Raw genomic sequence first — 87358 nt, 5'->3', positions numbered from 1 at the left:
GCGTAGGCTTGAGCACGCTCGTGGTCCTCGCTACTGGATGTCCTGAACAACACCCATGCTGGCGCAGGGCCACGAGCCCTCACGTCAACGCCACACCACGCTCAAAGTGGAAGAGCCGGTTAAGTTCGAAGAGCCGCCTTGGCCGGCTCGAACGCTTCGTACAGCGAGCCCAGGGTGTGGGTGTTCAGGTTGTCCATCACCAGCACGACACGCTCGGCGTCGGGGTAGTCGAGGGTGAGGAGCTGGTCGATCTCGTTCGCCCAGTCGATCCGGGTCCGTCGTGGCCGGGCGATGACGCGGCGCCGGCCGGCCAGCGGCTCGGCCCAGGCGAAGATGGAGCAGATGCCCCTGCGCAACGTACTTGGAGTCTTCCTTGCGGTCACCGCCGGGGCACGGACTCGGTGTACCGCTTGGCGACCAGGTACACCGTGGCCTCGCTGACCCCGATCCGGTCGGCGACTACCGCCCGGTCCGAAGCCGGACCAGCGCTCTCATCCAGCTCCAGCAGAATCCTGGCCCCGGCGATCATCCGCGCCGGGTTCCTCCCACTGGTCACCACCTTGGTCAACCGCCCCCCGGTCAGCGGCGGTCAACGTGACAACGTGCTCCTTCGGCCTTGGCATGACAATGACTCCTCTGGTCGAGCATCAACCAGACCAGCCGACCACACAAACCCAATATGAAGCACTCCAAGCGCCGCAAGCGATGGCTGTCATGACCACTTCCCTGCTCCAAGCCGACAGACTCACCTTGCGCTTCGGCGGCAATACGGCCCTTGACGATTCCCCTGGGCTTCGAGACGACCGCCGAGTTCCACCACGGGTTCCCCTTCGAACAGCTGGGCTACGAGCAGGTCAGCTCCGCCAGCAACTGAGCCACCCGACGGACACGTCATCTGTCACGGACGCCGGCCACGGTCAGCGACCGTGACGGGCGCTACCGTGGTTGCCGGACCGATGCCCAAGCCAGCCAGCGCCTGTTAGCCGTGGGCCCGCGCTGCCTCTGGGCTATTCTCTCTGCCGGTCAGGGCACGATCGTCGGCTGCGGACAAACGTCGTCCGGAAAAGGTGCCGCGAACTGCACCTGACTCATGTGCGCGATGTATGGATCCTCCCCTCCCTCCGAACGGTAGCCCGCCTTAAAACTCTCAAAGGAGGGAGGTACCGCGGGCGAATACCCCTCGGCTAGGAGGCACTCGTACGCCGCAACGCTCTGGTCATAGAGGTCTCCTAGCTCTTCCTCCGTCCACGGTGCCACGGTTGGTCGCTCACCAGCGCGACTGCGGCATTCCTGTTCCACACGCTCTGCATCGGCATCCTTCCCGTCTCCAACTGTGACGTCCATACGCATGTCAGCAACGTCAAAAGTTGCAAGAAAACCATTCTCCGTCATACACTCCGCGAGCTTCGAATAGTATGAGACAGCCACCTCGGCCATGGCCTCCCGGTCCGGGGGAGCTTCCTCGGCGGCATCTGACGAACACCCACCCAAACCAATTGCCCCCGCAAGGATCAAGCACGCAGCGTGCGCTGTGAAGTACTCACTCCCGACAGAATGCATACGTACCCCAGGCGTTGAGCGCTCCCTGCGCAGTTACTGCGCGCCAGTGCCCCCCGTTGTAGGTGCCCACTCGGGTGTGCTGTGTCCACGTGTCGTCATACCAGACCGAATAGTAACTGTTGCCAGGCGCCTTGAGCTTGATATCACCGTAAGAGAGTGAAGTTGCCGCTGGCGTCCCGATGTAACTGGGAGCGCATCCTGAGCGATAGAAGTACCCTTCAGCGTCCACATCCTCAGCGGGAGAAAATTCCGTGTCCACTTCGGCACCGGCGGAAAGTTCAGTGTCCACATTGGCGGCGGCGGGAAATGTAGTGGTCAGGACTAGCGCGGCCACCAAAGATGCCACCCGGTTGATTCTGCGGTGTTTTACGTCGAACATGACTACCTCCGACTTCACGTCGAGCGCCCCGTTGCGCCCAAGCTTGTGGCGCACAAGGTAGCACAGAGGGCTTCTACTAGGGTGTGTCTCCCATAGGTGGCGAGGGTCCGTGCTGACGGGAGGATTGATTGATGCTGTGCGATACGTGTTGACGGCTGATCATGAGATTCCAGAGCGCGCCCTGTTGGTGATCATGCCCGGCGACCTCGTTCAGGTCGGAGACCGGGACACGGAGTGGCATGCTTTCGTGTTCGTGACGGGTTCACAGGGAGCGGGGTGGGTGCCCGCACGTCACATCGATATCGATGGCTCGGTAGGTATCGTCCGCGCCGGGTATGACACCACCGATCTCCCCGCAGTTTCGGGTGAAAGCGTTAATGTCCTATAGGACGATTCAGAAAGCGGCTGGTCCTGGTGCCGGAACGCTGATGGTCGTGAGGGATGGATTCCTCAGCGCGTGCTCGCTGTTGCGTGACCGATAGTCACACGCGTAGCCAGGTGAGGATGGCGCAGAGGGCGACGCCGGCGCGGTAGGTGATAGCGAGTTTGTCGAATCGGGTGGCGATGCCCCGCCATTGCTTGGCGAGGGCGAAGAACCGCTCGATCACGTTCCGGCCGCGGTAGGCGTCGGCGTCGAAACCGGGTGGGCGGCCGCCGCGAATACCGCGTCGCTTGCGGGCGGCTGCCTGGTCTCGCTTGTCAGGGATGACGGTCTTGATGTTACGGCGACGCAGCTCGCTGCGGATGACACCGGTCGCGTAGGAGCGGTCGGCGATCACCGCATCCGGCCGGGTCCTTGGGTGTCCGGGGCCGAGCCGCGGAACCTGGACCTGGGCGAGGACTTCGGCGAGCATCGCGCCGTCGTTGCGCTGCCCGCCGGTCACGATCATCGCCAACGGGCGTCCGCGCCCATCGACGGCCTGGTGGATTTTCGTGGTCAGGCCGCCACGAGAGCGGCCGATGCCATGCCCAGGCGGCTCAACCTCGCGCCAGGGCAGATTCTTGTGATTCGATCCAGCCCCCTGTGTCCTGCTCGGGGCGGGTGGTGTTCGTCGCATGCTGATGCGCACGCGCGATCGTCGCATCGATCGACACCGCCCAGTCGATCTTCCCAGCCACATCGGCCTCGGCGAGAATCTGCGTCAACACGCGATCCCAGGTGCCATCACCGCACGTGCGGTGGCTCGTCCGTGTGGATCTCATAATGCGCGTCAGCCAGGAAGCCGGCGACGTGGGCGGGGTCGAAGCGCAGCTCGCGGCCAATGACGTAGTGGTCGATCCGGCGTTCGTGTGTGAGCCGGTAGACGTACTTGACCGGCTTGCCGAGGTAGGCAGCGAGCTGGGGTGCGGTCCACAGCTCGCACGGGATCACCGGCGTCTGAGGTCGCGGGTTCATGCGAGTCCCTAGGCGCCGGAGCACAGGAACAGGGTGCCAAAAACGGGCCGAAACGGGACCTGTTGGTATGCAAGTGGTATTTATTCGTCGGGGCCGGGCCGGGCGTGCGGGGTGATTCTTCGTGTTTCCGCAGGTCAGACGCTTGAGAGTGGGTGGACGTGAAGGGACTCGAACCCCTGACCTCTCGCGTGTGAAGCGAGCGCTCTAACCAGCTGAGCTACACGTCCTGATGCGGCGGTTACCTTAACCCGCCGCGGCCGACCCATCCTAATCGACAGGCACGGGTTCCATCGCCATCGGCACGCTCGACCAGGACGGTCTCGAACCCGCTCTGGTCAGGGGTCCATCCGCTCCTTGCCGAGCCGCGCGAAGATCTCGGCGGCCTGCTGCGTCACCGGGCCCGGGTCGGCGCTCAGACCGCGGTCGGCCAGCTCCACCGCCGCGAGCTCACCGGCCAGCGTCTCCTGGGCCGGGACGATGCGGATCGCACCGATGGCCTGCACGTCGCGGGTGCTGGAGGTCAGGAAGGCCTCGTCGCACTCGGTGAGCACCGACAGCGGCATCGACTCCTCGACCACCTCCAGGCCCTCCTCGCGGCACCACTCGATCGTCAGGGCACGAGTGATTCCGGCGAGCGGCCCGGTGTCCAGCGGCGGGGTGAAGATCACGCCGTCGCGCACGACGAAGATGTTGGACCCGGTCCCCTCGCACAACTCCCCCGCGCCATTGGCGAAGATCGCCTCGGTGGCGCCCAGGGACTTGGCGGCGGACAGCGCGACCACGTTCTCGGCATACGAGGTGGTCTTCAGCCCCACCGTGGCCGCGCGCTCGTTGCGGATCCAGGGGACCACCGCCACGGTCGTCACGGGCGCGGGGCGCTGGAGCTCACCGGCGACGACGATGTGCGTCATGGGGCCGTCCAGCCGGTCCGACCCGAGGGGGCCGATGCCGCCGGTGACGGTGTAGCGCAGCCGCCCGAAGGGGATCGGCCCGTCGCCGAGCACGGAGGCGATGCCCTCGTCCACGTGCGCTCGGTCCAGTGCAGGGAGCCCGAGCCCGGCCAGGGACCGGTCCATGCGGTCGTGGTGGCGGGTCCTGGCGAAAACCTGTCCGTCGACGATCTTGGCTGTCTCGAAGACACCGTCGCCGACGGTGACGCCGTGGTCGACCGCCGCGATGGCCGGTCCCTCGTCGACGCGCTGCCCGTCCACCCACACCCTGACCTGGTCTGCACTCATGTCAGACAGAATCTCATGACGGGCTGGAGGTTGGCTGAGCAACCTGGCCGCCGGACCGGATAGGTTCGTGCCGTGACCACGAGCCTCTATCTGGCCTCCGCCGAGTCCCGCTCGGGCAAGTCCGCCGTGGCCCTGGGCATCCTCGAGCAGCTCACCCGCCTCGGTGGGCGGGTCGGGGTGTTCCGCCCGATCGTGCAGGACGACGCACCGGATGCGCTGCTGCACCTGCTCCTCCCCCGGGCCTCATCCCCGCTGGGCCCCGAGCAGGCGGTCGGCGTCTCCTACGACCGGGTGCACGCCAACGCCGAGGCCGCGGTCGGCGAGGTGGTCACCCGGTTCCACGAGTATGCCGAGGCGCACGACACCGTGCTCGTCATCGGCTCGGACTTCACGGACATCCCCGGGCCGACCGAGTTCTCGGTCAACGCCAGCATCGCGGCCAACATCGGGGCACCGATGATCCTGGTGGTGCCGGCGATCAACCGGTCACCGGACGATGTCGTCACGGCCGCCTCCCTGACCGCCCACGAGGCGCGGCTGCGGCACGCCAGCGTGCTCGCAGTGGTGGCCAACCGCGTCGCTGCCGACCAGACCGAGCCCACCCGCGAGGCCCTGGCCGAACACCTGCCGGACCACTCGGCATACGTGCTGCCGGCCAGCCCGGTCCTGGCCGCGCCCACCCTGCGGGACCTGATGCAGGCCACCGGCGGTGAGCTGTTCCTGGGCGACCAGTCCCTGCTCGACCAGGAGGCCATGAGCCTGATCGTCGCGGGGATGACGATGCCCAACGTGCTGGACCGGCTCACCGAGGGCGCCGTGGTGATCTGCCCGGCCGACCGCGAGGAGGTGCTGCTGGCCTCGCTGCAGGCGCACCGGGCCAGCACCTTCCCGGGCCTGTCCGGCATCGTCCTCAACGGCGGTTTCGAGCTCAGCCCGCAGGTGCGGCGCCTGGTGGACGGGCTCGACGTGCAGCTGCCGGTGGTCCGCTCACCGCACGGCACCTTCACCACCGCGACGCTGTGCCATGGCGCGCGGCCCCGCATCCAGTCGGGGTCGCACCGCAAGATCGAGGAGGCGATCGGCGTGGTCCAGCAGCACCTCGACGTCGCCGCACTCCTCCCCCAGGCCGCCGCACGGGCCACGGGCATCGTGACGCCGCTGATGTTCGAGCACCGGCTCACCGAGTGGGCCCAGGACGCCGAGGCGACGATCGTGCTGCCCGAGGGACTGGAGGAGCGCATCCTGCGGGCCGCCGACCAGCTGCTGGCCCAGGGTGTCGTCCGGCTGACCCTGCTGGGCCCTGAGTCCGAGATCCGCTCGCGCGCAACGGAGCTGGGGCTCCGCCTGGACGACGCGACGTGCGTGGACCCGCAGACCGACCCCCGCCGACAGACCTATGCCGAGGAGTATGCCCGGCTGCGCGCCCACAAGGGGATCACACTCGACCAGGCACTGGACATGGTCGTCGACCCGGCCTACTTCGGCACCCTCATGGTGCACAGCGGCGATGCCGACGGCATGGTCTCCGGCTCCATCACGACCACCGCCAACACGGTCCGCCCGGCGCTCGAGGTCATCCGGACCTCGGAGGGCGTCTCGGTGGTCTCGTCGGTCTTCTTCATGTGTCTGGCCGAGCAGGTCCTGGTCTATGGCGACTGCGCGATCAACCCGGACCCGAGCGCCGAGCAGCTGGCCGACATCGCGATCTCCTCGGCCCGGACCGCTGCGCAGTTCGGCGTCGAGCCCCGGGTGGCGATGCTGTCCTACTCCACCGGTGGCTCCGGCACCGGCGCCGACGTCGACAAGGTCCGGCGCGCCACCACCCTGGTCCGCGAGCTGGCACCGGAGCTGTCCGTCGAGGGGCCGATCCAGTATGACGCCGCCGTCGACATGGCCGTCGCGGCCACCAAGCTCAAGGACTCGGTCGTGGCCGGGAGAGCCACCGTGCTGATCTTCCCGGACCTCAACACCGGCAACAACACCTACAAGGCGGTGCAGCGCAGCGCCCAGGCGGTCGCGGTCGGACCGGTGCTGCAGGGGCTGCGCAAACCGGTCAACGACCTCTCGCGCGGCGCCACGGTGCGCGACATCGTCAACACCGTCGCGATCACGGCCGTCCAGGCCAAGGAGACCCGATGAGTATGCCGAGTGCCGCGGGTGGCGAGCCCGTCACCGACGCCGGTGGTTCCGTCGCGTCAGGGCCGGTCCTGGTGATCAACGCCGGCTCCTCCTCGCTGAAATACCAACTGGTGCAGGCGGACTCGGGGCAGTCGCGGGCGACCGGGCTGATCGAGCGGATCGGCCTGGACGACGGTCTGGCCCGCCACACCGTCGAGGGTCGGGAGCACGTCCTGGAGCGGGACATCCCGGACCATGCGGCTGCCTTCGAGGTGCTGGCGGCGCAGTTCGCCGAGCACGGGCCGGACCTGCAGTCCGCAGCCCCGGTCGCCATCGGTCACCGGGTCGTCCACGGCGGTGCCAAGTTTGCATCGACGGTGCTGATCGACGACGAGGTGCTCACGACACTGCGCCGCCTGGTGCCTCTGGCGCCACTGCACAACCCCGGCAACATCGCGGGCATCGAGGTCGCCCTGGAGACCTTCCCGGACCTGCCCCAGGTGGCGGTCTTCGACACGGCCTTCCACCAGACCATGCCACCGGCGGCCTACACCTACGCCGTCCCGCTGTCCTGGCGGCAGACCTTCAACATCCGGGCCTATGGCTTCCACGGCACCTCCCACGCCTATGTCTCGCGCCGGGTGGCCGACCTGCTCGAGCGGCCGCTGGAGGAGACCAACACCGTGGTGCTCCATCTCGGCAACGGTGCCAGCGCCTGCGCCGTGGAGGGCGGGCGCAGCGTCGACACGTCGATGGGCCTGAGCCCGCTGGGCGGTCTGGTGATGGGCACCCGGCCGGGCGACCTGGATCCCGGTCTGCCGGCCCACCTCTCGCGGGTGGCCGGCATGACGCTGCCCGAGTTCGACCACGCGCTCAACAAGGAGTCCGGCCTCAAGGCCCTGGCCGGGGACAGCGACTTCCGGCAGGTCATGGAGCGACGCGAGGCCGGCGACGAGGCGGCCGGCCTGGCCTTCGACGTCGTGGTCCACCGGCTGGTGCGGCACCTCGGGGCTCTGGCGCTGGTGCTGGGTCGGCTGGACGCGATCGCGTTCACCGCCGGCATCGGGGAGAACAGTCCCACCCTGCGTGCAGCCGTCCTCGAGCGCGCCGGGCTGCTCGGCGTCGAGCTGGATGCCGAGGCCAACGACGCAGCCCAGGGTGAGACCCGGATCAGCACGGCGGCCAGCCTGGTCGCGGCCTTCGTGGTGCCGACCAACGAGGAGTGGGAGATCGCTCTCGAGGCCTCCCGCTTGCTCACCTGATTTGCGAGTGGTTTCGCACACCTCCCACGCATTTTGCGAGAGGTTTTGTAGGCACTCTCCAGGCACGTCCGCGCAGGTCGGCCAGTTGACGTCGCGCCCGGGCGGGAGGACATTGGTGACCAGAGACCGCACGCGGTGACCCCACACGGGGGAGGTCATGATGACCCGGACCACCGGCACCCGCTGGGTGATCGCCTGCGCCACCGTGCTGGTGCTTCTCGGGGGGTGTGGCGGGGCGTCAGAGGTCACGGACCCGAACGGTGAGCCAAGCCCGACGGTCGAGCCCAGCACCTCCGCGGACGAGCCGACCACCGCCACCTTCACGACACCGCAGACCGAGGACCCGGGGCGCACCGAGGACCCCGACGGTGGTGGTGGCGACGACGAGGTAGCAGTCGACTTGCCGGGTCTGCCGATCGGCGGCTTCCACGAGGTCGACCCGGTCGATCCCACGGTGCGCTGCGTCGTCGTCAACTTTAGCGGCCCGCCGGACCTCGTGCCGCCGGAGGCCAACCTGGAAATCACCGGCCTCGCGGTTGAGCCGGCCGGGGCCTACGGCTGGGCGGCGGACGGCTGCAACGGCTTCGGGCCGTGCCTGGACTCCCCCGGTGTGCTGGACGCCGGCGGACAGTGCGGGGTGCGGGTCGACCAGGTGGCCACGGTCCCCGACGGGACCGGTGCCCTCTCTGTGACCAGCGGCTCCATCGACTGTGCCACCGAGGCTCGCGCGGTCTGCGAGCAGTTCGCCGCCGAGGTGGAGGCCGCGCCGCCGGACACCATCGAATGGGATGACGCACTCACTGAGTGGGTGCCCGACATGGCCACGACCACCGAGGCCTCCACCACCGGCACCCCGACCACCATAGCCACCGAGACCACCACGACCACCGAGACCTCCACGATCGGCAGCACCGGCGCGGGCACCGACACGACGAGCGCTGTCACCGCCACCACCAAGGCGACACCGGGTGAGGTGTCCACGTCACCGGACGCACCCACGTCCACGGGCTAGCTGGCGATGGCCGACGAGGCACAGGCCGACTTGGAGTCGAGCAGCCCGGAGCCAAGAGGCCCGTCCGTGTTCGACCACCTGAGCAGATGGCTCGGGGTGGGCACCAGCGTCATCGCGCCGGTGACGCTGCTGACGGCTCTGCTGTTCTACTTCGGCTACGTCTCCTCGCGCGCGCAGTACCGCTACTTCGGGCTCGACGTGGACACCATCGGCCTGTCGAGCAACGACTTCGTCATGCGCAGCCCGGCAGTGCTCCTCGTGCCACTGTTGGTCGTGGCGCTCACCGCGATCGGTCTGTTGCTGCTCCACGTGCGGTTGCGCCGGCACCCGCCCCCCGGGCGCCTCGTCGGGTGGGCGGTCCTCGTCGCCCTGGTCGGCCTGGCGGCCGGGTTGGTGCTGTTGCTCGGCTTCGCGTGGTTCGGACAGTGGGGGGCCTATCCCCTGGTGACGCCGATCCTGGTGGCAGCGAGCACGGCGTCGTTGGCCTACCTCTTCTGGATGCCCACCGCGCCCGCCTGGCTACGGCGCTCCGCCGACGACCGGGCCCGCTGGGTGCGGCCCGGTGTGACCGCCCTGTCCCTGGTGGTCGTGGCCACCGGGCTGTTCTGGGCGACCGCGACGCTCGCGGAGTGGACCGGGCGGGGCAACGCCCAGCAGACCGCACGAAATCTCGACGAGCTGCCCGCGGTCATCCTGGACTCCCCCACCCGGCTGTTCCTGACCGACGGCATCGTCGAGGAGACTGCCCTTCCGGCCGAGGAGCCGGAGGGGTTCCGATACCGCTACCGCGGCTTCCGGCTGCTGATCCAGGGTGAGACCCACCTGTTCCTCGTTCCCGAGCGGTGGTCGCCCAGCAACTCCACGCTCGCTGTGCCGACCGACGGATCAGTGCGGCTGCAGTTCCGTTTCGTCGATCGGGAACCGTGACGGCACAGGCGACCCCTTCCCGAGAGTGATCCCCGGCTGCACGCCACTGAGACATGGCAGAGCCCGTGAGTTCCGTGCAGGTGCACGGAGGCGCGGGGGACGACGTCCGCGCCAGACTCACGGGCTCCGGTGACTGAGTGGTATTCGCGTCACCCGTCCGGGTTCTGGCCGCTGCCGAGGCAGGGAGGCCAGGCGAAGGCCGAGCTCAGCGCTCAGCCACCTCACGCGTCCGATAGATATTCACAGGTCGGACCACCTCCCTTCTCGTGTGACCCGAATGTATGTCGGGAGGCCACCCGGTGACAAGGGGTTTACGCCGCGCGTCGGATCTCGCGTGCCCGCGGCGGCAGGAAGACCGTGACCAGCACGTGCCGCAGCATGGCGACCAGCACGATCAGCAGCACCGCAAAGGCCAGCCACAGCTCGACCCGCCCGATCCAGCCGACCAGCGGGAGCTCGTCGGCCTGGCCCAGATAGATGCCGGCCACGGCATACATCCCCAGCGGGAAGACCATGCTCCACAGGGTGGCCTCGTAGCGCAGCGGGACCTGATGCAGCCAGTGCCGCCAGATCCCCACGGCGAAGAGCACCGGGATCAGCCAGGTGGCGAACGCCCAGAAGACGACCGACAGGCCCGCGACCAGGCCTCGGGTGGCGTCGACCATCGGGGCCGCGGCCATCTCCACGATGCGGGCACCGGCCAGGACGGTGATCGCGCAGGCCCCCATCGCCACCCAGTAGGGCGGGTTGAGGTCCTCCGGCTTCAGTTCGTAGAGCAGCATCCGCAGTGCCACGATCATCCCCGCCGCGGCATACAGGAACACCCCCACGGACCAGGCGACGACGGCGAGCACCGACAGGCCCTGGGTGGCCGTGGCGCTGACCGGCTCCAGGGTTGCCGCGGCCACCGCGACCGACTGGCTGGCGACCACCCAGATGAACCAGGTGCCGTTGGCGTTGGCCACCACGGGCCGGGCCACCTTGCCCAGCACCGCCGTCCACGGCACGACATAACCCATCACCGCCCACGCCGTCGCGGTCAGCGTCAGGAAGACCGCGGTGATCGTGTGGAAGCCCTCCATGAACAGTCGCACGCCCAGGACGTTGGTGCCGGCCACATAGGTGAAGTAGCCGAAGGCCCGCTTGGGGTCCAGGAAGTCCTCGGCCATTGCCCGCCGGAACCGCAGGAAGCGCAGAACCGTGAGTCCGCCCAGCACCAGGAAGGCCGTCACGCACACGCCCAGCAGCACCCGCGAGAGCACTGTGAAGCCCTCCAGCGCGAGGCCCACCGACACGATCCCGCTGGCCATCACGAGCGCGAAATAGCCGGGCGTGAGTCCCTCGACAGCGACATCGAAGCGGTGTGTCAGGTCGGAGGCCACACCCAGACCGTAGTGCGGCGACACGATTGTGACCAGTGCGGTTGCTGAGAACCGTTCTCGTTGTGATAATGATTCTCACTATGAATTCAACCAGACGCACCAGCATCCTGTCCGTCCTCGCCAGCACCGGGCTGTTTCTCGCGGTGGCCGGGTGCGCCACCGAGTCAGAGGCGCCCGCAGAGGTCGACAGTGATGCCGTCGCTGTCCCGACAGACGACACCGCCCGGGGCACGACCGAGGAGCCCGCCCACGAGGGCCACGACCACGAAGACGAGACTCACGAGGGCCACGGCCACGACCACAAAGACGAGACTCACGACCACGAAGGCCACGACCACGAGGACCACGAAGACGCCCGCCCCACCACCGAGGCGGCCGGGCCCTCCCCCCGGCTGGGTGTCACCTACGACGGGGGCGTGCTGGTCCTGGACGCCTACACCCTGGACGTCGAGGCCGACCTCCCGGCCGAGGGCTTCCTGCGCCTCAACCCAGCCGGCGACGGACGACACTTCCTGCTCACCGACAGCGACGGCTTCCGGGTGCTCGACGCGGGCACCTGGAGCGTGCCGCACGGCAACCACGACCACTCCTATACCACCGAGCCACTGTTGACCGACCACGTCTTCGAGGCTGACCACCCGGGGCACGTGGTGACCCACGGCGACACCACCGTGCTCTTTGCCGACGGCACCGGGGAGATCCAGACCTTCACCAGCGACGACCTCTCCCCCAGCGCACTGCCAGAGACCGAGCAACTCAGTGCTGCCGAGGCCCACCACGGCGTGGCCGTGCGCCTGGAGGACGGCAGCACCCTGCTGACCGTGGGCACGCAGGAGGCGCGCACCGGTGCCATCGTGCAGGACGCCGACGGCACGGAGATCGCGCGCAGCGAGGACTGCCCGGGAGTGCACGGTGAGACGGTGGCCGCCGAGGAGGTCGTCGCTCTCGGCTGCGAGGACGGGGTGCTCCTCTACCGCGACGGCGAGTTCGTCAAGGTCCGGGCCGAGGCCGCCTACGCCCGCTCCGGCAACCTGGCCGGCCACGAGGCGAGCCCCTACGTGCTGGGCGACTACAAGACCGACCCGGACGCCGACCTGGAGCGGCCCACGCAGGTGGTCCTGATCGACACGGTTGAGGCCACCTCCCAGGTGGTGGACCTGCCGGCCAGCTACAGCTTCCGCTCCCTGGCGCGCGGTCCCGAGGGTGAGGCGCTCGTCCTGGGGACTGACGGCATACTCCGCACGCTCGACCCGGCCACCGGGGAGGTGACGGCCCAGACCGAGGTTGTCGACGCCTGGGAGGAGCCCGAGGACTGGCAGCGGCCGCGCCCCACGCTCCACGTCCGGGGTGAGTTCGCCTATGTCACCGAGCCGGCCACGCAGGAGCTGCACGTGGTGGACCTCGCCGAGCAGACGGTGATCGACACCGCGCCCCTGCCCGTGGTCCCGAACGAGCTGACCTCCGTCACAGGCTGACCCGCAGGCCTTCCGGGGCGGGCCGGTCCCCTCAGCCAGGACCACGCTCCCCCACCCCGGACGGGCTGTGCCCTGCCCCGGAGTTCGGGGCAGGGCACAGCAGCGGGGCCGTATGCCGAGGGGTCAGCGGGCGCGGACCGTCTCCTGCGCGCCGGGCCGGGTCGCGTCGTCACCCGAGCCACCGGGAGTGTCGCCACCGGGGCCGTCACCCCCGGGTGTGTCCTCGCCGGGGCTGTCGTCCCCGGGGGTGATGTCGACGTCGCCGTCGGGATAGGTGTCCACCCCGAGCTCGCGCTCGAGCTTGGCGCCCTCGACATCCATCTCCGGGAGGATCCGGTCCAGCCAGCGCGGGAGATACCACGCCTTCTCACCCAGCAGCGAGAGCACGGCCGGGGTGAGGGTCATCCGGACCAGGAAGGCGTCGATCAGCACGCCGACCGCCAGTCCGAGACCGATCGGGCGGACCATCGCCAGGTGAGCGAAGACGAACCCGCCGAAGACCGAGATCATGATGATCGCGGCGGCGGTCACCACCCGGGCGCTGTGGTTGAACCCGCTCACGACGGCGCGCGCTGCACTCTCGCCGTGCACATGCGCCTCCCGCATCGCCGACACCAGGAAGACCTGATAGTCCATGGCCAGGCCGAAGAGCACCCCGATCAGCAGGATCGGCAGGAAGCTCAGGATCGGCCCCGGCTCGTGCACTCCGAAGAAGGCGCTGCCGACGCCCCACTGGTAGACCGCGACGACGGCACCGAACGCGGCGGCCACGGAGAGCAGGAAGCCTCCGGTGGCCAGCAGCGGCACGAGCAGTGAGCGGAAGACCAGGAGCAGCAGCACCAGGGAGAGGCCGACCACCACCAGCAGGTAGAGCGGCAGTGCGTCGCCCAGCTGCTCGGAGATGTCGATATTGGCGACCGTCTGGCCGGTGAAGCCCAGCTCTGCACCGTGAGCCTCCCCGATCTGGTCGGCGGCGCTGTCCAGGTTGTGCACCAGGTCGACGGTGACCTCATCGGCCGGGCCGCCCTCAGGGACGATCTGGAAGACGAGCGTGGAGCGGTCGTCGCTGATGCCGGCGGGCACCACGGACGCGGCACCGTCCACGCCGGCCAGCTCCTCACCGAGCTCGACCTGGGCGCTCATCAGCGCCTGCTCGCTGTCCTCCACCGGGTCCCCCAGGGTCGCGACCGCCAGGATCGGGCCGTTGGATCCTGCACCGAAGTGCTCCCGGGTCAGGTCATAGGCGGCGTAGGCGGTCGAGTCCTCGGGCTCGGAGGCACCGTCGGGCAGCCCCAGCCGGATGTCCATGGCCGGGAAAGCCAGGGCAGCCACGGCGACGAGCACGCCAAGCACCGCGAGCCACGGGTGACGCTGCACGCGCGCCGCCCACCCCCTGCTCTCTGTCGGCGCTCTCTCGGCGTGCTTGCCGCCGCCACGGCGACGGCCGAGGATGCGGGTGCCCATCAGGGACAGCAGCGCCGGGGCCAGGGTGATCGCCAGCAGCACGGCGACCAGCACCGTGCCGGCCGCCACCAGTCCCATGACACCCAGGAACGGGATCCCCGTGACCACGAGCGCGGCCAGCGCGATGAAGACGGTCATCCCCGCGAAGACGACGGCGTTGCCGGACGTCCCGGTGGCCAGCGCGATCGAGGCCCGCAGCTCCATTCCCTGTTGCAGCTGGGTGCGGTGGCGGTTGATCAGGAACAGCGAGTAGTCGATCCCGACAGCCAGGCCCAGCATGAGGGCCAGCGCCGGGGTGGCGCTGTTCATGTCGACCCACTGGGTCAGAGCCATCGCGCCGCCGACGCCCACCCCGACGCCGACCAGCGCCATCAGGAGCGGAAGCCCAGCGGCCAGCAACCCTCCGAGCATGACCAGCAGGACCACGGCGGCGACGGCGATGCCGATCGCCTCGGTCGCACCGACCACGCTGGAGATGTCCTGGACGATGGCCTGGGAGTACTCAACGCTGACACCACTGCCCTCGAGCTGTTCCCCGAGGTCCTGCAGCTCGGCGGTGACGGCCGGGTCGAGCGAGGCACCCATGAACTCGAACTGCAGCTGGGACAGCGCAGCCGTGCCGTCCTCGGAGACGAACCGCAGGCCGCTGCTGAGCTCGGCGAGGCGCTCCCCCAGGTCCAGCTGCTGCTCACCGGCGGTGAGCTCGGCCTCACCCTGCTCCAACTCCTGGCTGGCGGCGTCCAGCTCGGCCTGGCCGGCATCGAGCTGGTCCTTCGCCTCGGCGAGCTGGGCCTCGGCACCGGCCACCATCTCCGGCGACATCGCGGACCGGTTCTGCTCCAGCGCAGCCAGCCCCGCCTCATACTCCGCCCTGCCGGCGTCGAGCTCCTCCTGGCCCGCGCGCAGCTCCTCTCGGCCGGCCTCCAGCCCGGTGCGGGCCTGCGCCAGCTCCTCGCGTCCCTGGGCCATCTGGTCGGCGGCACCCGCGAGCTCGGCCTGGGTCTGGAACGGATCTGTCGCCGAGGTCACGCCGTCGATCTCCCGCCACTGCGTGATCAGGTCGGCGACGGTCTGCTGCTCGGTGTCGGTGAACCCGCCCTCAGACGTGAAGACCACCGTGCCGCTGGCCCCGGCAGCGGCTGGCAACGCTTCCTCCAGGTCGCCGAGGACCTGCTCGAAACGGGACCCTGGCATGCTGAACTCGTTGCTCAGCGGCTTCATCAGCGTGGCGGCGGCGCCACCTGCTGCCGCCACGATCAGGACCCAGGCGACGATGGTGCGCCACGGGTGGTCGGCGCACCAGCGCCCCAGTCGGTGCAGGAAGGAAGCCACGGTTGTTCCTCTCGGTGATCGGACCGGTGGTCCGGTGGTGGTGCAGGTCGTCTACGGATGGGCCGGGTCCCCGTTGACCACGGCGTGAGCGGTCAGCGGGGCTGATCAGTCCTGGGCTCGGCAGGGGTGACCCAGCCCTCGGCTGCGAACTGCAGTCCCTGACGCAGGAGGCGGTTGAAGTCCGCTGCCGCGGCGTCATCGACGACACCCACGGGAGTCTGCATCCAGTGCCGCTCCGCCGCCTCGAAGATGGCCATCACCGCCCCGGCCAGGGTGGTCACGGCGAGCTCGCCGGCGTCAGGCAGCCGCTCGCGCAAGAGCCCCTCGAACCACTCCTGGTGATAGGTCCAGACGTTGACCGCGACGCTGTGCCGCTCCAGTCCGGAGCACTTGACGGCGACGATCCAGGAGAGCAGATCTCGCGGAATGGGCGCCACCTGCAGTGCCGCGTCCATCGCCACCAGAGGCTCCTCCCCCAGCGGCCGCGCCCGGAACGCCTCGGCGATCCCGGCGATGGGGACGGACATGCCCTCGGCCAGAGCAGCCTCGAGGCTGGCGAAGTAGTTGAAGAAGGTGCGTCGGGAGACCCCTGCCGCCTCGGCGACCTCCTCAACGGTCATCGACTCCAGCGACCCCTTCGTCAGCTGGGCGCGCAGGGCCTCCAGCAGCCGCTCCCGGGTGCGCGCCTTGTTGAGGGCACGCCGACCCGGCACGGGCCCAGCCTCCTGCTCCTCGTGGTCGGAGTCGGCGTGGTCGGTCACAGAAGAACGGTAGGTCCAACTTTGCACTCCGTGCAAATCTGCACCCAGTGCAGGGGCGTGTTTCTCGTCACACCTCAGTCGATCGCAGCCACAGGTGGAGTCGCGGCCCAGGACAGGGCCAGAGCGCGGTGCCGGGGACGGAAGGCGTAGAGGCAGGCCAGCCGCAGCCGGGTGGCCTCGGCGTAGGTGGCGAACCGCTCGTCACTGACGCCGAGGGAGTCGGCGACCTCGCGGATCGACTGTTGCGCTATCTCACTGTGCCGCTGCGACCACAGGCCCTGGTCGGCCCGCAGGCGTGCGTGCACCCAGAGGTTGGCCAGGTCGAGGGCCGGCTCGGCCAGGGCCACCGTGTCGAAGTCGAGCAATCCGAGACGGTTGCCCTCGGCAAGCATCTGCTTGTCGTGCAGGTCGCGGTGGCTGACCACCAGGTCCTGTGCGGGTTGGCTGACCAGGTCGGCCGCGACGTCCTCAACGCGGCGCAGGAGGGTGCCGTGCAGGTCGGCGGGCAGCGCCTCCAGCCGCGTCACCCACTCCTGCCACCGCCGCAGGACGGCAACCTCATCATGAGCGGTGTGCGGCGCGGGCGTGCTGCCGATCCCCGACGGGGCGACCGTCGATGCCCCCGACCGCGCACCGGCCTCTGCCAGTGGCCGGGCCAGGCGGGGCCAGTGATCAGTGAAGATGCCCCACCAGCGGCCCCACTCCGACCGGGTGAGCACGCCCCCTAGCTCGTGCAGGCTGCGGCCGGGAAGGACACCGAAGCTCACTGACCCGGACCGGACTCCGTCCACGGTGGGAGCGTCGAAGCCGGCGTGCAGCGCGAGGTCCCGTCCCTGCTGGGCCGCGGCGGCGACGACGGGCCCCTCCCCTGTTCGGACGATCTTGACGAAGTCAGCGGCGCGCCGGACCACGGCCCGCCGTCCATAGCGGTGCACCAGCAACGTCCCCTCGGCACTCGCGCCCGCCAGATCCGGCAGCTTGACGTCCATGCCGGCCGGAGCCACCTGCACCTTGCTGACCTGCCACCCCAGGCCCGAGGCGGGCCGCACCCAGAGCCGGGCCGCACGGAGCCGGCCAGCCAGGTCACGGCCCTCCACCAGGATCACCTCGAGGCCGTCTCGGCGGCCGCGGGGCCAGGCACGGTCGATGGTCAGCCGGTCCTCCCCCAGCTGAACCTGCTCCGGAACCGGTCCGCTGGTCATCGGAGCACCGCCTCTACCTGGTCCAGCCGCCGGTGGATGCCCTCCAGCCAGTCCGGCTCACCGGCCCGGAACGGCTCTGTGGCCCGGGCCAGAAGCGCACGCGCGACCCAGGTGCGCAGCGAGCCCTCGTCTGGCGGGACGAGCAGGGAGGCCGGTGTCTCGGCATACCCGGTCAGGATCGCGCCGGTCAGGGGCAGGGAGTCGACGCCGCCGAAGTGCGCACCGGACGATGTGTGCGTGAGCTCGGCCGCCCCGAAGGTGCCCAGGTCGGCCATGAGCGCACCGCATCCGGTCCGGTCGAAGTCGGTGAGGCGCACGGTGTCCTCCCCCTCGCGGCCGACCAGCACCTGGTCTGCTGAGAAGTCACCGTGGATCGTGCCGACGGCCCAGTCGCTGGCCCCCAGACGTTCCTCGAGCCGGGTCACGGCCCGGTCCATCCGGGAAGCCGCGACCTGGTCCAGCGACCCGAGGTGCTCGACAAGCGCGCGCAGCGAGTCGGCCGGAGCCGTGACCTCGTCCGAGGCCACGTCCGCGCCATGCAGCAGACCCAGGGCCGCCCCGGCAGCAGGAGCCAGTGCGACAGCGTCCTGGGGCACCAGGGTGGAGAGGTCACCGCGTCCGAACCACGGCCAGGCGGTGACGCGCTTGTTGCCGGCAACCGGGTGGTCACGATCCGGGTGGATCACCGGCACGCCGGCTGCCTGGTAGGCGGCCAGCTGCCTGCGCACGCCACGCTGGGGGTGGGCGGTGATCCGGACGATCTGCGGGTCACGGGACTCAACCTCCCGCCGCAGCACGAGGCGGCGCAGCGGGTTGTAGCGCAGGACGTGCAGGTCACCCATGGTCACCGCCTCACTCACGAAGGGGTGCACCGCGCGCAGCCCGTCCAGCCCCTTCTGCAGCCGGGGATCGGTGTCGATGCTGCCGTGGACGATCGTCAGGTCTCCGGTCCGCACCAGGTGCACCCGCTGGGCCCGCTCCTCCGCCCGGTCCAGAGCGTTGCGCAACTTGTCCAGGTGCGCGTCGTGAGAGACCTGGATCCAGTGGGGCGCAACCTCCCGGGCGGTGTCGAGCAGGACGGCGGTCGTGGACAGGCCGGGCTTGAACCTCAGGCGGGTGGCCTGCACCTCGCGGCCGACCAGCTCGGAGAGGCGGGCCGCATCGATGAGCAGATCAGCGCTGGCGCGGCCGCTCATCGACACCGGACGGTATCTCGCGGCGAAACGGGTCGCTGTCGCCATGGGATCAGTCACCTCCCGGCGCCGGTGGTCATGGGCACCGGCCCATCCAGCGGACGCGGAGAAGCTGCGGCCGGGTGGCCCGGTGCCCTTCCCTGCTCCGACGAGCCGGTGAAGGCCGCTCCCTCGGGAAGCACACTGTCCGAGGGACCATCGAAGCGGACCCCACCGCCCTCGATCCACACGATGCGGTCGCACTCGCGGGCAGTCTGCTCGTCGTGGGTCACCACCAGGGTGGTGCGACCACGTGTGAGCCGGTCGATCGCCTCCCGGACGGCACCGGCGTTCTCAGCGTCCAGTCCGGCGGTGGCCTCATCGAGGATGACGATGGCGGCGTCCCGCAACAGAGCACGGGCGATGGCGATGCGCTGGCGCTGCCCACCAGATAGGGTCGACCCGCGTTCACCGACCTGGGTGTCGTAGCCGTCGGGCATGCGGCGGATGAACTCGTCGGCCCGGGCCAGCTGTGCCGCCCGGACCACCTCCTCGTCCGTGGCATCCAGCTGACCGTAGCGGATGTTGTCGGCGATGGTGCCCGTGAACAGCACGGATTCCTGCAGCACGACCGCGATCTGCGACCGGAGGTCGTGCACGTCCAGCCGGCGGACATCCACACCGTCGACCCGGATGCCGCCGCTGCGGACATCCATCATGCGCGTGACCAGGCCGGTGAGGGTGGACTTGCCGGCACCCGACGGCCCGACCACGGCGACCCGCTGCCCCTCGGGGATGTGCAGGTTGAGGGCGTGCAGCACCGGCGGGTTGTCGCCGTAGCCGGCGGTCACCCGGTCCAGTCGCAGGTCCCCCCGGATGCGCCCCAGGTGGATCGGGTCCGCCGGGCTGGTGATGTCGGGCTCCTGGTCGAGCACTTCAGCGACCCGCTCGCCGGAGGCTGCGGCCCGCGCGATGCGGCCGGTGTACTTGGCGAGGTCGCGCAAGGGCTTCATCGCTGTCTTGAGATAGGTCAGGAAGATCACCAGGTCGCCGGGGGTCATGGCCCCCTGCATCACCCGGTAGCCACCGAGCATCAGCACGGTCGCCGTTGCGCAGCCGACCAGGACGTCGGTGCCGCGCTCCAGAGCCGCGGACAGTCGCTTGGCCTGCACTCCGTCCTTGAGCGACTTGGCGTTGCGTCCGCCGAACTTGTCCTCCAGCGTGCCTTCCAGCCCGTAGGCCTGGACCACGCGCATGCCACCCACCGTCTCCTGGGCGATGTTGGCCAGGTCGCCCTCGGCCCTACGCGTCTTGCGGGAGGCGTGCGTGATCTTCGGGGTGCTGGTCCGAGACATCAGCAGGAACAGCACGGCGGCGACCAGCACGATGAGGGCGAGCATCGGGTCGAGCCAGAACATCACCCCAGACATCGCCACGAGGGTGAAGACATTCACCAGCAAGGGCATGCCGGCGGTGACGGCGACCTCCTGCAGTCGCCCGACATCGCTGACCAGTCGCTGCACCAGGTCACCGGAGCGTGAGGTCGAGTGATACTGCGTCGAGAGCCGGTTGACGTGGCGGAAGACCCGCTGGCGCAACTCGGTCGCGATGCGCGAGCCGCCGAGAGCGAAGGCGACGGTGGCCAGGTAGTTGAAGATGGCGCGGAAGCCGACGAGCGCCACGGTTGCCAGTGCACACGCCAGCAGCAGGCGGAAGGTGGCCTGCGGGCCGGCCTCGGACAGGTCAGCGCCGAGTGAGCGGGTCACCGCATCCACCACGAACTTGACCGGCCACGGCTCGAGCACCCGGAAGACGACCTCGAGCAGCAGTGCCACTGCACCCCCGGCAAGGATCGGCGTGTGGCTGCGAACGTGCGGACGGATCAGGCCCAGGGTCCGGCGCAGGGCCGTCCGCTTGGCCTCCGGTGACTTCGCGGTCATGCGAGCACCTCCTCGGGGGCCGCAGGCAGGGTGATGCCGTCCAGGATCAGGTCAAGGACACTGCCCCAGGAGTGGTTGGCGAGCACCATCTCGCGGCCGGCCAGCCCCATGGCCCGGGCCCGCTTCGGGTCCGCCACCAGCGCGTCGATCGCGGCCGCGAGCGCCGCAGGATCAGACGGCTCGACCAGCAGGCCGTTCTCCTCGTGCCGGACGATACCGGGCACCTGACCGACCCGGGAGGCGACGACCGGCAGGCCGGCGGCGGCGTACTCATAGATCTTCAGGGGCGAGAAGTACTGGTCCGCACCACTGCCGAGCACCGGGTAGGGCGCGACCGAGATCGCCGAGCCCGCCAGCGCGGCCGGGATGTCGCCGGGCGACACGGCACCGCGGAAGTCCACCTGCAGACCCAACCGGGCAGCCTGCTCAGCCAGTGCGGGTCCCTGCGGCCCGTCCCCGACAATGCGCAGCTGCCAGCGCTCGCGGGCCACGGCAGCGGCCTCCAGGAGCACCTCGACGCCGTGCCAGGGTTTGAGCGTCCCGACGAACAGGACGACCGGGTCGCCCTCGGTGCGGGCCTCGGTGGGGGCGATGCGCGTGGTGTTGACGCCGTTGGGCGTCACGGTGATCTTGGCGGCCGCTTCGGGGCAGTGCCCGCGGACCCACGCGGCCACGGGTTCGGAGACACAGGCCACGACGGCCGCGGCGTGCACCTGGGTGCGCAGCGCGTTGAGCGCGCCGGTGGCATCGATCAGGTCACGGTGGGTGGCCTGCTCGTCAATCAGCGGGGCGTTGACCTCCAGGACGCCGGGGATGCCCAGCGTGGTGCTCACCTCGGCGAGCGCGGTGGAGAACAGGGAGTAGCGCTCGTAGGCGATGTCGACGCCGTCGGCGATGGCCCGCACAGCCATCTCGTGGGCGGCCGCAACCTGGCGCTGCTCGCGCCGGGCCGTGCGCTGCTGCTGCGGGAACTCCTTGTCGGCCAGCCGGTCGGCCTTGCTGTCGACGGGCACGTGGGTGACCGGCACGTCGGCCAGGTCGGCGGGCACGTGGTCATCGGTGCGAGCGGTGTAGAGCTGCACGTCGGCACCGCGGTCGCGGAAGGCTCGGATGATCTCCTGGACGTGCACGGAGGCGCCCTTGGTGCCGAAGGCGGGCACGCCGGGGTCTGCGGACAGGTAGGCAACACGGGTCATGGGTCTGTCTCCTCTCAGCCGACCAGCAGGGCGGCGCCCTGCTGACGGCTGGCGAGCCGCAGCGCCTGACGCGCTGTGTCGAACTCGGCCTCGATCAGGTCACGGGCCGCGCGCGCGATCGCGACGCGGGGATAGTCGGGGTCGGCGGCGCGCACCAGCGCCTGTGCCAGCTCGCTCACGTCGCCGGTTCCCAGTCGGTCGGCGGACAGCAGCTGGCCGGTGCGGCCGTCGCGGACGGCTTCGGGGATGCCGGTGACGTCGCTCGCGATGACGGGCACGCCCATCGCCATGGCCTCCAGCAGGACGGTCGGCAGACCGTCTGCGTTGCCGTCGGCACCGACCACGCACGGGGCGACCATCACGTCGGCCCACCGCAGCAGGTCGCGGATCTCCTCCTGGTGGCGTGGGCCCAACAGCTCGATGGTGCCGACCAGTCCAGCGGTCTGGATGTCAGCGGCCAGCTGGGCACGCAGCTCGCCGTCACCGGCGATCCGCACCTGGACGGTTGGCCCTGCGGGCCCGGCGAGCTCGCGCACGGCCTCGATGAGGTGGTCAAAGCCCTTCTTCTCCACCAGTCGACCGACGGCGGCGACCTTCAAGGCACCAGTCACCGGCTCCGGCGGGGCATAGCTGAACTTGGCCAGGTCCAGGCCGTTGCGGATCAGCACGACGCGGTCTGCCAGCTCCGGATAGCGGCCCAGCAGGAACTGGTGGTTGAACTCGCTGATCGCCACGACGTGGTCGGCGGCGCTGAGCACCTCCAGCAACAGGTCGTGGTCGACAGACTCGTGGAACAGGTCCTTGGCGTGGGTCGTCACGGAGAACGGAATGCCGGCGATCGCGCTGGCGACCCGGGCGACACGCGCGGCCATTGAGCCGAAGTGCGCATGTAGGTGGGTGATGCCCTGCTCCGTGGCGCTCAGGGCCAGGTGCACCCCTTGCACCGCCTCGGGCGGGTCGAGCCGCGCTAGCAGGGGCATCACGGCAGGGAGCCGGTGGTCCAGCTCCGGGATGACTGCGCGGGCGCGGCGCAGGACGTTCCAGGCGTCGGTCAGCTTGGCGGGCTTGGGCAGGTGGGTCACCGGCGCCTGGACCTTGGCGATCTCGGGGTGGAACCGGGCGTCCGTGGTCGGACGCAGGGCGAAGATCGCCAGGTCCTCCCCCGCCGCCTCACGGCTGAGGATCTCGGTGACCACGAAGGTCTCGGAGAAGCGCGGGTAGACCTTGAGGACGTAACCGACGCGGGGGGTGGCCTCAGACGGCAACACGGGTGAACTCCTTGACGGTGGCGCCGGGCTGCAGGGCAGCGACGCGGTGGGCGACTCCGGCCAGTCCGGCCAGGTCGAGGTGGTCACGAGCAGCGGTCCGCTGGACTGCTGCGGACAGCCAGCCCGACAGTCGCTCGGCGGTGAGGTCCGCCAGACGCTCCAGGTCCACGGCCCCTGCTGCCGTCAGGCCCCGGGCGCGGATGAGTTGCTCCTGCCGGGGCATCTCGCGGGGGACGAGAAGGACGGGGGTGTCGGTGGTCAGCACCTCGCACACGGTGTTGTAACCGGCCATCGCGACGACGGCGCTGGCGCGGCGGATGGTGGCGAGGCCGTCGGGGACCGAGGCGACGACCCTGGTGCCGGGGGCTGCGACGCGCTGGATCTCGGCCAGGTCCTCGGTGGGCATCTGGGGTCCGGCGACGACCAGGTGACGATGCCCGGTGGGCACGATGGCGCTGGCGGCCCGGGTCAGGACCTCCTTGCCGTCACTGCCACCGCCGGCCATGCTCAGAACATAGGGCAGCTCGGTGGGGTCCGTCTCGGGAACGCAGCGGCGTCCGCTGGCGAGATAGCCGGTGTAGTGGATCAGATCGTGCAACTCGGTGGGCACCTCACCGGTCACCCGGACGTCGTGGACCTGCGGGTCGCCGTACACCCAGATCTCGTCAAAGATGTCACGGACCTCCTCGAGGTCGCCGACGCTGGCCCACTCGCGGGCCACGGCCTCCGGCTCGTCGAGCACCTCACGTAGCCCGAGGACGATCATCGTCTCCGGGCTCCTGCTGCGGGTCGCCGCCAGAGCCTTGCGCAGCTCGCCGTCGACGCCGTAGGGGTGCCGGTCGACGATGATCAGGTCGGGGTTGAGACCATTGACGACCCCGTGGACGATCTGCTCGCGGATGCTGATCAGGTCGTCCATCGGCACCTGCATGTGCCGTGGCTCGTAGCCGTTGCCGCCCTTGCAGACACCGGGGAGCAGCGCGACGTCGAATCCTGCGGGGACGTCGAGGTCGGCCCCGTGGCCGACGCCGGTCACCAGCATGCCGGTGACCGAGCGGCCGGTGAGGGCGGGGATCTCTGCGGTCAGCGTGTGGGCCAGCGCCAGGTTGCGGCGGATGTGCCCGAGGCCGACGGAGTCATGGGAGTAGAGCAGGACCCGGAACGGGTCGTGGTCCTCGGTGCGGATCATCCGTCAACCTCCTGGTCGCACGTGCACCGAACCTCGGTGCGATGAACCAAGTTCACCCGACGGTCATGAGGGGGTCGTGAAAAGTTCGTGAGAGCTCTCTCATCTGGTTGAAAAAGAGCGCACGCGCACCAGCACATGCACTGCATCACCCCACTCAGCAAGATGGAGGCCATGAGCCGGTGGGTGCTGCACGTCGACATGGACCAGTTCCTGGCCGCCGTCGAGCTGCTGCGCCGGCCCGAGCTGGTGGGGCGGCCGGTGGCGGTCGGCGGCCGCGGTGACCCGACCGAGCGGGCGGTCGTGTCCACCGCCTCCTACGAGGCGCGCGAGCTCGGCGTCCGCTCCGGCATGCCGCTGAAGGTCGCGGTGCGCAAGGCACCGGACGCCGTCTTCCTCCCGGTGGACTTCCCCGTCTACGAGGCCGCCTCCGAGCAGGTCATGCAGACCCTGCGTGCCGTCCCGGGCGCCGTGGTCGAGGTGCTCGGCTGGGACGAGGCCTTCGTCGGGCTGGACAGCGAGGACCCGCAGGCCGCCGCCCACGCCATCCAGGACGCGGTGCTGGCGGCGACGCGGCTGCACTGCTCGGTCGGCATCGGTGACACGAAGGTGCGCGCCAAGATCGCGACCGACTTCGGCAAGCCGCAGGGGACCTTCCGGCTCACCCGGGACAACTGGTTCGAGGTGATGGGCGAGCGGCCCACCACCGATCTGTGGGGCATCGGCAACCGGATCGGGGCACGTCTGGCGAGCCTCGGCATACAGAGCGTGCAGGACCTGGCCGAGGCGCCCGAGCCCGACCTGGTCACCGCCTTCGGCCCGGCGACCGGTCCGCACCTGGGGCGACTCGGCCGGGGTGCGGGGAGCAACCACGTCGATGACACGCCCTGGATCGCCCGGGCACACGGGCACGAGATGACCTACCAGGAGGACCTCACCGAGCGGGCCCAGATCGAGACGGCCCTGGCAGACCTGTCCAGGCAGGTCAGCCAGGACATGTATGCCGAGGGGCGCGCGTGCGCGCGGGTGCACCTGAAGGTCCGGTTTGCCCCGTTCTTCACGGTCACCCGGGTCCGCAAGCTGAGCGAGCCGACCTTCGACCCGGCGGTCATCGCCGCGACCGCGCTGACACTGCTCGACGCGCTCGATGATCACCGCCCGGTGCGGCTGCTGGGGGTACGGGGCGAGATGGTGCCGCCCGAGGGAGGCTACGAACCTCCCCGCACACACGGCCGCCGCGGAGCACCCTGAGGCCGCCACGTACCACGCCGTTCTTTCAGAGTTCTGTCGTTCGAGGCTATCTCGGCATTACAGTGCAGAAATGAACATTCGACCCCTGTTCGCGGCAACGGCTGCCGCATGCCTGGTTCTGTCCCTCTCGGCCTGTGGTTCCGAGGAGGACACGTCCGGCGGTGACGACGCCGGCGACAACGCTGGTGAAGACGCCGGCGACGACTCCGGTGAGTCCGCCGATGACGGTGGTTCGACGGAGGACGGCGGATCCGACGATGTCGACACCGCCTCACTCGACCTGGTCACCGACGGCTCCCTGACGGTCTGCTCCGACGTCCCCTACCCACCGTTCGAGGACTTCGACTCCTCCGCCCCGTCCGGCTTCGTCGGGTTCGACATCGACATCACCTCCTATATCGCCGAGGGGCTGGGCCTCGAACTGGTCGTGAAGGACTCCTCGTTCGAGGGGTTGCAGTCGGGCCTGTCCCTCAACGCCGGCGAGTGCGATCTGGCAGCCTCGGCGATGACCATCACCGAGGAGCGTGCCCAGAACATCGATTTCAGCGACGGCTACTACGACTCCCTGCAGTCGCTCCTGGTCCCCGACGACTCCGACATCGCCAGCATCGCTGACCTGTCCGGCAAGAACGTCGCCGTCCAGCAGGGCACCACGGGTGAGGCCTACGCCAAGGAGAACGCCGAGGGCGCCGAGCTGATCGCCTTCCCGAGCAACGCGGAGATCTACCAGGCACTGCTCGCCGGTCAGGTCGACGCGGCGCTGCAGGACCTCCCGGTCAATGTCGACAACGCCAAGCAGGGCGACTTCACCATCGTCGAGGAGTACGACACCGAGGAGACCTACGGCCTGGCCATGGAGAAGGGCAACACCGCCCTGGTCGACGCCGTCAACGAACAACTCACCGAGATGCGTGACAGCGGCGCCTACGACGAGGCCTACGACCAGTACTTCTCCGAGGACTCCGCAACCTCCGACGACGCTGAGTCCACGAGCCGCTGAGCAGGTGACGACGAGGACGAGGGATAACCGATGACCCGGAGCACGCGCACGCGCCTGATGACGCTGTCGCTGTATGCGGTCTTCCTGGCGATCGTCATCGCCTTCGTCCTCGTCGCCAACTGGGAGGCGATCAGGAGCAACTTCTTCCTGACCGAGGGATTCACCGGCAACTGGCGGGACATGGTCTTTGTCGGTGTCAAGAACACCATCCTCTACACCCTCGTGTCCTTCATCGGTGGCTTCGTGCTGGCCGTGTTCCTGGTGCTGATGAAACTGGCGCCGATCGCGCCCTTCCGGTGGTTGGCGACGGGCTACATCGAACTGTTCCGGGGGCTGCCCGCCCTGGTCGTCATCATCTTCATGGCGCTCGGCGTGCCGATCGCCTTCGACTGGCGACCACCCGGCGGCACCGTCGGTGCGGGGCTGGTCGCCCTCATGCTGGTCGCCGGTGCCTACATGGCCGAGACGCTGCGAGCGGGCATCGAGGCGGTGCCCAAGGGGCAGGCCGAGGCGGCCCGGTCCCTCGGGATGAACGCGCCGTGGACGATGGCCTCCATCGTGATGCCGCAGGCACTGCGGATCGTCATCCCACCCCTGACCAACGAGCTGGTGATCCTGCTCAAGGACACCTCGCTGCTGTTCGTCGTGGGGTTGGCCGCCAACCAGAAGGAGCTCACGACTCTCGCCCGGGACTTCATGTCCAGCGGGCCCTCGGCCGGCACGGCGACCACCCTGATGTTTGCCGCGCTCCTCTACCTGGCCATCACCCTCCCGCTGACCCGCCTGGTGGCGTATCTGGAGAGCAAGCAGAAGAGGAGCCGGTGATGACAGAGCTCAACCCCCACCAGGAGCTCGACCGCAGGGCGCCCGCGATCGAGGTGCGCGACCTGCACAAGAGCTTCGGCGACAACGAGGTGCTCACCGGCATCGACTTCCACGTCAACAGCGGCCAGGTGGTCTGTGTCATCGGCCCGTCCGGGTCGGGCAAGTCGACGCTGCTGCGGTGCGTGAACCGGCTCGAGGAGCCCACGTCCGGGCAGATCTTCGTCGAGGGCATCGACATCACCGACCCGGACACCGAGCTCGACCGGGTGCGCTCCCGGATCGGCATGGTCTTCCAGCAGTTCAACCTGTTCGGGCACATGACGGTGCTGCGCAATCTGACCATCGCTCAGCAGCGGGCCAAGAAGCGGGGCCGGACCGAGGCGGTCGCGATCGCTCGTGAGAACCTCGCCAAGGTCGGACTGGAGGACAAGGAGGGCGCCTATCCCGCCCACCTGTCCGGTGGTCAGCAGCAGCGGGTGGCGATCGCCCGGGCCCTGTCGATGAACCCCGACATGATGCTCTTCGACGAGCCCACCTCGGCCCTCGACCCCGAGCTCGTGGGCGACGTCCTCGACGTGATGCGCAAGCTCGCCCACGAGGGCATGACCATGATGGTCGTCACGCACGAGATGGGCTTCGCCCGCGAGGTCGGCGACAAGCTGGTCTTCATGGACGGCGGCGTCATCGTGGAGGAGGGCGACCCCACCGAGGTCCTCACCAACCCGCAGCACCGCCGGACCCAGGCGTTCCTGTCCAAGGTGCTCTGAGGGCCAGGCGAGACTCGCGCGCGGGCCAGCTGTCGGCATACCAGGTCACGGGCACGCTAGTGCCCCCGCCCAAGTGTCACCGGCCAGCGTCAGTCCGTCAGCCCCAGCTGCTTGGCAGACACCTCGCGCATCTCCACCTTGCGCACCTTGCCGGTGACCGTGATCGGGAACTCCTCGACGACCATGACATAGCGCGGGATCTTGTAGTGCGCCAGCTGGCCCGTCGCGAAGTCGCGCACCGCCTCGGCCGTCAACGGCGCAGCGCCCTCCTTGACCTGGATCCAGGCGCAGAGCTCTTCGCCGTACCGCTCGTCCGGGACCCCCACCACCTGCACATCCTGGACGTCGGGGTGGGTGTAGAGGAACTCCTCGATCTCGCGGGGATAGATGTTCTCTCCGCCGCGGATCACCATGTCCTTGCTGCGTCCGACGATGGTGCAGTAGCCGTCCTCGCGCATCACGGCCAGGTCACCGGTGTGCATCCAGCCGTCGGCGTCCAGCACCTCGGCGGTCTTCGCCTCGTCCTCCCAGTAGCCGAGCATCACCGAGTAGCCGCGGGTGCACAGCTCTCCCGTGGCCCCGCGCGGCACGGTCTCCCCCGTGGCCGGTTCGATGACCTTGATCTCCAGGTTGGGATGCACCCGGCCGATCGTCTCCGTGCGTCGCTCCAGGTCGTCGTCACTGCGGGTCTGGGTGCTCACCGGCGAGGTCTCGGTCATGCCGTAGGCGATGGAGACCTCGGACATGTGCATCAGGTCGACGCACTTCTTCATCACCTCGACCGGGCACGGCGAACCGGCCATGATGCCCGTGCGCAGGGTCGACAGGTCGTGGTCGGCGAAGGTCGGGTGGTTCTGCATCGCGATGAACATCGTCGGCACGCCGTAGAGCCCCGTGCATCGCTCCTCGGCGACGGTGCGCAGAGTGGCCTCGGCGTCGAAGCCCGGTCCGGGGATCACCATGGTCGCCCCGTGGGTGGTGCAGCCGATGTTGGCCATCACCATGCCGAAGCAGTGGTAGAAGGGCACGGGGATGCAGAGCCGGTCCTGCTCGGTGAAGTTGATCAGCTCGGTGACGAAGTAGCCGTTGTTGAGGATATTGCGGTGGCTGAGCGTGGCCCCCTTGGGACGGCCGGTCGTGCCGGAGGTGTACTGGATGTTGATCGCGTCGGTGGGCTCCAGCTCGGCCATCCGCTCCGCGACGGCATCCGGCGGCAGCTCCTCCCCCTCCGCCAGGAGCGCGGACCAGTCGTCGGTGTCGACATAGACGACCCGCTTCAGCACCGGGCACTCGGCCGCGGTCTGCTCGAGCATCCCGCGGTAGTCACTGGTCTTGAAACTGCTGGCAGACAGCATCATCCGCAGCCCGCTCTGGTTGACGGCGTATGCCAGCTCGTGGGTGCGGTAAGACGGGTTGATGTTCACCAGGATCGCGCCGATCTTGGCGGTGGCGTACTGCGTCAGAGTCCACTCCGCGCAGTTGGGCGCCCAGATCCCGACCCGGTCGCCGCGAGCGATGCCGGCACCGAGCAACCCTCGGGCGAGGGCGTTCACGTCAGCGTCCAGCTCCGCCCAGGTCCACCGGCGCCCGGTCGCGACCTCGACGAGCGCTTCCCGGTCCGCGTGCATCGCTGCGGTCCGCTCGAAGTTGACCCCGATGGTCTCCTCGAGCAGCGGCTGCGACTCACCCGTGGCGTGCGACTCCATCACTGCGGCTCCTTTCCGTGGCTGCCCGGCGGGCGCGGTTGTCCGACTGTATGCCGCGGGGTCGCCCGCCGCGCCGGCGCCCGGCCCCACAGTGGGTCGGGTGAGGCGGCCGTCGAGACAGGGGGCATCTGCGCTCTGCATCTGGTGCCCTACCGCACCCAGCGCTCTGCATCTGGTGCCCTACCGCACCCAGCGCTCTGCATCTGGCGTCAAATAGCGGACAGAATGCAGAACGTACATGGCAGTTTGCGCACCATGCAGAGCGCTATGGGATTTTCCTGACAGGCAGGACGAGCCGATGGCAGTCCGGGCGATCCACTGAGTGGTCACCACCATGGATCGGGTCTATGAGCCGGAGTTGGCCTCCGGTGCCCCCGTCATCACCGCGGGCGTCGCGCTCGGGAGCAGCGGGAAGCGGTCGACGTTGGCGCGGGCGAGACCCAGCAGATAGCCACGCTGCCGCGGATCGGCCCAGGCCGCCTCGTCGTTGTCCTCCAGCACCCAGGTGCCCTCTTCCCACAGGATGTGATCCAGCACGAGCGGCCACAGCTCCAGCTCTGCTGCGGTGAGTTCCACGTGCCGGGTGTAGCCGGTGAGGAAGCGCGACCACTCCTGCCGGGTCAGCAACCGAGCAGGAGCACCGTCACACTCGTTGTGGAAGAGCGCCGCGACGAGTGCGAGCTCGAACAGACGCGGCTCGTGCCCGCCGTTGTCAGGGTCGACCAGCGTCGGGGTCGCACCCGTCCAGATGAGGTTGTTGGCCTTGTAGTCGCTGGATCCGCCGCACCGCGGCAGGTCGGCGTCCCGCGACTCCAGGGCGTCCTTGTGCTCCCACCACCGGCGCCCGAGGTCACGCACCGCCGCGAAGGCCTCCGGGTCGTTCTGCGCGGAGAGGACACCCTCCAGCGTCTCCAGGTCAGCCAGGACCTCCTCGTGCGAAGTGTCGGGCCACTCGTAGTCGCGCAGCCCCTCGGTCGCAGCACCGGCGGCGTGGATCCTGCCCAGCAGCTCCCCGGCCGACTCGATCTGCTCAGGAGCGCCGTGGTAGGCCGCCCCGTCCAGGAACGGATAGACCACCCACCAGTCCTCCCCCACCTGCTGCGGGTTCGGCACGGCCAGGTCCAGGGCTGCGACCACCGGCACCCCGGAGGTCGCCAGGTCCCGCTGCCACCTCGCCATCGCATTCACCCGGTCCGAGCGGCTCCCGGCCACCTTGAGCACCACCTCTCTGCCGTCGGTGGTGCGGCCGCGGTGCACCCGGGCAAAGCGGGTCAGCGACTCGGCGTGCAGCTCGACCAGCCCGAAGGCCTCGGCGAGCTCAGTTAGCGTCGGTGCGGCGTTGGTCACGGCCCCGACCCTAGACCGACAGCGGCTGACGCCCAACCGGTTAATGCCCCGCCCCATCGCGCGCCCAGTTGTCCGGGCCGGCCCTGGTGAGAAACCCGTTGAGGAGTGGTCGCTGACGTCCCTACGGTGATCGACATGAGTCAGTTCATGATGATGGTGCTTCGTGTCCGGGGCCGGGCGACGCTGGGGCCGGCACCTGCTGCGGAGCACGTGGGCTGACCGAGTCGTCGGGACCGTCGGAGTGCGACCTGGTGAGCTGGTCCTGGATCTGGGAGCGGGCACCGGCGCGCTCACCGGGCCGTTGGTCAGTCGCCGCGCCCGCACCGTGGCGGTGGAGTTGCACCGCGGCCGCGCGGAGGCGCTGCGTCGTCGCTTCGATGCGTCAACAGTGACGGTGGTCGAGGCCGACATCCTGCAGGTGCCTCTCCCCGGCCGGCCGTTCCGTGTGGTCGCCAACCCGCCGTATGCCGTGTGCGCAGCTCTGCTGCGCCGGCTCACCGATCACCGCAGTCACCTGACCAGGGCCGATCTGGTCGTTCCACGGTGGATGGCGCGGCGCTATCAGGCCAGCCCGCCCCTAGGTTTCAGTGCGGAGGTGGGTCTGCACGTGCCCGCGGGTGCGTTCGATCCCGCTCCCCGGTCCGACAGTGCGGTCCTGACGCTGCGCCGGACCCGCCGTCGGTCCACTTCCCGCCGCCGGTCGGCTTCCCGCCGCCGGTCAACCTCCGGCCCGCGGCAGACTCACGGCCGTCGCGGCCGCGCCTAGCCCCGATGCGACCCGCGCCGCCACCGCCGCTCAGCGCTCAGCGGTGCAGACGCAGGCGCGGTTGCCCTCGGCATCGGCCAGGACGACAAGGGCCGGTGCCGCTTCCTCGTCCACCATGGTGCCGCCCGCGGCGAGAGCGGCCGCGATGCGGTCCTGGGCCAGCTCGGCCGGGACCCACACGTCGAGGTGGAAGCGCTGACGCGGGGTCTGGTGTTCGTCGGTGTCCTGGAACCACAGCAACGGCACCCGCGCGTCGCCCACCACATCGCCGCCCTGGAGTGCCGCTGTGTCACCCCGCAGCAGGGCGGCCCAGAACGGCCCGACCCCTGGAATGTCGGCGGAGTCGAGGGCGAGCTCCACCTGGACGAGGTCGGCTGGTCGCGCCTCGATGTCCTGGTCGCGGGCGATCGTGCTGATCTGTTGTGCCAACTCGACATCCCGGCCCGTGAGGGCGCCGACGTCGTGGCTGATCAGGGAGATGTCGACCCACGGATAGGTGAGGGTCACGTCAGGGTGGTGGCCAGCCTCCTCGGCCGCCCGCCCGACGGCGTCCACGAAGCGCAGCCCGGTTGCGAAGTCTCCGGTCGCGAAGCGTGCGTGCAGCCCCTGTGCCAGGTCACGCCAGTCGGTGAGGCCAGCATCAAGCAGATCCTTGTGCGTGTAGGTGTCCATGTCTCCACCGTGCCACTGGGCCCCGACGTCCACCTCCCCAGATGGCCGCGTCAGTGAGCCCGGTCGCGTGAGAAGTCGGGTCCTGGTGCGCTCGGTCGGGCTAGCGCAGGAACAGCGCGCGCAGCCGGACCGTCGTGAACCAGACACCGAAGACCGTCATCGCCACGAAGTACAGCGCGTGGCCGAGGGTCGCTCCCGAGACGAACCCGACGGCCAGGTGCCGCATCAGTTCGACCCCGTGCCACAGAGGCATCGCCTTGATGAACCACTGGATCACCTCGGGGAAGACCTCGATCGGGTAGAGGGTCGCGGAGAACAGGAACATCGGCAGCATCACGAAGTTGATGACGTCCATCTGCTGGAACGACTTCAGATAGGACGTCACGGCCATTCCGACGCTGGCGAAGCCGACTGCGATGAGCAGTGCCACCGGGACCATGAGGATCGCCCACGGTGAGGTGACCAGGCCCATGACGAGCATCACCGCCATGAACCCACAGGCATAGAGAAAGCCACGGAACAGGGCCAGGAAGATCTCGCCCAGGGCCACGTCCATCGGGCCGAGTGACGTCTGCAGCATCGCGTGGTAGACCCTGGCGAAGCGCAGCTTGAAGAAGACATTCCAGGTGGAGTCGTAGATCGCGCCGTTCATCGCCGAGGTCGCCAGCAGCGCGGGAGCAATGTAGGCCGTGTAGGGGATGGAGCTCCCGCCCGGCCCGCTCACCTCACCGACGAGGGCGCCCAGACCCAGGCCCATGGCCAGGAGGTAGAGCACCGGCTCGAAGAAGCCGGACACCAGCACCGCCCAGTTCTGTCGGGCGATGACCTTGAAGCCGCGCTCGATGACTGACCGTGCGTTGCGGCCATAGATCGCGGCCAGCGGACGGTCCGTTGGAAACTCGGGGATCACGGGTGCGCTCTCGGTGGCGCGGTCCTGGCTCGGCGCACTCATCAGGCCCCCATCCGCTGGGTGTAGCTGCGGCGCATCCAGCGCACTCCGACCAGGGTGCACAGGGACAGGAAGAGCACGTGGACGATGGTGAGCCACACCGTTTCGACCGCCCCGTAGGTGACCTGGCGAGCCAGTTGGGTGCCGTGCCACACCGGGGAGATCCAGCCGATCCAGTGCAGGTAGATCGGCATCGAGGACAACGGGAAGAAGGTGCCGGCGAACAGGAACATCGGCATGATGACGAAGCGCTGGACGAAGGCGAACTGATAGCCCTCGTCTCGCAGTGTCGAGGCATAGGCCTGCAGCAGCGCGCCGAAGGCGGCGGCGGAGAGGACACCGATCGGGATCACCAGGGCGGAGACCAGCACGCCGCGCGGCACGGCACCGAAGGCGACCATGATCGCCCAGAAGATCGCGGCCTGGACGACGAACCGCAGCATCACCCCGACGAACTGGCCGGTGCCGATCTGCGCGGGTGTCACCGGTGTGGCGTGCGGCCCGTAGTAGAGCCGGTCCCACTTGAACCCGGCCATGACCGGGTAGGTCAGCTCACCACCGGTGGACATGACGACCGTGGAGATCAGCAGGGCGGGGGCCACGAAGACCAGGTAGGAGACCCCATCGACGGTGCCCACCCCACTGTCGACCAGGGTGCCCAGGCCAACGCCGAGCGCGATCAGGTAGAGCAGCGGCTCACCGATCATGTAGATGACGATGGACTGAGCCCACGCCTTGGCGGTGCGCAGCCAGTACTCGACGTAGTACCACCACCCCCAACGGCGGGCACGGGCGGCCATCACCTCCGGGGGTGGGACCCGGCCGGAGGCGGCGAGGCGCTGCAGGTCGTGGGCGGTGTCAGTCAACGAGGGTCCGTCCGGTCAGCCGGAGGAAGACGTCCTCCAGGGACGAGCGCCGCACCAGGGAGGTGATCGGGGTCAGCCCACGGGCCGAGATCTCCTCCAGGGCCGCCTCGCCGTCGTCGGTGTAGACCAGGATCCGGTCCGGCAGGACCTCCAGCCGGGTGGCCACGTCGGCCAGCTGGTCCACGACCGCCGCGTTGCGCTGCGCGCCGAAGCGGACCTCCAGGACCTCGCGGGTGGCGTAGTCGCGGATCAGGGAGCGGGGACTGCCCTCGGCCATGATGCGCCCGTGGTCGATGACGATCAGCCGGTCGCACAGCTGCTCGGCCTCGTCCATGAAGTGCGTGGTGACCACCAGGGTGACCCCAACCTCCTTGAGCCGGAACAGCCGGTCCCAGAGGACGTGGCGCGCCTGCGGGTCCAGGCCGGTGGTCGGCTCGTCGAGCAGCAGCAGCTTGGGCTCGTTGACCAGGGCGCGGGCAATCGTCAGACGACGTTTCATCCCACCGGAGAGGGCGGTGGTCTTGGACTTGGCCTTGTCGGTCAGCTGGGCGAACTCGATCAGCTCGTCGGCCTTGGTGCGCAGGTAGGAGTGCGGCAGGCCGAAGTAGCGGCCATAGACGATCAGGTTGTCGCGGACCGTGAGCTCCTCGTCGAGGTTGTCCTGCTGCGGCACCACGCCCAGGTGGGCACGCACCTCGGGGCCGCGCTCGGCGGGGTCCAGCCCGGCCACTCGCATCGTCCCGCCGCTGCGGGTCAGGGTCCCGCCGATCATCCGCATGGTCGTCGACTTGCCTGCACCGTTGGGGCCGAGCAGGCCGAAGGACTCCCCCGAGGTGATGCTGAAGGTGATCCCGTCGACGGCACGGTTCTGTCCATAGACCTTGGTCAGGTCCTCGGCGACGACGATGGGATACCCTGTGGCTGCAGCTGGTGATGTCACAGGAGGCATCTTGTCCCTCAGCACTGACAGCCACCAAGCCGATTTATCCCAGATCACACGCCGTAGGCTGGGCGCGTGCGTGAACCTATCGACCTGGACTGGCTGGATCGTTTCGACTCGGGGCTGGAGGGGGCCTCACCAGCCGCGCACAACGCGGCCGCCGAGCAGCTCCTGGGCTGGGCCGACGAGCCCCACGAGCAGGACGGGGCCTGGCCCGGTGACATCGTCCTGCGAGCGGCCTTCCAGCTCTCGGAGGCCGGCGACCGCGAGGGAGCTGTCCGGCAGGCCCTGCGCGCCAGCGACCTCGGACTCTCCGAGGGCGCGGACCCGCGCGCCTTCGCGACCGAGCTGTTGTTCCAGCTCGACCGACCCGACGAGGCGCGCTCGGTCTCGGAGGACCTGCGCCGCAGTCGACCGGCCGACCCCGAGACCTACTGGACGATGGCCAGCATCTGGGAGGTGCGGAGCGAGGCCAGGCAGGCCCTGGGGTGGTACAACCGCGGCATCGCCCTCGTGGAGGAGACTGAAGGTCCACCAGCCGACCTGGGTCTGCTGTGCTCCGGGCGCTGGCGGGTCCGGCAGTCCCTGGGCCTGGACCCTGACGAGCTGGACGAGCTCGGTATGGGCTTCGAGGACGCCGTCGCCCAGCACCAGGACGGGGAGCACTGAGGCCGCGGCCACTGACACAGCGACCGACGGCACGGCGACCGCCACGGCATCGGCAAAGTCACCCGGGCGTGACGTCCAGGCCCGCCCGGTAGCGCGCGGGGTCGGGCTCGGGATCGCTGAGCACCCGGAAGAGCGCGGCCCGCAGCATGGCCTGTCGCCGGTCGCCGGCGCTCCACTCCCGCAGCACCGCTGGGTCGGCTCCCTGCCAGAGGACGGCATCCAGCACGAGGACCGCCTCCGCCCACAGCACCGGCCGCCAGGATGGCGCCACATCAATCACCACTGGCAGACCCGTGGCATCCAGCAGGACGTTGCCAGCCAGGTCAGCGTGGACCAGCTGCCCGGGGCCGAGGTCAGGCGTCCTCACCCATTCATCGGCCAGGTCAGGACCGAGTATGCCGAGGGGCGGGTCCTCCCCGAAGGTCGCCTGCTCCGCGCGGCGCCAGCGGTCATCCCGGGCGGCGAGCGCCGCTGGCGGCTCCGGGACAGCGGATGCCAGATGGGCGTGCAGCAGCCGCGCGGTCGCGCGCAGGACGTCCAGGTCACGGCACGGGCGGGCATCCGGCTCGAAGCGGCTGGCGCCCCAGCCGTCCACCACCCACCGCAGATCGCGGGTCGGGATCGGCATGGCGACCCGCACGGATCTCGGCTCCTGGTGGTCCAGATCCGCGGAGAGCCGGGCCAGGACCGGGTTCAGCCACTGGGCGGTGGCCTCGTCCCGGCCCGGAGAGAGGACCAGGTCGCCGGCGCGGACGCTGTGGCCCCGCCCGCCGTCCACCGGGACCGGGTGCTCAGGCACCGCGAACAGGTCGAACACGCGGGGTGAGGGCAGCACAGCGCCCACGCTGTCACACGGGACTCACTCCTGACGACGACCCCAGGTCAGCGCATGCACGGGGGTCAGCGCAACGGTGCCGAGCTCGCCGAACCCGTGCCGGGTCAGCAGGTCGTCGTAGGCCGACCGTGGCAGCAGTTGATCGTCGATCTGTGCCTCGAAGAACTGGATGCCGGACATGAGGCGACCGGGCACGCTCCGCAGGCCCGCGTCCGACTCCGGGAAGGGGAAGTCAGAGATGACGAACCGGCCGCCCGGCTCCAGCAGGGCCAGCACCCGTTGGGTGACCCGGTCGATGTCTCGGCACTCGTGCATCGAGATATTGTTGACGACCAGAGCGACGGACTCGGGGAGCTCCATCTGCTCCAGCGGCTGGCAGTGCACCTGGACGCGGTCGGTCAGCCGGGCGGTGGCCACGCGTTCCTGTGCGCGCTGGACCGAGTGGGCGTCACCGTCGATGCCGATGACCCGGCACTGCGGATAGTGCTCGGCGAGACGCAGCAGGCCGGTGCCGGCTCCGCACGCCGAGTCCACGATGGTGCCGCCCGCGGCCAGCCGCTCCGCGAGGCCGGGCACCTGGCTCAGCCCTCCAGGGATCAACCGGGTGTAGAAGGGGCCGCCGGTCCCGGCGACCGCGTCAATCCACTCTGGGCTCGTGTCGTTCCACCACATCCGCTCACCCGTGGGCAGGGACGCGGCGAAGCGGCCGAACAGCTCTGGGCGCTGGACCAGGGGGAACATGGCCCCCACGAACGCTGGTGAGGTCCGGTCCAGCAGCAGGGTCGACAGGTGCGGGGCCAGGGCATAGCCGTCGCCGGCCCGCTCCAGGACGCCGGCGCCGAATGCTCCCCGGCACCAGACGGAGGTGTAGAACTCATCGAGTTGCTGGGCGTCCGCCAGTTGCTGGACGGTGAGGGAGGGCTGGTCCGCGAGTGCCTGGAGGAGGCCGGAGGTCAGCCCGATGTCGATGATGCGGGTGGCCATGTAGCCGGCGACGTGCCCGAGCAGGACCCCGGCCTGTTCCGGAACGGTCGGGCCCGGCGTCGGTGGTTGATCCGCAGTCGGTGAGGTCGCGTCTGTCTGTGGTGTGGAGCTGGACAGGGTAGTCATCACGGGACTCCTTGGTGGATGGACGAACAGGTCCTTCCACGGTGCCCCCGCGGCATACCGGCTGGCTAGTTCTGGTCCTGAACCGGCCCGGTTCCGGATCTGTACCGGCTCGGGCACTGGCCGGTGGGCACGCACGGGCGTAGCCTTCGTTCTGACGGAGGCATGAGATGCACGGCTATGGCCAGTTCTGCCCGCTCGCCAAGACCATGGAGGTCCTGGACGAGCGATGGACTGTGCTCATCATCCGGGAGTTGCTGTGCGGCAGCCACCACTTCAACGAGCTGCGGCGGGGTGTGCCGCGGATGTCCCCCGCACTGCTGTCCAAGCGATTGCGGGACCTGAGCCGGGTGGGGATCATCCTGCGGCAGGAGGAGGGCGGCCGGGTGCGTTATGAACTCACGCCGGGTGGCCGGGAGCTGGCTCCGGTCATCATGGCCTTGGGCGAGTGGGGCGCTCGGTGGATGAGCCAGCTCGGCGATGAGGATCTCGACCCGCATCTGCTGATGTGGGACGTCCATCGGAATCTGGCCCTCGACGCGGTGCCCGACGGACGGACCGTCCTGCGCTTCGAGTTCACCGACCTCCCCGACCGCGGGCACGGCCAGTGGTGGGTCGTCGCCAGCGGCGGAGAGGTCGATCTGTGCGATTTCGACCCCGGCTATGAGACCACGGTCCACGTCATCAGCCCGCTGCGCACCCTGGTCCGGGTCTGGCGCGGGGACATCAGCTGGGCCCGGGCCCAACGCGACCACGGGCTGCGGCTGGAGGGCACCGCCTCGGCGCGGCGTGCACTGCCGACCTGGCTTAACCTCTCGACGTTCGCCGGAGTCGAGCGCCCTCCGTTAGCACGGGTCTAGGGCTCAGGTGCGCCCCTGGCAGACTGTCCCGGTGACACACACTGCGGACCAGACCGGGACCTCGTCGCCGCCGCTCCCCGCCGAGATCCACTCGCTGCAGACCCGAACCGTCGGCACCCTGATGTCGAGCCAGGTCCTGGGCGGGGTCGGCGTGGCCAGCGGCATCGCCGTCGCCGCCCTGATGGCCGCCGACATCAGCGGGCGTGACGACCTGTCCGGACTGGCCAACACCACGCAGGTCCTCGGCGGAGCCCTGATCACCATCCCGATCGCTGCCCTGATGGCGGCGCGCGGACGACGCGCTGGCCTGGTGACCGCTTATCTCATCGGCACCGTCGGGGCCGGGCTCGCGATCACAGCGGCTGTCCTCGGCAGCTTCTGGCTGCTCCTGCTGGGCACCGCCCTGTTCGGCGCCTCGACGACGGCCAACAGCCAGGCCCGCTACGCCGCCGTCGACCTCGCCCCGCCACGGCGTCGCGGCCGCCACCTCAGCCTGGTGGTCTGGGCGACCACGATCGGGTCGGTGCTGGGCCCCAACCTGCTCGGTCCGGCCAAGGCGGTCTCGGACGTGATCGGCATCCCGCCCCTGGCCGGGGCCTGGTTGTTCAGCGCCGCCGGGTTCCTGGTCGCTGCGGCCGTGGTGAGCCTGTTCCTGCGCCCGGACCCGCTGCTGACGGCACGAGCCCTGGCCCATCACGGGCAGCCCACGGGCCAGCGTGTGGCGCAACGGGGTTCGGTCGTCCACGGGGCGCGCGCCATCCTTGCCTCGCCCACCATCGCGCTCGGCACGCTCGCGATCACCAGTGGCCACATCGTGATGGTGGCGGTGATGGTGATGACCCCCATCCACATGTCCCACGGTCACGCCGAGGTGGAGGTCATCGGGTTCGTCATCTCGATGCACATCCTGGGCATGTACGGCCTGTCACCCGTGGCCGGCTATCTGACCGACCGCTGGGGATCGCGGCCCGTGATCCTGGTGGGCGTGCTGCTCCAGGTCACGGCCTGTGTCCTCGCAGCCACCTCACAGGCGGGGTGGTCAGTGGGTCTTCTGATCGCCCTCTTCCTGCTCGGCCTGGGCTGGTCCTGCACGATGGTCGCCGGCTCCGGGCTCATTGCGGCGGGTTCCCAGGTGGAGGACCGCGCCTCGGTGCAGGGGGCCTCTGACCTGACGATGGGGCTGTCCGCGGCCGCGGCCGGAGCGCTGGCGGGGGTGGTCGTGCAGTACCTCGGTTATGACTGGCTCGGTGGTGCGGCCGCACTGGTCGCCCTGGCTCTGGGCGTCTACACCGTCGTCGCGGGCCGCGGCACCCAGCGAGCCTAGGGACGCTGCCCGGCCGGGTCGCGCGGCGCCAGTTGACGCTCCACAGGTGACGCACGACCAGGGACATCGGCACCGCGCGGATCAGCAGGCGGCGGATCAGCAGTGCAGGAGGCCCTTGACACGTGGGCCACCACGATGGGCTGAGCGCATGGCGGACTCAACCGATGCCAGTCGCCCGGCGGCCGCTGCTTTGCGCGCCCTGGCACTCAATCAGGCGGCCAGCCTGCCGGGACTAAAGCGCCGCCGCTGCGGTGTTGTGCCCCACGTGACCTCGCAGACGACTCCCGGCACCACGGACTATGGCCACGAGCTGCAGTTCGGAACCTTCCACACCCCGACCAACCAGCAGCCGCAGCAGGCGGTGACCCTCGCGCAGCTGAGCGAGACGGCAGGTCTGGATCTGGTCACCTTCCAGGACCACCCCTACCAGCCCGGTTTTCTCGACACGTGGACACTCCTGAGCTATGTCGCGGCGCGGACCGAGCTCGTGCACCTGGCGCCCAACGTCGCCAACCTCCCGCTGCGCCAGCCCGCCGTGCTGGCCCGCTCGGCAGCCAGCCTGGACCTGCTGAGCAACGGTCGGGTCGAGCTCGGGCTGGGCACCGGCGCCTTCTGGGAAGCCATGGTCGCGATGGGCGCCGAGCGGCTTACCCCCGGGCAGTCGGTGCAGGCGCTGGAGGAGGCGATCGCCGTCATCCGCGGCATCTGGGCGGCCGGTGACACCTCGGTGCTGCGGGTCGAGGGTGAGTTCCACCGAGCTGTCGGCGCCAAGCGTGGTCCGGCGCCGGCCCACGACGTGGGCATCTGGCTGGGCGCCTATAAACCCCGGATGCTGCGGGTCACGGGTCGGCTTGCCGACGGCTGGCTGCCCTCTGAGGGGTATCTGAAGTCCGATGACGACCTGCGCACCGGCAATGCCATCATCGATGAGGCTGCCGACACAGCGGGCCGGGACCCGCGCGACGTCCGCCGGCTGCTCAACATCAACCCGCCCCGCGGCGCGACCGACGCATGGGTGGAACGGCTCGCCGAGCTGGCCCTGTCGCACGGGATCGGCAGTTTCATCCTGGCGACCGACGATCCGAGCACCATCCAGGTCTTTGGTCAGGAGGTCGCTCCGGCGGTCCGGGAGATGGTCGCCCGAGAGCGCGAGGCCGCCGAGTCACAGGTCACCCCGGTCGACACGCCAGCGGCGGCGCCGGCAAGCGACGCGCACGGCCGCATCGTGACCTCCACGGGATCCGGCACCGCGGCGGTGACAGCACCGGGCGCGACCGCGACGACATCCCAGGGGCAGTACGACCGGCTCGGTGTGCAACCGACCCCCGACGACGGCACCCGCCTGGGCACCTCGATGCCGTGGGACGAGTCGACCCGCCCTCGACGTGCCGAGTCCGGGCCGGAGGTCAGCTACACCGCGCGCGGGGCCCAGATGGGCAAGCACCTGATCGATGTGCACGACATGCTGCGCGACGAACTCAAGCAGGTGCGCTCGATCATCGATCAGGTCAAGGCCAACACCCTCGACGTGGGCTCGGCCCGCTCCTCGCTCAACGAGATGACCATGAAGCAGAACAACTGGACGCTCGGCGCCTACTGCGCCCGCTACTGCGCCACCGTCACCCAGCACCACGGCATGGAGGACGCCTCGGTCTTCCCGCACCTGCGTTCGGCCGAGCAGTCGCTGGCTCCCGTGCTGGACCGTCTCGAGCAGGAGCATGTCGTCATCCATGACGTCATCGAGTCTGTCGACCGGGCGCTCGTGGAGCTCGTCTCCGACCCGGGGGACTTCTCCGGGCTGGATGAGGCCGTGAACGCCCTCAGCGACACGCTGCTCTCACACCTCTCCTACGAGGAGGAGCAGCTCGTCGAGCCTCTCGCCCGGGTCGGTTTCTACCGCGGCCAAGCCTGAGTCCACCCACCCATCCGACCGAGCGCACGACCACCCGAGACTGGACCCCACCGAGCGCACGACCACCCGAGACTGAAGCCCACCGAGCGCACGGCCACCCGAGATCAGGCTGGGCGCAGCCGATCGTCACCCACCGGTGCGGCGAGCCTCTGGCGCTCGCCATAGCGGTCCGCGTGGTCGAAGAAGTCGACGAGCTGCACCGTCACCCCGGCCGGTGAGGCCTCCACGAGCTGCGCGCTGATCCAGTCCTCCCCGTCGCGCAGCTCCCACTTGCCCGCGAGGTAGCCCAGGCCGACGGCGTGCAGTCGGTCCTCGGCCGTCGCCCGGTCCGCGACATCGGCCAGCGGGTGCCCGAAGACCGTCAGCGGACGCCACCCCTCGGGCTCCGGTGCCACGAAGCCGATCAGCTCACCATCCTCGCGGCGCACGGAAACCCAACTGTCGGCATACGGCGTGCTCGTCATCCCTCGAGGATGACTGAGAACCGGGGTGCGGACAACCACCTTTCACCAGGCGCGGTCAGGTGCCTCGAGACGAACCTGGCGCAGCGGGTCCCCGCCGTCAACGAAGAGCGGTCCACCCGGCACCAGCGCGGCCCGGATCCGCTGCCGGGCAATGCTCCCGGCCTCAGGGTGCCGTCCGTCGAGCGCGCCCACCCGGACCGCGAAGGCGAGGTCGAAGGCGGCCTCGCCCTCCCTGAGGCAGAAGTCTTCAGCGCTCACGCAGCGAGCGCTGAGCACCCCGCGTTGAATCTCCGCGGCCGCGAGCCGCTCGATCTGGGACACCCCTGTGGCGGACCGGTCGATCACCAGGATGTGACCGCCCGGTCCCAGTCGCTGTGCCACTGCTCGCGCTGCCGCACCGGGGGCTCCCCCGATCTCCAGCACCCGCAGACCCGGCCGCAGGGGCAGGGCGTCGACGATCGCGGCTAACCGTGGCGACAGTTCGCGAACCATCTGGACAGTCAAGCAGTGACGACCGGAGCTGACCACCGTGCGAGGCTCCGAGCCCGGATCGCGCTGTGGTCGCGCCTCAGCCGGGCAGTCCGGGCAGCTCCGTCTCGTCCAGCCAGGGACGGAACCACCCGGCCAGGTCTCGCTCCGCGGCCTGCGAGCAGTGCGTGATGAACTGCTGCGTGGTCACCGAGCCACCCCGGTGGCTGGACACCCACGACCGCAGGATCGCAAAGAACGTCTCCTCGCCGACCTCGGACCGCAGCGCGTGCAGGGTCAGGGCTCCGCGCTTGTAGACCCAGTCCTCGAACATCAGCGCCGGTGTCGGGTCACTGAGCGGCGCCCGCTGGGTCTCCTCGGCGAGGATGCCGTGATGATGGCGGGCCCACTCCTCCGCCGACCGGTGACCACACTCCTGCGACCACAGCCACTCGGCATAGCAGGCGAAGCCCTCGTGCAACCAGATGTCGCGCCACTCCCCCGCGGTCACCGCGTTGCCGAACCACTGGTGCGCCATCTCGTGGGCCACCAGGCGCACCGACTCCCAGTCGTCGGAGGCGAAGTTGCGCCCGAACGTCGACAGGGACGCCGACTCCAGCGGGATCTCCAGCGGGTCGTCGGTGATGACGGCGGTGTAGCCGCTGAACGGGTACGGCCCGAACCGGTCCACGAAGAACGCGATCATCTCGGGCTGCCTGCCGAACGAGGCGGCGAAACCGTGGCGCTTGATGTTGGCCGGACCGACGACCCGCAGCGGCACGACGGCCTCCTGCTCGGTCACGGTGTAACGCCCGATCTGGACCGTGGCCAGGTAGGGCGCGATGGGCTCGGTCTGCCGGAAGGTCCAGGTGCGGTTGGCGCCCCGCCGCTGCACCGCCACCGGTTCCCCGCTGAACTCCACGTGGTAGTCGGCGGCGGTGACCAGGCTCAGGTCGTAGGTGGCCTTGTCGGAGACCCGGTCGTTGCAGGGGAACCAGGACGGTGCCCCGTGCGGCTGCGAGGCGACGATGACGCCGTCCTCCAGCTCCTCCCACCCGGCAGGGTCCTGTCCACGCTTGCGGATCGGCCCGGGATTGCCGGAGTACTTCACGGTGACGGTGAACTCCTCCCCCGGCTCCACCTGCTCTGCCAGCGAGATCGTCAGCCGGCCACCCAGGAACTTGTGCCGGCTCACGCGGCGTCCCGCCACCGAAACCTTCAGCGGCTTGAGCCGCAGGTCCAGGGCGACCTGCGAGAGCGGCTCCAGCGCCCGACAGGTGAGCACGGCCGTCCCGTCGAGCTTGTTGCTGGGCAGCGCATAGGTGAGGGACAGGTCGTAGTGCGCCACGGCATACCGCAGATCCCCGTGCCCCGAGATATAGGGATCGGCACCTCTCACAGCTCATCCTCCTGGTCCCACGGGCCGATCGGGTTGCCGATCCACCGCGTCTGGGAGGGTACCGACTCCCCGCGCATCACCAGGGAGGCCGGGCCGATCGTGCTGTGCCGGCCGATCGTTGCGGCGGGCAGGATCACGCTGTTGGGCCCCAGTGTTGCGCCCCGGCGCAGGGTGACCCGGTCCATGCTCAGCACCCGGTCGTGGAACAGATGGGTCTGCACGACGCAGCCGTGGTTGACCGTCGATCCGTCGCCCAGGTGCACCAGGTCGGTCTCGGGGAGCCAGTAGCTGTCGCACCAGACCCCGCGGCCGATGTCGGCGCCCAGCATCCGCAGCCAGACGTTGAGCGCCACCGTGCCCTGGGTGACCGAGGCGAACCACGGCGCGGCCAGCACCTCGGTGAAGGTGTCGGCCAGCTCGTTGCGCCAGACGAAACCGGACCAGAGGGGATGGTCCTGGGTCGTATGCCGACGCACCAGTGACCACTTCGCGGCCACTGTGAGCAGGGCGGCGACCACCCCGGCCAGGGCCAGCACCACCCCGCCGAGGGCGAAGGCGGCAAGCGGGTGCCAGGACAGCAGCGCCAGCAGTGCCGCCGCCACCGTGACGTGGAGCGCCACCTGGAGCAGCAGGACCACCAGTCGGCAGGTCTCGACGATGCCGCGCAGGATCTTGAGTCGGGTGGGTGGGTCATAGGTGCGGCTCGCGTCAGCCTCGTCGGCGGCCCGGCGCAGCCTGGTGGGCGGGCTGCCCAGCCACGACGACCCCTTCTTCACCGTCTTGCGTTGAGGCGCCGCGGACAAGACGGCCACGAGCGACTCCCGCGGCACCTTGCGCCCGGCCGAGACCATGCCCGAGTTGCCCACGAAGGCACGCTTGCCGATCTTGACGTGCTCCACGCGGATCCAGCCGCCGCCCAGCTCGTAGCAGCCGATGAGAGTGTCGTCGGCCAGGAAGGCGTGGTCGTTGATGTGGGCGAACTTCGGGATCAGCAGCACCGTCGAGGCCTCGACGCCCCTGCCGACCCGGGCGCCCAGCAGGCTCAGCCACAGTGGGGTGAGAGCCCCGGAGTACAACGGGAAGAGCCAGGTGCGTGCCTCATCAAGCACGCGGAAGGTCAGCCAGATCCGCAGGCCCGAGGCGGAGCGGGTCGGATAGAACCCGGCCCGGAGCCCCAGCCCACACACGCGGACCAGGACAAGCACGAGAAGTCCCAGCACGGCATACCCCAGCAGTGCCGCGAGCGGCAGCCACGGGAGACCGGCACGCAGGGCGGCACCCCACGTGTCCGCCCCCTGCACAGCGGGCCACAGGGCCGCCGCGCCCACGCCCGTGGCCAGCACAGGGAGACCGGCCACCAGCACACCGGCGAGCGCGTAGCCGAGCCACCACACCCGCCCCTTCGGTGGGCGCTCCTCCGACCAGGGGCCGCGTGCTGTCTCCGAGACCCGCTCGGCGGGGGCACCGGACCAGGTCTCCCCCGCCGGCACCTCGCTGAGCACGAGGGAACCGGGGGCGATGATCGCACCCGGACGCACCCGGGCACCCGGCCCCAGGGTGCTGCGCGCCCCGATGCGGGCGTGCGCACCGACGCGGATCGGCTGGATGTGCACCAGGTCCCCGTCGATCCAGTAGCCGGTCAGGTCCACCTCGGGTTCGATGGAGGCACCCCGGCCGACCTCCAGCATGCCGGTCACCGGTGGGAGGGCGTGCAGGTCCACGTCGGGTCGGATTCTGGCGCCGAGGAGGCGGGCGTACCACGGCAGGAAGGGAGCGCCGGCGACCGAGACAGCGGCCAGCTCGTCCTGGATCCGTGCCGCGAGCCACACCCGCAGGTGCACCTTGCCACCGCGGGGCCAGGACCCGGGACGCACCCCGCGGAGCGTCCCTCTGATCAGCAGGGCGGCCAGCGCCATCCGCACCGGCGGGACCAGGAAGACCACGGCCGAGAGGACGACCAACCACAGTGGGAACGTGGGCAGCCAGGCCAGACCAGGTATGCCGTGGGCCAGGTTGGCCCCGGCCAGCACCCAGGCGATCCATCGCCCGGCCGCCAGGGTGCGCAGGGGCAGCAGGGCCAGCAACTGCCCGACCTGGGTCTTGCGCCGGATGGGCGGGATGGTCCGGTCGGACCTGGCCGGACCTGGGCCGAGCTTCTCCAGCGCGCCGGCCAGGTCCCCGAGGCGTGGGTGGCGGTAGATGTCGCCGACGGCCACCTCTGGATACTGCTCCCGCAGGCGCCCCACGACCTGTGCGGCCGTGAGGGAGCCGCCGCCGAAGTCGAAGAAGTCGTCCTTGGCCGACGTCACCTCGGCGCCCAGCACGTCGACCCAGATCTCGGCGATCCACAGCTGGAGCTCGCTGAGGCCCGTGGGCCCGGTGCCACTGCTGGCCAGCGGCCAGGGCAGAGCATCCCGGTCGACCTTCCCCGAGGTCTTGGTCGGCAGGTCGTCCACGACGGCCAGGCGGGGCACCAGGGCGGCAGGCATGCGCTGACGTAGCAGGGCCAGGGCGGTCTCGGAGTTGTAGCTGTCGTCGACGGCGAGGTAGCCCACCAGGAGCTGGTTGCCGGACGTGGTCGTGCGCACCGCAGCTGCCGCACCGGCGACACCCGGGAGGCGGAGGAGCTGGCCGTCGATCTCCCCCAGCTCGACGCGCCGGCCGCCCAGTTTGACCTGGTCGTCCGCGCGCCCGGCGAAGAGGAGGCCGGTGGGGTCATTCACCACCATGTCGCCCGAGCGGTAGGCACGCTCCCACCCCAGCGTGGGCATCGGTGCGTACTTCTCGGCGTCCTTGGCAGGGTCCAGATATCGGGCCAGGCCGACGCCGCCGATGATCAGCTCACCCGAGGCTCCCTCGGCGACCGGCCGACCGTGCTGGTCGACAACCGCCAGGTCCCAGCCGTCGAGCGGGAGCCCGATCCGGACCGGGTCGCTGCCATCCAGGGCCGCTCCGCAGGCCACGACGGTGGCCTCGGTGGGACCGTAGGTGTTCCAGACCTCCCGGCCGGGGGCCTGCAGTCTGGCGGCGAGCTCTGCGGGGCAGGCCTCACCACCCATGATGAGCAGCCGGACCTGCTCCAGCGACGTGGCCGGCCAGAGGGCGACCAGGGTCGGCACGGTCGAGACCACGGTGATGTCGTTGGCCACCAGCCACGGGCCGACGTCGACACCGGAGCGCACGAGTGAGCGCGGTGCCGGGACCAGGGCGGCGCCGTAGGCCCACGCGAGCCACATCTCCTCACAGCTGGCGTCAAAGGCCACCGACAGCCCTGCCATCACCCGATCTTGCGGTCCGATCGGGTTGTCCTGCAGGAACATCCGTGACTCCGCGTCCACGAACGCCACAGCGCTGCGGTGCGTGACCGCCACCCCTTTGGGGGTGCCGGTCGAGCCGGAGGTGAAGATGATCCACGCATCATCGTCTGGAGTCGGCGCCTCCGCAGGCTCCCCGGTCGGCCCACCCTCGCGCAGGGTGAGGCTCAGGTCGTTGCCCAGGACCGCTGCGACGTTCGCCTCGGCGAACACCACCGTGGCCCGCTCGTCCGGGTCGTCGGCGTCCACCGGGACATAGGCGGCACCTGCCCGGAGGGTGCCCATGATCGCCACGTAGAGGTCGGTGGTGCCGGACTTGATCCGGACCCCCACGCGGGCACCGCGACCGATCCCGGCCTCGGCCAGTCGTTCGGCCACCTGTTCCGCGGCGTCGTGGAACTCTGCGTAGGTCAGGGTCTGCGCCCCGCTGTCCAGGGCCAGAGCGTCTGGCGCGTCCGCCACCGTCGCCTCGAAGACCTCGCACAGGGTCCGCGGCGCAGGGGCTCGGTCTCCTGCCAGGAACACGGGTGGGATCGGGTGAACAGGCTCGGGCACGGGCGGATTGTTCCTTGCCGGGATGAACAACAGGTGTCGCGGGCTCAGAGTAGTGAACTCAGCGGTCGAGGGCTCAGGTGTCGCGGGCTCAGAGTGGTGGACTCACCACTGCTGGGCTCAGCAGTCGTGGCCCGTGCTCCTAGCCGAAGGCCTGTTGGGCCAGGGTCGAGCCGGCCCCAGCGCGTTCGGTGAAGCTGATGGTTCCCTCGTGGAGGAACTCTCCCGCGGCCTCGGCGACGGCAGCCAGTCCGACGAAGGCGAAGGCGCCGCCCACGGAGATCCGCGCGACGCCGGCCGCAGCCAGCTCACAGACGGTGGGCCCGCCCGTGCGGGTCAACACATTGACCGGCGCCCCGACCTCGGCGGTGACGCGCCGGATGTCCCCCAGGTCAGTCAGACCGGGCGCGTAGACCACGTCTGCCCCGGCCTCCACGAAGGCCTGCAGACGCCGAATCGTGTCGGCCAGGTCGTCCCGACCGTGCAGGTGGTTCTCCGCGCGTGCGGTCAGCACGACCCTGGTGGACGCAGCGCGCGCCACCTCGGCCGCGGCCAGCACGCGCTCCCGAGCCTGTGCGAACGGATAGATCGGTTCCTGCTCGGAGCCGCTGTAGTCCTCGATCGAAGCACCGGCCAGGCCAGCTTCGACAGCCAGCCGGATAGTCGCAGCCACACCGTCGGGGTCGTGCGCGAAGCCGTTCTCCAGGTCAGCGCTCACCGGCAACTCTGTTGCGCCCACGAGTTCCGCCGCGTGGGCCAGGATCTCCTCGCGGCCGATCGCACCATCCAGCTGACCGCGCGTGGTTGCGAAGCCGCTGCTCGTGGTGGCCAGCGCCGCGAACCCCAAGGATGCGAACAGTCGGGCAGATCCCACGTCCCAGGCGTTCGGCAGCAGCACGGGCCGGCCGGGTCGGTGCAACGCGAGAAAACGGTGGGCAGGAGTGCTAGCGGTGTCCGTCACGCCTCAACGCTATCGATGCCGTCGCGTCAGGAACAGCCGCGACGGTGGCATCGCGGCTGAGACCGTGACTCCAGGGACACTGTTGCCGCTGGTTTGTGCGCCCTGGCACTCATTCGGACGGCCAGTCACGTGCACCGACCCAGCGGTGATGGTGATGGTGGCGATGGTGCTGGCGGCGGTGCCAGCTGCCCGGCCGGCCGCTGGTTTGTGCGCCGCGGCACTCATTCAGGCGGCCGCCCGCGCACTAGAGGAGCCGGACGACGTCCTCGACGACGTCCTTGGCGTCACCGAACAGCATTCGCGTGTTGTCCCGGAAGAACAACGGGTTCTGCACTCCGGCATAGCCGCTGGCCATGGATCGCTTCAGGACCACGACCTCGCGGGCCTTCCACACCTCGAGCACCGGCATCCCGGCGATGGGCGAGCCCGGTTCGTCGACCGCGGCCGGGTTGACGGTGTCGTTGGCGCCGATGACCAGGACGACGTCAGCGTCGGGCAGTTGCTCGTTGGTCTCCTCCAAGCCCAGCACGAGGTCGTAGGGCACTCTGGCCTCGGCCAGCAAGACGTTCATGTGTCCGGGGAGCCGTCCGGCCACCGGGTGTATGCCGAAACGCACCTGAATGCCCTGCTTGCGCAGGCGGCTGGTCAGGTCGGCCACGGGCGCCTGGGCGCGGGCCACGGCCATGCCGTAGCCAGGCGTGATCACCACAGACTTCGCCCGCCGGAGCAGTTCGGCGACCTCGCCTGCGTTGCTCTCGCGGTGCTCGCCGTAGTCCTGGTCCGCCTCGAAGGTGGCCCCCTCGGTGCCGAAGCCGCCAGCGATCACCGAGATGAACGAGCGGTTCATCCCCTGGCACATCAGGTAGGACAGGATCGCACCGGCTGACCCGACGAGGGCTCCGGTGATGATCAACAGGTCATTGCCGAGCAGGAAGCCCGCAGCCGCCGCGGCCCAGCCGGAGTAGCTGTTGAGCATGGAGACCACGATCGGCATGTCGCCCCCGCCGATCGAGGCAACCAGGTGCCATCCGAAGGCCAGGGCGATGAGGGTCATCAGGAGCAGCGGCAGCAGGGCGTGACTCATCACGAACCAGACCATCAGCCCCGCGCTGGCTAGCAGCGCCATCAGGTTGAGCAGGTGCCGGTGCGGCAGCATGAGCGGGTTTGAGTTGATGCGCGCGCTGAGCTTGAGGGCGGCGACCACGGACCCGGTGAAGGTCACCGCGCCGATGAAGATCCCGAGGAAGACCTCCACCAGATGGATGGTCTCCGCAGACCCCGTCAACACACCGGTCAGGGGGTCGGGCGCCAGGTAGGCGTTGTAGCCGATCAGCACCGCGGCGATGCCGACGAAGCTGTGCAGCATGGCGATGAGCTGCGGCATGCCGGTCATCTGCACCACTCGGGCTCGCCACAGGCCGATGCTGGCACCGACGGCCAGGGCGGCGATGATCAGGGCCAGTGTGAGACCTGGCCTCTCAGCCCGCTCTGCGGCCAGCCAGATCGTCGCAGTGAGGGCGATCGCCATGCCGATGATGCCGAAGACGTTGCCACGACGGGCGGTCTCGTGGCGGGACAGGCCGGCCAGCGAGAGCACGAACAGGACGGCGGCAACGATGTAGGCCGCCTGCACAAGGTTGAGGCTCACGCCGACTCCTCCCGGCGGAACATCGCCAGCATCCGTCCGGTGACGGCGAAGCCGCCGAAGACGTTGATGCTGGCCACGACGGTCGCGGCCAGCGCGAGACTCCGGACCAGCAGGTCCTCGTTGCCGACCTGCAGGATGGCGCCGACCAGGATGATGCCGCTGATGGCGTTGGTCTCTGCCAACAGCGGTGTGTGCAGCGCGTGGGTCACGTGACTGATCACGTAGAAGCCGACGATCACGGCCAGGGCGAAGACGGTGAAGTGGCCGAGGAAGGAGGGCGGCGAGACGCTGGCCACCAGGGCGAACAGCACGGCGGCGAGTCCCATGGCGACATAACCGCGCCGCGGGTCGCGTGTGGCCCCGGTCTCCGGCTCAGCCGCGGGTGCAGGTGGCTCGGACGGCGCTGGCGGCGGTGTCGAGGACACGGACACCGGCGGTGGTGGCCACAGCACCTGGTGCTCGTGGGTGACGGTGAGGCCACGTTGCACCTCGTCGTCCAGGTCGAGCACGAGCTGCCCGTCCTGATTCGGTGTGAGCAGCGCGATCAGGTTGACGACATTGGTCCCGAACAGCTGCGAGGCCTGCGTGGGAAGCCTGGCCGGCAGGTCCGTGTAGCCCACAATCTGGACACCGTTGTCGGAGGTGCGGACCGCACCGGGCTCGGTCAGCTCACAGTTGCCGCCGTTGCGCGCGGCCATGTCGACCAGCACGCTGCCGGGGCGCATCGCCGCGACCGTGTCGGCGGTCACCAGCTTCGGAGCAGGACGGCCAGGGATGAGGGCGGTGGTGATGACGATGTCAGCTGCGGCGCACTCCTGGGCGCAGACCTCCAGGGCTCGACGTTGCAGCTCCTCCCCCATCTCACGCGCATAACCATCGGTGCTCGTCGCGTTGGGGTCCAGTGCGATGGGGACGAACTCCGCCCCCATCGACTCGACCTGCTCGGCCGTCTCCGGCCGGATGTCGGTCGCTCGCACGACGGCGCCCAGGCTGCTCGCGGTGCCGATGGCCGCCAGACCCGCCACGCCGGTGCCGATGACGAAGACCTTCGCCGGCGGCACCGAGCCCGCGGCCGTGACCTGCCCGGTGAACACCGAGCCATAGGCGTTGGCTGCCTCGATCACCGCACGGTAGCCACCGAGGTTGGCCATCGAGGACAGGACGTCCAACGTCTGGGCCCGGGAGATGCGAGGCACCGCGTCCATGGCCAGCGCGGTGACGCCCCGCTCGGCCAGGGCCTCGAGCAGGTCGGGGTGCTGCCCCGGCCCGAGCTGCGCGGCGAGGTAGGCGCCAGGTCGCAGCTGGTCCAGCTGTTCCGGGTCGGGGGGATCAATGGCGACCACCAGGTCGGCGCCCCACACCTCCGGGGAAGGGCCGATGGTGGCCCCCGCCTCGGCATACAGCTCGTCGGGATAACTGGCCAACTCGCCGGCCCCGGACTCCACGGTCACTGTGTGCCCGAGAGCGATCAGGCGACCAACGGTCTGGGGTGTGGCAGCGACGCGCGTCTCACCAGGGGTCGCCTCACGGGGCACACCGATCTGCACGCGGGCTCCTTCGCCTCGGGACGGCGGGAGTCGGGCACCCCGCCGATCCGCACCCTACAAGGGCATGCCGTCTCAGCGGCGGCACAACGCCACGGAGACGCCGTCAGAGTCGCGAGACGCGCACGCCGTCATCGCTGAGCGCGAAGGAGAGCTGGGAGAGGTCCTCGACCACGAGGTCGGCGAGCGGTTCGAGCTCCGCCCGCGTGCTCGTGGAGAGCACAGCCACGGTCGCGGCACCGGCGGCCCGCCCGGACCGCAGGCCCGCCGGGGCGTCCTCGACGACCAGACACCGGGTCGGGTCGACACCGAGCTTCTCGGCCGCAATCAGGTAGGGCTCGGGGTCGGGCTTGCCGTGGTTGATGTCGTCGGCGGTGACCATCACCTGAGGAGCCATGAAGCCCGCGGCCTCGAGGCGAGCCGTGAGCAGCGCCCTGCTCGCCGAGGTCACGATGGCGCCCCGCCAGCCCACGGCCGCGACGGCCTCGGCGGCGCCGGGCAGGGGCACCACACCCTCGGTGTCCTCGAGCTCACGGCGGTCGATGTCGGCGGTCGCCGCGACCGGGTCAAGGTGTGGTGCCACGGAGGCGACGATCCCGCTGCTGGGCACTCCGTGGAAGCCGATCAGGGTCTCGGGAGGCACCCCGTGGTCGGCGGCCCAGGCCAACCAGGAGCGGACCACCGCCTCGCGGGAGTCGAGCAGGGTGCCGTCGTTGTCGAACAGGACGGCGTCGAACAGATCCGAGGTGATGTCGCGCACGAGCACCATGCTCCCAGGCATGCGGCGGGGCCGACCGCAGGGGCTCTCGGAGCCCAAGAGTCTCCCACGAGGTGCCCAATATCTGTCTGGGTCTCCGCGAGATGCTGGCCGCTTCTGCTCCTCCTGCGGCACACTGTTTCGGCGTGCCGACCTCTTCGGATGGCACGGGAAGGACGAGATGAGCACCGACGACTTCGGACGCAAGGCGGGCCACAGCGAACGGGTGGATGACGATCAGGGCGCGGTGCCCCGCTGGAAGATCGTCGGACCGGGACTGGTAGTCGCCGCCACCGGTGTGGGCGCCGCTGACATGGTGGCGACGTTGGCTGCCGGCTCCCGCTACGGCTACGGGTTGCTCTGGGCCGTCATCCTGGGCGTCATCCTCAAGATCATCCTGGTGGAGGGCGCGGGCCGTTACACCCTCGCCACCGGCTACACGATCTTTGAGGGCTGGCGCACCCTGGGCCGTTGGACCACGTGGTACTTCGGGCCGTACATCATCATCTGGGGCTTTGTCTACGGAGCCTCGGCCATGAGCTCCACCGCGCTGCCCCTTGCCGCCCTCTTCCCCGGTGTCCCGCTGACGATCTGGGCCATCCTCATGGGCCTGGCGGGCTTCGTGATGGTCTGGTTCAACCGCTACGCCGTCTTCGAGAAGATCACCGCCTCTCTGGTTGGCATCATGTTCGTGACCATCGTGGCGCTCGCCGTCATCGCGGTGCCCAACGTCCCCGACATGCTCAAGGGTCTGGTCCCGATGATCCCCGAGGGCGGCCTGCTCTACACACTGGCGCTCGCCGGCGGTGTCGGTGGCACGATCACCCTGGCGGCCTACGGCTACTGGCTGCGGGAGAAGGGGTGGTACACGCCCAAGTGGATGCGGGTCATGCGCATCGACAACACCATGGCCTACGTCCTCACCGGCGTCTTTGTGATCTCGATGCTCGTGGTGGGTGCCGAGGTGGTCCAGGCTGCGGGGGTTTCCCTGAGCGCAGGCGACACGGGCCTGCTCGATCTGCGTGGCGTGCTCAACGACCGCTACGGCGACGTGATCGGAACCATGTTCCTGGTCGGCTTCTGGGCCGCAGCCTTCTCCTCGATCATCGGTGTGTGGAACGGTGTCTCGCTGATGTTCGCCGACTTCTGGGGCAACATGCGGGGCGTCAACTCCGACCACGCCGACACCCGGGTCGGCGGCAAGTACTTCAAGTTCTACCTGGTGTGGCTCACCTTCCCGCCCATGATCCTGCTGTTCCTCGACCGTCCCATCGGTCTGGTCCTGGCCTACGGCGTGCTGGGCTCGCTCTTCATGCCGTTCCTGGCACTCACCCTGCTCGGTCTGCTCAATGGCCGGCGCATCCCGAAGGAGTGGGCGAACCGGCTGCACACCAACATCGCCCTCGGGATCACTGCGGTGCTCTTCCTCGTCCTCGGCGTCAACCAACTCTGGAGTGCCCTGCAGGACGTCCTGGGCTGAACACAACATCTAGGGGTTACATGGATGTAGTTCCTGGTATATGGTGCTGACAGCAGCTGGTTCGACCACCTCCCCTGGTGGTGGTCGTCGCAAGAGGGAACCCGGTGAGAGTCCGGGACTGCCCCGCAGCGGTGAACGGGAACGACCTTCGCCATGACGCACTGGACCAACCCAGGTCCGGGAAGCGGCGAACAGTAGGCAGCCCGGGACGTCCGTCCCGGACCGGCCCGTGAGTCCGAAGACCTGCCAGTGCACTGCCGTCCAGACGACGGTGGTGGTCCGCGACCGCGTGGGACGGTCCAGGATCGGGCGGCATCTCCCGTGTGGGGGCCGGTCCGAACTTCCCCAAAAAAGGGGATAGGGCGGTCCGAATCTCCCCAAAAATGGGGTGCCACCGACCTCCTCGTCCTCGTGCTCGTGGGTCTGCTCTCCCACCAGTTCACGAGGGGTGAACCGATGAGCATCACGGTCCTTAAGCGCGACGGCACGCGCACGGCATACGACGGTTACGAGGTCGCCCGGTCCATTCAGGCCGCGGCCCGCGGTCTGGACGACGCGATCACCCGCACGACCCAGCTCCAGTCGGAGCTGGAGATCACCCTCTTTGACGGCATCACCAGTGAGGAGCTGGACCAGGCCGTCATCCAGGTGGCGCTGCAGAACGTCAAGGACGACCCGTCCTATGACGTGATCGCCGCCCGGCTGCTCGTCAAGTCGCTCTACAAGCAGGTCTTCGGCGAGACGCACGACCTGTTCGGCGACAACGACCCGGCGACCATCGCTACGCTGCACCGCGACCGCTTCCCCGCCGTCGTCGAGGCGGGTGTCCGGTCCGGGCAGCTGGACCACCGCCTCACCGAACTCTTCGACCTGGAGCAGCTCGCCGCTGCCCTGGATCCGGCGCGCGATGACCTGCTGCGCTTCATCGGGGCACAGACGATGCGGGTGCGCTACCTGCTCGACGGCCCCGACGGTGCGCCCCTGGAGGTCCCGCAGTTCTTCTGGATGCGGGTCGCCATGGGGCTGAGTCTCACCGAGGACGACCCGACCGGCGCCGCGATCAGCTTCTACGACAAGATGTCCCGCCTGGAGTACCTCGCCGCCGGGTCCACCCTGGTCAACGCCGGCACGGCGTACTCGCAACTCTCCAACTGTTTCGTGATGCAGCTGGAGGACGACATCGAGCACATCGCCAAGAGTGTGCGCGATGTGATGTGGGTGACCAAGGGCACCGGCGGCATCGGTATGTCGGTGTCCAAGCTGCGCAGCGAGGGCAGCCCGATCCGGTCGAACAACACCGCCTCCACCGGACCGATCCCGTTCATGCACACCATCGACTCCACCCTGCGCGCGGTCAGCCGGGGCGGCAAGAAGTTCGGTGCCCTGTGCTTCTACATGGAGAACTGGCACCTGGACTTCGCCCAGTTCCTGGACCTACGGCAGAACTCCGGCGACCCCTACCGCCGCACCCGCACCGCCAACACGGCGGTCTGGATCTCCGATGAGTTCATGAAGCGCGTGGAACGGGACGACGAGTGGTATCTCTTCGACCCCCTCGAGACCCCTGATCTGGTCGAGCTCACCGGTGCGGACTTCTCCCAGCGGTATGCCGAGTACGTCACCCAGGCGCAGGCCGGCCACCTCCGGCACAAGCGGCTACGCGCCCGCGAGCAGTTCAGGGCGATCCTCATCTCCCTGCAAGCCAGCTCCCATCCCTGGTTGACCTGGAAGGACACCATCAACACCCGGGCGCTCAACCACAACACCGGCACGATCCACCTGTCCAACCTGTGCACCGAGATCTGCCTGCCGCAGGACCGCGACAACGTCTCGGTCTGCAACCTCGCCTCCGTCAACCTGTCGCGGCACATCACCGGGCGCCACGCCCAGGCCCGGCTTGACTGGGACCGGCTCGCCGAGTCCACCCGGCTGGCCGTCCGGCAGCTGGACAACCTGATCGACATCACGATCAGCTCGGTGCCTGAGTCTGAGCACTCCAACGAGCTGAACCGGGCCCTCGGTCTGGGCGTGATGGGTTTCACCGACATCGTCGAACGGTTCGGCTGGTCGTATGAGTCCGAGCAGGCCTACGACCTGATGGATCAGGTGATGGAGTTCGTCAGCTGGCACGCCATCGACGCCTCGGCCGACCTGGCTCGCGAGCGCGGGGCCTACCCCAACTTCGCGGGCAGCCGCTGGAGCCAGGGCCTGGTGCCGATCGACTCCCTTGATCTGCTCGAGGCCGACCGCGGCACTCCCGTGGAGGTCGACCGAACCAGCCGCCTGGATTGGGACGCCCTGCGCGAAAAGGTCGCTGGCGGCATCCGCAACTCCACTTTGTTGGCCATCGCCCCCACCGCGTCGATCGGCCTGGTCGCCGGCACCACGCCGGGGCTGGACCCGCAGTTCAGCCAGATCTTCAGCCGCTCCACCAGCAGCGGCAAGTTCCTTGAGGTCAATCGCAACCTGGTGCAGGACCTGCGGGACGCTGGACTCTGGGAGCAGGTCCGCGAGGAGCTGCTGCGCCACCAGGGTGACCTGTCCAAGGTCGAGGGCGTGCCGGCGCAGTTGCAGGAGATCTACCGCACCTCCTTCCAGCTCTCCCCCTATGCCTTCCTCAAGGTAGCCGCCCGCGCGCAGAAGTGGATCGACCAGGCGATCAGCCGCAACATCTACCTGGCCAGCCGCGATGTCGGCGAGATGATGGAGCTGTATGCCGCGGCGTGGCGAATGGGTGTGAAGACCACCTACTACCTGCACATGATGCCGCGCCACCAGGCCGAGCAGGCCACGGTCCGGGTCAACAAGGCGCAGGCGGCCCCCGGCACCGGTGGCGGATCCCGCCGTGGTTTCGGGGTTCGCAGCGAGCCCGCCCCGACACCCCCGGCAGCGACGCTTGCGCTCGTCGAGGACCCGCAGTGCCCGATCGACCCGCAGGAACGGTTGCAGTGCGACTCCTGCCAGTGACGACCCGAGCCGCACCGGACCACCGACCTGACACGCTGGATACCCACGAAGGACTGACATGAACACCAACACCGACACCAACACCACCCGTGGCATCCTCGGCACGGGCATCCGGGAGGGCCTGCTCCTGAAGCCGGTCACCTATCCCTGGGCCATGGAGCTGTATGACCAGGCGGTGGCCAACACCTGGTTCCCCAACGAGGTCCAGCTCGGCGAGGACCTGGGTGACTTCGAGAGGATGACGGACCAGGAGCGGCACGCGCTCACCTTCCTGATGAGCTACTTCAACCCCAATGAACTGCTGGTGAACAAGGCCCTGGCCTTCGGCGTCTACCCTTACGTCAACGCTGCCGAGTGCCACCTCTACCTGGCCAAGCAGATGTGGGAGGAGGCGAACCACTGCATGGCCTTCGAGTACGTCCTGGAGACGTTCCCGGTGGACCGCGAGCAGGCGTATGAGTCCCATGTGAACGTGCCGTCGATGGCCGCCAAGGAGGAGTTCGAGGTCCGCTACATCCGGCGGATGACCGAGCAGACCCTGGACATCCATACGGTTGAGGGCAAGCAGGACTTCGTCCGCAACCTGGTGGCCTACAACGTGATCCTGGAGGGCATCTGGTTCTATTCCGGCTTCATGGTGGCGCTGAGCTTTCGGCAGCGGAACCTGCTGCGCAACTTCGGCTCCCTCATCGACTGGATCGTGCGCGACGAGAGCCTGCACCTGAAGTTCGGCATCAACCTGATTCTGACGGTGCTGGAGGAGAACCCAGAGATCGCCACCGACGACTTCGCCGAGGAGATCCAGCAGATGATCCTGGACGGCGTGGAGATGGAGGAGACCTACAACCGAGACCTGCTCCCCGGCGGGATCCTGGGGCTGAACGCCGACTACATCAATCAGTACGTCAAGTATCTGGCCGACCGGCGCCTGGAGGAACTGGGCTTCGAGCCGCACTACCGGGTGGCCAACCCAGCCAAGTGGATGGCGGCCGCCAACGACACTCTCGAACTGGTGAACTTCTTCGAGTCCACCAACACGTCCTACGAGGTCAATGCCGCACACTGAGGACAGCGACCTCGCCTCGGCGTTCCCGACTCAGACGGAGGCCGCGACCCGTAGGTCAGCGACCAGCTCCTCGATCGCCTCGTCATAGCCCCCACGGGAGCGCAGGCGCAGCACCGCGGAGGGGTGCGTCGTGATGACCGCGCTGCGACCCTCGGGGCCCTCGAGGACCTCGCCACGCTCGGCTCCGATGCGCACCCGTCGCCCGAGGACGGACCGACCGGCTGACGCGCCGAGGCAGACGGCGACGTCGGGGTCCACGATCGACAGCTCGGCCTCCAGCCACGGATGGCAGGCCACCAGGTGACGCAGCTCAGGGGCCTCGTGGATCCGGCGCTTCCCCCGCCGCTGGAACCGGAAGTGCTTGACCGCGTTGGTCAGGTAGGTCTCTTCCGTGGCGAGCCCGGCGGCCGCCATGGCATCCTTGAGCACCCGTCCGGCCGGACCGACAAAGGGCGTGCCCTGTCGGTCCTCCTGATCCCCGGGTTGCTCCCCCACCAGCATCACCCGCGCGTCCCGTGAGCCGTGCGACAGCACGGCCCGACTGGCGTCCTCCCACAGCTCGCACCCGCGACAGCCCTGGACCGCGCTCTTCAGTCGGGGCACGGTCGGGTGGCTGGGGACCCAGGGACGGGCATCCGCAGCATCCGTCATCGCGGGCTCACAGAAGGGTGATCGCCAGGATGACCAGCGCGGCCGCCAGCAGCGCGAAGAGCACCGGCCCGAGAAGGGCTCCGGTGCGCGCGGCCGGGTGGTGGGAGGGGGCGGACTCCCGCTGGTCATCGTTCTGCCGGTCATGGCCTGTCCGGTCACGGCCCGACGGGAGGCGGTCGTCCTGTGGAGGAGAACCGTTGGTCGTCATCACTCCACGGTAGGACCGTGAGCGACGGTCCACCTGCCAGGACCGCACCCTTGCAGGCGGGGCCTGCGGAAAGCCCGCTCAGCGGGCGCGGGCTGCCATCTCCAACAGCTCGTTGCGCACGTTCTGCGGGCGACGGGAGATCTCGGTGTGCAACTGGCGAGCCTCGCGACGCTCGCGCCAGCTGGGGCGGACGGAAGCGGTGACGGGTGAGCGACGGGACAGGGTGATGCGGAGCATCTGCGGTTCCTTGAGCAGGGCGGGTATGTCGGAGGCGCCGGCACCGGCGCCAGACGCTCTTGGGAGAACGGCCGCCCCACACCGGAGATTCCCAGGCGCTCCATGGTGAGGCCGGGATCACAACGGGCGCCGTGCCGTGTAGCGTCCTGCCATGGCTGAGGTGACCCTGCTGCATAACCCCCGGTGCTCCACGTCCCGCTCCGCACTCGAGCTCGTCGAGGCCGCGGGCCTCGAGACCGAGGTGGTGCGCTATCTGAGCTCGCCACTGACGGCGAAGGAGCTCCGTGCCCTGATCAGCACGTTGGAGGACCCTGTCACGGACCTGGTGCGCCGGGACGCGACCTTTGCCTCCCTGGGCCTGAGGGACGACGACGTCGCCACGCCCGATCAGGTGGTCGCAGTGCTGGTTGAGCACCCGAAACTGATGCAGCGCCCCGTCCTGGTCAAGGGCGACCGGGCGATCATCGGTCGACCGAAGGAGCGCGTCCCGGCGTTCCTGGCCGAGTGAGACCGATGGTCGGCCCGAGGCACGGCCGCCGGCCTCAGGCACTGCTGGCCCCAGCGCCAGCCGACGTCAGGGCCGGTCTGCCAGGTGCACCAGGAGGTGCTCCGCGACCAGCCGAGGACCGTCAGCAACCCCCCGATAGCTGGGAAAGTCATTGACGTCGACGATCATCGGCCCCTGCTCGGAGACCAGCACGTCCACGCCCAGGAAGTCCAGACCCAATCGGGCCCGGGCCTGCCTGGCGAGCGCGACGAGGACGGGGTCAGGAGTGAAGGCCGCCCCGGAGGTGGTGTGACCCACCGCCAGGGGGGAGGGCTTGAGCAGGCCTCGCACCGTGTCGCCCACCAGATAGAGCTTGTGGTCCACCTCACCGGCCACGACGTAGTCCTGCACCAGGAAGGGAGGCTGCAGACCACGATCGGTCCGCAGCTCCTCAGCGGTGCCGACCACGATGGCGGCGCCTCTCCCTGGACCACTCGCTGACTTCACGACACAGCGCCGCTGCCCCGTTGCGGCAGCCACCTCTCGCCACGTCTGCACGACGGTGGTGGACGGGACCGGCAACCCCTCCAGGGAGCGGAGCGTGGTGGCCCGGTCCACCAGACCCAGCACCCCGGCATACGGGTTGAGCACGGCCTTGCCCGCGTGGTCGAGGTCGGCAACGAGCAGCATGGCACAGGGGTCCAGCCCCCGGTGCACGACCAGATCCGCCGAGCTGACCACTGGGTGGTCGACCCTGTCCTCGTGCGGAAGGTGCACGGAGGTCTGCACGCCGCTCGAGGACCTCGGGGAAGATCGTCGATGGCTTGGGTGGCTTGCCCAGCAGGAAGGCAACGTGCGGCACAGCCTCAGGCTCCGTGGCCGTGGTTGCTGTAGGTGCGTTCCCGCGCTCGGACGAGGTTGGACACCGTGTCGTTCACGGGCGTCGGGACGCCGTGCGTGCGACCCTCGGTGACTACCGCACCATTGATCGCGTCCACTTCGCCTGGTCGGTGGGCCAGAGCATCCAGCAGCATCGAGGGCCGGGCATCGGGGATCCTGGACCCGAGCGCACGGATGTGCTCGACCGGGTCGCCGACGTCCAGGGTGATCCCCTTGGCCTGCGCCACGGCGACGGCCTCCTCAGCACAGCCCTGCGCCACTGACCACGCGGCTTCCTGCTGCATGATCTCGCCGATGGTCAGGCCAGTCAGGCAGGATGTCCCAGAGAAGGTCACGTTCATGATGAACTTCTCCCACACCATCTGATCGACGTTCTCAAACATCTGCACGCGGAACCCGGCGGACTGCCAGACCGCGGAGCCGCGCGCGAGGTCCGCAGCGGGCAGCTCGGCATACGAGGCAAACCTGATCATCTCCATGCCGTTGTGGTGCACGGTCCCGGGCTCCGGACACGAGGCCCCGAACCCGCCGACCACCCCGACCGCCAGCCTCTCCCTGCCCAGGGTCGCGGCGATCCGCTCGGGCGAGCCCAACCCGTTCTGAATGCCCTGGACCACCGTGCGTGGACCAACCAGGTGCCTGGCAGAGTCCGCTGCCGCCTCCACGTCCCCCGCCTTGGTGGCGATGATGACAAGGTCGGCCACCGGAAGCCCCTGGGTGTCGGTGGCCACCGAGGCCAGCTGCACGGTCCGGTCACCGCTGAACCCGTGCACCCGAAGACCGCCGCGCCGGATCGCTGCCACGTGCTCGGGCCAGTGGCACACTCCGTGCACCTCGTGGCCGGCGTCCTGCATGAGCGCCGCGTAGACCGACCCCATCGCGCCCATCCCGACGATGATGACTCTCGCCATGACTGCTGCCTCCCTGCTCCGGTGCACGACTGGACTGGGCGACAGTCAAGCAGGTGGGGGGCACCGGGCGCAGTGGCCGCCTACTTCACGGAACCTGCCAGGACGCCCTGTTCGAAGTAGCGCTGGAAGGAGAAGAACACCACCAAGGGCACCGCGAGGGACAGGAAGGCGCCTGTGGCCAGGACGTCGATATTGGAGCCGAACTGACGGGCCTGGGACTGCAGGGCCACGGTCAGGGGCAGCCGAGGAGTCGGCGAACACGAGGGCGATCAGCATGTCGTTCCGCACCCAGAGGAACTGGAAGTTCCGAGCCGGTGGGAGGTCTTGGGCCAGGTGCTCGTGAAGGGACTCGAACCCTCCAAGCTCGACCTTCTGATCACGCGGCCAGCCCGAGCGGGCGCTGTGCCATTCCCCCGTAGTCCCCCCACGCGAAACCCCCTCGACCATTTTGCTGGTCAGAGGGGGTTTCTGTGCGTGGGCGATACTGGGTTTGAACTTTTGAGAGAGGGGGCTACCACAGACCCCTCTCTGCCGTCCACTTTGGTGATAAACTCGCAGGTCAGAGGGCATATCAGCGCGGGACACAAGTGGACGGGTCTGGACAGGTTTTGACGCCGTTGTTCCTCGTATATTCCTCGAAAGGCGATACTGGGAGGACACAAGTTGACTCGCACCGACCATCGCTCCCGACGTGGGTTCGGGCGTGTAGAACGGCTCAAGTCCGGGCGCTACCGGGCTGCCTACACCGGCCCCGACGGTCGTCTCTACCGGGCGCCGATGACGTTCGACGCCAAGGACGACGCCATCGCCTGGCTGTCCGCGCGCCGAGCCGAGATCGGGATGGAGGTGTGGGCGCCACAGGCCGCTGCCCACGGGGCACGGCGACGGGAGTTCCCGACGTTCCGCGCGTACGCCGAACTCTGGCTGGAGACCCGCCGGACGCGTGGCCGCGAGCTACGCCCCACGACCGGTCAGCAATATCGGATGCTGCTGGACCGGTTCATCTACCCGACCTTCGGCGAGGAGCGCATCGACCGGATCACACACGAGGACGTCAACGCCTGGTACGACCAGGTGGCTCCGGGCCGGGACACCGTCAGGGCACAGGCGTACAGCCTGCTGCGCACGATCCTGGCCGGGGCCGCCTCCGTGCGGCCCACTCCCCTCATCCCGTACAACCCGGCTCACATCCGTGGCGCCGGAAACGCCAGGCGTGCCCACCACGTAGAGTCGGCGACGCTGTCGGAGCTCGAGACGATCGTCACGGAGCTGCCCGACCGCTACCGGCTGATGGCGCTGCTCGCCGCCTGGTGTGCGCTGCGCTTCGGCGAGCTGGCCGAGCTACGCCGCGGTGACATGGACCTGCGGACCGGGCGGGTCAAGATCCGTCGTGCCGTCGTGCGGGTCGGCGGTGAGTTCATCATCGGTCCACCCAAGAGCGATGCGGGCGTGCGCGACGTCGCGATCCCGCCACATCTGCTCGCCACGGTCAAGGCGCACCTGTCCCAGCACACCGCGTCCGGCAAGGACGCGCTGCTCTTCTCCGCCGCGGCCGACAGCGACCGGCACATGGCGCCGTCGACGCTCTACAAGGTCTACTACCCAGCGAGGAAGGCCGCCGGCCGGCCGGACCTGCGCTGGCACGACCTGCGCCATACCGGCGCCGTCCTCGCGGCCCAGACCGGCGCAACCCTTGCCGAGCTCATGGGCCGGCTCGGCCACTCCACCCCCGGCGCGGCGATGCGCTACCAGCACGCCGCCGCCGACCGCGACGCCGAGATCGCGCGTCGGCTGTCGGAGCTGCACGACAGGACGGCTCTCGGATGAGTTCTGACCGGCGTGGTCGCCGCAAGGCGTCCACGCCGGAGTCGAAGGCACCTGCGGTGCGCACTGCCCCGTCGTCGGACGATGCGCATGCGATCGTCTTCTTCCAGCGTCACAAGGACGACGACCCGGACCGGCGTGCTCCCGGCCGCGATGCGCTCAACTCCTACCCGGCCGGCGTGCGCGCCAAGATGCGCGCCGCCCTGGTGGCCGTCGCAGCCGCTCCACCGAAGCGGTTCGCCGGCGGCGGTTACTGGGAGGCGATGAAGGGTGACATGAGCGGCTGGTTCGAGGTGCGGATGGACGGGCCGAGACGTCACCACTACCGGCTCTTCTGCCTCCTCGACTACGAGGCCAAGGGCGAGGACAAACCGCTCCTGGTCGTCGTCGACGGGCGAGACAAGCCGTTCCGGACGACGTTGTCGGATGCCGACTACACCGCGGTCCGCAGGCTGGGCGTGGAATACCGCAAGCGAAACCCGCGGTCCGTGATCTGACGGGCCGTCAGGCCGGCAGCCTCGTCCTGGGCCGACGCAACTGTTCCAGGTGCTCGGCAAGCTTCATAGGGTCAGCTGCCCGACCTTCGAGCAAGGGCTGAGTGATCTGACCGCGCTCGGCCTCGGGAATGGGCTCGACGGTGATGCGCAACCCGAGGGCTGCCGCCACCTCGGCCAGCGTGCCCAGGGTCGGATTGGAGCTCTCGGAGGACAGCAGGCGACGGATGGTCGCTGGTTCCTTCTGGATGGCCCGCGCCAGCTCGGCCTTGGACAGCCCCGCAGCCTCGCGCGCATCGTCAATTGCGTTGACGACCGAGTCGATGGTGGAGATCCGCATCGACTCGACGACGTACTCGCGGAGGAACTCTGGGTCCTGGAGGTCGCGGCTCAGGTCCTCCCAGAACGCGGTGTGCTTGCTCATACCCTTCACCTTCCTGATCACCCAGCGAGCGTAACATAAATGCTACGTACGGGGCTGTTCGAAGAGGGCCTATTGCCGCCGACCTCTGGCCCTGAGCAGCCGTCGTGGGGCCTCGACGTCGCCCTGCACCACCTCTGCGTCACCAACTTTTCCAGGGGCGTGCCCGACTTTCTTGGGGGCGTGGCTCTGACCTGCGGCGATACGCGACCTGGGCGGTTGGGTGGGAATGTTCGCCCACAACCCAGGGGGGACGCTCCCGGGAGCGCTGGGGGCGGGCTGTGACCTGCGTAAACGTCGGCCACTGGAACGACGGAGGCTGGTCAGCCGGGTTGCGGGGACGCCGTTGGGGGCGGTCGGGGGGGACGGATCCGGGAGCGTCCTCACGTCATCGTCTGGGCCACATCGACCCGGTGTGGAAGGAGACGACGATGAGCGTAGCGACCTGTCTTGGGGTGGACACCCACGAACGACCCCCGCTGCGGTGGGCGCGGGATCACTGGGAGGACTGGGGCCGGATCGAACCAGCCCTCTCGGTCGTCGCGGATCTGCTCGACCTGCCGCCCTGGCTGAGTCAGGCCTCACCGGAAGCACGGGATTAGGTGCTGGCGGCTCTCGCGCGGACGGCCGCAGACGATGCGAAGGCAGTCTCCGTGATCACCTGGCTCCTGGTCCCGGGAGCGGTGAACCTGGCTCGGCAGCTCGCCGACCTCTCCCCCGACATCGACGCTCTCGTCGCGGGACAGCTGTGGCTGACGGTTCGGTCCTACAGTGGCGACCCGCACCGGAGCGTCGCAGCCACGCTGCTGGCCCGGACCCGGCGCGAAGTGATGGCCGACCTAGGTGTCGGTGACGCAGCATTGCGTCGTGACCGCGTCTGGGCAACGGCGGTCCCGATTGGGTCGGTGCCGGAGGTGCCCGACCTCGATGCCGGGCCGGACCCCGAGCGCGAGCTGACTGAGCTTCTCGAGGACGCTGCCGCGACGGGCGCTCTGACCCGCGAGGACCGAACCCTGCTCTTGGACGTGGCCCGGGAGGCCGCGCGGCTCAACGTACCCGCACGACGGGGCCGGGGTGGCCTGATGACCCCGTCTGTGGCCGAGCTGGTCGCCGAGGACTTCGAAGCGTCGGCGCGGACGGTCCGTCGCCGTGCAGCCAAGGCCGTCACCAACCTCGCAGCGTTCCGTCGGTCGACTCTGTGACCGGGCTCGACGTGCGAGTCACACGCGAGAGAGTGCTTCACTTCGCCCAGAATGGGCTACCGGGACTTGGGCCTACCGAGACTTGGAAGTTCACTCACGCGCGCGAGGGTCGTGACGTCGCTGTACTGCCGAATACAGGGCGTGGGGAGGGGGCCTTGCGGACGCCCCCACACGGTGCCTGCCGATCACGGTCGAGGCAAGCATTGGGCCGAACGGGCCTGTCCGGCCTGAGCGAACTATCGCCGGACCAACTCCGATTGGCCCCGCGCGAACCCGTGCTAGGAGGGAACGACCGCACCCGGACGGCCACCCTCGGCCAACCAGGAGCCGTCGGGCCGAGGACGTTCAGTAGGTGGGCTCGAGAGATCAGTTATCAACAGATCGAAGGGTCTGTCGGCGGCGGATGCTATACAAGGGTCATCATCCACGTACAGGAGGGGACACACCATGGCTGACAAGATCGTCTTCATCGCCTTCGCAAAGGAGGACGAGAGGATCCGTGATCTCTTCGTCGGGCAGCGGAAATTGGGATCGACGCCCTACGACTGGACCGACATGAGCGTCAAGAACCCTTACGACAAGGAGTGGAAGGAGCGTGTTCGAACGCGCATTCGTCGATCCGATGGCGTGATCGCGTTGATAAGCAGCAGCACACCGCAGGCCGCTGGCCAGTTGTGGGAGATCAAGTGCGCGGGCGAGGAAGGTAAGCCACTGCTAGGGATCTGGATCGAGGAGGACTACAGGACGAAGCCCACGGAGATGGGGTCAGCCCCTTGCAAAAACTGGACCTGGGCCAACGTTGGCGACTTCATCGACGGGCTCTAATAGTGCTGCGCCGGGCCCTTGTCGTCGGTATTGACAACTACCCCACCGCCGGGAATCTTGGTGGGTGCGTAAACGATGCCAATGCCCTCTCACCTCTCCTTGCGCGCAACGAGGACGACTCGCCGAACTTTGACGTGAAAACTCTTACAGCACCCGCTGATGGCGGCTTCGTGTGCCGAGGCGATTTTGTAGAGGCGCTCAACACGCTGTTCGGCCCGGGCGTAGACATGTCGCTCTTGTACTTCGCCGGTCATGGATCCCCCATCGGAGACAAGGGGGACGTAACCCTGGTCACATCTGATGCGACGAAGGGAACGCCTGGTGTTCGCTTCGGTGAGGTCTTGGATCTCATCAACGGCTGTGATCACGAAGTGGCGGTCATACTGGACTGCTGCTTCAGTGGTGGCGCAGGCAGCGTCCCTGCCGCAATGAGCTCCGCCGCTGTACTGCGTAAAGGCGTTTCTCTTCTTACGGCGAGTCGGGCAGACCAAACCTCAGCCGAGACACTTGACGGTCGTGGTCAGTTCTCCGCCTACTTAGAGGGGGCCCTGGACGGAGGCGCAGCCGATGTGTTGGGTCACGTCACTGTCGCGAGCCTTTATGCGTATCTCTCGGAGGCCTTTGGCGCGTGGGACCAGCGTCCTATGTTTAAAGCCAACGTGGACCGCCTTCAGGACATCCGGCGGTGCGATCCGTCCGTGCCATTGGCGGCCTTACGGCGGCTCCCGGAATGGTTCCCGGAACCGGACGACATTTTCCCGCTTGACCCCAGCTACGAGCCCGATAAGAGCCAAAGTGGCCTACCTCCACATCCAGAGAACGAAGCGGTCTTTGGACAGTTGCAGCGGTGCGCGTCGTCGAAGCTGATCGAGCCCGTAGGTGCCGAGCACATGTATTTCGCCGCGATGCAAAATCAGGGATGTCGGCTGACTCCGCTGGGTCGGCATTATCGTCACCTGGCCGAGGGGAGTCGTTTTTGATCGCTTACGGTATTTCTGGGCATCAAAAGGCGCCGGATGAGGCTTGGTCACTTCTCTCCGTGCGCCTCGGCGAACTCCTTAGAAGCCCACCCTTCGTCGGCATCTCCAGCCTAGCCGCTGGGGCAGATCAGCGATTTGCTCAGGCGGTACTCGACTACGGTGGCGAACTACACGTGGTTCTGCCGAGCTTCAACTATGCCTCCTCCATGGAGACTGAGCAGGACCGAAGCGGCTACCAGAAATTCCTCGCTGCAGCGACGAAGGTGGAGCAACTAAACTACCCGCAGCCGAGCGAGGATGCCTACTTGGCTGCAGGACGCCGCGTGGTCGACCTGTCTGACGTGCTTATCGCGGTCTGGGACGGCTTGCCGGCGCGCGGAAAGGGTGGGACAGCCGATGTTGTCGCCTACGCGCATCGAGCTGGCAGGCGGGTCGAGGTGGTGTGGCCAGCAGGCCTGAAGCGCTAATGCACGGCCTACCCAACCCCACGGCGCCGGGGTGCCGGCCGCGTAGTTCGCGGCCGCCTTGGTCAGTCCGAAGGCAGCCACGTAGGTGAAGATGAAGGTGTAGCCGGTGAGGTCGAACTCTTCCTCTGCGAGCAGGGGCAGCACTGTCTGCTGCTGACCGACCATCCCCCGACCAGAGCGTTGACCGCCACCAGGATCGCGAACTGTGCTGCATTTGCGCCCAGCCCCAGGCGCACCGGGTGGCGGGAGCGCGTCCCGTCAGTCTTCATCGCGGCCTTATTCGGCTCGTCGACTCCTGCACCCACCCCGGGCCTCAGGCGAGCGTAAGGAAGAGCTTCTCCATGGCTGCCTGGTCCTCGGGCTGGATGCCCTCGGGCGAGGTGAGGCATTCCTTCAGGCCGGAGGAGACAATGGCAAACCCGGCCCGGTCCAGGGCGCGGTTGACGGCCGCCAGCTGGGTGACGACGTCCTTGCAGTCGCGTCCCTCCTCGATGAGGCGGATGACGCCTCCGATCTGGCCCTGGGCGCGGCGGAGGCGGTTGATGACCGGTGCCATGTCGGCGCTGTTGAGGGTGATCACGTGGGTGGTCCTTTCTCTTGGGCTCAGGTGGCGGAGAGGGAGCCGAGCGCGATGTTCAGGCGTTCGCGGGCGTCGGCGGCGACCTCGGCGAGATCGTCGTTGCGAGTCATGGTGACCATGACGTCGGGGTCCATGGCCTCCACGACGGTGGTGGTGTCGCCGACGGAGCGCACGACGACGTTGCAGGGCAGCAGCAGGCCGATCGAAGGTTCGGCCTGGATCGCTGCGTGCGCAAGCACCGGCCGGCAGGCCCCAAGGATCACCTGGTCGGGGATCTTGGCGCCGATCTTGCTCTTCAGCGTCGCGGCGAGGTCGATCTCGGTCAGGATCCCGAAGCCCTGGTCCGTCAGTGCGGTTCTGGTGGCGTCCAGGACGTCGGCGAACGGGCGGCCGATGGTGGTGCTCAATGCGTAGCTCATGACGTGCTCCTCCGGATGCGGCGTAGCGGGTGAGTCGAGAAGGTAGGACGCGTCGGCGTGAACGTCGAGCTCACGCCCTGCCACACGAACAGCATACCTCCCGGGGTATCAACCGACGATGGGACAGAGTCATTCCTCGGAGTACGGATCGACCGGACGCATGTCAAAAGCCGGACCACCGTGGCGGGAATACCCCTGGGGGTATGATCGTTGACTACGTCGGTCCCATGATCCGGGGCCGCATCCCGACGCGTAGGAGCCTGTCGACCATGTCCGAGGTAACCCTCGACCAGTTCATCACCGCGCACTCCACCGGTGTCAACGTCATCGACGTGCGCGAGCCGGCGGAGTACGTCGGCGGACATGTCCCCGGTGCCGTGTCCATCTCCATGGGTCGGTTGCCTTCCCGCACCAGCGAGCTCGACCGCTCCAGCCCGGTGTACGTCATCTGCGCCAGCGGGGGTCGCTCCGGCGCGATGGCCGACTACCTGGCCCGGGCAGGGTTCGACGCCCGGTCCGTGGCGGGAGGAACCTCTGCATGGATCGCCGCCGGCCGACCTGTCGTGGCTGGAACGCTGGCGACGGACTGAACCGACTATCCGCAGGACCCGGAAAGGAACACAGATGAGCACCAACAGCGCAGCGCCCGTCATCGAGGTGATCGAGACGCCCACCCTGGGCGACCGGTCCTATCTCGTCCACGACGGTGAGGTCGCGATCGTCATCGACCCCCAGCGCGACATCGATCGGGTCCTGGACCTGGCCGAGCGCGCCGACGTCCGCGTCACCGACGTGTTCGAGACCCACATCCACAACGACTACGTGACCGGCGGCCTCGCCCTCGCACAGGCGGTGGGTGCCCGCTACTACGTCAACGCCGAGGACGAGGTGTCCTTCGACCATGAACCGATCCGCGACGGCGACGCCGTCGAGGTATCGCCCACGATGCGGCTGCGTGCGATCGCCACCCCGGGCCACACCTTCACTCACCTGTCCTACGCCCTGGAGTCGGCAGCGGCACCGGGTGCGGAGTTCGAGGCGGTTGGGGTCTTCACCGGCGGGTCCCTGCTCTTCGGCGCCACCGGCCGACCGGATCTGCTCGGTGAGGACTACACCCACGAGTTGGTGCGCCACCAGTTCGCCTCGGCTCATCGGCTGGCCGATGAGCTGCCCGACCACACCCAAGTCCTGCCCACGCACGGCTTCGGCTCGTTCTGCTCCGCCGGGTCCACCAGCGGTGATGCCACCGCGTCCACAATAGGCGCCGAGAAGCGGCAGAACCCGGCCCTGACGCAGGACGAGCAGCAGTGGGTCGACGACATCCTCGCCGGGCTGGACTCCTACCCCGCCTACTACGTGCACATGAGCCCGGCCAACGCCGCCGGGCCGGACGCTCCCGACCTGACGCCTCCCCGGGCCGCGGACAAGGACACCATCGCCGCCCGGATCCGCGACGGTGTGTGGGTCGTGGACCTGCGGACCCGCACCGCGTTCGCGGCCGGACACGTCACCGGCAGCCTCAACTTCGGCCTCGACGGCCAGTTCGCGACCTACCTCGGCTGGCTCATCCCCTGGGACACCCCCCTCACCTTGCTGGGCGACTCCCCCGAGCAGGTCGCAGAGGCCCAGCGAGAACTGATCCGCATCGGTGTCGACCAGCTCCAGGGAGCGGCCACCGGCGAACCGCACCAGTGGACCGACGATGCGCTGGGCAGCTTCGACACCGCACAGTTCGATGATCTGGCCCAGGTGCGCCACCACCGGCCGCTGCACGTCCTGGACGTGCGACGGGCGTCGGAGTATGCCGAGGCGCACATCGATGGCACCCTCAACATCCCCCTGCACGAGCTGCTGCAGCGCCTAGAGGAGGTCCCGGCCGGCGAGGTCTGGGTGCACTGCGCCAGCGGCTACCGCGCCTCGATCGCCGCCTCGGTCCTCGCCGCCAACGGCACCCACGTGGTCGCGATCGACGACAGCTTCGACGACAGCGCCGCCTCCTCCGGGTTGCCGATCGTCCCGGCCACCTGAGCACACTTCCCCGACCGTCCACTCAGCACCCGCACGACCACATACCGAGGAGATTCACATGCGCCGTCCCGCCACCTGCAAGACCTGCGGAAAGACCACCTGGGCCGGCTGCGGCCAGCACGTCGACCAGGTCATGGCTTCCGTCCCGACCGCGCAACGTTGCCCCGGCCACGTGGGCCCCCAGGAAGCCTCGACCGGAGGGTCCTTCCTCAGCCGTCTCTTCAGCCGCGGCTGAGAGACGTCAGGCCGGCGGGACGTCCGTGGGCGCTTTGAGATCACCGCGCAGCAGCCGGACCGCGGTGCGCTCCGCGTCGATCTCGCGCTGGGTCCGGAAGCCCAGCCGGCGCAGGACCGGCAGCGGCGGGCACCACCCCTGCAGCCCGTGCTGCAGCAGGAAGCCCGCCACCACGGCCGGCGCCGCGAACCCCCAGCTGCGGGTCCTCACCCCGGCCACGACCGACGATGCGAGGATGAGGGTCGACGCGTTGACCTCCAGTGCCCGCTCGACGTCCCACTCACGCCGCAGCTCCTCCAGTCGCCTGGTCAGGACCTCTCGTGAGGCACCGCGCAGGGATGCCACCCGGCGCTGGGCCTCGGCGTCGATCTCGGCCTGCACCTCGTCGTCGGTGTGCTTGCGCACCCGGTCACCATTCACCATGGGTCTCTCCTTCTGATCGCGAGGTCGACGACACGACGTTAGCCGCTGGCCGCCTTGCTCACCTGTCCGGACGGCGGGTATGACGCGCGCCGCCGGCGAGGATCGGTCGAGGTGTACCAGCCCGCGAGCAGCAGCACGATGATGATGACGTCCACCACGTCGCCTCCGTAGTACATGAGCTGCGCGCCGACCCGGCCGTCGGCTAGGTCCACACCAGCCGGGGGGTGCGCGTAGAGCCACTTGGCCAGGACGGAGTGCGCGGCGATGAACACGATGAGGACGCCGGCGCGCACCGCGACCGGCGAGCGGTGCGGATCGGGATCTCTCCCGACCAACGACGCGGTGAGCACGTAACCGGCCAGGAAGATGTGCGCGTGCACCACCCCATGCAGGAGCGCCGACGTGTGCATGAGTCGGTAGAGATCGGTGGTGTACAGCAACCACATACCCCCGGCGTTCAGGGTTGCCGCCAGGACAGGGTGGGTGACGGCGCGCACGACCTGACCGCGAAGCACCCGCGTCAGGGAACGCGCACGCCCAACAGGTAGTGCTCTCAGCGTCAGGGCCACGGGGGCGCCCAGGACCAGCAGCAGCGGTGCGACCATGCCAACCAGCAGATGGACGGCCATGTGCGCGGTGAAGCCAGAGCGAGCCTCCGCGGCGAGCGGCCCAAGCAGCCCCGCGGCCGCGAGGACCAGACCCAGGTACCACGCTACGGCACGTCGGGCCGACCACGGGCTGCGGTGAGAGGCACGCCACATGCCCGCGGCGTAGGCCACCGCTGCTGCGCCAAGAGCCACGGCCGCCAGCACGTCGAACAGGACCCACGCGAGGGCGTCGGCACCGGTGCCGGCCTCGGCGAGGCGGTGACCGGTGCCGTGGTCGTGGTCGTGGTCGTGGTCGTGGCCCACCCTGGACGACCCGCCGTCAGCGACGGGTCACGCGCGGGCGGGTGCGCCGCAGCATCATCAGCCCTACGAGGAGGAGCAGCACCGCCGACCCGATCCACGTCACGTCGTAGGGCAGCAGGTCGACCCCATATCGGATCTGGTGGATCCGCAGCACCTTGTGGTCCAGCACCCCGTCCAGCAGCTGGAAGAGACCGATGCCGGCGACTACGGCCGCGGCCCACCGCCTCCAGTCGACGTCGGTGCGGCGGCGGACGTCGGCCAGCAGGAACAGGCCCCAGACCGTGACGAACCAGCCGATCGCATGGAAGAAGCCGTCGGCGGTCAGCGCGACCCGCGTGGTGGACAGGTCGTAGAAATGGTGCCACTGCAGCGCGAGGTGGAAGATGAACAGGTCGATAATCGAGGCGGCGATGCCGCACCCGAACAACACTCCTGAGACCACCGTCCGCCGGTCATGCGCATCCGCCGGGTCCCTCTCGGTCTGAGCGCCTGCGCGCACGTGCGGATCGGACACGACATACCTCCCGTCGACGGTGACCGGAAGATCGTAGTCTCAGGCAGCCTCACGCGCTCGCCGGCGCCCCTCCTCGAGCTGGCTGCCCGCAAGCCAGGTGCGGTAGCCGCCGTCGAGGTTGGCCACGTCGTAGCCGTGCGCCCGGAGCTGGATCACCGCGGTATGGGCACGCTGCCCGACCGCGCAGTGCACTACCAACGAGCCGTTGGGAAGGTCAGAGAGCCGCTGCCGCAGGGAGTCGAGCTCGATGTTGACCGCACCGGGGATGTGACCGGCGGTGTGCTCGGCGGGGGTGCGCACGTCGATGATGGTGGCGCCTTGCGCTTGCCGGTCGGCGACCTCATGCCACTGGACCGTCTGCTCCACTCCACCGACCCGGTTCTCGGCGATGTAGCCGAGCATGTTGACCGGGTCCTTGGCCGAGCCGAACGACGGCGCGTAGGCCAGCTCGAGATCGGCGAGCTGGGGTGCGCTCAGGCCGCCGCGGATCGTCGTGGCGAGGACATCGATTCGCTTGTCGACGCCCTCGCCACCCACGCCTAGGGCGCCGAGGATGGCGCCGTTGGCCTCGACGACGAGCTTCAGCGCCATCGACTCGGCCCCGGGGTAGTAACCGGCGTGGGAGGAGGGTGGGTGTGGATCACCTCCACCTCCAGTCCTGCGGCACGCGCCCTGCGTTCGTTCCAGCCGGTCACGCGAAGGTGAGGTCGAAGACTTTGACGACGGCAGCGCCCAGCGACGCGGTCGCCCGGACGGCGCGGCCCGCGATGGCATCCGCGGCCCGGCGCCCCGCACGGTGGCGACGTTGGCCAACGGCACGAGGGTGGCCGACCCGTCGACGGCGTCCCGCTTCTGGGCGGCGTCGCCGACGGCGTAGCTGGCCGGGTCGCTGGTGCGCTGCTGGTCGTCGACGACGATGCCTCCCCGTTCGTCGATCTCGAGCCCGGCCGCACGGGCCAGCCCGCTGTCGGGGCGCACCCCGATTGCGAGCACCACCACGTCTGCCGGGAGTCTGCGCCCCTCCGCCAGGAGGACCGCGTCGTCGGTGACCTCGACAGGTTCCGCGCTCAGCTCGAGGTCGATGCCCTGTCGCCGGAGCTCGGCATGGACGGGCGCGACCATCTCCGCGTCTAGCGGCGTCAGCACCTGCGGCGCCCGCTCGACGAGAGTGACCTGCAGGCCGCGCCGGTGCAGGTCCTCCGCCGTCTCCAGCCCAACGAAGCCTCCGCCGACCACGACTACGGACCGAGCCCCGGCGTCGAGACGGCCGACGAGGGCGTCAACATCCTCGACGGTGCGCAGGGTCAGTGCCCGGTGCACGCCCGGCGCCGGCGGCACGACGGGCGAAGCCCAGTGCTGAGGATCAGGTCGTCATAGGTTTCGTCGTACTCGGTCCCGGTGTCGAGGTCGCGCACCCGGACCCGCTTGGCGGTGCGGTCAACGGCGAGGACCTCGGTGCGCACCCGCACGTCCAGCCCGAACCGTACCCCGAGGGACTGCGGTGTGAAGCCGGTGGGCGCCAGAATGAGCGGGAGTCTGCAGCAGCAGCGACCCACGCTCAGCGATCACCCCTCCGGCGTAGTAGGGCAGACCACAGTTGGCGTAGGACACGTGACCACTCTTCTCCAGGACCACGACCCCCGCGGACGGGTCGAGCCTGCGCAACCGTGTCGCTGCCGACATCCCACCGGCAACGCCACCGACAATCACCGTCTTCACGGCACTCTCAGTTCAAGGTCCTCGAGCGCGGAGTGCTCACGTCACGGACGTCGCTCACCGGCCAGATGGGCGACGTCCGCAGTGAATCGCCTGATCGCCTCCTCCCCACCGGCGCGGTAGCCCTGCCACTGTGCACCGTCACGCTGTTCAAGCTCGCCCTTCTACGCCTGAAGCACGTGAGCCGCGCTCGCCGTTAGGCCTTCCTCCGGTAACGCGCGGTGACGCCGGGCGACCTCGGAGAGCACAGCCACCGCGTCCTCAGCCTGCTTCAGGCCGTCCGAGGCTGCGGGTCCGACCCTGCACAGGGGTTGCCCTCCAGCTTGACGGTCCAGCGCCTCCAGCGATCGACGCCTGTGACTGGCCAAAACGTCCTCAGCAAACGTCCCGGGAACGGCCACGGACGGGGGCGGCGATCCCTCCTCCGGCGAGACGAAACCGGCGCGAGCGTCATCGCGAGGACGACCACGGGCGAGCATCACCACGACGGTGGCGATCGCGAGCGCGACCAGGGTCACCGCGGTCATCGGCACCTCACCTCCGGTGCGCCCCGGCAGGCGTCCGGGCGGCGGCCGGGCCAGCCCCCTGCGTGGACGAGACGCCCTCGCCAGGGAGGCGTGCGCGACGGAGCAGCCAGACGCCGGCGGCGATCGCAGCAAGACCGCTGAGGACCCATCCGGGGACGGCCGCGAGGGCCGCCGTGATGCGCTCCTGCAGCATGACCTCCAGGTCTGCGGTGTCACCGGCGCCCAGGACGCCGGTGATGCCGGCCGAGCCGGTGAAGCGGAGGAACAGCAGGCCGATGAGGATGAGCAGGACACCGGAGACCAGGGTGGTGGTGTGCACCTGCACAGGCCCGAGGCTCAGCATCCGGCCGCGCAACCAGGGCCTGCTGCCGAGGTCGTAGCGGTCCCAGACGAGGGCCAGGAGGCACGGGCAGCGCCATCCCGAGTGCGTAGGTGGCCAGGAGAGGGTCGTCTGGGCCAAACGCCGCGCTCGGGCACAGGAAAGCCGGACCGCCACCCCGCGGTACGTGGGGACGCGCCGGCCCGGCGGTTCAGGTGGTCAGGCGGTGCGGCGCACTGCGGCGCAGCGGGCAGGTCGGGAGGACGGCCCAGCACACCCCGGCTGCGGCGAGGACGGCCCCACCCAGGGTGCCGATGGCCCACAGGGGAACGGCGAGTTCCCGGGCCAGGACAAACACGGCCATCGCCAGGACGAAGATGCCGAAGCCCTTGCGCAGCGCCTGCTCGGGGACGATGCCGGCCAGTCGTGCGCCGACGAAGGAGCCGGCCACGGCGGCCGCGGTCACACCGAGCACCAGGGGCCAGTCGAGCTGGACTGTGGTGAGGTAGCCGGCCAGCCCCGCGAACGACTTCATCGCGATCACCAGGAGCGAGGTGCCGACGGCGACGGACATCGGCAGCCCACCGAGCAGGACCAGGGCGGGCACCACGAGGAAGCCGCCGCCCGCGCCCACGATGCCGGTGACGAGGCCGACCACGAGGCCCTCGAGGACGACCTTGAGCACCGGCAGGTCACCGGTGGTGGGCTTGGCCGCCTGTCCGCGGCGGCCGCGGATCATCGCCACGGCCGTCGCGAGCATCATCAGCGCGAAGGCGATCATCAGCACAGTGCCGGGGATGTAGCCGCCCAGCAGGCCGCCGACGAAGGCGCCGACCATCCCGGCCGCGCCGAAGATCAGCCCGGTCCGCCAGCGGACCCGGCCGTTGCGGGCGTGCGCCACGACGCTCACCGCGGAGGTGACGCCGACGACGAAGAGTGAGGCGGCGATGGCTTCCTTGGCTTCAAGCCCGGCGACGTAGGCCAGGATCGGGACGGTGAGGATCGAGCCTCCCCCGCCCAGCAGGCCGAGGGAGACGCCAACCAGGACGGACAGCAGCAGGGTGATCACCAGGGTTAGGGACATGACTACCGTTCTCCTCCTCGTCCGGGGGCCTCAGCCGGCCTGCGGCAGGCGGCCGAGGGCGACGCTGGCGTCGGGGTCCTGAGCTCCGCGGTTCCAGGGCATCTTGGCCAGGGCGGCGCCCATGGCGCAGGTGTTGGTGGCGGCGGAGAAGGCCAGGCCGGCGCCGACGGCGCCGGCGAGCAGCCGCAGCTTGGGCGAGATGAGCTCGCCGGCGAGCAGTCCGGTGGTCACCAGGGTGCCGGCGACCATGCGGACCTGGCGGTCCATGGCCCAGCGCTGCTCGCCGCGGACGACCTCACCGCCGGCGGCGGCGAAGGCCGGGGCGCCTCCGTCGAGGACGACGGCCGAGTCCAATCCGACCTCGTGCAGGCGCTGGCGGGCCTGCTCGGCGCGCACGCCGGAGTGGCAGACCAGCACGACGCGACGGCCGACGCGCTGCGCGACGTCCTCGGTGTGCTCGGCGACCAGCTGCAGAGGGACGTTGTAGGAGCCGCGGATGTGCAGGGACTCGAACTCGGCGGCGGAGCGGACGTCCATGATCACGACGTCGTCGTGGCGCTGGATCCAGGCCTTGAGGGTGTCGGCGTCGATGACGTTGGTGGTGGTGTCGGTGGGAGTGCTCACGAAGGTCCTTCCGTGGGTCCGGGGCGGGTGCGCCCGGGCCGGGGGTGTGCGGGTGTATCAGGGGTATGCGGTCGCTCGGGTGGGAGCGGCCGTGCCGGACCCGGCCGAGAGAGGCTCCCGGCCGGGTCGCGGGACGCCGGGGAGGAGGGTGCTCAGCCCGCCACTGCGGCGCGGTCAGCCTGGTCCTGCAGCCAGCCGGCGTAGCTGCCCTCGAGCTCGACGACGTCGAACCCGGCGCGGCGCAGGGCGGAGGCGGCGACGCTGTTGCGCAGCCCCGACTGGCAGAACGTGACGATCCGGCCCTCGCGGGGCAGCCGGTCGGTGTGCCAGAGCACCTTTCCGGCGGACAGCTGCTCGGCGCCGGGGATCGTGCCCTCGGTGTGCTCGGTCTTGTTGCGCACGTCAAGCAGGAGCGCGTATTCCATACCCTCGAGGTCCGCGAGGGACACGGTGGCCGGCTGCTCCAAGGGGAGCCCGTCGAAGGAGGTGACGTAGCCGCTCACGTCGTCGACGCCGACGCGCACGAGGTGGTCCCAGATCTGCTGGGCGGTTTCATGGTCGGGCGCGAGCAGGACCAGCGCGCGCGAATCGTTCTCGGGGTCGTAGGCCCAACCCCCGTAGGTGGCCGCCTTCTCCGGCGCCGGGATCGACAGGGAACCGGGCACGGTGCCGGCGTGGACCTCCTCGACCGGACGGGTGTCGACGAGCGTGAGCGTGTCGCCCTCCAGTCCGGCACGGACCGTCTCGGCGGTCAGCTCGGCCAGCGGGGCACGCTCGCCCATCACGGCCGGGCCGAGCTTGTTCTCGCGCTTCATGCGCCCGAAGTAGGCGTGCGCGTCGGGCTGCCCGTCGAGCAGCTCGTCGATGAAGCCCTGCTCGTCGCCGGTCGCCAGGTAGGGCGCCCACCAGGCGTACAGGCGCTCGTAGCCGACGGTCGTCGAGGGCAGCGCCCCCAGTGCCTTGCCGCAGGCCGAGCCCGCACCGTGCGCCGGGTAGACCTGCACGTGGTCCGGCAGCGTCAGGAAGGACTCCTTGAGCGAGCTGAAGAGCTGCTGGGCGCCCAAGAACCGGGTGTCGACGCCGCCGGCGGCCTCGTCGAGCAGGTCCGGGCGACCGAGGTCGCCGGAGAAGACGAAGTCGCCGGAGAGCAGGTAGCCGGGCTGGTCGCTGAACGCGCCGTCGGTCACGAGGAACACGAGGTGCTCGGGGGTGTGGCCGGGGGTGTGCAGGGCCTTGACGGTGATGTTGCCGAGGGTGATGATGTCGCCGTGGTGCAGGCGGGTGCCCTCGAAGCCGTACTGCCAGTCCTCGCCGCCCTCGCCGGAGACGTAGATCTGGGCGCCGGTGGCCGCGGCCAGCTCGCGGGTGCCCGAGAGGTAGTCGGCGTGGATGTGGGTCTCGGTGACCGCCACGATCTTCATGCCGTTCTTGGCGGCCAGGTCGAGGTAGACCTGGATGTCGCGACGGGCGTCGACGACGACCGCCTCGCCCTTGTCCTGGCAGCCGATGACGTAGCTGGCCTGGGAGAGGTCCTCGTCGTAGATGCGCTCGAGAAGCATGGGTGTCTCGCTCCTGTTCGGTCTGAGTGGCTGATTCGCACCCACAATATACCCCCGGGGGTATCTAGTCCAATCGGCCGAGCCCTCGGGTCGCACAAGCCTTCCGGACTGGCAACAGCTCCACCTCGCCCGAGGTCGATGGCTGGCGATGGAGCGGTGCGGCTCGGCAGCCTGGGCCGGGTCGGGCAAACACCGCCCTGATTCTGCGAGGTGCACTCACGGCTCTCCCGCTGTCCCATCCGGTCATGGCTCGCGGCGACGCATCCAACGTTGCATGCCGGCCCCCGGACCCCGCAGGTTCGTCGGGTGCGGTGCAACCATTGGAACGTTCACCTGGCTGGCACAGGACCGAGAGCGGCTGAACGGCACGGGTGAGATTGCGACCCCGGAGGGTCGGCGAGCGTATTTGGGTGCCGTGGCCGGCCTACTGGAGGACGAAGGCCTGTTCGTCGGCCCGGCCACGTCGAAGTAGCCCATCGCGCTCTTGAGGAGAACGTTCTGCCCGTGCTGCGGCAGAACGTGTCAGAAATGGTCCAGATCGCCGGCGGACAGCACAGCGCCTACCTCTCATCAGGAAGCCCGGACGGCGCAGCTTTGCTGGCCCCTCTTGTGGCGACCACCAAAGTGGTCGTTTAGAAGCGCGGGGGCTTGACACAGGGCAACTCATGCGATCCCGATCCGCCGTGGGGCCAGGGTAAATAACCGCGCCAGATATCAGAACGGCAACGCTTATGATGGAAAGTCGAGACGTTGCCACCCCAGCCGGCGGGATCGCCGTGTCGTCACGGCTCCACATGCTCACCATCTTGACGACACCGTCGGTGCCTGGTGCCCGTCGGGAACGCGCTGGGCTGCTTTAGCAGCCGTTCAGCGCAGTCAGTGCGTACGGGAGGTGCACAGCCGCACCGACCGCAGCCAGCACGAGCAGATGAGAGATCACAGCCAGCATGGGCAGCGCGCCGGCAGAGCCGCTGCCTGGCAGCACCAGGTGCCGGATGCGTTCCGGGCCAGCGGCGTGCAGTGCGCCGACCGGGTGGCCCGTCAGGACTGGTTCGTTGCGCTCCCCCAGCCGGACGAGGGCGCTTACCAGCGCCGGGGTGCCGGCGCAGCGTCGGGCCCGGTTGTCGGCCGCGATCTCCAGGTAGTGCGGCAACGCCCCCTCGACCGCTGCCACCAGCGGCACCCAGCGCAGGTGCCGTGCCAGGCTGGACACCAGGGCGGTGATCAGGTGGTGGTGCTGACGCAGGTGAGCCTGTTCATGGGCCAGGACGGCCGCTAACTCCAGATGGCTGAGTCGCTCCAGAGCCCCGGTCGACAGGACGATGCCGCCGTGGCGCGCGGGAAAGGTCACCGCGAAGGGTCGCTCGTCCGGCAGGACCCGGACCTCGTGTCCCTGCACGAGGTGTGGGGTGGTGCTCGTCAGCACCAGTCCGGCGGCGCGTCGCGACTCTGCTTGACGGCGCCGGCACTCTCGGACCAGTCCTAGGGCGAGCAGCGCCGTCACCAAGGCAGGGAGCGCCAGCAGGAGCACCACGGGCACACCGGCGTCCACGGTCCCGGCGACGAATGGGTTGGCGGCATTGAGGCACCGCTGACAGGCCTGCGCCGCGCGCTCTGGGAGGACGGCAGGCCCCGTGACGGCCCAGGCGAGCAGTGGCCCGAGAGCCAGCGCGGTGCCCAGCCACACCACGATGCTGCCGAACAGCAGCCCGATCGCCAGCCGCGGAGTGTGGACCAGGGTCGGGGCTGCCGACCGCAGCGCCCACGGACCGAGCAGCGCGCCCGCGACCAGGGTGACGGCCAGGAAGCCGGCGAGCAGACCAGGGGTCACGAAGTCTCTCCCACCCCGCGAGCATCCAGGTGGTCCCGCAGCAGCGCCAGATCGCTTTCGGCCATGGTGTCAACGAAGTGCAGGATCGAGGCGGTCCGGTCACGGCTGGCGTCGAGCACATGACTCATGAGCTGGGCGGCGTGCTCCTGGCGACTGAGCCGGGCGGCATAACTGGTCGAGCGACCCTGCCGGATGATGCTGACCAAGTGCTTGCGGTCCAGGTTGCCCAGGACGGTGGCGATCGTGGTGTATGCCGGGGTTCCCGACAGGTGGTTGATGACCTGCCGAACCGTGACGGGGCCGTGGTCCCACAGCACGTCCATCACCTGCGCCTCGAGCGCGCCCAGCCGGGGCAGATCGCCCGGGCTGGTGCCCTGCCCGCTCACCGCGCCACCGCCATCCCGCGAACTGGCACCGGGCAGGCGACCTGACCGCGCAGACGCCACAAGAGAGCGGCCGCAGTAAGCACCAGCGCGGCGAGGGCCAGAACGGGCTGCAGCGGGGCGAACCAGGTGATCGCACCGCTGTAACCGAGAGCGATCAATGCAAGCTTGTTGCACACCGGGCAGCCGACGGCAAACCAGGCCAGAACCCCACCGGCAACCCCGAACCGGCCACTACGCCGGTCTGCAGCGCCCAGTTCGCCCGCCGCCGACTCGCCCTCGCCCGCTCCGTGCCCGGGCTGGCGGACGTAAGTGGTCAGGAGCATCCCCGACAGCGCCGACGTGACCAACCACACGGGGTAGTTCCACCACACCGGCGGAATGTCCCGGCCGAAGACAGGGTTGGGGATGAGGACGGTGGCAATGCCGATCAGCAGGGCAACGACCAGCCCCACGGACACCGCGAGGACCACCTGCCGCAGACTCCACGCGCGCAGCGCAGCACGCGCCAGCAACACGTTCTGGCGCAGTGTGAGACGGGTGGATGTCGCGGGCATCCCCCCATGATGCACCACTTCGACTATGAAACGTAGTCGACTATGTTGCATAGTAGATAGAACCCACCGAGAACCCACTCTGCACGAGGAGCGCCATGTCAACGCCATCAGTCCGCCGCACCGGACGTTCGTGGGCTATCCCGGTCGCGGTCCTCGCCGTTCTGGCCCTGCTGATCGCCCTGGTCATCAACCTCAACGGCGACCCGGAGAGCCCGGCGCCCGGCGCGGGGTCTGCGGCAACCGCGCCCGCAGAGGGCTCGGCAGACGCCGCCCCGACGGAGGTGCAAGGCGCCGTCCAGCCCGACCTGAGCGACATCGAGCGCCGTGATGAGGCTGACCCGTTGGCTGCCGGACCGGTGGACGCGCCGGTCACCCTGGTGGTGTTCTCGGACTACCAGTGCCCCTTCTGTGCCCAGTGGAGCCAGGACACCCTGCCCGTCATGATGGAGCGGGCCGACGCCGGTGAGCTGCGGATCGAGTGGCGCGATGTGAACGTCTTCGGGGACGCCTCGACCCGCGCGGCCAAGGCCGCTTATGCCGCTGCGCTGCAGGGCTCGTACTGGGAGTACCACCATGCGCTCTACCCCGATGGCGAGACTCGTGATGACCTCAGCGAGGAGTCCCTGGTGGGACTGGCCGAGGAGATGGGCCTGGACACCGAGCAGTTCGCTGCCGACATGAGTTCCGAGGAGACCCAGAGCGAGATCAGCCGCAACGCCAAGCTCGGGTTGGATATCGGTGCCCACTCCACGCCGGCCTTCGTCCTCGGGGGGCAGCCGATTGTCGGCGCCCAGCCCACCGAGGTGTTTGTCGATGCCTTCGAGTCGGCCCTGGCGCAGGGGCAGTAGCCGGTGGACATCGGACTCGTCAGCGCCTTTCTGGGTGGGGTGCTTGCCCTGCTCAGCCCGTGTGCTGCGCTCTTGCTGCCCGCGTTCTTCGCCTCGACGGTCGGGGCTGGCCCGCGCCTCCTCCTTCACGGAGCGGTGTTCTATCTCGGCCTGCTGGTGATCCTCATCCCGCTCGGGGTCGGGGCGGGTGCCGTGGGGACGCTGTTCGTCACCCACCGGCAGGCCATCGTGCTCGGCTCCGCCATCCTGCTCATCGTGTTGGGAGTCATCCAGGTCCTGGGCCTGGGCTTCGACCCGGCACGGCTGCTGCCTGGCGGGGCGCAACTGCAGTCCCGCGCCGCCTCGACCAGCGGGTTGGTGAAGACTCTGCTGCTCGGAGCAGCGGGAGGTATAGCAGGATTCTGCGCCGGCCCCATCCTCGGTGCCGGTTTGACCCTGGCCGCCGCCCGGGGGGACGTCTTCTCCGCAGGTGGGCTGTTGGCCGTCTACGGCGCCGGCATGGTGGTGCCTCTGCTGCTCATCGCGGCCCTCTGGCAGCGACTCGGGGCCCGGGGCCGCACGATCCTGCGCGGGCGAACGGTCACCGTACTCGGACGAGAGCTGCACACCACCTCGGTGCTGACCGGCCTGCTGATCATCACCGTCGGCGTCCTCTTCTGGACGACGAACGGACTGGTCGGGGCGCCGGAACTCCTGCCGTACGAAGCACAGTCCTGGCTGCAGGAGACCAGCTCCCTGCTGGCCAACCCCCTTCTGGACATCCTCGCCCTGGGCGTGGTCGCCGGGCTCGTACTGGTGCTCTGGGCACGTCGCCAGCGCAGGCCGATGTGCGACAGCGTGCGGGAGACGTCATGACGTCCGGCCGCGGCCTGGCCGCACTGGCGACAGTCGGGATACTCCTGCTCTCCGCCTGCAGCACAGCCGAGCCCGATGCCTCCGGGCAGTCAGCGCCCCAGGCCCCAACCCTGCAACGCTCCCCGCATCCGGCGCCCACACCCCTGCCGGAGGCCGACACGACGGAACTGTGGCTTCCGCACTCCTTCGAGGGTCTGCGGGTCCTCGACCCCGGCTGGGACACCGAGGCGCAGTACTCCGACGGCGTCTTCCTGGGCGCGACGGACCACGGTGATCACCTCGAATACACCGCGGTCGACGTGCACGGCGAGGTGCTGTGGGCGGCGGAACGGCCCAGCGGCAGCACGGGCTTCAGCATCCGCAACGACTCGCAGGGACACCCCGTGGCTGTCCTCCCCGACGTCAAGGAGGACGGAACGGGGACGGTGAGCGCCTACGACCTCGCGAGCGGAGAACTCGTGTGGGGTCCGGCGGAGCCACCGGGGCCGACGGCTGCGGAGGGCGGTGACACGACGGCTGCGACCGGAGCCGAGCACGACGGCAACGTGGATCCGGCCACGGGGACCCACCTCACCCTCAAGGGCACCACCCTGCGCGCCCACGACCCCGAGGGCACGGAGCTGTGGACGCTCTCGGTCAGCGAGGGCACAACCGTGGCCGGGCTGGGCGGCGCCTTCGTCTATCTACGAGAGGGCGACGCGATCCGGGCGCACAACGTGATGACCGGTGCCGTAGCCCAGGCCTACGACCCCGAGGGCCAAGGACGCGTCGTGGTGCCACAGATGATCGTCAGCCAAGGTGCCGCGCTACTGCTCGACGGCGAGCGGCAACTGATCGCGACCGCACCCGCAGTACCCCAGGTCCCCTGAGGCCTGCCAAACGACCCCACACGTAACACCGCACCGCGGCGCACGCGCACGAAGCAGCCACTCGGAGACGGCATTCCGGCTCCGATGAGATCCCTTCGGACTGTCCATATCAACGTCTTCGCGGTCGCCACGCTGGCCGCTCTTGCGCACATCGCCGACGAGGTCCGCATCGGTGAGTTCATTGCGCTACCGTTCGCGGCCGCCAACGTGGCTGTTGCGCTGGTGTGTCCGCGGCCGGGCCGGGTGTGCGAGATGATTCTGCGTGTTTCCGCAGGTCAGGCACTTGAGAGTGGGTGGACGTGAAGGGACTCGAAACCCTCCACGCTCGACCTTCTGATCGCACGACCAGCTCGAGCAGGCCCTGTGCTATTCCCCCCGTAGTCCCCCCACGAGAAACCCCCTCGACCATTTTCGCTGGTCAAAGGGGGTTTCTATGCGTGGGCGATACTGGGTTTGAACCAGTGACCTCTTCCGTGTCAAGTGTCGCGTCTTCAGTTCATCAAAACGCACTCTGACCTGCAACGATACCATCCGGGTCGGGTTAGTGTTGGCCCGGGTCTTCCTACCTACGTTTGCTGTTGTCTACCCATGACTGCCGGCTACTACGGTATTGGCCCGAGGGTGCGATGTGATAGCACGCTGACTCCTTTCTTCTGGCTCCACTGACGGGCATGGGCCATCCGAATAGAGGCATAGTTCACCTAAGGAGATAGGGAACTCCGGGGATGGACTGGCTGGCCTGCGCCCTGGCTGGACCTACGCACCACACCATGCCGCGGACCGCCCGAAGGTGTGGCTCGACACGCCGCCGGCGACACCACGGAGCCCGGGCCAACAGGGGAGGCGACCTCCCAACTACTTGGTCGGATCACCGCACAGTGACACAGGCATGAGCACCCAGATCAGCGAGGCCGCAGTCTCCCGCCGTGAAGCCAACCGTGACCACCAGGGCAAGTTCGGGAACGACCCGGCGGCCGAGACGGACCTCATCCTGGGCGACCTCGAGGAGCCGACGGAGTCCGATGCAGGCCAAGAGAGCGAGGGCTTCGAGTACGCCCGCATCTCCTCCCTGATGGGTGACGCCTACCACCTGGATCCCGAGCGCAAGGTCGCACTGCCGCGGATCAACGAGGACGACACGATCGCGCAGGTCCACCACAAGCTGAACCGCTACCTGGCCAAGACCCAGGACGTCTCCGACCTGGACGACGAGCAGCTGGCTGAGATGGCTGGTTTCCACCACGCTCCCGATGAGGAGATGCCCGAGAGGCTGCGCAACGAGTTCGGCATCTCCGAGAGCGACCGGGTCGTCGTTGCCGAGACCGGTGATGGTTGGCCCGTCTATGTCTCGACCGGCAACACGGCGAAGAAGACCGGCTCCTACTACAGCCGTCTCACCCGTGAACGGTTCCAAGTGGTCAACGTCGCCGAGGTCACCACCGCGCCGAAGATGCAGCAGGAGTTCGCCGATGACCACCCCGACCTCGCCAGCAAGGAGGTCAAGGACCTGTTCCGTCGGCTCAACGGCGACTACCGCGGCAAGGGCCACCGCTACATGTGGAACGAGGACGCCCTCTCCCGGCGCAACTACTTCGCCCTGTCCGTGGCTCGCACGCAGGCTGGACTCTCCGACACACCCATGAGCGATCAGGAGCTGAGGGAGTGGGTGGCCTCTCTGCCGCAAGCCGAAGACGGACGGGCCGTGGTGGCCGGGCCGCGCGGTGAGGCGCTGATGGAGGCCCCTCGGGGCATCGAGGGGGATCTAGCCGGCACGTCACCGCACGCGAGCTCGGCGGCCACCAACACCGCCTACCGGAGGTGGATCACCGAGAAGCTGGCCGACGAGTACGACTACACGCTGCAGCGCAAGTACGTCAACGACAACAGCGGTGAGGGCGGGGCGCGGGTCTTCGAGCAGAAGAAGAACGTTCCCCAGTCGCACCTAGACGCCGCCGAGGCCAGCACCTTCGCTACCACCGGGGACTTCCGGCACGTCGAGGTGGACGCCGACACCGACCTGGACAAGCTCGCCCACGTCGGCGCCGAGTACGAGCAACTGCGCAAGCACCTGCCGAAGACCGGGAGTACCCCTACTCTGCGCTTCCGGAAGACCGGCCGCCACCAGGCGCTCGGGGTGTACCACCCGCACGTGGACAACATCGCGGTGGATCCGAGGAGCCCGTCGGCCATGATCCACGAGTACGCGCACCATATCGACCACACTGCCGGCGACCGGAACCTGTCCAGCGAGGAAGACTTCCGGGCCATCCTGCGGGCTGCCCAGCGGGAGGTCAGTGCATCTGATGATCCGGCACTGAACAAGAAGCGGGACTATTACCGCACCCCGACCGAGATTCACGCTCGTACCTTCCAGTGCTACTTCCACTGGAAGGGCGTCGATACCTCGCTGAACGATGGTGACGAAAGGCTCTCCACTGAGGCGGTGTCGAGATGCACTCAAGACTGTAAGAACGTCGGCTAATTCCAGGAATTAGCCGACGTGAGAGATGACAGGCCGGAGGTTTTGAGACCTCGTCCGAGGCGCCCGCAACTGACGGTTCTATGTGTCATAAATCTGAAGTTTTTATGACAGTTGTTGCACGAGGCTGGGGTCGTCCTGGCGCGTGATCAACTCAGGAAGCGACAGGCTGATTCTGGGTAGGGTGCTCAGTTGCAATGTCGTGACCACCCTGCGAGATGCAGCTGGCCGGGTACCCCTCCAGAGCCCACCGGGGCTGGCCGGCCGCGAGGACGAGGCGTCCCGATCCTTTGGCCCGCGGTCA

At 69.0% G+C, this 87358-nt stretch carries 84 protein-coding genes, 1 tRNA gene, 3 pseudogenes and 1 riboswitch; of the genes and pseudogenes, 34 read left to right on the top strand and 54 right to left on the bottom strand.

The features are described from left to right. Positions 1-119: 119 nt before the first annotated feature. The 7 genes and pseudogenes from DPQ65_RS09005 to DPQ65_RS08975 all read right to left on the bottom strand — a co-directional run bounded on the left by DPQ65_RS09005 (position 120) and on the right by DPQ65_RS08975 (position 4573). Positions 120-383 carry a transposase gene (locus DPQ65_RS09005; protein ID WP_114906975.1) on the bottom strand — a complete coding sequence of 88 codons (264 nt, stop codon included), beginning with the start codon at positions 381-383 and terminating at the stop codon, positions 120-122. Continuing rightward, positions 380-556 (bottom strand): hypothetical protein, encoded by a 177-nt coding sequence (locus DPQ65_RS15665; RefSeq protein ID WP_162802132.1) that lies wholly within the window; start codon positions 554-556, stop codon positions 380-382. The genes DPQ65_RS09005 and DPQ65_RS15665 overlap by 4 nt, the downstream gene beginning before the upstream one ends. A gap of 467 nt (positions 557-1023) precedes the next feature. Further along, the gene (locus tag DPQ65_RS09000; RefSeq protein WP_114906974.1) at positions 1024-1437 is read right to left on the bottom strand and encodes a hypothetical protein; all 414 of its coding nucleotides are present in this window, start codon (positions 1435-1437) and stop codon (positions 1024-1026) included. Between the two features lie 984 nt (positions 1438-2421). Next, positions 2422-3103, bottom strand: a pseudogene (locus tag DPQ65_RS08990) (IS5 family transposase); the annotation flags it as partial. A gap of 1 nt (position 3104) precedes the next feature. Continuing rightward, positions 3105-3335 carry a helix-turn-helix domain-containing protein gene (locus DPQ65_RS08985; protein WP_114906972.1) on the bottom strand — a complete coding sequence of 77 codons (231 nt, stop codon included), beginning with the start codon at positions 3333-3335 and terminating at the stop codon, positions 3105-3107. 153 nt (positions 3336-3488) lie between these two features. Further along, positions 3489-3562: transfer RNA gene (locus tag DPQ65_RS08980), tRNA-Val, on the bottom strand. 108 nt (positions 3563-3670) lie between these two features. Beyond that, positions 3671-4573, bottom strand: coding sequence for an aminotransferase class IV (locus tag DPQ65_RS08975; protein WP_114906971.1), 903 nt, complete (start codon positions 4571-4573; stop codon positions 3671-3673). Between the two features lie 72 nt (positions 4574-4645). Between DPQ65_RS08975 and pta the strand changes: the two genes are divergently transcribed. The 4 genes from pta (at position 4646) to DPQ65_RS08955 (ending at position 9892) form a co-directional block, all read left to right on the top strand. Then, positions 4646-6712 (top strand): phosphate acetyltransferase, encoded by a 2067-nt coding sequence (gene pta / locus DPQ65_RS08970; RefSeq protein WP_114906970.1) that lies wholly within the window; start codon positions 4646-4648, stop codon positions 6710-6712. 2 nt (positions 6713-6714) lie between these two features. Beyond that, positions 6715-7953, top strand: coding sequence for an acetate/propionate family kinase (locus DPQ65_RS08965; protein WP_114906969.1), 1239 nt, complete (start codon positions 6715-6717; stop codon positions 7951-7953). A 157-nt stretch (positions 7954-8110) separates the two neighbouring features. Beyond that, a complete protein-coding gene (locus DPQ65_RS08960; RefSeq protein WP_162802130.1) occupies positions 8111-8965 on the top strand; it encodes a hypothetical protein in 855 nt (284 codons plus the stop codon). Between the two features lie 66 nt (positions 8966-9031). Beyond that, a complete protein-coding gene (locus tag DPQ65_RS08955) occupies positions 9032-9892 on the top strand; it encodes a hypothetical protein (RefSeq protein ID WP_114907026.1) in 861 nt (286 codons plus the stop codon). Between the two features lie 311 nt (positions 9893-10203). On the opposite strand, the gene DPQ65_RS08950 is transcribed toward DPQ65_RS08955, so the two are convergent. Next, entirely contained in the window at positions 10204-11274 is a 1071-nt protein-coding gene (locus DPQ65_RS08950; RefSeq protein WP_238146753.1) for a tellurite resistance/C4-dicarboxylate transporter family protein, read from the bottom strand. An 80-nt stretch (positions 11275-11354) separates the two neighbouring features. Here DPQ65_RS08950 and aztD point away from each other — a divergent pair, with 80 nt between their 5' ends. Next, positions 11355-12749 (top strand): zinc metallochaperone AztD, encoded by a 1395-nt coding sequence (gene aztD, locus DPQ65_RS08945; protein WP_114906967.1) that lies wholly within the window; start codon positions 11355-11357, stop codon positions 12747-12749. 123 nt (positions 12750-12872) lie between these two features. On the opposite strand, the gene DPQ65_RS08940 is transcribed toward aztD, so the two are convergent. From DPQ65_RS08940 to DPQ65_RS08905, 8 genes are all read right to left on the bottom strand, one after another. Continuing rightward, positions 12873-15545, bottom strand: coding sequence for an MMPL family transporter (locus DPQ65_RS08940; RefSeq protein ID WP_202863058.1), 2673 nt, complete (start codon positions 15543-15545; stop codon positions 12873-12875). Positions 15546-15637: 92 nt separating this feature from the next. Continuing rightward, positions 15638-16306 carry a TetR/AcrR family transcriptional regulator gene (locus DPQ65_RS08935; protein WP_162802129.1) on the bottom strand — a complete coding sequence of 223 codons (669 nt, stop codon included), beginning with the start codon at positions 16304-16306 and terminating at the stop codon, positions 15638-15640. A gap of 74 nt (positions 16307-16380) precedes the next feature. Continuing rightward, the gene (locus DPQ65_RS08930) at positions 16381-17508 is read right to left on the bottom strand and encodes a phosphotransferase family protein (RefSeq protein ID WP_114906965.1); all 1128 of its coding nucleotides are present in this window, start codon (positions 17506-17508) and stop codon (positions 16381-16383) included. Continuing rightward, positions 17505-18749, bottom strand: coding sequence for a phosphotransferase (locus DPQ65_RS08925; RefSeq protein ID WP_114906964.1), 1245 nt, complete (start codon positions 18747-18749; stop codon positions 17505-17507). The genes DPQ65_RS08930 and DPQ65_RS08925 overlap by 4 nt, the downstream gene beginning before the upstream one ends. An 8-nt stretch (positions 18750-18757) precedes the next feature. Continuing rightward, positions 18758-20620 carry an ABC transporter ATP-binding protein gene (locus tag DPQ65_RS08920; RefSeq protein ID WP_114906963.1) on the bottom strand — a complete coding sequence of 621 codons (1863 nt, stop codon included), beginning with the start codon at positions 20618-20620 and terminating at the stop codon, positions 18758-18760. Further along, a complete protein-coding gene (locus DPQ65_RS08915) occupies positions 20617-21816 on the bottom strand; it encodes a glycosyltransferase family 4 protein (RefSeq protein ID WP_114906962.1) in 1200 nt (399 codons plus the stop codon). Before DPQ65_RS08915 ends, DPQ65_RS08920 begins: the two co-directional genes overlap by 4 nt. A gap of 14 nt (positions 21817-21830) precedes the next feature. Then, on the bottom strand, positions 21831-23084 hold the full coding sequence (locus DPQ65_RS08910) for a glycosyltransferase (protein WP_238146752.1): 1254 nt from the start codon (positions 23082-23084) through the stop codon (positions 21831-21833). Then, entirely contained in the window at positions 23071-24273 is a 1203-nt protein-coding gene (locus DPQ65_RS08905; protein ID WP_114906961.1) for a glycosyltransferase family protein, read from the bottom strand. Before DPQ65_RS08905 ends, DPQ65_RS08910 begins: the two co-directional genes overlap by 14 nt. Before the next feature lie 171 nt (positions 24274-24444). Here DPQ65_RS08905 and DPQ65_RS08900 point away from each other — a divergent pair, with 171 nt between their 5' ends. The 4 genes from DPQ65_RS08900 (at position 24445) to DPQ65_RS08885 (ending at position 28113) form a co-directional block, all read left to right on the top strand. After that, positions 24445-25521, top strand: coding sequence for a DNA polymerase IV (locus DPQ65_RS08900; protein ID WP_114907023.1), 1077 nt, complete (start codon positions 24445-24447; stop codon positions 25519-25521). A gap of 70 nt (positions 25522-25591) precedes the next feature. Next, complete coding sequence (locus DPQ65_RS08895; RefSeq protein WP_114906960.1) at positions 25592-26521, top strand: transporter substrate-binding domain-containing protein; 930 nt, start codon at positions 25592-25594, stop codon at positions 26519-26521. Between the two features lie 30 nt (positions 26522-26551). Continuing rightward, positions 26552-27346, top strand: coding sequence for an amino acid ABC transporter permease (locus DPQ65_RS08890; protein WP_114906959.1), 795 nt, complete (start codon positions 26552-26554; stop codon positions 27344-27346). Beyond that, complete coding sequence (locus DPQ65_RS08885; protein WP_202863057.1) at positions 27346-28113, top strand: amino acid ABC transporter ATP-binding protein; 768 nt, start codon at positions 27346-27348, stop codon at positions 28111-28113. Before DPQ65_RS08890 ends, DPQ65_RS08885 begins: the two co-directional genes overlap by 1 nt. A gap of 89 nt (positions 28114-28202) precedes the next feature. Here DPQ65_RS08885 and DPQ65_RS08880 read toward each other — a convergent pair whose 3' ends face one another. Beyond that, positions 28203-29819: an AMP-binding protein gene (locus DPQ65_RS08880; protein ID WP_114906957.1), complete on the bottom strand. Its 1617-nt coding sequence runs from the start codon at positions 29817-29819 to the stop codon at positions 28203-28205. Between the two features lie 345 nt (positions 29820-30164). Beyond that, positions 30165-31166 carry a phosphotransferase enzyme family protein gene (locus DPQ65_RS08875; RefSeq protein ID WP_162802128.1) on the bottom strand — a complete coding sequence of 334 codons (1002 nt, stop codon included), beginning with the start codon at positions 31164-31166 and terminating at the stop codon, positions 30165-30167. Between the two features lie 163 nt (positions 31167-31329). On the opposite strand from DPQ65_RS08875, the pseudogene DPQ65_RS08870 reads away from it, so the two are divergent. Further along, positions 31330-31842 (top strand): annotated as a pseudogene (locus DPQ65_RS08870) (23S rRNA (adenine(2058)-N(6))-methyltransferase Erm(C)); the annotation flags it as partial. A 120-nt stretch (positions 31843-31962) separates the two neighbouring features. On the opposite strand, the gene DPQ65_RS08865 reads toward DPQ65_RS08870, so the two are convergent. The 4 genes from DPQ65_RS08865 to DPQ65_RS08850 all read right to left on the bottom strand — a co-directional run bounded on the left by DPQ65_RS08865 (position 31963) and on the right by DPQ65_RS08850 (position 35368). Next, positions 31963-32604 (bottom strand): 4a-hydroxytetrahydrobiopterin dehydratase, encoded by a 642-nt coding sequence (locus DPQ65_RS08865; RefSeq protein WP_114907022.1) that lies wholly within the window; start codon positions 32602-32604, stop codon positions 31963-31965. A 100-nt stretch (positions 32605-32704) separates the two neighbouring features. After that, the gene (locus DPQ65_RS08860) at positions 32705-33556 is read right to left on the bottom strand and encodes an ABC transporter permease (protein ID WP_114906954.1); all 852 of its coding nucleotides are present in this window, start codon (positions 33554-33556) and stop codon (positions 32705-32707) included. Beyond that, positions 33556-34419, bottom strand: coding sequence for an ABC transporter permease (locus DPQ65_RS08855; RefSeq protein WP_238146751.1), 864 nt, complete (start codon positions 34417-34419; stop codon positions 33556-33558). Before DPQ65_RS08855 ends, DPQ65_RS08860 begins: the two co-directional genes overlap by 1 nt. Next, complete coding sequence (locus tag DPQ65_RS08850) at positions 34412-35368, bottom strand: ABC transporter ATP-binding protein (RefSeq protein ID WP_114906953.1); 957 nt, start codon at positions 35366-35368, stop codon at positions 34412-34414. The genes DPQ65_RS08855 and DPQ65_RS08850 overlap by 8 nt, the downstream gene beginning before the upstream one ends. A gap of 66 nt (positions 35369-35434) precedes the next feature. Between DPQ65_RS08850 and DPQ65_RS08845 the strand changes: the two genes are divergently transcribed. Further along, positions 35435-36028, top strand: a complete 594-nt coding sequence (locus tag DPQ65_RS08845) for a hypothetical protein (protein ID WP_114906952.1) — start codon at positions 35435-35437, stop codon at positions 36026-36028. A gap of 58 nt (positions 36029-36086) precedes the next feature. Here the strand turns inward: DPQ65_RS08845 and DPQ65_RS08840 are convergent, their stop codons facing one another. Further along, positions 36087-36863: an aminoglycoside phosphotransferase gene (locus tag DPQ65_RS08840; protein ID WP_114906951.1), complete on the bottom strand. Its 777-nt coding sequence runs from the start codon at positions 36861-36863 to the stop codon at positions 36087-36089. 24 nt (positions 36864-36887) lie between these two features. Then, positions 36888-37973: a class I SAM-dependent methyltransferase gene (locus tag DPQ65_RS08835; RefSeq protein WP_114906950.1), complete on the bottom strand. Its 1086-nt coding sequence runs from the start codon at positions 37971-37973 to the stop codon at positions 36888-36890. A 167-nt stretch (positions 37974-38140) separates the two neighbouring features. Here DPQ65_RS08835 and DPQ65_RS08830 point away from each other — a divergent pair, with 167 nt between their 5' ends. The 4 genes and pseudogenes from DPQ65_RS08830 (at position 38141) to DPQ65_RS16505 (ending at position 42066) form a co-directional block, all read left to right on the top strand. Beyond that, positions 38141-38830, top strand: a complete 690-nt coding sequence (locus tag DPQ65_RS08830; RefSeq protein ID WP_114906949.1) for a winged helix-turn-helix transcriptional regulator — start codon at positions 38141-38143, stop codon at positions 38828-38830. A 31-nt stretch (positions 38831-38861) separates the two neighbouring features. Beyond that, a complete protein-coding gene (locus DPQ65_RS08825) occupies positions 38862-40154 on the top strand; it encodes an MFS transporter (protein WP_238146750.1) in 1293 nt (430 codons plus the stop codon). Further along, positions 40066-41244 (top strand): annotated as a pseudogene (locus DPQ65_RS16510) (LLM class flavin-dependent oxidoreductase); the annotation flags it as partial. The gene DPQ65_RS08825 and the pseudogene DPQ65_RS16510, both read left to right, overlap by 89 nt. Before the next feature lie 42 nt (positions 41245-41286). After that, complete coding sequence (locus DPQ65_RS16505) at positions 41287-42066, top strand: hemerythrin domain-containing protein (RefSeq protein ID WP_420330081.1); 780 nt, start codon at positions 41287-41289, stop codon at positions 42064-42066. A gap of 104 nt (positions 42067-42170) precedes the next feature. Here the strand turns inward: DPQ65_RS16505 and DPQ65_RS08815 are convergent, their stop codons facing one another. The 8 genes from DPQ65_RS08815 to DPQ65_RS08780 form a co-directional block, all read right to left on the bottom strand. After that, the gene (locus DPQ65_RS08815) at positions 42171-42530 is read right to left on the bottom strand and encodes a hypothetical protein (protein WP_162802127.1); all 360 of its coding nucleotides are present in this window, start codon (positions 42528-42530) and stop codon (positions 42171-42173) included. Between the two features lie 42 nt (positions 42531-42572). Continuing rightward, the gene (locus DPQ65_RS08810; protein WP_114906946.1) at positions 42573-43022 is read right to left on the bottom strand and encodes a class I SAM-dependent methyltransferase; all 450 of its coding nucleotides are present in this window, start codon (positions 43020-43022) and stop codon (positions 42573-42575) included. 76 nt (positions 43023-43098) lie between these two features. Continuing rightward, positions 43099-44397, bottom strand: coding sequence for a M1 family metallopeptidase (locus DPQ65_RS08805; RefSeq protein WP_114906945.1), 1299 nt, complete (start codon positions 44395-44397; stop codon positions 43099-43101). Next, positions 44394-48266: a Pls/PosA family non-ribosomal peptide synthetase gene (locus DPQ65_RS08800; protein ID WP_202863056.1), complete on the bottom strand. Its 3873-nt coding sequence runs from the start codon at positions 48264-48266 to the stop codon at positions 44394-44396. The genes DPQ65_RS08805 and DPQ65_RS08800 overlap by 4 nt, the downstream gene beginning before the upstream one ends. Positions 48267-48405: 139 nt before the next feature. Further along, a complete protein-coding gene (locus tag DPQ65_RS08795; RefSeq protein ID WP_114906943.1) occupies positions 48406-49224 on the bottom strand; it encodes an isocitrate lyase/PEP mutase family protein in 819 nt (272 codons plus the stop codon). Between the two features lie 244 nt (positions 49225-49468). Continuing rightward, entirely contained in the window at positions 49469-50872 is a 1404-nt protein-coding gene (pntB, locus tag DPQ65_RS08790; RefSeq protein ID WP_114906942.1) for a Re/Si-specific NAD(P)(+) transhydrogenase subunit beta, read from the bottom strand. Beyond that, complete coding sequence (locus DPQ65_RS08785; RefSeq protein WP_114906941.1) at positions 50869-52419, bottom strand: Re/Si-specific NAD(P)(+) transhydrogenase subunit alpha; 1551 nt, start codon at positions 52417-52419, stop codon at positions 50869-50871. The genes pntB and DPQ65_RS08785 overlap by 4 nt, the downstream gene beginning before the upstream one ends. Positions 52420-52522: 103 nt before the next feature. Beyond that, the gene (locus DPQ65_RS08780; RefSeq protein ID WP_420330077.1) at positions 52523-53176 is read right to left on the bottom strand and encodes an HAD-IA family hydrolase; all 654 of its coding nucleotides are present in this window, start codon (positions 53174-53176) and stop codon (positions 52523-52525) included. Between the two features lie 178 nt (positions 53177-53354). On the opposite strand from DPQ65_RS08780, the gene DPQ65_RS08775 reads away from it, so the two are divergent. From DPQ65_RS08775 to DPQ65_RS08765, 3 genes are all read left to right on the top strand, one after another. Beyond that, positions 53355-54653, top strand: coding sequence for an Nramp family divalent metal transporter (locus DPQ65_RS08775; protein WP_114906939.1), 1299 nt, complete (start codon positions 53355-53357; stop codon positions 54651-54653). 39 nt (positions 54654-54692) lie between these two features. After that, positions 54693-54918, top strand: a riboswitch (cobalamin riboswitch). Between the two features lie 191 nt (positions 54919-55109). After that, positions 55110-57620: a ribonucleoside-diphosphate reductase subunit alpha gene (locus DPQ65_RS08770; RefSeq protein ID WP_114907019.1), complete on the top strand. Its 2511-nt coding sequence runs from the start codon at positions 55110-55112 to the stop codon at positions 57618-57620. A gap of 58 nt (positions 57621-57678) precedes the next feature. Beyond that, positions 57679-58686 carry a ribonucleotide-diphosphate reductase subunit beta gene (locus tag DPQ65_RS08765; RefSeq protein WP_114906938.1) on the top strand — a complete coding sequence of 336 codons (1008 nt, stop codon included), beginning with the start codon at positions 57679-57681 and terminating at the stop codon, positions 58684-58686. A 30-nt stretch (positions 58687-58716) separates the two neighbouring features. Here DPQ65_RS08765 and DPQ65_RS08760 read toward each other — a convergent pair whose 3' ends face one another. From DPQ65_RS08760 to DPQ65_RS15660, 3 genes are all read right to left on the bottom strand, one after another. Then, positions 58717-59337, bottom strand: a complete 621-nt coding sequence (locus tag DPQ65_RS08760; protein WP_114906937.1) for a UdgX family uracil-DNA binding protein — start codon at positions 59335-59337, stop codon at positions 58717-58719. 7 nt (positions 59338-59344) lie between these two features. After that, positions 59345-59545 (bottom strand): hypothetical protein, encoded by a 201-nt coding sequence (locus tag DPQ65_RS08755; protein ID WP_114906936.1) that lies wholly within the window; start codon positions 59543-59545, stop codon positions 59345-59347. 78 nt (positions 59546-59623) lie between these two features. Beyond that, the gene (locus DPQ65_RS15660) at positions 59624-59782 is read right to left on the bottom strand and encodes a hypothetical protein (RefSeq protein ID WP_162802126.1); all 159 of its coding nucleotides are present in this window, start codon (positions 59780-59782) and stop codon (positions 59624-59626) included. Positions 59783-59933: 151 nt separating this feature from the next. Here DPQ65_RS15660 and arsC point away from each other — a divergent pair, with 151 nt between their 5' ends. Then, the gene (gene arsC / locus DPQ65_RS08750; protein WP_114906935.1) at positions 59934-60290 is read left to right on the top strand and encodes an arsenate reductase (glutaredoxin); all 357 of its coding nucleotides are present in this window, start codon (positions 59934-59936) and stop codon (positions 60288-60290) included. A gap of 66 nt (positions 60291-60356) precedes the next feature. Here arsC and DPQ65_RS08745 read toward each other — a convergent pair whose 3' ends face one another. The 3 genes from DPQ65_RS08745 to DPQ65_RS08735 all read right to left on the bottom strand — a co-directional run bounded on the left by DPQ65_RS08745 (position 60357) and on the right by DPQ65_RS08735 (position 62310). Then, entirely contained in the window at positions 60357-61058 is a 702-nt protein-coding gene (locus tag DPQ65_RS08745; RefSeq protein WP_202863055.1) for an ATP-grasp domain-containing protein, read from the bottom strand. A 77-nt stretch (positions 61059-61135) separates the two neighbouring features. Beyond that, positions 61136-62080 carry a ketopantoate reductase family protein gene (locus DPQ65_RS08740; RefSeq protein WP_114906934.1) on the bottom strand — a complete coding sequence of 315 codons (945 nt, stop codon included), beginning with the start codon at positions 62078-62080 and terminating at the stop codon, positions 61136-61138. An 80-nt stretch (positions 62081-62160) separates the two neighbouring features. Further along, on the bottom strand, positions 62161-62310 hold the full coding sequence (locus DPQ65_RS08735; RefSeq protein WP_238146749.1) for a hypothetical protein: 150 nt from the start codon (positions 62308-62310) through the stop codon (positions 62161-62163). Between the two features lie 433 nt (positions 62311-62743). Between DPQ65_RS08735 and DPQ65_RS08730 the strand changes: the two genes are divergently transcribed. Together DPQ65_RS08730 and DPQ65_RS08725 are read left to right on the top strand one after the other, a co-directional pair. Beyond that, positions 62744-63907, top strand: coding sequence for a tyrosine-type recombinase/integrase (locus DPQ65_RS08730; RefSeq protein ID WP_114906933.1), 1164 nt, complete (start codon positions 62744-62746; stop codon positions 63905-63907). Then, the gene (locus DPQ65_RS08725; RefSeq protein WP_202863054.1) at positions 63904-64401 is read left to right on the top strand and encodes a hypothetical protein; all 498 of its coding nucleotides are present in this window, start codon (positions 63904-63906) and stop codon (positions 64399-64401) included. The genes DPQ65_RS08730 and DPQ65_RS08725 overlap by 4 nt, the downstream gene beginning before the upstream one ends. Before the next feature lie 7 nt (positions 64402-64408). On the opposite strand, the gene DPQ65_RS08720 is transcribed toward DPQ65_RS08725, so the two are convergent. Next, positions 64409-64822, bottom strand: a complete 414-nt coding sequence (locus DPQ65_RS08720) for a helix-turn-helix domain-containing transcriptional regulator (RefSeq protein ID WP_114906932.1) — start codon at positions 64820-64822, stop codon at positions 64409-64411. Positions 64823-65250: 428 nt separating this feature from the next. On the opposite strand from DPQ65_RS08720, the gene DPQ65_RS15655 reads away from it, so the two are divergent. From DPQ65_RS15655 to DPQ65_RS08700, 5 genes are all read left to right on the top strand, one after another. Then, positions 65251-65421 carry a hypothetical protein gene (locus tag DPQ65_RS15655; RefSeq protein WP_162802125.1) on the top strand — a complete coding sequence of 57 codons (171 nt, stop codon included), beginning with the start codon at positions 65251-65253 and terminating at the stop codon, positions 65419-65421. A gap of 51 nt (positions 65422-65472) precedes the next feature. Beyond that, the gene (locus DPQ65_RS08715) at positions 65473-66021 is read left to right on the top strand and encodes a hypothetical protein (RefSeq protein WP_162802124.1); all 549 of its coding nucleotides are present in this window, start codon (positions 65473-65475) and stop codon (positions 66019-66021) included. A 447-nt stretch (positions 66022-66468) separates the two neighbouring features. Continuing rightward, positions 66469-66846 carry a TIR domain-containing protein gene (locus tag DPQ65_RS08710; protein WP_114906930.1) on the top strand — a complete coding sequence of 126 codons (378 nt, stop codon included), beginning with the start codon at positions 66469-66471 and terminating at the stop codon, positions 66844-66846. Between the two features lie 2 nt (positions 66847-66848). Then, entirely contained in the window at positions 66849-67826 is a 978-nt protein-coding gene (locus tag DPQ65_RS08705) for a caspase family protein (protein ID WP_114906929.1), read from the top strand. Next, positions 67823-68293, top strand: a complete 471-nt coding sequence (locus tag DPQ65_RS08700; protein WP_114906928.1) for a hypothetical protein — start codon at positions 67823-67825, stop codon at positions 68291-68293. The genes DPQ65_RS08705 and DPQ65_RS08700 overlap by 4 nt, the downstream gene beginning before the upstream one ends. A gap of 313 nt (positions 68294-68606) precedes the next feature. On the opposite strand, the gene DPQ65_RS08690 is transcribed toward DPQ65_RS08700, so the two are convergent. Together DPQ65_RS08690 and DPQ65_RS08685 are read right to left on the bottom strand one after the other, a co-directional pair. Then, complete coding sequence (locus tag DPQ65_RS08690) at positions 68607-68870, bottom strand: metal-sensitive transcriptional regulator (protein WP_238146755.1); 264 nt, start codon at positions 68868-68870, stop codon at positions 68607-68609. Positions 68871-68896: 26 nt separating this feature from the next. After that, positions 68897-69376 carry a DUF302 domain-containing protein gene (locus DPQ65_RS08685; protein ID WP_337589681.1) on the bottom strand — a complete coding sequence of 160 codons (480 nt, stop codon included), beginning with the start codon at positions 69374-69376 and terminating at the stop codon, positions 68897-68899. A gap of 185 nt (positions 69377-69561) precedes the next feature. On the opposite strand from DPQ65_RS08685, the gene DPQ65_RS08680 reads away from it, so the two are divergent. The 3 genes from DPQ65_RS08680 to DPQ65_RS15865 are packed head-to-tail and all read left to right on the top strand — an operon-like array spanning position 69562 to position 71555. Then, on the top strand, positions 69562-69882 hold the full coding sequence (locus DPQ65_RS08680; RefSeq protein ID WP_114907015.1) for a rhodanese-like domain-containing protein: 321 nt from the start codon (positions 69562-69564) through the stop codon (positions 69880-69882). 34 nt (positions 69883-69916) lie between these two features. Continuing rightward, positions 69917-71320, top strand: coding sequence for an MBL fold metallo-hydrolase (locus DPQ65_RS08675; RefSeq protein ID WP_114906926.1), 1404 nt, complete (start codon positions 69917-69919; stop codon positions 71318-71320). 58 nt (positions 71321-71378) lie between these two features. Then, positions 71379-71555 carry a hypothetical protein gene (locus DPQ65_RS15865; RefSeq protein WP_202863053.1) on the top strand — a complete coding sequence of 59 codons (177 nt, stop codon included), beginning with the start codon at positions 71379-71381 and terminating at the stop codon, positions 71553-71555. A 6-nt stretch (positions 71556-71561) separates the two neighbouring features. On the opposite strand, the gene DPQ65_RS08670 is transcribed toward DPQ65_RS15865, so the two are convergent. From DPQ65_RS08670 to DPQ65_RS08610, 13 genes are all read right to left on the bottom strand, one after another. Continuing rightward, positions 71562-71978 carry a DUF2892 domain-containing protein gene (locus DPQ65_RS08670; protein WP_114906925.1) on the bottom strand — a complete coding sequence of 139 codons (417 nt, stop codon included), beginning with the start codon at positions 71976-71978 and terminating at the stop codon, positions 71562-71564. 38 nt (positions 71979-72016) lie between these two features. Continuing rightward, positions 72017-72889, bottom strand: coding sequence for a cytochrome c oxidase assembly protein (locus DPQ65_RS08665; protein WP_238146748.1), 873 nt, complete (start codon positions 72887-72889; stop codon positions 72017-72019). Between the two features lie 16 nt (positions 72890-72905). Beyond that, positions 72906-73388, bottom strand: a complete 483-nt coding sequence (locus DPQ65_RS08660; protein ID WP_114907013.1) for a DUF2243 domain-containing protein — start codon at positions 73386-73388, stop codon at positions 72906-72908. Between the two features lie 54 nt (positions 73389-73442). Then, positions 73443-74741 carry an FAD-dependent oxidoreductase gene (locus tag DPQ65_RS08655; RefSeq protein WP_337589680.1) on the bottom strand — a complete coding sequence of 433 codons (1299 nt, stop codon included), beginning with the start codon at positions 74739-74741 and terminating at the stop codon, positions 73443-73445. Then, complete coding sequence (locus DPQ65_RS16390) at positions 74708-74866, bottom strand: hypothetical protein (protein WP_337589679.1); 159 nt, start codon at positions 74864-74866, stop codon at positions 74708-74710. The genes DPQ65_RS08655 and DPQ65_RS16390 overlap by 34 nt, the downstream gene beginning before the upstream one ends. Before the next feature lie 417 nt (positions 74867-75283). Then, positions 75284-75646 (bottom strand): hypothetical protein, encoded by a 363-nt coding sequence (locus tag DPQ65_RS08650; RefSeq protein ID WP_162802123.1) that lies wholly within the window; start codon positions 75644-75646, stop codon positions 75284-75286. Between the two features lie 7 nt (positions 75647-75653). Continuing rightward, on the bottom strand, positions 75654-75971 hold the full coding sequence (locus tag DPQ65_RS08645; protein ID WP_162802122.1) for a hypothetical protein: 318 nt from the start codon (positions 75969-75971) through the stop codon (positions 75654-75656). Between the two features lie 205 nt (positions 75972-76176). Then, positions 76177-77049: a sulfite exporter TauE/SafE family protein gene (locus DPQ65_RS08640; RefSeq protein ID WP_114906922.1), complete on the bottom strand. Its 873-nt coding sequence runs from the start codon at positions 77047-77049 to the stop codon at positions 76177-76179. 30 nt (positions 77050-77079) lie between these two features. Then, on the bottom strand, positions 77080-77673 hold the full coding sequence (locus DPQ65_RS08635) for a rhodanese-like domain-containing protein (protein ID WP_114906921.1): 594 nt from the start codon (positions 77671-77673) through the stop codon (positions 77080-77082). Positions 77674-77825: 152 nt separating this feature from the next. Next, the gene (locus DPQ65_RS08630) at positions 77826-79232 is read right to left on the bottom strand and encodes an MBL fold metallo-hydrolase (RefSeq protein WP_114906920.1); all 1407 of its coding nucleotides are present in this window, start codon (positions 79230-79232) and stop codon (positions 77826-77828) included. An 856-nt stretch (positions 79233-80088) separates the two neighbouring features. Beyond that, positions 80089-81063 carry a M56 family metallopeptidase gene (locus DPQ65_RS08620; RefSeq protein WP_202863052.1) on the bottom strand — a complete coding sequence of 325 codons (975 nt, stop codon included), beginning with the start codon at positions 81061-81063 and terminating at the stop codon, positions 80089-80091. Beyond that, positions 81060-81449: a BlaI/MecI/CopY family transcriptional regulator gene (locus DPQ65_RS08615; protein WP_114906918.1), complete on the bottom strand. Its 390-nt coding sequence runs from the start codon at positions 81447-81449 to the stop codon at positions 81060-81062. Before DPQ65_RS08615 ends, DPQ65_RS08620 begins: the two co-directional genes overlap by 4 nt. Next, entirely contained in the window at positions 81446-82003 is a 558-nt protein-coding gene (locus DPQ65_RS08610) for a hypothetical protein (protein WP_114906917.1), read from the bottom strand. The genes DPQ65_RS08615 and DPQ65_RS08610 overlap by 4 nt, the downstream gene beginning before the upstream one ends. Before the next feature lie 95 nt (positions 82004-82098). Here DPQ65_RS08610 and DPQ65_RS08605 point away from each other — a divergent pair, with 95 nt between their 5' ends. The 5 genes from DPQ65_RS08605 to DPQ65_RS08585 all read left to right on the top strand — a co-directional run bounded on the left by DPQ65_RS08605 (position 82099) and on the right by DPQ65_RS08585 (position 87057). After that, a complete protein-coding gene (locus DPQ65_RS08605) occupies positions 82099-82851 on the top strand; it encodes a DsbA family protein (RefSeq protein WP_114906916.1) in 753 nt (250 codons plus the stop codon). 3 nt (positions 82852-82854) lie between these two features. Further along, positions 82855-83706, top strand: a complete 852-nt coding sequence (locus DPQ65_RS08600) for a cytochrome c biogenesis CcdA family protein (RefSeq protein WP_114906915.1) — start codon at positions 82855-82857, stop codon at positions 83704-83706. Further along, on the top strand, positions 83703-84575 hold the full coding sequence (locus tag DPQ65_RS08595) for a PQQ-binding-like beta-propeller repeat protein (protein ID WP_114906914.1): 873 nt from the start codon (positions 83703-83705) through the stop codon (positions 84573-84575). Before DPQ65_RS08600 ends, DPQ65_RS08595 begins: the two co-directional genes overlap by 4 nt. 84 nt (positions 84576-84659) lie before the next feature. Further along, the gene (locus DPQ65_RS08590; RefSeq protein ID WP_114906913.1) at positions 84660-84878 is read left to right on the top strand and encodes a hypothetical protein; all 219 of its coding nucleotides are present in this window, start codon (positions 84660-84662) and stop codon (positions 84876-84878) included. 586 nt (positions 84879-85464) lie between these two features. Then, positions 85465-87057: a hypothetical protein gene (locus DPQ65_RS08585; RefSeq protein WP_114906912.1), complete on the top strand. Its 1593-nt coding sequence runs from the start codon at positions 85465-85467 to the stop codon at positions 87055-87057. Positions 87058-87358: the final 301 nt, after the last annotated feature.

The organism is Ornithinimicrobium murale, assembly GCF_003352835.1.
Taxonomy (GTDB): Bacteria; Actinomycetota; Actinomycetes; order Actinomycetales; family Dermatophilaceae; genus Ornithinicoccus; species Ornithinicoccus muralis.
Note: the sequence above shows the minus strand (reverse complement) of the source record. Positions and strands in the feature narration are given on the sequence as shown.

Coding starts and splice junctions, on each gene's coding strand:
- DPQ65_RS09000 (WP_114906974.1), bottom strand. CDS start 1,437: ATGGCCGAGGTGGCTGTCTCATACTATTCGAAGCTCGCGGAGTGTATG.
- DPQ65_RS08985 (WP_114906972.1), bottom strand. CDS start 3,335: ATGAACCCGCGACCTCAGACGCCGGTGATCCCGTGCGAGCTGTGGACC.
- DPQ65_RS08975 (WP_114906971.1), bottom strand. CDS start 4,573: ATGAGTGCAGACCAGGTCAGGGTGTGGGTGGACGGGCAGCGCGTCGAC.
- DPQ65_RS08965 (WP_114906969.1), top strand. CDS start 6,715: ATGCCGAGTGCCGCGGGTGGCGAGCCCGTCACCGACGCCGGTGGTTCC.
- DPQ65_RS08960 (WP_162802130.1), top strand. CDS start 8,111: ATGATGACCCGGACCACCGGCACCCGCTGGGTGATCGCCTGCGCCACC.
- aztD (WP_114906967.1), top strand. CDS start 11,355: ATGAATTCAACCAGACGCACCAGCATCCTGTCCGTCCTCGCCAGCACC.
- DPQ65_RS08930 (WP_114906965.1), bottom strand. CDS start 17,508: ATGACCAGCGGACCGGTTCCGGAGCAGGTTCAGCTGGGGGAGGACCGG.
- DPQ65_RS08925 (WP_114906964.1), bottom strand. CDS start 18,749: ATGGCGACAGCGACCCGTTTCGCCGCGAGATACCGTCCGGTGTCGATG.
- DPQ65_RS08920 (WP_114906963.1), bottom strand. CDS start 20,620: ATGACCGCGAAGTCACCGGAGGCCAAGCGGACGGCCCTGCGCCGGACC.
- DPQ65_RS08915 (WP_114906962.1), bottom strand. CDS start 21,816: ATGACCCGTGTTGCCTACCTGTCCGCAGACCCCGGCGTGCCCGCCTTC.
- DPQ65_RS08905 (WP_114906961.1), bottom strand. CDS start 24,273: ATGATCCGCACCGAGGACCACGACCCGTTCCGGGTCCTGCTCTACTCC.
- DPQ65_RS08900 (WP_114907023.1), top strand. CDS start 24,445: ATGAGCCGGTGGGTGCTGCACGTCGACATGGACCAGTTCCTGGCCGCC.
- DPQ65_RS08895 (WP_114906960.1), top strand. CDS start 25,592: ATGAACATTCGACCCCTGTTCGCGGCAACGGCTGCCGCATGCCTGGTT.
- DPQ65_RS08890 (WP_114906959.1), top strand. CDS start 26,552: ATGACCCGGAGCACGCGCACGCGCCTGATGACGCTGTCGCTGTATGCG.
- DPQ65_RS08885 (WP_202863057.1), top strand. CDS start 27,346: ATGACAGAGCTCAACCCCCACCAGGAGCTCGACCGCAGGGCGCCCGCG.
- DPQ65_RS08880 (WP_114906957.1), bottom strand. CDS start 29,819: ATGGAGTCGCACGCCACGGGTGAGTCGCAGCCGCTGCTCGAGGAGACC.
- DPQ65_RS08865 (WP_114907022.1), bottom strand. CDS start 32,604: ATGGACACCTACACGCACAAGGATCTGCTTGATGCTGGCCTCACCGAC.
- DPQ65_RS08860 (WP_114906954.1), bottom strand. CDS start 33,556: ATGAGTGCGCCGAGCCAGGACCGCGCCACCGAGAGCGCACCCGTGATC.
- DPQ65_RS08850 (WP_114906953.1), bottom strand. CDS start 35,368: ATGCCTCCTGTGACATCACCAGCTGCAGCCACAGGGTATCCCATCGTC.
- DPQ65_RS08835 (WP_114906950.1), bottom strand. CDS start 37,973: ATGACTACCCTGTCCAGCTCCACACCACAGACAGACGCGACCTCACCG.
- DPQ65_RS08830 (WP_114906949.1), top strand. CDS start 38,141: ATGCACGGCTATGGCCAGTTCTGCCCGCTCGCCAAGACCATGGAGGTC.
- DPQ65_RS16505 (WP_420330081.1), top strand. CDS start 41,287: ATGGTCGCCCGAGAGCGCGAGGCCGCCGAGTCACAGGTCACCCCGGTC.
- DPQ65_RS08815 (WP_162802127.1), bottom strand. CDS start 42,530: ATGACGAGCACGCCGTATGCCGACAGTTGGGTTTCCGTGCGCCGCGAG.
- DPQ65_RS08810 (WP_114906946.1), bottom strand. CDS start 43,022: ATGGTTCGCGAACTGTCGCCACGGTTAGCCGCGATCGTCGACGCCCTG.
- DPQ65_RS08775 (WP_114906939.1), top strand. CDS start 53,355: ATGAGCACCGACGACTTCGGACGCAAGGCGGGCCACAGCGAACGGGTG.
- DPQ65_RS08770 (WP_114907019.1), top strand. CDS start 55,110: ATGAGCATCACGGTCCTTAAGCGCGACGGCACGCGCACGGCATACGAC.
- DPQ65_RS08765 (WP_114906938.1), top strand. CDS start 57,679: ATGAACACCAACACCGACACCAACACCACCCGTGGCATCCTCGGCACG.
- DPQ65_RS08760 (WP_114906937.1), bottom strand. CDS start 59,337: ATGACGGATGCTGCGGATGCCCGTCCCTGGGTCCCCAGCCACCCGACC.
- DPQ65_RS08755 (WP_114906936.1), bottom strand. CDS start 59,545: ATGACGACCAACGGTTCTCCTCCACAGGACGACCGCCTCCCGTCGGGC.
- DPQ65_RS15660 (WP_162802126.1), bottom strand. CDS start 59,782: ATGCTCCGCATCACCCTGTCCCGTCGCTCACCCGTCACCGCTTCCGTC.
- arsC (WP_114906935.1), top strand. CDS start 59,934: ATGGCTGAGGTGACCCTGCTGCATAACCCCCGGTGCTCCACGTCCCGC.
- DPQ65_RS08740 (WP_114906934.1), bottom strand. CDS start 62,080: ATGGCGAGAGTCATCATCGTCGGGATGGGCGCGATGGGGTCGGTCTAC.
- DPQ65_RS08725 (WP_202863054.1), top strand. CDS start 63,904: ATGAGTTCTGACCGGCGTGGTCGCCGCAAGGCGTCCACGCCGGAGTCG.
- DPQ65_RS08720 (WP_114906932.1), bottom strand. CDS start 64,822: ATGAGCAAGCACACCGCGTTCTGGGAGGACCTGAGCCGCGACCTCCAG.
- DPQ65_RS15655 (WP_162802125.1), top strand. CDS start 65,251: ATGAGCGTAGCGACCTGTCTTGGGGTGGACACCCACGAACGACCCCCG.
- DPQ65_RS08710 (WP_114906930.1), top strand. CDS start 66,469: ATGGCTGACAAGATCGTCTTCATCGCCTTCGCAAAGGAGGACGAGAGG.
- DPQ65_RS08680 (WP_114907015.1), top strand. CDS start 69,562: ATGTCCGAGGTAACCCTCGACCAGTTCATCACCGCGCACTCCACCGGT.
- DPQ65_RS08675 (WP_114906926.1), top strand. CDS start 69,917: ATGAGCACCAACAGCGCAGCGCCCGTCATCGAGGTGATCGAGACGCCC.
- DPQ65_RS15865 (WP_202863053.1), top strand. CDS start 71,379: ATGCGCCGTCCCGCCACCTGCAAGACCTGCGGAAAGACCACCTGGGCC.
- DPQ65_RS08670 (WP_114906925.1), bottom strand. CDS start 71,978: ATGGTGAATGGTGACCGGGTGCGCAAGCACACCGACGACGAGGTGCAG.
- DPQ65_RS08650 (WP_162802123.1), bottom strand. CDS start 75,646: ATGACCGCGGTGACCCTGGTCGCGCTCGCGATCGCCACCGTCGTGGTG.
- DPQ65_RS08640 (WP_114906922.1), bottom strand. CDS start 77,049: ATGTCCCTAACCCTGGTGATCACCCTGCTGCTGTCCGTCCTGGTTGGC.
- DPQ65_RS08630 (WP_114906920.1), bottom strand. CDS start 79,232: ATGCTTCTCGAGCGCATCTACGACGAGGACCTCTCCCAGGCCAGCTAC.
- DPQ65_RS08610 (WP_114906917.1), bottom strand. CDS start 82,003: ATGCCCGCGACATCCACCCGTCTCACACTGCGCCAGAACGTGTTGCTG.
- DPQ65_RS08605 (WP_114906916.1), top strand. CDS start 82,099: ATGTCAACGCCATCAGTCCGCCGCACCGGACGTTCGTGGGCTATCCCG.
- DPQ65_RS08595 (WP_114906914.1), top strand. CDS start 83,703: ATGACGTCCGGCCGCGGCCTGGCCGCACTGGCGACAGTCGGGATACTC.
- DPQ65_RS08590 (WP_114906913.1), top strand. CDS start 84,660: ATGAGATCCCTTCGGACTGTCCATATCAACGTCTTCGCGGTCGCCACG.
- DPQ65_RS08585 (WP_114906912.1), top strand. CDS start 85,465: ATGAGCACCCAGATCAGCGAGGCCGCAGTCTCCCGCCGTGAAGCCAAC.